Annotated in this window: 94 protein-coding genes and 1 tRNA gene (2 of these 95 only partly in view); 34 read left to right on the top strand and 61 right to left on the bottom strand. The window is 69.1% G+C overall.

What is annotated here, in order from left to right; translation table 11 throughout:
• Positions 1-1,175 carry the 3' portion of a tetratricopeptide repeat protein gene (locus OEB96_RS26400; protein WP_266219512.1) on the top strand. The gene continues 415 nt to the left of window position 1, outside the view, so only the last 1,175 of its 1,590 coding nucleotides appear in the window; its start codon lies off the left edge, out of view; the stop codon is at positions 1,173-1,175.
• A gap of 44 nt (positions 1,176-1,219) precedes the next feature.
• Here OEB96_RS26400 and OEB96_RS26395 read toward each other — a convergent pair whose 3' ends face one another.
• On the bottom strand, positions 1,220-2,323 hold the full coding sequence (locus OEB96_RS26395; protein ID WP_266219511.1) for a hypothetical protein: 1,104 nt from the start codon (positions 2,321-2,323) through the stop codon (positions 1,220-1,222).
• Positions 2,324-2,368: 45 nt separating this feature from the next.
• On the bottom strand, positions 2,369-5,812 hold the full coding sequence (locus tag OEB96_RS26390; protein ID WP_266219510.1) for a serine/threonine-protein kinase: 3,444 nt from the start codon (positions 5,810-5,812) through the stop codon (positions 2,369-2,371).
• A gap of 475 nt (positions 5,813-6,287) precedes the next feature.
• Between OEB96_RS26390 and OEB96_RS26385 the strand changes: the two genes are divergently transcribed.
• The 4 genes from OEB96_RS26385 (at position 6,288) to OEB96_RS26370 (ending at position 7,964) form a co-directional block, all read left to right on the top strand.
• Positions 6,288-6,620: a hypothetical protein gene (locus tag OEB96_RS26385; protein WP_266219509.1), complete on the top strand. Its 333-nt coding sequence runs from the start codon at positions 6,288-6,290 to the stop codon at positions 6,618-6,620.
• Positions 6,621-6,772: 152 nt separating this feature from the next.
• Complete coding sequence (locus OEB96_RS26380) at positions 6,773-7,039, top strand: hypothetical protein (RefSeq protein WP_266219508.1); 267 nt, start codon at positions 6,773-6,775, stop codon at positions 7,037-7,039.
• Positions 7,040-7,145: 106 nt separating this feature from the next.
• Positions 7,146-7,412: a hypothetical protein gene (locus OEB96_RS26375; protein WP_266219507.1), complete on the top strand. Its 267-nt coding sequence runs from the start codon at positions 7,146-7,148 to the stop codon at positions 7,410-7,412.
• A gap of 264 nt (positions 7,413-7,676) precedes the next feature.
• Positions 7,677-7,964, top strand: a complete 288-nt coding sequence (locus OEB96_RS26370) for a Mu transposase domain-containing protein (RefSeq protein WP_266219506.1) — start codon at positions 7,677-7,679, stop codon at positions 7,962-7,964.
• 193 nt (positions 7,965-8,157) lie between these two features.
• Here the strand turns inward: OEB96_RS26370 and OEB96_RS26365 are convergent, their stop codons facing one another.
• The 7 genes from OEB96_RS26365 to OEB96_RS26335 all read right to left on the bottom strand — a co-directional run bounded on the left by OEB96_RS26365 (position 8,158) and on the right by OEB96_RS26335 (position 13,891).
• On the bottom strand, positions 8,158-8,868 hold the full coding sequence (locus OEB96_RS26365) for a hypothetical protein (RefSeq protein WP_266219505.1): 711 nt from the start codon (positions 8,866-8,868) through the stop codon (positions 8,158-8,160).
• Positions 8,869-8,879: 11 nt separating this feature from the next.
• Positions 8,880-9,392: a hypothetical protein gene (locus OEB96_RS26360; protein ID WP_266219504.1), complete on the bottom strand. Its 513-nt coding sequence runs from the start codon at positions 9,390-9,392 to the stop codon at positions 8,880-8,882.
• A gap of 224 nt (positions 9,393-9,616) precedes the next feature.
• Positions 9,617-10,357, bottom strand: coding sequence for a hypothetical protein (locus tag OEB96_RS26355; protein ID WP_266219503.1), 741 nt, complete (start codon positions 10,355-10,357; stop codon positions 9,617-9,619).
• A 1,029-nt stretch (positions 10,358-11,386) separates the two neighbouring features.
• Positions 11,387-11,530, bottom strand: a complete 144-nt coding sequence (locus OEB96_RS26350) for a hypothetical protein (protein WP_266219502.1) — start codon at positions 11,528-11,530, stop codon at positions 11,387-11,389.
• Between the two features lie 580 nt (positions 11,531-12,110).
• Positions 12,111-12,181, bottom strand: a tRNA-Asp gene (locus tag OEB96_RS26345).
• A 63-nt stretch (positions 12,182-12,244) separates the two neighbouring features.
• On the bottom strand, positions 12,245-13,387 hold the full coding sequence (locus tag OEB96_RS26340) for a hypothetical protein (RefSeq protein WP_266219501.1): 1,143 nt from the start codon (positions 13,385-13,387) through the stop codon (positions 12,245-12,247).
• A gap of 120 nt (positions 13,388-13,507) precedes the next feature.
• Complete coding sequence (locus OEB96_RS26335; RefSeq protein ID WP_266219500.1) at positions 13,508-13,891, bottom strand: DUF4240 domain-containing protein; 384 nt, start codon at positions 13,889-13,891, stop codon at positions 13,508-13,510.
• Between the two features lie 183 nt (positions 13,892-14,074).
• On the opposite strand from OEB96_RS26335, the gene OEB96_RS26330 reads away from it, so the two are divergent.
• A complete protein-coding gene (locus tag OEB96_RS26330) occupies positions 14,075-15,280 on the top strand; it encodes an NHL repeat-containing protein (protein WP_266219499.1) in 1,206 nt (401 codons plus the stop codon).
• A gap of 34 nt (positions 15,281-15,314) precedes the next feature.
• Here OEB96_RS26330 and OEB96_RS26325 read toward each other — a convergent pair whose 3' ends face one another.
• Complete coding sequence (locus OEB96_RS26325) at positions 15,315-16,166, bottom strand: phosphotransferase family protein (RefSeq protein WP_266219498.1); 852 nt, start codon at positions 16,164-16,166, stop codon at positions 15,315-15,317.
• Positions 16,167-16,237: 71 nt separating this feature from the next.
• On the opposite strand from OEB96_RS26325, the gene OEB96_RS26320 reads away from it, so the two are divergent.
• Positions 16,238-16,786, top strand: a complete 549-nt coding sequence (locus OEB96_RS26320) for a DUF6328 family protein (RefSeq protein WP_266219497.1) — start codon at positions 16,238-16,240, stop codon at positions 16,784-16,786.
• A gap of 28 nt (positions 16,787-16,814) precedes the next feature.
• Here the strand turns inward: OEB96_RS26320 and OEB96_RS26315 are convergent, their stop codons facing one another.
• Positions 16,815-17,405, bottom strand: a complete 591-nt coding sequence (locus OEB96_RS26315; protein ID WP_266219496.1) for a PH domain-containing protein — start codon at positions 17,403-17,405, stop codon at positions 16,815-16,817.
• A 510-nt stretch (positions 17,406-17,915) separates the two neighbouring features.
• On the opposite strand from OEB96_RS26315, the gene OEB96_RS26310 reads away from it, so the two are divergent.
• Positions 17,916-18,995, top strand: a complete 1,080-nt coding sequence (locus tag OEB96_RS26310) for an ATP-binding protein (RefSeq protein ID WP_266219495.1) — start codon at positions 17,916-17,918, stop codon at positions 18,993-18,995.
• Between the two features lie 15 nt (positions 18,996-19,010).
• Here the strand turns inward: OEB96_RS26310 and OEB96_RS26305 are convergent, their stop codons facing one another.
• Positions 19,011-19,892: a hypothetical protein gene (locus OEB96_RS26305; protein WP_266219494.1), complete on the bottom strand. Its 882-nt coding sequence runs from the start codon at positions 19,890-19,892 to the stop codon at positions 19,011-19,013.
• Between the two features lie 96 nt (positions 19,893-19,988).
• Here OEB96_RS26305 and OEB96_RS26300 point away from each other — a divergent pair, with 96 nt between their 5' ends.
• Entirely contained in the window at positions 19,989-20,849 is an 861-nt protein-coding gene (locus tag OEB96_RS26300; protein ID WP_266219493.1) for a hypothetical protein, read from the top strand.
• A gap of 29 nt (positions 20,850-20,878) precedes the next feature.
• A complete protein-coding gene (locus OEB96_RS26295) occupies positions 20,879-21,853 on the top strand; it encodes a hypothetical protein (protein ID WP_266219492.1) in 975 nt (324 codons plus the stop codon).
• 75 nt (positions 21,854-21,928) lie between these two features.
• Here OEB96_RS26295 and OEB96_RS26290 read toward each other — a convergent pair whose 3' ends face one another.
• The 3 genes from OEB96_RS26290 to OEB96_RS26280 form a co-directional block, all read right to left on the bottom strand.
• Positions 21,929-22,243 carry a type II toxin-antitoxin system RelE/ParE family toxin gene (locus OEB96_RS26290; RefSeq protein ID WP_266219491.1) on the bottom strand — a complete coding sequence of 105 codons (315 nt, stop codon included), beginning with the start codon at positions 22,241-22,243 and terminating at the stop codon, positions 21,929-21,931.
• A complete protein-coding gene (locus tag OEB96_RS26285) occupies positions 22,243-22,476 on the bottom strand; it encodes an addiction module protein (RefSeq protein WP_266219490.1) in 234 nt (77 codons plus the stop codon). The genes OEB96_RS26290 and OEB96_RS26285 overlap by 1 nt, the downstream gene beginning before the upstream one ends.
• Positions 22,477-22,549: 73 nt before the next feature.
• Complete coding sequence (locus OEB96_RS26280) at positions 22,550-23,263, bottom strand: glutathione S-transferase family protein (RefSeq protein ID WP_266219489.1); 714 nt, start codon at positions 23,261-23,263, stop codon at positions 22,550-22,552.
• A gap of 197 nt (positions 23,264-23,460) precedes the next feature.
• Between OEB96_RS26280 and OEB96_RS26275 the strand changes: the two genes are divergently transcribed.
• From OEB96_RS26275 to OEB96_RS26265, 3 genes are all read left to right on the top strand, one after another.
• On the top strand, positions 23,461-23,826 hold the full coding sequence (locus tag OEB96_RS26275) for a ComEA family DNA-binding protein (protein ID WP_266219488.1): 366 nt from the start codon (positions 23,461-23,463) through the stop codon (positions 23,824-23,826).
• Between the two features lie 171 nt (positions 23,827-23,997).
• Entirely contained in the window at positions 23,998-25,164 is a 1,167-nt protein-coding gene (locus tag OEB96_RS26270) for a hypothetical protein (RefSeq protein ID WP_266219487.1), read from the top strand.
• An 844-nt stretch (positions 25,165-26,008) separates the two neighbouring features.
• The gene (locus tag OEB96_RS26265) at positions 26,009-26,833 is read left to right on the top strand and encodes a hypothetical protein (protein WP_266219486.1); all 825 of its coding nucleotides are present in this window, start codon (positions 26,009-26,011) and stop codon (positions 26,831-26,833) included.
• A 55-nt stretch (positions 26,834-26,888) separates the two neighbouring features.
• Here OEB96_RS26265 and OEB96_RS26260 read toward each other — a convergent pair whose 3' ends face one another.
• A complete protein-coding gene (locus tag OEB96_RS26260; RefSeq protein ID WP_266219485.1) occupies positions 26,889-27,500 on the bottom strand; it encodes a hypothetical protein in 612 nt (203 codons plus the stop codon).
• Between the two features lie 111 nt (positions 27,501-27,611).
• Here OEB96_RS26260 and OEB96_RS26255 point away from each other — a divergent pair, with 111 nt between their 5' ends.
• The 3 genes from OEB96_RS26255 to OEB96_RS26245 all read left to right on the top strand — a co-directional run bounded on the left by OEB96_RS26255 (position 27,612) and on the right by OEB96_RS26245 (position 34,028).
• Complete coding sequence (locus OEB96_RS26255) at positions 27,612-29,630, top strand: tumor necrosis factor receptor family protein (protein WP_266219484.1); 2,019 nt, start codon at positions 27,612-27,614, stop codon at positions 29,628-29,630.
• Positions 29,631-29,721: 91 nt separating this feature from the next.
• On the top strand, positions 29,722-30,603 hold the full coding sequence (proC, locus tag OEB96_RS26250) for a pyrroline-5-carboxylate reductase (protein WP_266219483.1): 882 nt from the start codon (positions 29,722-29,724) through the stop codon (positions 30,601-30,603).
• Positions 30,604-30,938: 335 nt separating this feature from the next.
• Positions 30,939-34,028, top strand: coding sequence for a hypothetical protein (locus OEB96_RS26245; protein WP_266219482.1), 3,090 nt, complete (start codon positions 30,939-30,941; stop codon positions 34,026-34,028).
• A gap of 10 nt (positions 34,029-34,038) precedes the next feature.
• On the opposite strand, the gene OEB96_RS26240 is transcribed toward OEB96_RS26245, so the two are convergent.
• From OEB96_RS26240 to OEB96_RS26220, 5 genes are all read right to left on the bottom strand, one after another.
• Positions 34,039-35,733, bottom strand: coding sequence for an AAA family ATPase (locus OEB96_RS26240; protein ID WP_266219481.1), 1,695 nt, complete (start codon positions 35,731-35,733; stop codon positions 34,039-34,041).
• A 72-nt stretch (positions 35,734-35,805) separates the two neighbouring features.
• The gene (locus tag OEB96_RS26235) at positions 35,806-36,723 is read right to left on the bottom strand and encodes an FHA domain-containing protein (protein ID WP_266219480.1); all 918 of its coding nucleotides are present in this window, start codon (positions 36,721-36,723) and stop codon (positions 35,806-35,808) included.
• 65 nt (positions 36,724-36,788) lie between these two features.
• Positions 36,789-38,084, bottom strand: coding sequence for a sensor histidine kinase (locus OEB96_RS26230; RefSeq protein ID WP_266219479.1), 1,296 nt, complete (start codon positions 38,082-38,084; stop codon positions 36,789-36,791).
• A gap of 3 nt (positions 38,085-38,087) precedes the next feature.
• Positions 38,088-40,886 (bottom strand): molybdopterin dinucleotide binding domain-containing protein, encoded by a 2,799-nt coding sequence (locus OEB96_RS26225; protein WP_266219478.1) that lies wholly within the window; start codon positions 40,884-40,886, stop codon positions 38,088-38,090.
• 6 nt (positions 40,887-40,892) lie between these two features.
• Positions 40,893-41,816: a response regulator gene (locus OEB96_RS26220; RefSeq protein WP_266219477.1), complete on the bottom strand. Its 924-nt coding sequence runs from the start codon at positions 41,814-41,816 to the stop codon at positions 40,893-40,895.
• Positions 41,817-42,162: 346 nt separating this feature from the next.
• Between OEB96_RS26220 and OEB96_RS26215 the strand changes: the two genes are divergently transcribed.
• Positions 42,163-44,367: a heme NO-binding domain-containing protein gene (locus tag OEB96_RS26215; protein ID WP_266219476.1), complete on the top strand. Its 2,205-nt coding sequence runs from the start codon at positions 42,163-42,165 to the stop codon at positions 44,365-44,367.
• Between the two features lie 32 nt (positions 44,368-44,399).
• On the opposite strand, the gene OEB96_RS26210 is transcribed toward OEB96_RS26215, so the two are convergent.
• The 5 genes from OEB96_RS26210 to pap all read right to left on the bottom strand — a co-directional run bounded on the left by OEB96_RS26210 (position 44,400) and on the right by pap (position 49,848).
• Positions 44,400-45,377, bottom strand: a complete 978-nt coding sequence (locus tag OEB96_RS26210) for a ParA family protein (protein ID WP_266219475.1) — start codon at positions 45,375-45,377, stop codon at positions 44,400-44,402.
• On the bottom strand, positions 45,374-46,555 hold the full coding sequence (locus OEB96_RS26205) for an RNA-binding domain-containing protein (RefSeq protein ID WP_266219474.1): 1,182 nt from the start codon (positions 46,553-46,555) through the stop codon (positions 45,374-45,376). Before OEB96_RS26205 ends, OEB96_RS26210 begins: the two co-directional genes overlap by 4 nt.
• 82 nt (positions 46,556-46,637) lie before the next feature.
• Positions 46,638-47,519, bottom strand: a complete 882-nt coding sequence (tesB, locus tag OEB96_RS26200; protein WP_266219473.1) for an acyl-CoA thioesterase II — start codon at positions 47,517-47,519, stop codon at positions 46,638-46,640.
• A 148-nt stretch (positions 47,520-47,667) separates the two neighbouring features.
• Complete coding sequence (locus tag OEB96_RS26195) at positions 47,668-48,213, bottom strand: hypothetical protein (RefSeq protein WP_266219472.1); 546 nt, start codon at positions 48,211-48,213, stop codon at positions 47,668-47,670.
• Positions 48,214-48,321: 108 nt separating this feature from the next.
• Positions 48,322-49,848: a polyphosphate:AMP phosphotransferase gene (gene pap / locus OEB96_RS26190; RefSeq protein WP_266219471.1), complete on the bottom strand. Its 1,527-nt coding sequence runs from the start codon at positions 49,846-49,848 to the stop codon at positions 48,322-48,324.
• A gap of 173 nt (positions 49,849-50,021) precedes the next feature.
• On the opposite strand from pap, the gene OEB96_RS26185 reads away from it, so the two are divergent.
• Complete coding sequence (locus OEB96_RS26185; protein WP_266219470.1) at positions 50,022-50,183, top strand: hypothetical protein; 162 nt, start codon at positions 50,022-50,024, stop codon at positions 50,181-50,183.
• Between the two features lie 120 nt (positions 50,184-50,303).
• Here the strand turns inward: OEB96_RS26185 and OEB96_RS26180 are convergent, their stop codons facing one another.
• The 4 genes from OEB96_RS26180 to OEB96_RS26165 form a co-directional block, all read right to left on the bottom strand.
• Positions 50,304-51,320 carry an NADP-dependent oxidoreductase gene (locus OEB96_RS26180; RefSeq protein ID WP_266219469.1) on the bottom strand — a complete coding sequence of 339 codons (1,017 nt, stop codon included), beginning with the start codon at positions 51,318-51,320 and terminating at the stop codon, positions 50,304-50,306.
• A gap of 36 nt (positions 51,321-51,356) precedes the next feature.
• Positions 51,357-54,479 carry a hypothetical protein gene (locus OEB96_RS26175; protein ID WP_266219468.1) on the bottom strand — a complete coding sequence of 1,041 codons (3,123 nt, stop codon included), beginning with the start codon at positions 54,477-54,479 and terminating at the stop codon, positions 51,357-51,359.
• Complete coding sequence (locus OEB96_RS26170; RefSeq protein WP_266219467.1) at positions 54,476-54,895, bottom strand: ExbD/TolR family protein; 420 nt, start codon at positions 54,893-54,895, stop codon at positions 54,476-54,478. Before OEB96_RS26170 ends, OEB96_RS26175 begins: the two co-directional genes overlap by 4 nt.
• A 152-nt stretch (positions 54,896-55,047) precedes the next feature.
• Entirely contained in the window at positions 55,048-57,930 is a 2,883-nt protein-coding gene (locus OEB96_RS26165; RefSeq protein WP_266219466.1) for a DUF6541 family protein, read from the bottom strand.
• Positions 57,931-57,956: 26 nt separating this feature from the next.
• Here OEB96_RS26165 and OEB96_RS26160 point away from each other — a divergent pair, with 26 nt between their 5' ends.
• Positions 57,957-58,427 (top strand): hypothetical protein, encoded by a 471-nt coding sequence (locus OEB96_RS26160; RefSeq protein WP_266219465.1) that lies wholly within the window; start codon positions 57,957-57,959, stop codon positions 58,425-58,427.
• Here the strand turns inward: OEB96_RS26160 and OEB96_RS26155 are convergent.
• From OEB96_RS26155 to OEB96_RS26070, 18 genes are all read right to left on the bottom strand, one after another.
• On the bottom strand, positions 58,424-58,969 hold the full coding sequence (locus OEB96_RS26155) for a hypothetical protein (RefSeq protein WP_266219464.1): 546 nt from the start codon (positions 58,967-58,969) through the stop codon (positions 58,424-58,426). The genes OEB96_RS26160 and OEB96_RS26155 overlap by 4 nt on opposite strands.
• Positions 58,970-59,324: 355 nt before the next feature.
• Positions 59,325-60,170 (bottom strand): hypothetical protein, encoded by an 846-nt coding sequence (locus OEB96_RS26150; protein WP_266219463.1) that lies wholly within the window; start codon positions 60,168-60,170, stop codon positions 59,325-59,327.
• Between the two features lie 138 nt (positions 60,171-60,308).
• On the bottom strand, positions 60,309-61,607 hold the full coding sequence (locus OEB96_RS26145; RefSeq protein WP_266219462.1) for an eCIS core domain-containing protein: 1,299 nt from the start codon (positions 61,605-61,607) through the stop codon (positions 60,309-60,311).
• Between the two features lie 353 nt (positions 61,608-61,960).
• Positions 61,961-62,785: an eCIS core domain-containing protein gene (locus OEB96_RS26140; RefSeq protein WP_266219461.1), complete on the bottom strand. Its 825-nt coding sequence runs from the start codon at positions 62,783-62,785 to the stop codon at positions 61,961-61,963.
• 105 nt (positions 62,786-62,890) lie between these two features.
• Complete coding sequence (locus OEB96_RS26135; protein WP_266219460.1) at positions 62,891-63,514, bottom strand: hypothetical protein; 624 nt, start codon at positions 63,512-63,514, stop codon at positions 62,891-62,893.
• A gap of 689 nt (positions 63,515-64,203) precedes the next feature.
• Entirely contained in the window at positions 64,204-65,415 is a 1,212-nt protein-coding gene (locus OEB96_RS26130) for a GNAT family N-acetyltransferase (protein WP_266219459.1), read from the bottom strand.
• Positions 65,416-65,470: 55 nt separating this feature from the next.
• Positions 65,471-65,965: a hypothetical protein gene (locus OEB96_RS26125; RefSeq protein ID WP_266219458.1), complete on the bottom strand. Its 495-nt coding sequence runs from the start codon at positions 65,963-65,965 to the stop codon at positions 65,471-65,473.
• Positions 65,962-69,693 carry a hypothetical protein gene (locus OEB96_RS26120; protein ID WP_266219457.1) on the bottom strand — a complete coding sequence of 1,244 codons (3,732 nt, stop codon included), beginning with the start codon at positions 69,691-69,693 and terminating at the stop codon, positions 65,962-65,964. Before OEB96_RS26120 ends, OEB96_RS26125 begins: the two co-directional genes overlap by 4 nt.
• Complete coding sequence (locus OEB96_RS26115) at positions 69,690-69,965, bottom strand: hypothetical protein (RefSeq protein WP_266219456.1); 276 nt, start codon at positions 69,963-69,965, stop codon at positions 69,690-69,692. Before OEB96_RS26115 ends, OEB96_RS26120 begins: the two co-directional genes overlap by 4 nt.
• Before the next feature lie 7 nt (positions 69,966-69,972).
• Positions 69,973-70,743: a DotU family type IV/VI secretion system protein gene (locus OEB96_RS26110; RefSeq protein ID WP_266219455.1), complete on the bottom strand. Its 771-nt coding sequence runs from the start codon at positions 70,741-70,743 to the stop codon at positions 69,973-69,975.
• Positions 70,740-72,395, bottom strand: a complete 1,656-nt coding sequence (locus tag OEB96_RS26105; RefSeq protein WP_266219454.1) for a type VI secretion system baseplate subunit TssF — start codon at positions 72,393-72,395, stop codon at positions 70,740-70,742. The genes OEB96_RS26110 and OEB96_RS26105 overlap by 4 nt, the downstream gene beginning before the upstream one ends.
• 29 nt (positions 72,396-72,424) lie before the next feature.
• Positions 72,425-74,644 (bottom strand): hypothetical protein, encoded by a 2,220-nt coding sequence (locus OEB96_RS26100; protein WP_266219453.1) that lies wholly within the window; start codon positions 74,642-74,644, stop codon positions 72,425-72,427.
• Entirely contained in the window at positions 74,641-75,024 is a 384-nt protein-coding gene (tssE, locus tag OEB96_RS26095; protein ID WP_266219452.1) for a type VI secretion system baseplate subunit TssE, read from the bottom strand. The genes OEB96_RS26100 and tssE overlap by 4 nt, the downstream gene beginning before the upstream one ends.
• Positions 75,025-75,027: 3 nt before the next feature.
• Positions 75,028-76,311, bottom strand: a complete 1,284-nt coding sequence (gene tssK / locus OEB96_RS26090; RefSeq protein WP_266219451.1) for a type VI secretion system baseplate subunit TssK — start codon at positions 76,309-76,311, stop codon at positions 75,028-75,030.
• Positions 76,312-76,348: 37 nt separating this feature from the next.
• Positions 76,349-76,924 carry a hypothetical protein gene (locus tag OEB96_RS26085; protein ID WP_266219450.1) on the bottom strand — a complete coding sequence of 192 codons (576 nt, stop codon included), beginning with the start codon at positions 76,922-76,924 and terminating at the stop codon, positions 76,349-76,351.
• Positions 76,925-76,973: 49 nt separating this feature from the next.
• Positions 76,974-78,554 carry a type VI secretion system contractile sheath large subunit gene (tssC, locus tag OEB96_RS26080; protein ID WP_266219449.1) on the bottom strand — a complete coding sequence of 527 codons (1,581 nt, stop codon included), beginning with the start codon at positions 78,552-78,554 and terminating at the stop codon, positions 76,974-76,976.
• 39 nt (positions 78,555-78,593) lie between these two features.
• Positions 78,594-80,147, bottom strand: a complete 1,554-nt coding sequence (locus OEB96_RS26075) for a type VI secretion system contractile sheath small subunit (protein ID WP_266219448.1) — start codon at positions 80,145-80,147, stop codon at positions 78,594-78,596.
• A 386-nt stretch (positions 80,148-80,533) separates the two neighbouring features.
• Positions 80,534-80,986, bottom strand: coding sequence for a helix-turn-helix domain-containing protein (locus OEB96_RS26070; protein WP_407674680.1), 453 nt, complete (start codon positions 80,984-80,986; stop codon positions 80,534-80,536).
• Positions 80,987-81,321: 335 nt separating this feature from the next.
• On the opposite strand from OEB96_RS26070, the gene OEB96_RS26065 reads away from it, so the two are divergent.
• The 5 genes from OEB96_RS26065 (at position 81,322) to OEB96_RS26045 (ending at position 89,022) form a co-directional block, all read left to right on the top strand.
• Positions 81,322-82,986 (top strand): AMP-binding protein, encoded by a 1,665-nt coding sequence (locus tag OEB96_RS26065; RefSeq protein WP_266219447.1) that lies wholly within the window; start codon positions 81,322-81,324, stop codon positions 82,984-82,986.
• Positions 82,987-82,990: 4 nt separating this feature from the next.
• On the top strand, positions 82,991-83,377 hold the full coding sequence (locus OEB96_RS26060) for a DUF4280 domain-containing protein (RefSeq protein WP_266219446.1): 387 nt from the start codon (positions 82,991-82,993) through the stop codon (positions 83,375-83,377).
• The gene (locus tag OEB96_RS26055) at positions 83,374-84,450 is read left to right on the top strand and encodes a type VI secretion system protein IglI family protein (protein ID WP_266219445.1); all 1,077 of its coding nucleotides are present in this window, start codon (positions 83,374-83,376) and stop codon (positions 84,448-84,450) included. Before OEB96_RS26060 ends, OEB96_RS26055 begins: the two co-directional genes overlap by 4 nt.
• A gap of 8 nt (positions 84,451-84,458) precedes the next feature.
• Positions 84,459-85,928 (top strand): hypothetical protein, encoded by a 1,470-nt coding sequence (locus OEB96_RS26050; protein WP_266219444.1) that lies wholly within the window; start codon positions 84,459-84,461, stop codon positions 85,926-85,928.
• A gap of 82 nt (positions 85,929-86,010) precedes the next feature.
• A complete protein-coding gene (locus OEB96_RS26045; RefSeq protein ID WP_266219443.1) occupies positions 86,011-89,022 on the top strand; it encodes a DUF4215 domain-containing protein in 3,012 nt (1,003 codons plus the stop codon).
• 47 nt (positions 89,023-89,069) lie between these two features.
• Here OEB96_RS26045 and rsgA read toward each other — a convergent pair whose 3' ends face one another.
• The gene (gene rsgA / locus OEB96_RS26040; protein WP_266219442.1) at positions 89,070-90,110 is read right to left on the bottom strand and encodes a ribosome small subunit-dependent GTPase A; all 1,041 of its coding nucleotides are present in this window, start codon (positions 90,108-90,110) and stop codon (positions 89,070-89,072) included.
• 289 nt (positions 90,111-90,399) lie between these two features.
• On the opposite strand from rsgA, the gene OEB96_RS26035 reads away from it, so the two are divergent.
• Together OEB96_RS26035 and OEB96_RS26030 are read left to right on the top strand one after the other, a co-directional pair.
• Positions 90,400-91,203 (top strand): DUF72 domain-containing protein, encoded by an 804-nt coding sequence (locus tag OEB96_RS26035; protein WP_266219441.1) that lies wholly within the window; start codon positions 90,400-90,402, stop codon positions 91,201-91,203.
• A complete protein-coding gene (locus OEB96_RS26030; protein WP_266219440.1) occupies positions 91,200-91,496 on the top strand; it encodes a hypothetical protein in 297 nt (98 codons plus the stop codon). Before OEB96_RS26035 ends, OEB96_RS26030 begins: the two co-directional genes overlap by 4 nt.
• Before the next feature lie 15 nt (positions 91,497-91,511).
• On the opposite strand, the gene OEB96_RS26025 is transcribed toward OEB96_RS26030, so the two are convergent.
• Positions 91,512-93,011: a J domain-containing protein gene (locus tag OEB96_RS26025; RefSeq protein ID WP_266219439.1), complete on the bottom strand. Its 1,500-nt coding sequence runs from the start codon at positions 93,009-93,011 to the stop codon at positions 91,512-91,514.
• A 30-nt stretch (positions 93,012-93,041) separates the two neighbouring features.
• Positions 93,042-94,766: an Hsp70 family protein gene (locus OEB96_RS26020; RefSeq protein WP_266219715.1), complete on the bottom strand. Its 1,725-nt coding sequence runs from the start codon at positions 94,764-94,766 to the stop codon at positions 93,042-93,044.
• A gap of 268 nt (positions 94,767-95,034) precedes the next feature.
• Between OEB96_RS26020 and rpsF the strand changes: the two genes are divergently transcribed.
• From rpsF to OEB96_RS25995, 5 genes are all read left to right on the top strand, one after another.
• A complete protein-coding gene (gene rpsF, locus OEB96_RS26015) occupies positions 95,035-95,589 on the top strand; it encodes a 30S ribosomal protein S6 (RefSeq protein WP_266219438.1) in 555 nt (184 codons plus the stop codon).
• Positions 95,589-95,876 carry a 30S ribosomal protein S18 gene (rpsR, locus tag OEB96_RS26010; RefSeq protein ID WP_266219437.1) on the top strand — a complete coding sequence of 96 codons (288 nt, stop codon included), beginning with the start codon at positions 95,589-95,591 and terminating at the stop codon, positions 95,874-95,876. Before rpsF ends, rpsR begins: the two co-directional genes overlap by 1 nt.
• 18 nt (positions 95,877-95,894) lie before the next feature.
• Positions 95,895-96,341: a 50S ribosomal protein L9 gene (gene rplI, locus OEB96_RS26005; RefSeq protein WP_266219436.1), complete on the top strand. Its 447-nt coding sequence runs from the start codon at positions 95,895-95,897 to the stop codon at positions 96,339-96,341.
• A 117-nt stretch (positions 96,342-96,458) separates the two neighbouring features.
• On the top strand, positions 96,459-96,878 hold the full coding sequence (locus OEB96_RS26000) for a hypothetical protein (protein WP_266219435.1): 420 nt from the start codon (positions 96,459-96,461) through the stop codon (positions 96,876-96,878).
• An 81-nt stretch (positions 96,879-96,959) separates the two neighbouring features.
• Positions 96,960-97,922: a cupin-like domain-containing protein gene (locus tag OEB96_RS25995; RefSeq protein ID WP_266219434.1), complete on the top strand. Its 963-nt coding sequence runs from the start codon at positions 96,960-96,962 to the stop codon at positions 97,920-97,922.
• Positions 97,923-97,932: 10 nt separating this feature from the next.
• Here OEB96_RS25995 and OEB96_RS25990 read toward each other — a convergent pair whose 3' ends face one another.
• Genes OEB96_RS25990 through OEB96_RS25975 form a run of 4 tightly spaced genes read right to left on the bottom strand, consistent with a single transcriptional unit; the run spans position 97,933 to position 103,408 of the window.
• Complete coding sequence (locus OEB96_RS25990; protein WP_266219433.1) at positions 97,933-99,612, bottom strand: AgmX/PglI C-terminal domain-containing protein; 1,680 nt, start codon at positions 99,610-99,612, stop codon at positions 97,933-97,935.
• Positions 99,613-99,650: 38 nt separating this feature from the next.
• Positions 99,651-101,138 carry a substrate-binding domain-containing protein gene (locus OEB96_RS25985; RefSeq protein ID WP_266219432.1) on the bottom strand — a complete coding sequence of 496 codons (1,488 nt, stop codon included), beginning with the start codon at positions 101,136-101,138 and terminating at the stop codon, positions 99,651-99,653.
• On the bottom strand, positions 101,138-102,304 hold the full coding sequence (locus OEB96_RS25980; RefSeq protein WP_266219431.1) for a trypsin-like peptidase domain-containing protein: 1,167 nt from the start codon (positions 102,302-102,304) through the stop codon (positions 101,138-101,140). The genes OEB96_RS25985 and OEB96_RS25980 overlap by 1 nt, the downstream gene beginning before the upstream one ends.
• Before the next feature lie 54 nt (positions 102,305-102,358).
• Positions 102,359-103,408 carry a hypothetical protein gene (locus OEB96_RS25975; protein ID WP_266219430.1) on the bottom strand — a complete coding sequence of 350 codons (1,050 nt, stop codon included), beginning with the start codon at positions 103,406-103,408 and terminating at the stop codon, positions 102,359-102,361.
• Between the two features lie 353 nt (positions 103,409-103,761).
• On the opposite strand from OEB96_RS25975, the gene nadA reads away from it, so the two are divergent.
• Positions 103,762-104,706, top strand: coding sequence for a quinolinate synthase NadA (nadA, locus tag OEB96_RS25970; protein WP_266219429.1), 945 nt, complete (start codon positions 103,762-103,764; stop codon positions 104,704-104,706).
• A 12-nt stretch (positions 104,707-104,718) separates the two neighbouring features.
• On the opposite strand, the gene OEB96_RS25965 is transcribed toward nadA, so the two are convergent.
• Positions 104,719-106,710, bottom strand: coding sequence for a hypothetical protein (locus OEB96_RS25965; protein ID WP_266219428.1), 1,992 nt, complete (start codon positions 106,708-106,710; stop codon positions 104,719-104,721).
• Positions 106,711-107,315: 605 nt separating this feature from the next.
• Between OEB96_RS25965 and egtB the strand changes: the two genes are divergently transcribed.
• A complete protein-coding gene (egtB, locus tag OEB96_RS25960; protein ID WP_266219427.1) occupies positions 107,316-108,674 on the top strand; it encodes an ergothioneine biosynthesis protein EgtB in 1,359 nt (452 codons plus the stop codon).
• Here the strand turns inward: egtB and OEB96_RS25955 are convergent.
• The 4 genes from OEB96_RS25955 to OEB96_RS25940 form a co-directional block, all read right to left on the bottom strand.
• Positions 108,664-111,123, bottom strand: a complete 2,460-nt coding sequence (locus OEB96_RS25955) for a GcvT family protein (protein ID WP_266219426.1) — start codon at positions 111,121-111,123, stop codon at positions 108,664-108,666. The two genes, egtB and OEB96_RS25955, sit on opposite strands and share 11 nt — an antisense overlap.
• Positions 111,124-111,219: 96 nt before the next feature.
• The gene (locus tag OEB96_RS25950) at positions 111,220-111,846 is read right to left on the bottom strand and encodes a glutathione S-transferase family protein (RefSeq protein WP_266219425.1); all 627 of its coding nucleotides are present in this window, start codon (positions 111,844-111,846) and stop codon (positions 111,220-111,222) included.
• Between the two features lie 11 nt (positions 111,847-111,857).
• Positions 111,858-113,318: an SIR2 family protein gene (locus OEB96_RS25945; RefSeq protein WP_266219424.1), complete on the bottom strand. Its 1,461-nt coding sequence runs from the start codon at positions 113,316-113,318 to the stop codon at positions 111,858-111,860.
• A gap of 80 nt (positions 113,319-113,398) precedes the next feature.
• Positions 113,399-114,286 (bottom strand): SDR family oxidoreductase, encoded by an 888-nt coding sequence (locus OEB96_RS25940; RefSeq protein ID WP_266219423.1) that lies wholly within the window; start codon positions 114,284-114,286, stop codon positions 113,399-113,401.
• A gap of 163 nt (positions 114,287-114,449) precedes the next feature.
• Between OEB96_RS25940 and OEB96_RS25935 the strand changes: the two genes are divergently transcribed.
• Positions 114,450-115,232 carry an META domain-containing protein gene (locus OEB96_RS25935; protein ID WP_266219422.1) on the top strand — a complete coding sequence of 261 codons (783 nt, stop codon included), beginning with the start codon at positions 114,450-114,452 and terminating at the stop codon, positions 115,230-115,232.
• A 50-nt stretch (positions 115,233-115,282) separates the two neighbouring features.
• Here OEB96_RS25935 and OEB96_RS25930 read toward each other — a convergent pair whose 3' ends face one another.
• A protein-coding gene (locus tag OEB96_RS25930; RefSeq protein ID WP_266219421.1) for a LeuA family protein crosses the window boundary here: on the bottom strand, positions 115,283-115,343 show its 3' end. It continues 1,193 nt past the right edge of the window; only the last 61 of its 1,254 coding nucleotides appear in the window; the start codon falls outside the window, past its right edge; it ends in the stop codon at positions 115,283-115,285.

The raw sequence follows: 115,343 nt of genomic DNA, 5'->3' as shown, positions 1-115,343 counted from the left end.
TGCCCGAGGCCGCCGACGCCTACCGCGGCGCCCTCGAGATCGAGCCCAGCTTCTTTCCCGCCGCGGCCAACCTCGCCCAGGTGCTCGCCAAGCGCGATCTTCCCCGTGACGAGGTCCTCGCCGCTCTCGACCGCGCGCTCGCCCTCGCCGAGGCCTCCGGCCTGCGCACCCCCGACGTGGCCAACCTCCACAACGCCCGCGGCAACGCGCTGCAGGCCGACGGTCGCATCGACGACACGATCGCCTGCTACCGCCAGGCCGTTGCCCTCGACTCCACCTTCTCCGAGGCCCACCTCAACCTCGGCCGCGCCCTCGCCCGCAACCTCCAGATCGAGGACGCGATCGACCCCCTCCGCCACGCGCTTGAGCTGCGCCCCGACGACCTGCCGATCTACAAGCAGCTCGCCCTCGCCCTCCGTCGCCTGCAACGCTTCGACGAGGCCACCGCGGTCTACCAGGCCTGGCACGAGCGCGACCCCTCCGACCCGATCGCCGCCCACATGGCCAACGTGCGCGGAGACGAGGCCCCGCCCGAGCGCGCCACCGACGAGTACGTCCAGCGCGAGTTCGACGACTTCGCCGAGCAGTTCGACGACGTGCTGGTCAACAAGCTCCAGTACCAAGGCCCCAAGCTCATCGCCGACGCGATCGAGCGCTCTGCCCTGGCCGACCGCCGCGACCTCGACGTCCTCGACGCCGGCTGCGGCACCGGCCTGTGCGCCCCCTTCCTGCGCCCGCGCGCCCGCAGGCTCGTCGGCATCGACCTCTCCCGCGGCATGCTCGCCCGCGCCCGCCAGCGCGGCGTCTACGACGAGCTGATCGAGGCCGAGCTCACCGCCGCCGTCGAGGCCAAGACCGCCGCCTTCGACCTCATCGCCGCCGCCGACGTCTTCATCTACTTCGGCGAGCTCGACAGGCTCGTCCGAGGCTTCCGCGGAGCCCTACGGCCCGGCGGCGCCCTTGTCTTCACCGCCGAGACCAGCGACGACGAGGAGCGTGGCTGGGCGCTCAACGACGGCGGGCGCTACGCTCACCACCCGGCCTACCTGCGCCGCGTGCTCGAGATCGCCGGCTTCGAGGTCCGCGAGATGGTCGAGGACCGGATCCGCTTCGAGCTGGGCACCCCGGCCTTGGGCTGGGTGCTGACGGCATTCGTACCCGAGCTGAGATCATGACTCAAGTATTGAGTCATGCTATCGATCACCATACAAAGATCAATCTAGCGACCCTCCTCGCTTTCCTCCTTTCTGATGGCATCCGCCTGCGCTTTCCCCGTGGCAGTGAGTGAATACGCTACTGCGGAGGACCTTCCCTTGTGGCCAGTATGTCTCTCGGCAAGGCCTTGCGCATGAAGCGACACACTGTTTGGGTACACCTCGTTGTTTACCTGACCATAGGTTAGGCCGGCTGCTGTTGCTATCTCGCGGATGGTCATCGGCTCCGTCGACATCGCCACGAGGATTGCTCGCTGCATCATTGTCTTTGCGTCTTGTCTCCGTTCTGCCTTCTCTCGAAGCCGACGATCGCGCTCCTCTTGCCACCTTTGCTCGTCCTCATGAAGGGCCTGTTGCCATATTTGAAGATCAAATATTTCGCGAGCCCGCTTGTCCCGCTCCAAGATCTCCATACTGGAGTCACTCGGAGCATACCAGAGCCGTAGTCTCCGAGAGTAGTGAAGGCCGGCCTGTCGCGCGATCTCCTTGTGTTCCTTCTCGATCGCGAAGAAGCGGTTTCGAGTCGAGAAATCCGAGAAAACCTCTTCGAAGATTCTCTCCCTGATCTCCGAGAGCCACCCTCGCCTTTCATGTCCCTCGCTCGGCCCCTGTTCCCGGAAAGCGATCTGAGCCAGGTGCGTTGCCATTCGCGTTGCGACCTGACTGCGAAGGTCTCGCGCTCTATCAAGGAGGATTTTCATCCGCTCGTTGATCGCTTGAACCTCGGGGTCCGACCGCGACAACAAGGAGATATCCGCGCGATCCGGCTCTCTCCCGAGGTGCCTGACACAGTGATCAAATCTCGTCTCGATAAGCCCACCGAGCTCCTCAAAATCTTCTGGGAGGATTTCGTGCTTGCCATCAAAAACCAGATGGCATCCCCGACACAAGCCGGCTGCGAGCCTATGGTCATGCGCAGCTTCTAGGTCAACATCATTGATCAGCTCGATCACCGGAATGAAGTGCGCCGCCTGCAACTCCTGCGACGAGCCGCACCCAATGCACGCACGATCCCGTTTCTTGATCAGCTTCCTCAAACGAGCCTGTTGGCGCTGGCGCTCGCGTGCATACGTCCCCCTGGGTTTCGCCGCGTCACTTGCTTCACCCATGGTGGTCTCCTGTCGATGGCATCATAGCCAATAGGAGTTGCCTTCCTAACGCGGCCACCACGCGGCCAGCCGCACGCGATCCTCCTGTGCCTGCGCCCCAAGCCGCTCGAAGGACTTCTTCGCCCGCCCCGCGAGCTCGGACGCCTCGCGTCGCCCTCCGGGTTCGCTCCATAGGGCCCGGGCCAGCATCTCCTCGGCCCGCGCAAGCACCAGCTCGCTCGCCTTGCCCTCCGCGACCGCAACCGCTCGGCGGCCCAGTTCCACCGCCTCGCCCGCCTCCCCCCGAGCCAAGGCGGCATTCGCGAGCCCGATCAGCGGCACCACCACCATCGGATGCTCCGCCCCGAGCTCCTGCTCCCGGATCGCCAGCGAATCCGAGTACAGCTCGTGCGCCCGCTCGTGCCGCCCCTTGGCCGCATGCGCCTCGGCCAAGTTGGCCAGCACGATCGCCACCATCAGGTGTCGCGGCCCGAGCTCCTGCTCCCAGATCTCCCGCGCCTCCTCGTAGTGCCGCAGCGCATCGTCCCAGCGGTGCGCTGCTACCAGCGCGGCCCCGAGGTTGTTGTGCAGCTTGGCCATGAGCGACCGGTCCGACGACACCGACGCCTTGGCCAGCTCGAGCGCCCGCTGGCAGTGCTCCACCGCCGGCTCCACCCGCCCAAGCTGCCCCAGGATCCCGCACATGTTTCCGTGCGGCTTCATCAGCTGGAAGCCGTCCTCGCCGTACGCCGCCTCGTAGATCTCCAGCGCCCGCTTGGTGTGCTCGAGCGCCTCGTCGAGCCGGCCCGCCTGCTCCATCTCGGAAGCCAGCGCATCGTGGGTCACGGCCACGTTGGGATGCTGCCCACCGAGCATCGCCTCACCGATGGCTCGCCCAGCCTCGATGATCGCGATCGCCTCCTCCCGTCGCCCCTGGGCTCCCACCGCCGCGCCGAGACCAATGCGGTAGCGGGTGGTGTACGGGTGGGTGTCGCCCAGTGCATCGCTACCAAGCTTGGACGCGCGCCGGAACGCCTGCTCCGAGCCCGGATAGTCGTGCCGCTGGAACCGGATCTCGCCCTCCCGCGCATACAGCCGTGCGAGGAAAGCCTCGCCGATCGGCTCTGGTCGATGTAGCCCACGAGCGCGTTCCAAGGTGGCGAGCGCCGCTTCGATCTCACCCCGGTCCTCCTGTACGCTGGCCAGCTCGTCGAGCACCGGATAGAGCGCGACGTGGCCCGTCCCGAAGGCTTCCTCGGCGAGCTCGACCGCCTGCCGTGCGTGCTCGAGCGCCTGGTCGAGATCGCCTTGGAGCCGAAATCCCTCCGCCACGCTCGTGTGGAACCGCCCCATCGACGGATGCGCCGCCCCGAGGTTCAGCTCGGCGATCTCCATCGCCTCGCGCAGCAGCGGCAGCGCTCGGTCCGGTCCGCCCTTCACCGCCCGCAGCTCGCCCAGCGCCTGCAGGGCGCTCGCGTAGGCCAGGTGCTCGGCCCCCACGCTGCGACGCAGCAGATCGACCGCCCGTTCGTAGCTCTCCTCCGCCTCGACGAAGCGACCCTCCGAGCGGAGCAGCGCGCCGAGATCCACGTGCAGCCGAGCCTTGCGCTCGTCCACCACGTGCTCGCCCTCGAAGAGCCCGACCTTGGCCCACCAGCGTCCCTCGCCGAAGCGCATCAGCAGGATCCCGTCGACCTGGATCAGCGATCGGGCGGACTCGAACGCCACCTCGGGCAGGTCGGCCCGCTTCGCCAGCAGGTACGCCTGCTCGAGATTCTCGCGCGCCGGCTCGCCCTGCCGCTCGTGGACGTGGACCTTGCCCCGCTGCACGAGCGCCCGGGCCAGGACCGCATCCGAGCCGAGCCGGTTCGCGTCCTCCACCGCCTCGCTGGCCAGCTCGAGAGCCTCGGCGTAGCGGCCCGCGCCCTCCAGCGCCACCGAGCGCGCGACCCGGGCCAGGATCGCCTCGGCCTGGGTCGCGGCCTCACCGTCCTTGGGTAGCTCGCCGCGATGCCGCACGTGCTCGAGGTCGGCGCACGCGGCGATGGGCTCGAGCGCCGCGATCGCCTCGTCGCTGTGCACGAGCATCTCCGCGTCCGGCTCGGCGTAGACCTCGGTCAGCGCCGCGAGGGACCGCCGCCGCGCATCGAGGCAGGCCATCCGCAGATCCATCAGCTCGGTCGACTGCTCCCCGCGCACCCGGGCCGCCTCGCAGGCATCGCGATGGCCGGCGATCCATGCCTCGGCGTACCCATCGAGCTCGCGCTCGAACCTCCCCCACGCCTCCGGGGCGAAGCCCGCCTCGGTGCGCAGGAACGCCTGCTCGAGCTCGGCCTTCGTCGCGTCATCCCACGCCCCGACCAAGTGGCTCGCGGCGCCCGTGCAGAGCTGCGAGTCATCCTGGGCCAGCACGAGCGTTGCGGCCCCGACCGTACCCGTCAGGCCCATCGCGCCCAGCCAAAGCCACCGCTTGCTCGCCAGCGGCGGTACGGCCTCCCCCCGCATCCGCGCCTGGGCCCGTTGCAACACCCCGAGCAGCGCATCCATGCTCCGGTGCCGCCCCTTGGGCGCGAACGCCAGCCCCTTCCGCAGTGCCTTCTCGATCTCGTCCGGGCACTCCACCTCGAACGACCGCGTTACCTGCCCCTTGCGGATCGACTCGAGCAGCGCCGGGATCGTCTTCCCCGTGAACGGCCGCCCGCCGAAGATCATCTCCCACGCCGTCACACAGAACCCGAACTGGTCGCACGCCGCATTGGCCGCGAGCGACAAGAGCTGCTCCGGCGCCATGTAGGCCGGCGTTCCCACCAGTGCCCCGGGCCGGGTCAGCGGCGCATCGGAGACGAGGTCCAACAGGTTGCCCTCCGGTGGTGGGCTCGGCTCCTCGTCGCGCACCACCTCGAGATGCCGTCGGCCCTTGCCTCCGCGCGGCTCGTCGACCCGCACCACCCCGAAGTCCACCACCCGCACGCGTCCGTCCGCGCCGATGAGCACGTTGCTCGGCTTGAAGTCGCGGTGCACCAGCCCGGCCCGATGCGCCGCGGCCAGGCCCTCGCCCGCCTGTACCAGCAGCTCGAGCACCTCACCCAGGCGCTCGGCCGAGCCTGGAGGAGGATGCCGCTGCAACCACTCCCGCAGCGTGACGCCCTCGACGAACTCCATCGCCACGAACAGCCGCCCGTCGTGCGTGCCCACGTCGTGCACCGCCACCACGTTCGGATGCGACAGCCGAGCCAGCGCCTGCGCCTCGCGAACCAGCCGCGGATCGTCCTTGGCGTCGCGCTCCTCGTGCAGCACCTTCAGCGCGATCTTGCGGTCGAGGTTGGGATCGTAGGCCGCATGCACCTGGCCCATCCCGCCCGCCCCGATCCGCTCGAGCACGTGGAAGCGGCCGACCTGCCCACCCGGGCGGATCCCGGAGTCGTGCGTCCTGGATCCAGAATCGAGGCTCCCCGTCCTCGGCGCGCCGGTCAACGTGGGATCACCAGATGGCTCGTCGTCGTACGGCACCTTCGGGCAAGCAGCCTAGGGTAGCGAGGATCGAGCGCATCCACGAAGGGGCAGCGCGGTCGCGAGCGGACGGTGACGGGGGATTTGGGACCGGCGGTGAAGGCGATGCGCAGCGAACGCGGTACGTGCGTGTCGCAGCCTTCACCGACGGCGGTTCGAACTCGGCTCCATACACCGCTGTCCTGGGGCGCCGCGTCCGAAGCGAGCAGCATCGACGCGGCCAGGGCGGGGCGGCGTTCCTGGGGCGACCAGGGCGGCGTTCCTGGGGCGACCAGGGCGGCGTCCCTGGGGCGACCAGGGCGGCGTCCCTGGGGCACAAAAGACCACCTTCCCGAAAGCCTCAGTCCTAGAAAGGAAGTTAGCGCTGAATCTCGTTTCAGGGCCTCACCGGTTACGTGCGGACGGCGGAAGGAGAAGTTGGCTGTTCGACTCGACACGCTAGGTATTCGTGACACAGATATCGAGAGGAGGTCATATGCAGAAGACACCCAAACCGGCGGCGCCGAGGACTGCCGAGGAAATGATCGAGCAACATGCGACGCTTGCCCAAGTGCGATACTGTCGTTCCTACGACCATCATGTCTATTTCATTGCCGACGACGGAGCGGAAGGCTGGATTGCGTTGGGCGGCAACGCCTTCGCCATCGCGGCTGCGGCAAACGCCACCGCCCACCTCGGCGTCAAAGTCATGTTCGTCTATTCGGGCTACACCCCAGGCCGTGAACCCGGAGGTGGAACGTTCCAGTCCGTTTTGATTGCGATCCCATGGCTGACTGCGCCGGACGATCGTGAGATCGGCCGGCCGTGACCGTGGAGATTGGCGCGCGTGAACGCCGAATCGGCGTTCGTGAACGCCGGGATCACCGCTTCGTGAACACCTGGCCGACCCGGCAATGGCGACGACGAGGGTCAGTGGCTCGACCGCATCCACGCGGAGGCGAGATGGCGAAGCGACTGACGATGAAGAAGATCCGCGAGATCCTGAGACAGAAGTGGGTGCTCGGCAGCAGCCATCGCGACGAGGCGCGCAGCCTCGGCGTGAGCGTCGGTGCCGTGAGCTCGGCGGTCGCCCGGGCCACGCACGCCGGGCTGACGTGGAGTGACGTCGAAGCCCTCGGCGAGGTCGAGCTCGAGCACCGGCTCTTCGGCGCGAGGTCGAGCCCGGCGCGTCGCGTCCGCTGCCGAATTTCCAGTACGTGCACGCGGAACGTCGCCAGCCCGGTATGACGCTTGAGCTGCTCCACCTCGAGTGCCTGCAGGAGCATCCCGGCGGGTACCGCTACACGCGTTTCTGCGACCTGTACCGCGAGTGGCTCGGCGACGCGGGCTGACGATGCGCCAGGTCTACATCGCCGGCGAGCACACCTTCGTCGACTACTCGGGCAAGAAGCCATGCATCGTCGACCGGGACACGGGCGAGGTGATCGAGGCCGCCTCGAACTACACCTACGTCGAGGCGACGCGCACCCAGCAGAGCCCGGAGTGGATCCGCAGCCACACCAACGCCGTGGAGTACTTCGGCAGTGTGACGCGAGCGTTCACGCCCGACCAGCTCAAGAGCGGCGTGACCAAGGCGTGCCGATACGAGCCGACGATCTAGCGCACGTACCAGGACTGGGCCGAGTACTACGGCACGGCCATCGTGCCCGCGAGGCCGGGCAAGCCCAAGGGACAAGGCGAAGGTCGAGAACGGCGTGCTCATTGCTCAGCGCTGGATCCTGGCCTGTCTGCGCAACAGACCTTCTACTCGATTGCGGAGTTCAACGAGCGGATCGCCGAGTTGCTCAAGCGACTCAACACGCGCACAATGAGGCACTACGGTGCGAGCCGCCGCGAGCTCTTCGAGCGGCTGGACAAGCCGGCGATGCGACCGCTTCCTCGCGAGCGCTACGAGTACGCCGAGTGGGCCGAGACCGGCGTTGGACCCAACTACCACGTCCACGTTGGGCACCACCACTGCTCGGTACCGCACTCGCTGTACCGCGAACGCCTCGACGTCCGCACCACGGCGACGACGGTCGAGGTCTTCTTCAAGGGGCGCCGGATCACGTCGCACGTCCGCAGCTCCGTGCGCAACGGCTACACGAGGAAGCCATGTGCCTGCCGGACGCCGACCCATCGAGTTGGCCACGGACAGGGCATCGGCGAGTGAGGCTGAACGCGAGTCGCATCGCCCTTTCTATCGGCCACCGAGCCCGAGCGTTGCAGGGAAAGTGCGAGGAAAATTCTCTGCCTGAATCCGGGCCGACCGCGATCGCCACGGCAGAGAGAGCCCCACTTGAGGCGTCGGCTCCCCAGGTCGCGTCCATGCGGAGCCCGGTGTCGCACTCCACACGACCCGTGCCCTACTCCCACGGTAGCCCCATCTCGGCCGCATACGCGGCCGCGGTCGCCTGCTCCTCCGGATCGAAGTAGGGCGTCAGGGCTCGCGAGGGACATCGCCGACCGTCCGCGCCCACGATAGCGGGCGCGTGATGGATGTGCGAGGCCAGTCTCCACGAGGCGTCCAACAAGACCATGCGGGCTTCGTGGACCATGCAGCGGTCGCCGATCTCCCGACCGATGCGATACCAGGACATCGGTGCTTCTACGTGCTCCCAGAAGAGGGGGCACCACCGGCCGTTCGCACCCGCGCGCACCCAGTACGGGACCCGGTCCGCTGGTGTCCACGAGTCGCACGCCCCGAGCCGTATCCCGGCCCCGACTTCCGCCTCCGTGTAGTCCGGCGGAAGGCACAGCACCAGCTGAAAGGTCGCTCGAGCATGCTCCTCATCCCTGTACCACAGGAGGCGGCCGTTCCAACCGAACGCGATCGTCTTCAGGAGCTGCTGGTGGAACCCTTGGGCTGCCTTCGCATGCGCCGCTCTACAGAGCCACCGTTTCGCGCGCTCGTGCCGTCGATACCACCGGAGCGCATCTTCAACCGCTCCGACCTCCTCGGCCTCGGTGACCGCGGTTGCCAGCCTCCCCTGGACGATCGCGTAGAGGTCCGCCAAGGCATTGGGGGCCTCCGTGATCGGCCCGGTGCGTTCCACCGACCGGCTCGTGTCCGGCATGCCCTCGAGTCTCAGTTGGGTCGTCGCCACTCGCACTGCCTCCACACGGGGATCCGATAGTCCTGCCACCGCTTGGCGTACTGCCGAAGCACCGGCACGAGCTCGCCGTGCCCCTCCGCTTCCAGCCGCTGCTCCTCACTGGCCAGCGCATCGCCGCCGCCAAGCGCGGGAGTCCGTGCCGCGGTCGGGCTCGGCCCGCCCATGACCTCGCCTGCCCAGCGACCGCGCTCGGTGTCGTCGACGAGCTCGAGCCACAGGCAGGGCTCGGCGTGGAGCATCGCCTTGATCGCCCGGCTCATCTCGCAACCATCGACCCACGCGCCATCCCTCCAGGCGACCATCAACACCAGGACGCCCTCGTAGACGAATATCGGCCGCAGGTGTTGGACTGCCGTCATGAGATCGGTACAGACCATGGGCTCCACTGCGCATTCGATCGGCATCTCCGCGACCTGGGCCAGCGTCCAGACCTCCCACTCCATGGGCTCATCGGTCTTCACGGTCTCTGCGTCGTCAGTGAGCACGATCGGTCTCATGGGCGCATCCAAATCGGTCGCCGCATGCCTTCGAGTAGGCATCCACGGGAGTGCTTCGAGCGAGCCCATCTCGGCTCGCCTTCCATCGCGGTCGACTCATGGCTCTCGTACCACCCTGCGGCCACGCCGACCATTGGGTTAAATGCAACCCCCCTTGGCCCCCTTTGGCCGCCCACCCTGGGCTCTCACAGCCCATGGGCGCACCCGTTCGATCACTCCGGCAGGATCAGTGGCGTCGCCGGATCCGCGAGCGGGCCTTCACCAAGTAGCGCGAGCTCGTAGGCCAGCACCGCCGCTGCTACTGCGTGGGCCCGGTAGAGCTGCTCCTGCAGCGGGCTGGTTGGTAGCTCTTCGAGCTGGCCCGCGTCCACCAACCTCACGACGGCCTCGGCCGCGCTCGCGAGACTGCACAACGCATCGCCGAGATCTCGGGAGACCGCCTCGTGCGCGTCGCCCCACTCCTTCTGTTGGTAGATCGACGCCTGCTCCAGCACCCCCACGGCCGTGCCGCGCTTCGGCCGAGTCGGCGCGGCGCGCTCGGGATCGCCCAGCGCCTCCCAGCGCTCGGTCACCCGCACCACCTCGGTGGCGTGGAGCAGCGCGAGGCAGGCGCCGTCGAGCCGTACCACGATCTTCCGCACCCACTGGTCCGAGATCTCCTCGGGCCACCACGTGCAGTCCTTCACCGTCGCCCCCAGCAGCGCGATTGCCTTGGCGATCGCAGGGGCCAGCTCGACCCGCACCAAGGTCTCGAGCCCAGCCCGGTCCCGACGCAGCAGCGCCGCCGATGCCGCGGCCTTCCACTCCGCCGGGGTCAAGCGCTGGGCGCCATCGAGGTCGGGCCGCTGGCCCATCGCGTGGGCGATCGCGAGGGAGTCGACGAGCGGGAGCGGAGTCGGGCTGATGGCGGGTCGCACGTGCCTGCTGGGCGCCTCCGACCGGGATCGTTGCATGGAGGCACCGGATCGTGCGGGCGAATTCCGCGGCGATCCACTATGAGCGGCCGTAGGCGGTCTACGCTGCACAGGCGACCATCGCGCACGACGCGAGTCGCCACGACCAGATCCTCGAGACGTGGCAGCGAATGCCGACGTCCCTGCTCAACCCAACCGAGGACGATCGCCGAGGCCAACCTCGGATTGCCGACGGTCGGACACCACGGCCGGTGATCCCGATCGGCCCGCCCAACGTGGTCGCCGTCGGAAGACCTCGAGCATCCGACGCCCCAGGCGATCCACCGCGACTCGTCGCCGAAGCTCGATGGCGAGCTCGTGCTCGCAGCGACCCAGATGACGACCAAACACCCGCGCCACCTCGACGATGCTGTCGCGCTTGGGCAGCGCCCCATGGTCCAGCCACGCGTCGATCGCATTTCGGCTACGACGAAGCAACCGAGCCAACTCGTCGCGAGAGAGCCGCTTCGAACCGGCCGCTTGCCACCGACGAAGCAGCGCTCGAACCCCTCCGCTTCGTCTTGGGGACGCGTCGTCATCTCCGACGACGGAGAGGCAATCGGCGACGCTTGCCATGACGAAGCCTCGGACGATCAGCACCGGGATCGCCCACGGCCCCCCCGAGGATTCGAGCAGGTTGGACATCGATGAGGCCGTGCCTCGGAACCCATCCCAGGCAACCGTCATGCACGTGAGTAGCTCCTCGGAGCCCACCAACGTCACGTCGCCGAAGCTCGCGCGGGCGCTCCGTGCAATCTCGCTGATGATGCGCTCCTGGCTCGTCGGACGCACGGGCTCGCCTCGAAACCAACGCTGCGCGGTCGACCCCCGGAGTGTCTCGCTCTCCGGCCGCAGATCGCAGGTCTCGACGAGGACTCCCAGCAAGCACCCGCTGGAGGGGAGGTGGCCGCGGGCCCATCCATCGACGACGGTCGACCCGTGCGATCCGATGGGCTTCGTGGCCATCCTCTCCCCCTGCGTCATGAGAATCGGCGGCGCACCGACGTACGCCACCAGTCCCGTATTCCTCTACTTGCCCTTCTTCCCCTCGCCACCGCGGTTGGGGTTCAGCTGGGCCCCGCGGTTGCCATGCGCCTTGTCGTGCTGCGGGTTGTTGGGGTTCTTGACGTCGGAGCGCTGATCGTTGGAGCTGGGGGTTCCTTGTTTGGCCATGGCCACATCCTTCTTTCGGGAGTGGTGCCCACGGACATCGAGGGCACCAGGGTGGTCGGCCAAAGATGGTGCGGATCTCCTGCCCCCGCAGCCCAAGTCGAGCGGTCAATCGAAGGAATCTCGTAGTGGTTCGCGATGGTCCGTTCGGGCCGCCAGCCGGAACCTCGATCCCTCGAACGAGCTCACCGCCCTTGGAACGCCTTTCAGAGGCGGTTTGCGCCATTCCAGCCGGGAATTCGATCGCGCCACACGCGCGGAATATTGACATTCGCCCCCGACGTCGTGCACGCTGAGCACCGGCGCAAGCGAAGGCGGAAGCTCACCCAATACTCACTCTCACCCACATCCCAGCCGGCGGGCTGGGACACCTCCTAGCGCAAGGGCGGTGTTAAAGTTGGCTATAACGCCGGCCTGTGATCCCAAACCGCCGAATTCCCGCTCGTACGCCAGAATTGGCCCGCGACCACGTCAGCCATGAAGATCGCCAACCCCACTCACCCGCTGCGACCAAGCCTCCCGAGCCACCAGGCCCCGAACGCAAAAAGCCCCGAGATCCTTGAAGATCTCGGGGACTTTGCGGGGCGGACGGGGCTCGAACCCGCGACCTCCGGCGTGACAGGCCGGCGTTATAACCAAACTTAATACCGCCTTGGCCCTAGGCGGTCTCGATCCCGGAGTCGCGAACGCCCCAGCGCGGGGAGCATCGCCTACCGCCTACCGACTCAGCAAGACCGCAATACGCTCGCGCTCGGTTCGGGCAAGCGCATCGTAGTGGCCCGCACGCTCGCCGTGCCCGAGCCGAGTCGCCAGTGCGCACAGCTTCTCCAGGAGCACCAGCGAGGTACCAACGCCGTGGCTCAGGAGCTGCTCGGCCCATGCGAAGGCCTGCGCAGCCCCTTGCGGGTCCGCGTGGGCGGCCAGGCCGAGATCCACCGCGACCTCGACCGCCATGCGTCCGAGCCCGACCTGCTCGAAACCCTCCACTTGCAGGAGCGCCTCGCGTAGCGGTGTGAGCCGCTCGAGCCCCGCGTGTACCCAGCCGGCGGCGGCGTAGATCTTCACCGCGCGCTCGAGCGCGCTGGCGCGGTCCCAGACGAGCTCGGGGAGCTGCTCGTCGAGCTTCGCTTGGGCCTTCGCGGCGTCTTCGGTGTTCCCGAGCTCGCTCCACCAATAGCGCGCTTGCTCGAGCACCTGCCGCTCGGTCGCGCTGCCCGGCTCGGCGCGACCGAGCTCCTCGGACTGCCACGCGTGCAGGATCTCCGCGCCCGCCTCGAGATCTCCGAGGTCGATGCAGATCCCCAGCCTGGCCAGCGCGGGCTCGTCCTCCCAGCGCGCGGGAAAGTCCCGATGTTGCCGCTTCCACCACGCGTCGACCTCGTCCTGGGTGCAGCGTGGCTCGTTGCCGTTCCCCGCCAGCTCGATGAACGCGTCGCGCTCGGGTCGGTCCGACGCCAGCACCATCGCCCACGTTCGAGCGACCCCACAAGCGAACAGCGTCTCCACGTCGAAGCCACACGCGGTGTCGAAGTTGGCGCGCTTGGCCTCCAACAGCAGCCACGAGAGCGAGACGTCATCGAGCGTCGCCGCCAGGAACGCGGCCAACCGGAGGCTGTCGGCATTGCCCTGGAACGGGCTCTGCTGTGCGTACCGCACCTCCTGATCCAACAGGTGCACGACCAGCTCCCGATCCTCGGGCCGCCGATCGTATTGCAGCCCCAGCAAGACGGCATACCGAGCCCGGGCATGAGCATCCCGCCACGTCGCCCCCTCGCCCTCGAACGCACACGCCACCTCGTCCCAGGCCGCCGGCCCGGTGCGCAGGCGCTGGAGCACCAGCGGGATCTCGGCGAGCTTCATGGCGGGCTCGCGCGAGGATACCAGGTCGAGATGCAGCCGGCGGCCGCGCTCGCGCTCATGCGATCACGGCGAACGGGTGCGCCGGGATCGGCCTCGCCGACGAGACGGGCCGGGCGTGGATCAATACGAGGGCGGATCCTTGCCGGACCGCTCGCGGTAGGCCGTGGCCGCCTCGTACTGCACGTCGATCCCCACGCCTTCCAGCTCGTCCGGCGCGAGCGTCGGATCGGCGAGGCAGCGCTCGTAGAACGCGCGCCCCTGCGCGACCACCCACCCGCAGACGTCTTCGAGGTCGTGGTCGTAATCGTAGGAGTCGCTGTCCTCGATGGCCTCACTGACGTCGCCGGCCAGATCCTGGAAGGTCCAGACGAAGCGGATCAGCGTCGGCTCGTCGAGCGTCCGCAGCTCGGCCGCGAAGGCATCCCAGTCGCGTCGCGCGAGCTCGACCCAGGCCCAGAAGCGGTCGAGCTCCGCACCGGTTTCGAAGACGGTGAGATCATGCATCGGAGTCGCGCAACCAAGATCCTAAGCCAGTTGGCGAGGCTGCGCAGAGAACTCGGAAGAGGCTTCGGACCGGTCGCGCAATCTGCGCAGACGCGCCCATACGATCGAATCGCCCCCGATCGACACTCATACGAGAGCATGGCTTGCTCATCGATCCCTCGTTCCTCGATCGCTCGGTCGTTGGTGCCGTGGTTGCTCGCGCTCGGCTGCGGACCCGCCGTGGAGCTCGAGACCGACACCACCACCCTGGATGACGACTCCACCACCACCGTCGCCGACGATTCCACCACCACGACCCCCACCCCCACGACGGCCGACGAGACCTCGACCGGCGTGGACGACGATCCCACGATCGACCCCATGCCCGACATGGGCGATCCGCTGCCGTCACTGTGCCCGGCGGGCTCGGGCGATCTCGTGCTCGAGTGGGGCGTGACCGATGCCGCGGAGCGGGCCGACGCCGTCGCGGTGGGGGTGGGCCGAGTGGCGTGGATGGCGGGCGAGTTCGGCGACTCGCACCTGCGGGTGCTGGACCTCGACGGCAACCCGCTTTGGGACGACCCCGTACCGATGTTCGGCGGCGAGGGAGATCTGTCGCTGGAGGACCTGGCGATCGACCCGTCGGGCGGTGTGATCCTGGCAGGGGCGATGACCGGCGACTCGGGATGGTTCGCGGGGTTGTTCCGCTGGTACGACGCCGACGGCAACGTGCTGGCCGAGGACGTGCACGAGAACGCGAGCCACACGATCTGGCAGGGCGTGGCGCTGCTGCCCGACGGCGATGCGGTGGTGGCCGGCGAGAGCGAGGAGGTCATGCTCGTGCGCCGCTACACCCCGGACGCGATGGAGGCATGGACGCAGATGGCCGGGCAGAACGGGTCGCTGTGGGGCTCGCACGTGGCGGTGGCGCCCGCGGGCACGATCTTCGTGTCGGCGCACACCAACACGATTCCGGGTCCGGTGGTGCGGGCGTACGACGGCGACGGCATGCTGCAATGGAGCTACGAGGACGAGGTCGGCGGGTGGATCGACACCTCGTTCAGCGTGGCCTCCGACAGCCAGGGCCGGGCGGTCTTGCCCGTGACCTCCGAAATGGAAGATCACCGGGTGCATCGCTTCGATGCGGCCGGCTCGATCGAGCTGACGATCCCGCTCGACTTCGGCGCCAACGCGGTGGCCGTCGACGCCGACGACTCGATCGTGGTGGCGGGGGCGATCAACGGGCAGAGCACGGTGGTGGTGGAGCGCTATGCGGCCGACGGCACGCACCTGGCCCGCTACGAGCGCGAGGGGCGGTTCGCCACGGGAGTGGCGGTGGACGAGGACTGCCACGCGTACGTGGTCGGCTACACCAACTTCGTGGGCGCATGGCTCGACCGGCTGCGGTGAGCGCTCGGTCGTGCGTCAGGAGGTCCTGCGAGTCTCAAGAGAACTCGTAGAGCAGCTCGAACCATCGCTGCGTCCTCGCATCCATCGGCGCGCCACCATGGGCAGAATGGAACGAGGCGACCTCGTGAGCTCCGAGCGTGATCTCGGGCTCGGTCCTCAGCGCCAGGGCAATGTCGTATCGAGGATCCCCGCAATCCCCACCGGACCAGTCGATCAACGACAGCACACCGCCTTCGTCGATCAGCACGTTGTCGAGGGACGGATCCCCGTGAATCAACACCTCGGGGACCGGGGCGGGACGTGACTCTTCCAGCCAACGAAGCAGCCCCTCGTCGCCATCGCACCAGTCGAGGTTCGCGCGAGCCTGCTCCAGCTTGCGGCTGATCCAGTCCTTCGGCTGCCCGAGCGCTTCGGGAATCCTCGCCGAGTGCAAGGCTCGCAGGAACAACCCGAGCCGCTGCAAGAGCGGCCCTCGCTCCCCGTCCGGCGCTTCGAGCATTGCGCTCCACAGCGAGCGGCCCGGAAGACAGGACATGACGAGCCAGGCTTCGGGCCCCGACGAGCCGCTCTGCTCGGTATGGTCGATGACGTTCGGTACCGGCAACCCGAGATGCGCAATCGCGAGGAGTACCTCGTGCTCCCGGCGTAGCCAGGTCAGGTAGATCGGGTTCGTGCACCGCTTCAGGACGACGGTGCCGGAGGTACCGACCGCAAGCGCGACCTCCGAGGTCATCCCCTGGGCCGGCCAGACGAGTTCGGCCCCGACAGGGAGATGTCTCTGCAGCGCCGACGGAATCTCGTCGATGTCGAATCCGGTCATCGGCTCCACCTTGCCAGAACCAACGGCAAGTGGCCCGGATCGCGTCGAGCCCTCGCCCGCCGCCATGCCCGCCCCGGCGTCGTCCCCGGTCGAGCGTGCGCCGACGCGATCTCGTGTCACCTAGTCCGAGGAGCACCGTGTCGATCCCCGAAGTCACCGAAGAACTCGAGGGCGCCAGCAACGACGCCCGTGAGCGCTACCGCGAGCTCCTCGAGGAGCTGCGCACGATCATCCCCGGCGTGCAGGTGCTGTTCGCGTTCCTGCTGACCGCACCGTTCGCCACGCGCTTCGATGCGCTCGATGCCCTGGGCGTGCGGGTGTTCGCGGTCGCGCTGGCCTCCGCCGGCCTCGCCACCGTCGTGCTCCTGACGCCCGCGGCCTACCATCGCCTCGCGCCCCGTAGCGATCGTCACCAGCGTATCGTGCTCGGTGTCCGCGTGACGATCGCCGGCATGGCCTTGCTGGCCGTGTGCATCGCGTCGTCCATCTTCGTGGTGGGCCGGCTGCTCTCCATGACCGCCGGGGAAGCACCACCCGTGCTCTCTCCCACGACGCTCGGGCTCGTGATCGCCTCCCTCGTGGCCGGGACCGCCGTCGCGCTCTGGTTCGTGCTGCCGCTCGTGCGCCGCAATCGCCGATCGCACGCGCGCCAAGAAGAGGAACGCGAAGCAGCAGAAGAAGAATAGGACGAGCGCGATCGGGAGTGGATGCGAATCAGTGCCCGCCCCAGGCTCCGCCCATGTCCTCGGCGTGGCCGTCCTGCCCGACCAGCTCCATCGGCCGGCTGGTCTGGCGCGCGGACTGCACGGCATCTCGCAGCCGCTCGAACAGCTGGCGGTGGTTCGGCAGCCCGTGGAGCAACAGCTCGGGATCCGACTTGTCCGTGCCCACCAGCAGCACCCGCCCGTTGCCGGTGAGCCGATCGAAGAGGGTCTGCGAGTACCGCACGTCGAGCACGCGCCACAGCTCCAGGCTGTCGACGTGCTTGCTGATGATCCCCTTCTCGGTCTCTACGCGCCGCAGCGTGACCTTGTAGCGCGTGGTCACGTGGCGCAAGAACACCAGCAGCATGCCGGGCAGGCCCACCAGACCCAGCACCCACAGCGGCATGGTGGCGAAGAAGTCGATCTTGCCCAGCAGCACGGCGAGGGTGATGCCGACGATGGTCACCAGGATCCACTTGCTGTACCCGGCGATCGACACGCTGTGCTTGGCCTGGCCCTCGTAGATCACGTCGTCGTGGGGACCCGCGTTCGAGCCGGCAGGGGGACGAGCGTGCGCGGGGTTGGGGGACTGCGGTTGCATGGGGCCTCCTGCGGGATGGGGGTGGGCGGGGGACGCGACCAGGGCGGCGGGTCCAGGGGCAGGGTACCCCGGCCCGGGGCCTGCTGGCTGCCCCATGCCTGGATGGGCGTGAGGCGCTGCGTATGATGGCTCGGCGTAGGGCGGGGCAACGGGCGGCACCGCCACGGGCGCATGCCCAGGCGCTGGCGCGTAGCCGGGCGCTGGCGCGTGCCCGGGCGCTGGTGCGTAGCCGTGCGCTGGTGCGTGCCCGGGCGCTGGCGCATAGCCGGGCGCTGGCGCGTGTCCGTGCGCTGGTGCGTGTCCGGGCGCTGGCGCGTGTCCGGGCGCTGGCGCGTGTCCGGGCGCGGCGGGGCCGGTCCCCTCCGGAAACGCACCGGAATCCTCGGGAACGAGATGCGACCAGCCGGCCGCGGGGCGCGAGGGGGGAGGCCCGTGGCTCATGCGGGCAGTTTCTCAAACCGATGGATGCAGGCACAAGCGAGCGCACGGAGGCGGTATGATGGACCTCCGATGCACCTGGCCCACGCAACGCTGCGCGGTGTGGCCCCGTTTGGCGAGCTGCAGGCCGACTTTTGCGACGAGCACGGCAAGCCACGCGCGATCACGATCGTCCACGGCGGCGCGGGCGTGGGCAAGACCACGCTGCTGCAGGCGCTGGCCTGTACGCGACCGGGACATGCAACGGTCGCGTCGGGTTTGCCCCCGACCGATGAGGGTCCCCCGCAGGTGCGCTGTGCTTGGCACCTGGGCGAGGACGAACCGGCACGGCCCCATCCGCTGCTGGTGAGCACGCCGGGCGGCAGCAGCTCGCTGCTGCCACCGTCGTCCGAGGACGACGGGGCGCTGCAGCGCCGCGAGCAGGCGCTGTTCGACCGCCGCGCACGCGAGCAGGGGGGCTTCGTGTTCCTGCTGTTTCCCGCCAACCGCTGGTTCTCGCGGCAGGCGGTGTCGCTGCACGCTCCTTCGCGAAGCATGCTGCGCTACGACGTGCGCGCGACGACGTCGTTCGATCAGGCCAGCAGCGCCGATCTCACCCGCGAGACCAAGCAAGCGCTGGCCTACGCGGCGATCTCGTCGGCGCTGTCGGGGCGACGCGAGCACGGCCCCACCGAGCGCCGCCGCGTCGACCCACGCCTGCTGGGCGCCGCCATGCGCGAGACGGTCGACGGCATCGTGCGCCTGACGGGCATGCGCTACGAAGGGCTCGATCCCCTGAGCTTCGAGCCCCGCTTCGTCTCCGTGGGGGGCCGCGCGCTGGACTTCGATGCGCTCCCCACCCGTACCCGGCACCTGGTGGCCTACGTGGCCATCACCATCAAGACGCTCTGGGCGGCCTACCCCACGGCGGATCCGCGCACGGCGGAGGGCGTGGTGGCGATCGATGACGTCGACCTCCACCAAGACGCCCACGTGATGGCCGAGCTGGTCCCCACCCTGCGATCCTCGCTGCTGGGCGTGCAGTGGATCCTCACCACCGCATCGCCGACGTTGGCCGCCAGCGTGGCGCCGGGCCAGATCCTCGCGCTGCGCCGCCTGGGCGAGGACGAGCCGGTGAGCCTGTTCGTCGACGCCCACGCCCGTACGCACTGACGGGACGAGAACCCGTCAGATCCACTCGCCGGGGAGCACCACGAACGGCCCGTCGTCGGGATGCCCCTCGGCGTCGGCCTCCTCGACCTCCTCCGGCGCGGGGGTGGCTCGAGCGGCGGCGATCTGTGCGCGCTGGCGCCTGATCTCCGGCTCGAGTTCTTGGTGGATCCGATTGAGGCGGGCGATGAGCGCGGAGTCGAGGCCATCGCCGCGATGCACGGCCTCGTAGAAGGCATCGAAGACCTCGGCGACGTGAGGGGCGACCGCGTCGGACTCGGGGGCTCGCTGGGTGCGGGCCTGGGGTTGCACGGCGGCCACGGCGGCCTCCACGTCGGCGTCGACGTCGAGCCAGGCCAGCGTCCTGGTGATCACGCCGCGGGGATCCTCGAGCACGCCATCGTAGGACTGCACGTGGCAGGCGTAGCCGCGCACGCTCAGGTCGCGCAGGAAGGTGATGTGATCGTCCCACCACTCGAGCGCGGGGGGCATGCGGAGCCGCGCGGCCCGAGCCCGCCTCCGATCGCTTCGCATGTTCCGCTCGTCGAGCACATGGAGCCGATGCAGCGAGGCCTCGTACTCCCGCCACGGCCGCACGGTCACGATCACGCGATCGAGGTAGGCGGCGTCGGTGCGGACGAGCCCGGGCAGGAACACCTTGACCGCATGGCCGCGCGCGTCGCTGGCCCGCACGTACTCGCCGGTGATGGGGTGGGGGTTGGTCCGGTAGTACACGCCGTGCCGCAGGAGCGACTCGTGAAAGCCATGGGGGTTGGCCTGCCGCAGGCTCTGCTCCCAGTTGCCGGGGAATGCCTCGCCGATGACGGGCAGGCCCGCCGCAACGAGGATCTGCATCCACATCGAGGTGCCGGCACGGCGGGTCCCGGAGACGACGATCACGGGGACGAACGATAGAACATCGACGACGGGGCCGCGCGGCACGAAATCCCACCAGAGCGACCCCGATGTGGCAGGACCTGATAGGGTTGGTCCCGCATGGCGCCGCCCCTCCCGCTCGCCAACGTGGCCGGCCCCCTCGCGCTGAGCTTCACGGCCGGCCGTGCGGCGATGGTGAGCGAGCCGGCCCCGGAGGCGTCCATGTCGGTGCCGGCCCCCCCTCGTCTGCCCCCGGTTCCCGGCGAGATGGACGAGACGACCGAGACGACCTCGGACGCCCCGTCCGAGACCTCGCCCGAGTCGCCCTCCGAGAGCGAGCCGCCGCAGCCCGAGCCCGTGTCCACGCCGGCACCCGGCCCCATGGCTCCGTTCGAGGCGGCCTATGACGACGAGGATCCGCTGGAAGGCGCAGGGCGCCGCGACGAGCCGGCCTCGGGTTCCGATGCGGCCGCCGTGCTGCTGCGGCCCAACACCAAGCGCTTCTCGTTCAGCCTGTTCGTGGGCGGGTCCAGGGCGCTGCGCAGCAGCTACACGTACTTCAACCAGTCGGACTTCAAGGCCGAGGCGGCCATCGGCGGGTTCGATCGGAGCTTCACCTTCGGCGGGTTCGGGGTCGTTCAGGTGACGTCCGGCTTTCCGTTCAACACCCTCACGCTGGCCCCACGACTGACCGTCAATCGCCAGCTCGTCCCCAAGTACGCGTTCTACTTCACCACCAACGTGACCGTGGGCTATCGCGCCACGACGTACACCGGCTATGGCTTCTTGCAGGGCCTGGCCAGCATCGGCTACCACTCGGCGCTGATCGGCGTGGGCGCGGGGATCTCGGCCGTCCTCGGCGAGCGCCTGCTGCTGAGCTTCCGCCCGCTCGAGCTCGAGCTTGCGGTTCCTGCCCCCTCGACCGTGCAGATCAACTGGAGCGCCATGGGTGGCCTCGGAGTGCTGTGGGGCCGCGACTGAGTCGCCCTTGCCTGGTATCGTGACCGCAGATGGCGCCTCCGCTTCCACTCGCCAACGTGGCCGGGACCCTGGCGCTGAGCTTCACCGCCGGCCGGGCCGCGCCCGCGAGTGAGCCTCCGATCCAGCGGCCCACGGTGCCCGCACCTCCCAGTCAGCCGACGACCCAGCCTCCGGGCGAGCCCGAGGCCGGCGAGCCGACCACGCCCGAGCCTCCGAGCGACGCCGCCACGCCCGAGCCTCCGAGCGACACCGCCACAGCCGAGCCTCCGAGCGACGACGCCACGCCCGAGTTCACGGAGACGACCCCTCCTCCGGGCCCGACCGTGAGCGCGCCCATCGGGCGGGCTGCGCTCGAGGATCCGTTCGAGCCGACGTCGTACGATCCACCGGTCGCCTCGCCGCGGCTGCTGCGGCCCAATGGGCGGCAGTTCATGTTCAACCTGTTCGTGGGGGGCTCTCGGGCGCTGCGCGGGTACTCGTACTACGGCGGCTCCGAGTTCAAGGCCGAGGCCGAGGTCGGTGGCTTCGACCAGCGCTTTCGGGTCGGCGGGTTCGGGGTGCTCCAGGTCAACTCGAGCTTTCCGTTCAACACCTTCACGTTCGCCCCGCGCCTGAGCCTGAACCGCCAGATCATCCCCAACTTCGCGTTCTACTTCACGACCAACCTGACGCTCGGCTATCGTCTGTGGGCGTCGGTCTTCGAGTATTCGGGGCCCTCGTACGACGCCGGCGGCTACGGCTACTACGACTACGATCAAGGCAACGATACCAGCCGCTACTTCTATCACAGCGCCGTGCTGGGCGTGAGCTGGGGAGCATCGGCCATCATCGCCGAGCGCCTGCTGCTCAGCTTCCGACCGCTCGACCTCGAGCTCGTGATCCCGGCGCCCATGTTCATCCAGACCAACTGGAGCGTGATGGGCGGCGTGGGCATCCTGTGGGGCAGCAGCTCGAGCGAGAAGAGACGCACGTCCAGGCGAAGCTCGCGTAGACGCAGGGGATAGGCCGGGCTGCTCGGAACACTGGCCCCGGCAGACGCGGCGCCAGCAGCTCCGCTGGGAGGCCCCGTCTACATGCTTCTATCGCAACCGGTCCTGCCAGTAACCTGGCCGACGGCTCGTATGCGCCACCGCGATGACGGCGCGCTCGCCCGCGACGATCGCGGTGATTACCTGGTACTGGAATCGACCGAGCGGGAACCGCCGAATGTCGTGACCGGGCTCCACGTTCGGCAGGAACACCCGCGGTCCGCTGTGAGGGAATCGAGCTGCGCGGGCAACCTTTGCCTCGACCTCGTCGAGGAACAGCTCACCATACCCCTCGCGTTCGCTCTCGTACCACTCCACTGCTTGCCATAGCTCTTCTGCGGCCTGGGCCTCGAAGGGAAGCTCCATTAGCGGGCTCGCAGGATTTCACGAGCGCGAGCGGAGACGTCGGCGCCGGGGATCAACCGCGACTCGCCCCGCTCGACCGCCGCGATCCGCCGCCCGAGCTCCTCGCTCCACTCCGGCGAGAGACCAGGATCTCGACCCTCGAGACTGTCGTTGAGCGCGTCGACCAGCGCCGCCCGCTCCTCCTCGGGGAGGGCAAGGGCGCTCTCGAAGACTTGCTTGGCGGCCGCGGTCACGCACCGAGCATAGGGGAACCGGGGCCGGGCTGCCACCACCTCTCGGTGGCGATCGCGAGAGGGCGGGCGCGACTCACCAGTAGTCGCGCTCGATCGCCTCGCAGTAGGCCATCAAGTTGGGGCGGGCCGCCACCGCTTGCTGAAGCGGACCGTTCCACGGTGGGCACCGGGCCGCCACCAAGAAGGCGTAGGCGATGGCGTCCACACTCGAGCGCCGGTCGAGCACGGCGGTGCCGTCGCCCACCAGCTCGGCGAGCGCGGCGAGGTCCCGGCGGGTCCGCTCGAGGATCGCCTCGGAGGTCAGGCGCCCGAAGCCCTGCCCATGGAGGGCCCGCCGCATTGGGCCACGCAGCACGGCCGGCACGAGCGTGGACATGGGCCACGGCAAGGCGCCGAAGTAGGCGACCCGAGTCTGAGCCCAGTGCGCATCGATGATCCATCGGTCCCAGGCGATCACCCAGTAGAAGTGGTCCTCCAACATTCGGGTGACCGCCGTCTGCAGCGCTTGGCTCCGCGCATCGAGGCCTTCGTCGAGGGTCACGCCATGCTCGGCGGTCAGCGCTTCGATGATGGCCCCGCTGTCGGCGAGCAGGCTGCCGTCGGAGCGCTCGATGTATGGCACCTTGCCGGTGGCGGACCGCGGCGGCCGGTTCAAGACCCGCGCCTGGTAGGGGATCTTCGCCATGCGCAGCCAGGTCTCGAGCTTGATGCAGAACGGGCTCGTGCTCGGAGCGCCCCAGCAGGGCACCGTCTGCCACAAGATCATCTTCGGCTGGGAGTCACTCATGGGGCGTTTCTAGCCCAGACCTCGGCAAGTGTGAGCATTCGTCGGCAACCCCTCGATTTCGTCCCGCTCGGGCCATGGTGGCCAACCGGTGAGACGAAGCCCGGCCAACGGGCGGACCACCCTCGAAGAACTCGCCTTGCAAGCCATTGGGATCGTTGAGGGTGGTCTCCGGAACAGGACTTGCTCATACGGTGGGCATGTTCCACCGAGTCCACATCCTCAATCTCCTTCGTCTGACCCTGATCGCCACGCTCGCGGGCATCGGCACGTTCGATGGCACGGCATCTGCAGCCACGCCGTCGATCCAAGCCTTCGTGCTCGCGCCGGCGATCGAGGGTCGGGTCAACCTCAACACCGCCACCTCGGAGCAGCTGCAGCTGCTACCCGGGGTGGGTCCGGCAACGGCCGGCAAGATCATCGCCTATCGAGAGCGACACCCCTTCAAGGCGGTGATCCACGTGATGCGGATCGAGGGCATCGGCCGCAAGCGCTTCGAGGCCATGCGGCCGTACCTCGCGATCGACGGTGAGACCACGCTGCACGTGGTCGCGCCCGGGGCGTAGCCCGCACACACCACGACGAGAGCTCCCTTGCTCCATCCCCGGCGGGGCGCGGGCCGGGTCCGCCCTCGCCGGGGATCGGAGATCGCCCGGGATGGGCCCGTGACGCCCCGAATCGTCGCAGTCGCGGGCGTGGCCTCGATTCGGGCGCGGGGCTGCTACCGTACCGCCGCCATGCCTCGTACCCGTGCTCGCCTGGCCCTCGCGCTCGGACCCTGGGTGCTCGCCCTTGCGCTCGCTCCTGCGCTCAGTGGTTGCGGCCACGTGCCCGCTCCCTACGCTCGCGGTCAAGGCCCCAAGCCTCGAGAGCTGCTGCAGCACACGGGGGCGCAGCTCCACGCGCTGCAGGTGTCCAAGGCCAAGGTCATCGCCAATCGCACCCTGCGGGGCAACCTCGCCTTCATCGCCGAGGCCCCCTCGCGCTTTCGCGGCACGGTGGAGGTCGCCGGCAACGAGCTGGTCACGCTCGCCATCCACGAGCAGGGCTACGCCTTGCGCTACAAGATGGACGCCTTCCCCACCGGCTTCTACTCGGGGCCGCCCTCGGGCTGCGCGGTCGAGGCCCTCTTGGGCGTGACGTTCGACACCACGGGCCTGGTCGATCTGGTACTCGGCGGTGCCCCCGTGATCGCCGGTCCCCACGAGGTGCTCGAGCAACAGTGGGACAAGCGCAAGGGCTTCGAGCGGCTGGTGCTCGCCAACGATCGCTTCATTCAGGAGCTGCGCTTCGGATGGATCGCGGGCGGCTGGCGCGTGGTGGGCGGGCAGCTGTGGGAGCGCAACGGCCAGGAGCGTGGCCGTCGGCTGTGGACGGTGGAGCACCTCGATCTCGAGACGCTCGACGGAGCCTATCTGCCCACCAAGACCAAGGTGAGCGCACCTGGCAAGCGGCGCGACGACGTCGTGGTGATCAACTACAAGGAGCGCGATCCCGATCCCGCGTTCGCCAAGCGTGGTGGCGGCGATGATGGAGGCGACGGGGGTGATGGAGGTGACTCGGGGGATCCGTGGGAAGACGACGGAGGGGCCTGGGAGGACGACGGGGGCTGGGAGGACGAGGGCGGCTGGGAGGACGAGGGTGCGCCCGAAGAGGGTGCGCCCGAAGAGGGTGAGGCCGCTCCGGCCGAGGCCCAGCCTCCGGCCGAGGCCCAGCCTCCGGCCGAGGCCCAGCCCGCGGACGGTTCGCCCTCGACCGACGAGGGCGCTGCGCCTCCCCAACCCGCGCCTCCCCAGGAGACACCCGCGAAGCCCGAGCCGTCCAAGCCCAAGGCTCCTCTGATCCCCCCGGAGTTCGTGCTCGAGCCGTCGGGCTTGGTCGAGCGCGGCGATCTGTGCCGCTAGGTGTCTTGGCCCAACCGGTTCACGCTTCAAGGCTACGACTTGTTCGGATTCCTCCAGATCGGCTAGACTACGCGCTCCTCAACTGGATTGGGTCAATTCGAAGGGGTAGCGTGTCACTGGTCCCACAGAGGATTCTCCGAATTGCGGAGCTGAGCTTTGGGCCTGAAGTGACGGTCCCGAATTCATCCAACGCGACGTACGTACGCGACGCCAATGGCGGGACGTGGATTCGCAGGGACGCCGCTCTCATGGGAGACAATGGTGTTCAGGCCGAGGCTATCTGGTGGCTACTGGCAGACCGCCTGGGTGTTCCCGTCCCACGTGCCGCTTTCCATTGCGATCCCGACAACGACGGATGGCTCAGTCAGAGGATCGAGGAAGTCGTTCACTGGAGCCCTTCACGAGCTTCATTCGTCGTGAATTTGGATCAACTGGGCGGGATCATTGCGATCGATGCTGTGACGGGCAATCCAGACCGACACCGACGCAATCTCCTCTTGGAGATCATTGGCGAGTCACAAATGCATGCGTGGGCAATCGATGCCGCCAACGCAGCGGCTGGTCGAGCTTCGGAGCTCGAACAACTCGGGCTAGACGCTCCAGAGCCGCATCGCGATACTCGAGGCATTCCCGTCGATCTCGTGACGCCTGGAGCGCTCGCAATGGCGCAGAGACTGACCCGCGCATCCACCGCGACTCTTTCCGAGGTCGTCGGAGAGGCCTGTAACCTGAGCCGTGCAGACGCGTCAGAGCGAGATCGACTCTTGCGTGCTCTGCGCGCAAGATGCGCAGTGGCCTCACAGATCACGACGGGATACTTAACAAAGCTCGGGAGCCTGACGCCGTGAAGGTTGCCTACCGGACCGTGTTCTTTCATCCTGATCCGTCACTGGACTGGAAGGTTCCCGTAGCTGTGCTCGTCCGCGGTGGCGATGCGGTACAGATTGGCGTGGCCCAGCATCTCCCCGACCCGGGGTGCCTGGGAGGCTCCAAGCGCATGGCGCTCCTGAGGGTGGGCCTGAGCGAGTTGGGGGCAAATCGAGCGCCGATGTTCGACCGACTCCCGGACTCACTGGGCCCCCACTTCAGCGCGGGCGAGCCACACCTGCTCGGCATGAGCATCGAAAACCCCCTCAAATGGGCCGTCGACAATACACTACCGCTGCGAAGTACCGAGACCAGGACCACGGGATCTCATGGTGAACAGCGCTCGACGCTTGGATATCGATTCTTCGAGCAGCGACGAGTCACCAAATACGTGAGGAAACAGTTCTCTCCTCGCAAGGCACTTCCCGACGACAGCCGCTTCCAGCGGCTGCATTCCGTCTCCCACTACGTCAGGGGAGCGAGCCGGCTACTCCTGCTGGAGCCCTTGGTCCCCGAGCGGAAGGAAACGGAGAGAGAACTCGACAAGATCGTCAATCTCTTCTGGTCCTACAGAGGCTCTCTCATGCCGCTGCTCGAAGAAAAAGGGATCGGCGCCGAGTTGGTCGTCTACATGCTCCAAGGCGGGGATGAGGCCGCTCGAACCGTACTTCACGCCGGTGCAAGCGAGGCGGCCCACCGGGTCGTGGATATTGCCCTTCCTGGTGAAGCAGCGAGCTTCGCCGAGGAAATCGAGGTCGTCGGCCACAGTGGTCGGGACCAAGGGGAGCTAATCTTGGCGTAGCGAGACTCGCGCGGGCTCCGGTCTTGGCCGAGAGTACGATCACGCAGATCTCTCATCACCCGACCGGCATGCAGATGCGGACCGTCCCCAGGTCCTGCGGATCATCGAGGTTCGGCGCCCGGTAGACGCCCCCCGAGCCGGTCTCGCGGCACTCGTAGCCCTCGCGGCAGTCGCGATCGTTGCTGCACTTGCGGCGGCACGAGGTTCGCGCCGTGACCTCGTCGGCGCACAGACCCTCGGGCAGGCACACCTCGTTGGGGTCGCAATCGTTGCGCGGAGGGCAGGTCCACACCGAAGGCTCCGTGCTCGGCACGCAGCCGCGCGCCTCACAGATCGCCTCGCCCTCCTCGTCGGGATCGCACGCGACCGCGAGGTCCTCCCGGGCGGGATCGCACGCGATCGAGAGGAAGTCGCTGCCGTACACCTTGATGCATGCCGCTTCCTTCGGACACGAGCCCAGGCCGCAGCCGTCGATGGTGCACTCGCCCTTGCCCCCGGGCGTGACCACGCCCCGTGGGTCGACGCGATGCGAGAGATCGCAGATGCGCTCCCCTTGCAGGCTGCAGTCGGTGCTCCGCAGGCACTCGTCGCCGATCTTTGCCTTGCACGCCAAGCCGACCAGCGCAAGCAGCGCGAGCAGTGAGGGTTTGACCGGGGGGGGCCTCATGGGCGCGCGGAGCATACACCCGCGAGCGCGAGCGCAGCACGTGGGCCGTGATGGGACGCGGCACGGGGGCCGTGATGGGACGCCTCTCGCGGTCGTGACGGGCGCCGATTCATGGCACGCTGCTCGACAGTGGCCAGCCCGCTCGACGAGGTTCTCGAGACCTTCCAGGCGTTGCTCGATGCGCGGGGCGAGGCGCCGGTTCCAGCCGAGGCCGGGCGCGGCAACTTTCGCTGCGAGCGCTGTGAGGACTGCAGTTACTGCCGGTTCTGCTCGGACTGCACGGCCTGCGAGGACTGCACCTACTGCGAGGGCTGCGAGGGCTGCTCGGGGTGCACCCACTGCAAGCACTGCAATCGCTGCAAGCAGACCACCCATAGCTCCTGGTCGAGCGAGTGCGTCGAGTCCTCGTACCTCACCCTGTGCCTCGACTGCGAGACCTGTGTGCAGTGCTTCGCCTGCGTGGGCCTGCAGAACGAGGAGTTCTGCGTGCTCAACGAGAAGCTGCCTCGCAAGGCCTACTTCAGTCGCGTCGCCGCCCTGCGTGCCGCGCTCGAAGAGCGCGTGGCCGCGGGCTGGCGACCACCATGGGCACCCGCGCTCTCCGACGACGAACCCGACGACGAGCACGACGAGCCCGACGAGCCCGAGCACGACGAGCCCGAGCCACCGAACGACGAGTTCGAACGACGAGCCGCACCCGCCGAACCGGACCTCGAGCCCGAGCCCGAGCCCGAGCCCGAGCCGGTTCGACGGCGTGCCAACACGCCCCGACCCGTACCCGAGGCTCGCCCACCATCCCGCTCCGAGTCGTCCTGGTCGTCCGAGCGCACGCCGGCCACCCCGGAGCCCGAGCCCTCGTGGCCGGGGTCGCTCGAGCAGCACACGCGGGACCTCGAGCGAGGACCCGAGCCCAGCCCGCGCGTCGGCCGATCCAGTCGAACCGAGGTCACGGTGGACATCCAGACCGCCCAGACTCGCCAAGGCTCGCGCGAAGACCCACGATGGGCGTTGCACGACGCTCGCCGCGATCGCAGCCCTGCGCCGTCGGAGGACGAGCCCAGGGCGATCCCCGAGCCGCCCCCGTTCGGCTCGGGGCCGCACCTGGCCGCCGAGCCCGTCGAGCGCGAAGCTGGAGCCGCCGAGCGAGAGCGGCCCGCCGAGTCGCCTCGCGACCGCTATGGCTGGTCGGCCCAGGTCGAGGGCACGCCGGCTCGCCTGGGCTGGTCGGCTCGAGCCGAGGGTGGCCCCGAGCGCCAGCGGTGGTCCGACGACGACGAGCACCTGAGCTGGCCGGTCCCCGAGCCTCGCACCGGGCGCTGGAGCTCCGAAGGCAGCTCGGGCCGCTGGCAGGCGCTGGACCACGAAGACTTGGCCGATCGAACTCGACGCACGGCCTGGGACTCTCGCGACCGTCGCTCCTCATGGGATGCTCGCGACCGTCGCTCGGTGCCTCGAGACGAAGGCGACGAGCGACCCCGCCGTCCGACCCCCTGGATCTCCCAGGGCGACGAGCAGCGGCCCCGACGCTCCACCTGGGACTCCCAGGATGGCCGTTCCGGCGCATACGAGCACACCGACGACGTACGACGGCGCCAGGAGACGGCCGCCGCCCCTCGTGCCAGGGGCGTCGATCTGGATGGCCTCCCCGACCCACGGCAGCTCGAAGCCTGGTCTCCCTACGAAGAGGCCCATCGGACCCGGCTGGGTCCCGACGATCAAACCGAGCCCGATGCTCCCGTGGCACGACGCAGCCCCGCACGCCCGGAGATCAGCGGAGCCGCCCTCGCCTCGGGAGAGGACGAAGAGGTCATGGCCATGCGTCGCTCCGAGACCCGCGCCACGCGTCGAGCCAACGAGTCCGAGAACGAGGTGCGGGCCGAGCTCCCCGCGCGCTCGCTGAGCGCGGCGCGTAGGCCCGAGCGTCCCGCTGCACCGCAGCCACCCGAGCGCAGCGCGGGGTTGCTGCGTGGCCGCGCGCCCGCTCGACCCACCGCCCCCACCCCCCCGGCGCGCCAAGCCGATGCGCCCTCGCTGCGTCGCGCTCGCAGGCCCACGCGCTCGCGCGACGAGACTCCCACCTCCGAGTACGAAGCCTTCAAGGGCCGCAACTTCGACCCCGAACGGAGCTGAGCCGACACGGGCCGCGGGACCTCGTTGGGCGCCGCCAGCCCATTGTGCCTCGCTGGCCGAGCCCGTCGTGCTCGTGGTAGAGCGCCCGGCCATGTCGACCGATTCGGGCGCCCCTTCGCACCTGGCCATCGTGGGTTGCGGCACCATGGGCGAAGCCATCCTGGCCGGGCTGCTGCGCGCGGGAAGGGTGAAGGCCGAGCACGTGGTGGTCACCGCGCGTCGCTCGGAGGATGCGCGACGGCTGGAGCAGCGCCATGGCGTCACCGCCCTCACCGACAACGGCGCCGCATGTGCCCAGGCATCGGCGGTCCTGGTTGCCCTCAAGCCCCAGCGCATGGGCGACGTGCTCGACGACGACCGCATGCGTCGAGCCCTGGCTGGCAAGCTGCTCATCAGCATCGCGGCCGGCATCCGCGTGCCCACCCTCCAGCGCTGGCTCCCCGACACCGCCATCATCCGGGCCATGCCCAACACCCCGTGCCTGATCCGCGAGGGCATGACCGTGCTCGCCGCGGGCGATGGGGTGACCGACGAGCAGCGAGCCTTCGCCCGCGGCGTGTTCGAGGCGGTCGGCCGCTGCATCGAGCTCGAGGACAAGCACATGGACGCGGTCACCAGCTTGAACGGCAGCGGCCCCGCCTTCGCCTACGTGATGCTCGAGGCCCTCGCCGACGGCGGCGTGATGATGGGATTGCCACGAGCGGTCGCGCTGGAGATCGCCGCGCAGGTACTGCAGGGCTCGGCCCGCATGGTGCTCGACACGGGCTTCCATCCCGCAGCGCTCAAGGACCAGGTCACCACGCCCGCCGGCAGCACGATCGCTGGATTGCTCATCATGGAAGACGGACGCATTCGTTCGGTGCTCGCTCGCACGATCCAGGAAGCCACGCGCGTGGCGGCGGGGCTCGGCCAGTCCAGTCACACCGGCCCAACCGGAAACCAGATCGGCAGCCCGAGCGGAAGTCGGTCATAGCCCGACTCGAGAGCCCGCGCGCACATACTGGCCGACCGGTCGTTTCGGCGCCTCGTCCGCTGATCCGTCCGGTCGCACCCGACGAGCATCACGGTCGCGAGGAACTTCGGTGTCGATCGATCGCACGATCGACGCCTTCACGAGTGCGGCGTCGACATCGCCGACGTTGGCGAATGCCTTCGTAGCCCGCGGTCAGGATGCGAGTACGGCCGCGTGTCCCGTTGCGAAACGATCGCATCCGTCACGAGGCTGGCCGGCCGCTTCATGGAAGCGTCCCCTTCATGTGCAAGCCGGTCGGCTTCCTTGCTACGGTGAGGATCACATCGGTGGTGGTGATGGATCGTCCTCGTGGGGCCTACTCGCGCTGGTTGCTCGTGGCCAGCTTGCTCTTCTCGTTCTCGTGTCGAGACGACGCTCGCCAGGCGTCGCTGCCCGGCGCGGTGCTGCTGGTGTATCCCGACGACGCCGACCCTCTGGGCGAGCGCCTGGCTCAGTCCACCGCTCGTTACCTCGAGACGATCACCAATCGCCCCATCGTGTCGGCGCCCGTGGCCGACGACGACTTCGACTCGCTGCCCGAGCTCGAGGCGCTCGCGTCCCGTCACCGGGCGGGCCTGGTCGTCGTGCTCGAGGCCGAGCGGCTCGCCAGCGATCGGATCGACGACGCACGCATGGCCGCGCTCGGCGAGCAGGGCTTCGTGCTCGAGACCCACGACATGGGCCGCTGGAACGGCCCGCTGGGCGACGAGCCGGGAGCCACCGTGGTGCTCACCGCGGGTGCCACCCGGCTGTCTCGCCAGTACGCCGTCTACGAGCTGCTGCGCCGACTGGGCGTGCGCTTCTTCCATCCCGAGCAGGAGCACGTGCCCGTGCACGACCCCGCCGACCTGCGCGACCTCGTGCGCCGCCCCACCGCGCTGCACCGCGCGGGCCAGCGCGGCGACTACGAGCCCGACTTTCGCTGGCGCTCGTGGTCGTTCCACGGCGCGCACCCGCTCGAGCACCTCGAGGCATTCTCGGATCCCGAGCACCCCATCGACGAGGCGGTCCACGTCAACGACTGGATCGTCAAGGGCTTCGGCAATCGCTTCCGCGGGGCCGGTCGAGGCGTCGCATCCGAGGAGGCGCTCGCCCAGCGGGCCGCCGAGCTCGAGGAGCTCCGCGTGCTGCTCGGCTTTCCCACCGGCACCGGCCTGTCGCTGCACAACCTGCAGCAGGGGGCCAGCGCCGAGATCGACCCCTCGTCGTCCATCCCGGTGCAGCAGCAGATCGAGACCCTCGTGGCCCAAAAGCTCGCCGACAAGCCCGACGCGCGCTGGTTCGGGATCCACTTCGGCCCCACCGAATTCACCACCACCCCCGACGAAGAGACGGTGCAGTGGATCGACTGGGCCGGCCAGGCCGCGCTGCGCCTGCGTCCCGACCTCGAGATCGAGATCAACGATCACATCACGGGCAGCCAGCCAAGCCCCCACTTCGACGACCTCGGCTGTCCCCCTGGCACCAACGACGACGGGCGCATCGACTACTACGACCTGGCCTTCCACTCCGACCCTCGCCTGGGGGTCTCGGTGCACACGGTGATGTTCTACCCGCTCGAGGGCCCCGCGCGCGTGTATGCGCAAGAGAGCTTCGCCCACAAGCGGTGCCTGATGCAGGAGGCCTCGGCCCGGGGGCGGCCGCTGACGTGGTTCCCCGAGGGCGCATGGTGGCTCTCGTTCGACAACTCGATCCCCGTGTACCTGCCGCTCTACATGTGGACCCGCGCGCGTGACATCGAGCTGTTGCGACCGCTGCTGCGCTCGCGCGGCGGTGGCACCCTCGATGGCCATCGCATGTTCGACACCGGCCACGAGTGGGGCTACTGGCAACAAGACTACATGGTGGGCCTGATGGCCTGGAACGCCGACATCACCCTGCCGCAGGTGCTCGGCGAGATCTTCGACCCCCTGTGCGAGCCCGCCGCGTGGCGCGACGGCTGTGCCGCCAAGGACGAGGCGCTCGCGGTCATGCAGGAGGTCATCGAGCACCAGCGCGCGATGTTCTTGCAGCAAGAGGACTTTCGAGGCCGCCCCGGAGGTCTCTACGCCTACTTCGCTGGCGAAGACGACGCCGACGTGCTCGCCGCCGACAGCGGCCTCGAGTTTCGCCCCGTGCGCGTGGCGTTCACCGAGCTGCTCGGCTGGGACGCCGACGCCATCGCCCACTTCCGGGCCACCGATCTACGGGCGCTGCAGCAAGCGGCCACCGCATACGACGGCTGGCGAAGCCGACTCGACGCGCTGGTCGACGAGATACCGGGCAGCGGCCAGCCGTGGCTCGACGAGGTGCGCGACGGCATCGAGATCGACGGCCTGCGCGCGGCCCATACCGCGCTGCTCTACGACGCCGTGTTGGACTACCGTGAGGCGGTGCTCGCCGAGCTCGAGGTTCCGGCCGAGGCCTCCCACGCCTCGTGGCTCGAGGCGCTCGGCGTGCTGGCCCAGGCCTCGACCGTGCTCCAGCGCCGCGAGGCCAGCTACCGCTACCCGGCCGCACAGACCCACGGCGGTGGCCTGACCCCCGACACCGCCGTCGACAATGGCACCACCTATCCCTATCGCGTGCACACCAAGACCCACGCGATGACCTACTGGCTGGGGCGGCAATCGGAGGTCACCGACATCCTGGTGAGCAGCGCCGACGAGGCCTCGGGACTTCGCCTGCTCGAGGCCATCGACGCCGTCGGCAAGCCGCTCGCGGTGCAGTGGCCCTCGCTGCCCGAGCTCGGCGGCAGCCTCGACGTGGGCGGCCAGACGCTGCTGCCGCCGGCGACCGCGCTCGACCTGGGCGGAACCGCTGGCTACTGGTCCGTGAGTGGACAGCTCGTCAGCGGCGGCTCGCCGATCGCGGTCACGGGTGGCATCGTGCGCAGCAACATTCGGGCCAGCACTCCGGCCAAGGGCATGACCCTGATCCAGCCCACCGACCCCGCCGCCGCGGGCGTGCTCGCGGGTGTGCTGCCCTCGCTGCGCTGGGCCTGGGTGCCGCAGCCCCAGGCCCTCGCCTTCGCTCCCGACCGCGACGGCGACGGCTCGGTGGGCTTCGACGACGTCGTCTACGCGCCCGTGGTCGAAGGCGATGCTTCGGCATTCCGCACCGCGTTGGTGAGCTTCGATCTACCGGTGGGCGCCACCTCCGGCGGGCAGGAGCTCCACATCACCATCGCGCAGGCCGAGCTGTCCGGCTCGGTCGGCGCCGAGGGCATCGCGAACCCGGTCGTGCTCGACGGCCAGCTCTCGGTGGACGACATCGTGACCGCCGCCATCGAGCTCGCCGGCTTCGACGAAGCGGGTACCCTGGCGCTGCTGGGTGGCGTGTGGGGGTTCGATCCGGCGAACCCACCGCAGTGGGTACCGATCGAGGCGGAGCTGACGGTGGAGTGAGCCACCGAGGCTACTGGCATCGAGATCGGGCGACTCGGACCTCGCGGCCGTCGAAGGCCACGGCGAAGGCATGGATCGGCTCTGCTCCCGCCGCCCGTAGCTCGGCGGCGTAGTCTCGTGCCTCGAGCTGCCCAAGACCATCGGCCAGCGCCTGGTCGAGCGACCTCCCCCTGCGGGCCACCTTCAGCTCCAGCACCACGCCGGGCCCGCCCGACCGCTGCGGAATCACCAGCACGTCGGGCCGACCAGCGCCCGACTCGCGATTCGATCGCACGCGATGACCCGGCTCGAGCGTGGCGAGCAGCCCGACCACGAGCCCGTGATACATGACCTCGGCGTTCACCGCCTTGCGATCGTAGTACGACAGCAGCGACGCCACGAAGAACCGAAGCTGCTCCTCGACGCCCTCGGCATCGCCTTCGAGCAGCGCGGCGGTCAGGCTCGTCACGCTGCCCCCTTGCGCACCCAGGCTGTCCTCGATCCAGCGGCGAAACGTCGATGCATAGAGCAGCCGGACCTCACGGTTGGGAATCGCCACGCGATGCAGGCCCACTCGGCCCGCCGCCACCGGCTCGGACCTCGCCCGGAGGTACCCCGAGAACGTCAGCAGGCTCCACAATGCATGAGGATCGGAGGCGAGCTGCCCGAGCACCACGTGCTCGTCGAGCTCGACCTCGATCTCACCGCCCTCGAGCAGCGTCTCGAGCTGCCCCGCCACCGTCGGTGCCCGCTGACGCAGGACCTGCTCGATGAGCTCGTTGCTGCTGGTCGAGAGCCAGTAGGGCTGCGGCCCTCGCTCGGGCGCCGCGAGGAACTGCAGCACGCTCCACGGGTTGTAGACCACTCGCTCGCCGAACAGATAGCCGTCGTACCACTCGCGAATCTCCTCGGCGCGGGCCGTCTGTCGCGCCATGGTGAGCAGGCGCGCGACTTCCACGTCGGTGAACCCGAACGCAGAGGAGAACCGGCGCTCGAGCAGCGACATCACCGACAGGTTGTTGAGCCCGGAGAAGATGCTCTCCTTGGCCACCCGCAGGACTCCCGTGAGCACGCCGCGCTCGAGGTGGGGGTTGTCCTCGAGCCCGGCGGTGAGGAACGCCCGAAAGAACCCCAACACCTCGCGCGCGTAGCCATGGGCATGGCCGGCATGGATCGGCTCGTCGTACTCGTCCACCAGCACCATCGCCCGCTCGCCGTGCACTGCGTGCAGCAGCTTGGTCAGGTCCCCGAGCGCCCGCTCGTACGAGACGCGATCCGCCGTCCCGTCGAGGATGGCCTCGTAGTCGCTGCGAGCCCAGCGTGACACCGCCTCGTGGTCGAGCACGCCGCGATGCTCGTCGAACAGCTCCCGGATCTTGCGCTGGATCGCGGCCCAGGCATCGTCCCATCGCGTCGCCTTCACCTCGCGAAAGCTCAGGAACACCACCGGATAGCGCCCAAAGTGCGCACGGTACCGCGGCCCCGCCTCGAACACCTCGAGCCCCTCGAACAACGCCGAGCGGTCCTCCTCGCTCTTCTCGAAGAAGTACCGCAGCATCGAGAGGTTGAGCGTCTTGCCGAAGCGACGCGGCCGAGGAAACAGCACCACCTCGAGCCCGGGCCGGTCGATGAGGTCGAGCAACAGCCGCGTCTTGTCGACGTAGGTCAGTCCCTTCTCGCGGAGCTTCTTGAAGTCGGAGACCCCGATCGGAGGAACGAAGGCCATGGTGCGAGCCATCGTGCGCCGCGGCCCTCGACTCGTCAAACCGCATGCATGCCCGCGCTGGGCCGCATCGGCTCACTCGGTGCTTCGAATCTCCACCTGCGCCACCCCGAGCCGAAGCTGCTGCGACCCGGCGCGTCGCTCGATCACCCGCGTGGCATCCACCACTCCCGCCTGCACCAGCTGGCGCCGGGCCCGGTAGACCCACAGGTTCAGGAGCTGGTTGTCGATGCCGAGCTTCTGGCACAGCTCGTCCCGATGTCGCCATCCCTGCTCGGCCGGCCCGAGCCCCTGCTCCACGTCGGCCATGCGGTCTCGGGCCAGGCGCAGCAGCAAGAACGCGTGCGCGCGCGAGATCAGCTCCACCTCGGTCGCGCCATGACGCATCACGCACGACACGTGCTCCTCGTCGCGGCTCACCGTCAGCTCGAGCGTGATCGTCCGCAGCGTGAGCACCTCGTCGATCAGGGCGCGCGTGCCCGAGACCACCTTGGGCAGGTGCACCAGCCACACCGCACCGCCCGCGATCACGGCGTCGAAGTCGTCGATCGGGCGCGCCACCTCGGCCCCCTCGGCCACCCAGCGCCCGTCGGCCCCGAGCATGATGGTGACCTCCGGATCATCCTCGTTGGGCAGGCTCAGCAGGCTCGTCTCGGCCACCGCCACCCGACCGTCGGCCGCCTTGGCCACCAACCGCGGCGCCGAGGCATCCACCAGCACGAAGCCGCGCTCGCGGTTGCCGAAGGCCAGCACGGTCCCGACCTCGAGCTTGGCTCGCTCGCCCGCCGTCAGGCGCCGCCCGGCCACGTAGGTCCCGTTGCTGCTGTCGAGATCGTGCAGCGCCCAGCCATCGCCGTCCCAGGCCAGCTCGGCGTGGACCCCGGAGACCAGCGGCTCGTCGACCAACAACTGACACGGTGGGGAGCGCCCGATCAGGCAGCGCGCCTCCACCTCGTGCTCGCGCCCCGACGCCTGGTGCCGCAGTCGTGCCACCACGCGAGCCTACCACGACCACCCCGCACCAGGGCCGCCTGCAAGCCCCGTCAGGAGGGCGGGGCTCAGGCCGGAGGCCTGGTCTTGTTCCCGGGGATGATGTCCTGCAAGCCGTTGACGTACTGGCTGCCGTCACCCTCCGCCACCGCCGGGAACGTGATGGTGAAGGTCGTTCCCTCGTCCAACGTGCTGTCGCAGCGGATCGTCCCGCCCAGGAGGTTCACCACGATGTTGTGGGAGATCGCCAGGCCCAGGCCCGTGCCTCCGGTGGCCCTTCCGGTGGTGAAGAACGCCTCGAAGATGCGGGGCAGGATCTCGGGCGGGATGCCCTTGCCATCGTCGACGTACTGCATCACGAAGCCGTTGCCGTCGGCGCTGCGATCGAGATGGATCGCGACCTTGCCCCCCTTGCCCGGGTCGAACGCATAGCGCATCGAGTTCTGCAGCAGGTTCACCAGCACCCGCCCCAGGTGGCCGGGAAAGCCGTCCCAGCGCAGATCCTCGTCGGGCGGCGCGTGGACCTCGAGCGAGATGCGAGCGCGCCGCAGCTCGGAGCGCAGCACCATCACGCAATCGGTGACCACGTCGGCGAGCTGGACCTTGGCGCGCTCGTTGGAGAACTGCGACGAGGAGAACTGCTTGAAGCTGTCGATGAGCCGACGGGCCCGCTCGAGGCTGCGCGTGAGGATGTCGAGCGCATCCCGCAGATCCTCGGCCAGCTCGTTGCGCTCCTTGTCGTCGCGCAGCGCCCCTTGCAGCATACGCCGCGCGGTCTCGTCGACCACCGAGCCCGCCGTGCTCGCGACGCCCAGCGGCGTGCTCACGTCGTGCGTGATGCCGGTGACCATGGCCGCAATGCCCTCGAGGCGCTCGCGGATCGTCATTTGATTGATGGTCTCGGCCCGTGCGCCCTCCAGCGCGACCAGGCCGTCGGCGTGGCGCAGCATGGCGCGGAGCATCGAGCGCAGCGAGGCCGGATCGTGACCGGGGCACGGATCGAGATCGAGCTCGTCGAGCGTGCTCGCATCGAGATCGGTCGCGGCGTCGTTGCACACCAGGATGCGCATCGAGGCCGGAGCCGTGGACCGCAAGCGCTCGCACAGCGGTCGAGGGGAGCCCTCGACGGTCCCCACGATCGTGACGTGGTAGCGCATCTCGGCCAACTGCGCGACCGCCTGGTCGTCGGTCACCCGGGTGATCCGAAGCGGACGCCCACACAGCTCGGCGCCGGGAACCAGCCCGCTCGCCTCCAGCCCCGCCATCGCGTCAGCGGGATCACCCACCACCAAGACGTCCCAGTGCCTCGGCTCGCTCGGGGTCGGGACCTCGACCATCTCCACCTCGGGTAGGGCTCCGTTCATCACTCACCGTGCGGGCTGGTGGGAGTCGAGGTCGATGAGGCCGAGCTCGATGCGAAGATTGCGGGGACGCACGGGTGGATTGGCCTCGTCGACCGGCTCCACCCGCTCGACCTCCACCATGGTGGCCTTGAGCCGGGTTTGGTTGCTGTATGGGCAGCGCTCGTGGTGGCTGGTCACCGTGTTCACGGTCAGACCCCGCTCCATCTGAGCCTCGGTCTTGTGGAAGCTGGTGTACATGGTCTCGCCCTTGACCCGATCGCTGACCACCACCGGCAGCACGATGGAGTCGTTGGTGGCACGACCCGTGATGCGAGCCTCGTCGCCCGTCTTCAGGCCCAGGCGCTCGGCGAGCGCCGGTGACACGAACAGCGGGTTGGTCTTGGGCATCCCCACGATCGGGGTGGCCTTGCCCGAGTTGAACGTGGTGGAGGCGAACCGCACCAGCTCCTTGTCATCCGACAGCGTGGACCGCCCCGAGTTGAGGATCAGCCCCTGCGGCGGCTGGAGGTCGCGCTCGGTGGGCACGAAGAAGCGGTAGCACCCCGGCTGGCCGTAGATGTCGCCGAACGGCGTCGCCCGGGGATCGTCGTAGTCGAGCTTGTAGCGCGAGACCCCCACGCCGCCGTAGATCACCGAGCCCTCGAGGAGATCGGACCACTGCACGGGTCGGCCGTCGGGGTGCGTGGGCAGGCAGTAGAGCGGCCCGCGGCCGCCCCGAGCCCCGCTCAGGTAGTCGATCACGCGCTGCCACAGCTGCGGGCGGCTCACCTCTCCGTTGACTCGCTGCAGGCCCTCGTCGTCGGGTCGCCCCTCCCCGGGAGGGCAGAAGCGCCGCACGAGGTAGCCCGAGTCGAGGTGACGGGCGAGGTCGGGGTGCTCGGCCCGCACCGACTCGTCGTGCTCGAGCCGGCGAACGATCTCCGCCATCAGGTCGTAGACGATGGTGGCGTCCGAGCGCGTGTGCAGCGGCGCGAGCTTCTGCGGCACGCTCAAGCTCAGCTTCCACTCGCCGTTCTGGTAGACCTTGGTGGTGGCCGGGTGGGGCGGTGAGGGGATCACCAGCTCGGCGTGCTCGAGCGTGAACGGATCGGGGATCGGATCCACCACCACCAGCGTGGACTCGGGATCGGTCAGCTTCTCCAGCCACTTGGGCCGGTTCATCATGTTGGCCTCGAACTGCGTGCCGAAGCAGATGAACAGCTCGGGCTGCTCTCCGTCACCCTCGGAGTAGTCGAGCGCTGGGCGGTGCACGTCGTCGACCACCGCCGCGTAGGCATCGAGCGGCAGGCCCATGCGAGCGGCCGCCTCGTCGTGGTGATCGACGGGCACGCGCCCCATGAAGTACTTGCCGGACAGGCCCTGGATCTCGCTCTCGGCGTTGATCTGCCCCGGGATGCGCAGGGTGCCCCCTGCGGGCGAGCCGTCCGAGCGCAGCCCGTACTTGCCCACCATCGCCATCGCGTTGCCCCACAGGCAGTGGGCCACCACCCCCGTGGTCTGCGACAGCCCCACCGAGGGGATGTTGATGGGCACGGTACCGGGGCTCGCCATGCGGGCCGCGATGGCGCGAATGCCCGCGATCAGCCGCTCCTCGTACGCGGGCTCGGCTGCGATGCGCTTGGCCACCTCCTCGGGGGAGAAGCGTGGCTCGAGCGCCAGGGCCCGGTAGCGGTCGAACGACTTGCCGTCGGAGAAGCGCTCCAGGAAGCGCGGCTCGATCGCGTCGGCATGGTTGACGAGGATCTCGTGGCCGACCGCGAGCGCGAGGTGTGGATCGGTGCCCGGCTTGATGAGCAGCACCCGCTCGGGCCCGAGCTTCTTGGCGACCATCTTGGCCGACTCGGTGACCATCACCTCGATGAGGTAGACGTCGAGCTGGTCGCGCTTGAGCACCTGCAAGAACGCCGGCGGGTGGGTGATGAAGCCGTTCCAGCCGTTGAACAGGAACAGGCGATCGGGGCCCTCGATCGCCTTCTCGATGGTGAGGAACGGCCCTTCTTGCCCCGTGAGGATCTCGTTGTGCGAGGCGCCCGCGTTGAGGCAGTGCTCGGCGTTGCCGGTGAGGTTGCGGACCCCGAGCAGCCGAAAGACCTCCTGGATCGCGAAGATCGCGATGTAGTCGAGCTGCCCCGTGCAGTAGAGCAGGATCTTGCCGCGAGGCGCACGATGCTCGAGCACCAGGTCGGCCAGTCGCTCGATCGATTGCTGATACGTGACGCTGCGGCGGTCGATCCCGTCCTTGACGCTGGGTGCGACGTGGATCGGGAACGCGGGCCGCTGCCGCACCGTGGAGTGCTTGAGCTTGACGCACCCCTTGGTGGGCAGGGTATCGACGATCTGGCTGTTGGTGACCGAGAGCGAGCGACGATACGGCTTGAAGATCTGCGAGAACAGCATGCCGTCGGGTCCGGTCTTGCGCTCGACCTCGCGGACCATCACCGGGGTGCGCTTGCCCTCGAACTCGAGCTCGCCCGACAGCACCCCGCCCACGGGCGTCAGCGCCTCGGCCGTTCGCACGTGCAGTCGACCATCCTCGCCGACCATCGCGGGGTGGGGCTCCACCGGGCTGGCCATCCACAGCAGACCCTCGCCCACCGGCAGCGACAGTGCCTCGTCGCTGTTGCGTCGGGTCTCGTTGATCACCACCTGCCCGCTATCGCCCACCCCGCAGAAGCAACACGAGAACTGCCCGTTGGCCGGATGCCCGTCGGCGTGATCGGGCATCACGTAGGCCGGCATCGTCGCCAGGTCCTCCAGGACTCCCGCGTGCGGGATGGTGGGCAGCGTCGTGGAGTCGCTCATGACGGCCTAGATCGCGATGTCGTCGAACAGGTTGCCGTCTCGCTTGGCGAGCATGGCCTGAGCCACGGCTCCGTAGAGGGCGTTGGCCGCGTGCGCTGCCATGATCGGCAAGACTCGTGCGACGAGGTCGTCGGGAGCGACATCGGCCATGAAGATCCAACCATAGCCGAGCTCCCGATGGAGTCGAATCGGGAGCAAGAGCCCTCCTTCCACCGCTCCGATGGTCTCTTGCGACATGGCATCCGGGTCGAGGTAGAGCCGCTGCGCCACCTCGATCGCCTCGGCCTCGGAGGTCTTGCTGTCCGGATGCGTGGACTGGTGGATGATGATGCGCTGTGCGTTGCCGTCGGCGTCGAAGGTCTCGAGCGAGAGCACGGCCTGGTGCGTGGGGCAGATCGTCACGACGGTGTCGAGGATGCGCCCCAGCGAGACCTCCACGTCGTCGTAGGTCCGCAGCGAGATCGCGCAGTCGTTGATCGCATGGAGGAACTGGCGGTGGCGCTCGAGCTCGACCAGCTGCTCCCAGGCGCGGATCGCCGTTCGCACCGCAGAGTAGAGCCGCGAGCTGGTCAGCTCGGCCTTGGGCAGGTAGCCATCGATGTCGTACTCGTCGATGGTCTGCTTCTCGGGCGCTTGACCGGGCTGCCCCGTGCGCAGCAGGACCCGCACGATCCGGTTGTCGAGCTCCTCGCGGATCGCCTTGCACGTGTCGAGACCGGCGTGCTCGGTCTCCATCACGACGTCGAGCAGAATGACCGCCACGTCGGGATTGGCACGCATCTGCTCGATCGCCTCGGCACCAGAGGTCGCCATGAGGAACTCCACCCGGGTGTCCTTCCAGCGCAGCCCCTTGAGGCTGAGCTTGGTCACCAGCAGGACGTCCTTCTCGTCGTCGACGACGAGAACCTTGCAGGTGGATGGTGCGCTCAATGGTACTGATGCCATCCCTATGTTCCCCATGAGGTCTGGACTGCATCCGGCGTCCGGCCCGACCAGCCGGGCCCTATGACCCCGCGCATGATACCGCGTTCCAGCATCGCCTGGCCACGATTGGACCCGTTCGAGGCCGTCGACGTAAGGGCAATCTCGACCCTGCGCAACGGCCGCCGAAGTCCCGTTTTGGGACGCACGAGGCGGGGAACGGCCGAGCGGTTTCGACGGCTCCGGCCGCGTACGATGTAAGGAGATCCTTTCTCGGCCCGATCACGGGGCTCCGGTGGCCCCCGCCGCCCCGTCGTGTATAGTCCGCCCCACGCGTGGCCGACTGGGGTAGGCAATGAAGGGCCTCGTGTTCTCCGAGTTCATCGACATGGTCGAGGAACGCTTCGGGCCCGACCTGACGGAGCACATCATCGCCGTTTCCGAGCTGCCCTCCGGCGGGGTCTACAGCTCGCTGGGCACCTACGACTTCGAGGAGCTCGCCCGCCTGATCAAGAACCTGAGCGAGGCCACGGGCAAGGAGCCGGCGGTCTTGATCAAGGCGTTCGGCGTGCACCTATTCGGGCGCCTGGTGCACCTCTACCCCCAGTTCCTGGAGGACGAGACCTCCGCCATGGACTTCGTGCCCAAGGTGGAGAACTACATCCACCACGAGGTGCGCAAGCTCTACCCCGACGCGGCCCTGCCTTCCTTCTCCATCGAGCGACAGGGGCCGAACCGTCTCACGTTCGTCTACCAATCGGCCCGGCCGCTGGGAGATCTCGCCGAGGGCATGCTGCTGGGGTGTGCGGAGTACTTCGGCGAGTCGATCGAGCTGAACCGGGAGGACCTGCCCGCCACCCAGGGGCACCGGGTGCGCTTCGACCTGGTCCGGGCCGAGGCGCTCGCGGAGGAGTCCAAGCCCATCCCCAAGGGCGACGGCGTGCCCGTTGCGCGGCGCAAGGCCAAGAGCGCGGGCCGTACCGTCACGCTGCGCGAGTCGAGCGCGCCGCTCATCCGCATCGGGCAGACCGCCCGTCGCACCGCCGAGCTGGCCGCCGCGCTGCCGCCTGCGGCCTCGACCGTGACCCCTCGCGTGCCCGGCCCCACGCGGGCCTCGCCGGCCGCGGCCGCCGTTCCCTCGGGTGCGGGCGACACCAGCGCGATCGACCGCACCCTCGACTACCTGCGCGGCTTGCTGCTCGACCGCGCCGCGACCGAGTACAACCCCAAGCGGGACTTCGGCGAGCTGGTGCGAGCGACCGCCGACGTGGGCCAGACGCTGGGGATGCTGCGCAGCATGCTGCTGAACCCCACCGCGGCCGCTCCCGCGGCGGCGGTGCCCGCCGCGGCCCAGGAGGAGATCGATCAGCTCAAGGCTCGCCTGCGTCGCGCCCAGGAGGCGCGCAAGGCCTCGGAGACGATCGCCGAGCAGAAGACCTACGAGCTCTACCAGGCCAAGTCGGAGATCGAGAACACCGTGGGCTACCTGCGGGCGATCCTCGAGAACATGGACGACGGCCTGCTCGTCGTCGCCCTCGACTTCGAGATCAAGCTGGTCAACCGTCGGGCGCAGCAGCTGTTCGGGCTCGACGGCATCGAGCTGCTCGGCACCGCGCTCGACCAGGTGTTCAGCGAGCGCGTGGTCGCGCTGGTGGAGCGCTGCGCCAAGCACCCCGGCCCGGTCACCCAGCGCATGGACCTGTCCTCCCCCAGCGGTCAGCAGCTCTCCGTGGTGGCCAGCTCCATCCTCGCCGCCGAGTCGGGCAAGCACATCGGCACCGTGATGATCGTGCGGGACATCAGCGCCGAGGTCGAGGCGCAGAAGCACCGCTCCATCACCGACATGGTCGTGGGCATGGCTCACGAGCTCAACACCCCGCTGGGCATCATCAAGACCGCGGTGGGCATCATCTCCGAGGCCGCGCACTCCGAGGCCCTCACCGGCATCGACGACGACGAGGTCAAGGAGGAGCTCGAGAGCGTGATCGGAGCCACCGAGCTCATCGACGGTCACACCACGCGCATGGGTCGGCTCATCGACGCGTTCAAGAAGCTCTCGGCCTCGCAGATGACCGAGGCCATCGTCGAGGTCGACCTGTTCGAGCTGCTGCAGGAGATCGCCGAGGTGATGGTGTCGGCCGACGAGCGGCTGCACCTGGCCGTCGACGCCGATCTCGATCCCATCGACCGCCAGTGGGTGGGCCAGCCCGATCACCTCACCCAGGTGATCACGGCACTGCTTGCCAACGTGATCGAGCACGCCTACCCCGCCAAGGCCGAGACGTTCCCGGTCAAGCTCTCGCTCGCACGCGACGACGAGCACCAGACGTTCCGGATCTCGATCCGCGACTACGGCCAGGGCATGGCCCACGATCAGCTCGTGCGCATCTTCGATCCGTTCTTCACCTCCAAGCGCGGCGGCGGCGGGGCCAGCCCCGGCCTCGGGCTGTCGATCGTGCACAACCTGGTGACCACCGGGCTGCGCGGGTCGATCGAGGTCGAGAGCGAGGTGGGCCAGGGCACCGCGTTCCTGGTGATCCTGCCGCTGCGGCTGGGGTGAGTCGGGTTGGGTCCGGACGGCCGCTGTGCCCGTCACTGCTCGACGCCGCCGCGTCGAGCGATGGACCGCGCCAATTGCTCGAAGTCTCGGTGTGCGTCGTGAACGGCCCGTGCGTGTGAACCCATGGCGCCGTCGGCCGGCCTCAGGCGAAAGATGGGCTTGCGAGCATCCTGGGCCATGGGCAACAGGCTTCGATAGTGCTTGAGCACCCCGAGGCACTCCGGATCGGTCTCTACGGAGGCTGGCGCCGGATCTTCGAGATCGAGGACCGCTCTGCGGTAGACCTCGGGGATCTTCTTCATCCAACGGTGATGGGCCTGCGTCGGCCGGCTCTGGGCACTGATTGCGTACAACATCGTGACGTAGCCCAGCGCAGCGAGCTCACCCTTCGGAAGCTCGTGCTCGAGCTCCGGAGGACGAGTCGCGAGCAAGCGTTGCCAACCCTGACGCCACCGTCGAAGGGTGGGACCGAGATGCTCTAGACCCACGATCGAGAACAGATCTGCCGCAACCGGAAGGACGATGTGATCCGCCCCGAGCAACGCGGCACGATTGATCGCTCCCAGGCTCGGACCAACGTCGACGAGCACGACATCTGCAGCACGGTCGTTGGCGGCGCGTACCAGCACCCGGGCGAGCGACGACACGACCAGGTAGCCACGAGGATCCCCCTGGTGGCACTTGCCCCAGCCATCGGCGAGCACGTCCTCGAACGCAGACAGACCGACGTCACCTGGGAGCAGCGCGAGCTGGTCGTTCAAGCTCACGAGCGTGGCCGGTCGAATGTCCCCCAGCGGCTCGACGGCGCCATGGATGGTCGTGACGCCCTCGTCCTCCCACAGCTCGGCGAGCCGCTCCTCTTCGAGGAACATTGCCGTGAGGCTGGCCTGGGGATCGAGGTCCGCTGCCACCACTCGATACCCCAGGTCGGCGAACATCCACGCCAGGTGATAGACGAGAGAGGTCTTCCCGACCCCTCCCTTGTTGTTGAAGAACGCAATCGTCTTCACGACGCCCTCGTGAGCTTGGCCAGGACGAAGGTGTCCTGGAACTCGAACTCGGCCGGGGGATTGCCGTTCTCGGCGAGGATCCGCTGCGCACGCATCACGCCGTGCCCGTAGGTATTGACGAAGCCGAAGGCCTTCATCGCTCCGGCAATGATCGGGTTGCGGTAGGCGTTCTGCCTCGGGAAGTTCTGGCGCGTCGCTGCGCCGTACAAGCCCCCAGGGTTCTGGATCTCGATGTGATCGTCGAACCAGTAGAACCGGACGGGAGCCACCGCTTCGTAGTCGCGATGCATCACCGCGTTCATCACGAGCTCGCGCACGGCGAATGGCGGATAGTCCCACACCATCTTCTCTTGTGCGGCGCTGACGGGCCTGGGATGCCCCGTCGTGTGCAATTTGATGAGGCCGTCGAGCTCTCGAAGCACCGTGAGGAGATCCCCATCGACGAGCTTCTCGTCGCGGGCATCGTCGGCCAGCGAGCAACCATCGAAGCGAACGAATTGGACGTACGCACCGGGCAACCAGCGACGAATCTCCTTTCCGAGGATCAGCATCCCTCCGTAGGTGGGAGCCTGGCTGCCCAGATCGTAGAGGCTGAGCGACGCCATCTGTAGCTCGGTGGTACGATGGTTCTCCTCCACCACATCGGGTGCAACCGAGAACGACCGATACTGGAAGAACGACTCCATCACGAGATCGGCCGTGGTCGCACCCCGGCAAGGCCGCAGGTCGAAGGTCTTGAATGCGGAGGCCCGCCGCTCCACCAGGATTCGCTCCTCCTGCTCGCTGGCTATGCCGCGGCGTGGCCCCACGCGAATGTGGATGCGGCCGTCGTAGCGAACGGGAGGGATGTCGGAGGGCCGCACCTCGACCACGGCCACCTCTCCGCCCTCGAGGACGAAGCGCTCTACGCTCATCGCGGGCAGCGGCTGAATGCGACCATTGTCGCGATGAGCACCGAGGTTCTGGAGCAGCTGATCGGTGACCTTCAGGCCAGAAGGACGGCCATCGTCGTCGACGCCCACCAGCAAGTAGCCCGGCTTGCCATGCCCGGGGAAGTCGTTCGCGAACGCACAGATGGCGCGGCAGTGCTTGTCCGACTTGTTGGTCGAGGTCGTCCGCTCGACGCGGTCGCTCTCGAGATCCGCCATGAGGCGGCGCAGCTCGTCCTCGGTGAGCATGGCCCCGACAAGGATAGTCACCATCGCGAGTCCGAGCCAGGTTGGCTCCGGGGCGGCGCCGTCGACGATCGAGGCTCGCTCGTCAGCTCGGCGGGTCGCCGAACTCGGCGCGGTCTCGGATCAGCCCCTCCTGCACCGTCGACGCCACCAGCACCCCGTCGCGGGTGAACAGCTGCCCGCGCACCAGCCCGCGTGCGCCGCTGGCCGAGGGGCTCTGCACCGCGTAGAGCAGCCAGTCGTCCATGCGAAACGGGCGGTGGAACCACATCGCGTGGTCCAGGCTCGCGACCTGCATGCTGGGCATGAGCCACGAGACCGCGTGCGGCAGCATGGCCGTGGACAGGAAGTTGAAGTCGGAGGCGTAGGCCAGCAGGTAGCGGTGGAGCGCGGGCTCGTCGGGCAAGGGGTCGACGGCACGAAACCACACCGCACGGTGCGGGGCGCGGGCCTTGGGCGCCAGCGGGTTGACGGGGTCGACCGGCCGGCTCTCGATGGGCCGCTCGGCGGTGGCCCTCTGGAACAGCTTGGGAGGGATGTGATCACGGAGCTTGCCCAGCAGCTCGACCTCCGAGATCAGCTCGTCGGGACCCGGCACCTGGGGCATCGAGGCCGCGTGGTCGTAGCCGCCTTCGACCTGCTGGAACGACGCCGCCATGCTGAAGATCGGCTTGCCGTTCTGGATCGCCACCACCCGACGGGTGGTGAAGCTCTTGCCATCGCGAATGCAGTCCACGTCGTACACGACCGGCTTGCTCGCGTCGCCCTGGCGCAGGAAGTAGCCGTGCAGCGAGTGCACCGGGCGATCCTCGGGCACCGTCTGGACCGCGGCCGAGAGCGACTGCCCCAGCACCTGACCCCCGAAGATCGCCCCCCAGCCCAGGTCCTGGCTCTGGCCGCGAAAGAGGTTGTGCTCGATGCGCTCGAGACGAAGTAGCGTGAGCAGCTCGGCAAGGACGTTCCGCATGCGTGCGGCGGGGACATACCACGAGGGGCTGACGAGAGCACTGAATCCGCGCTCGCGCCTTGGCCCGCAACCCAGCGTCCGCCGAAGTGTGGGCGGCCTGCGGCGCCGCCAGGCGACGCTCCCGAAGGCCGCCCACACGGAAGAAGCTTCACCCGCACTGCATCCAGGATGCCCCGCTCTTGTCCATCATCGGGTTGCAGCTCAGGCCCAGCGGACACTCGCAGGTCTGCGTGCACAGGATCTGGCACTGCAGCTGGAACACGAAGCCCTCGAACGGCTGGCACTCGTAGCCGTCGGGGCAGTCGAGATCGCTCATGCAATCCACGCCGATGAAGGAGGGATCGTCGGACAGCGGCATGCAGGCCTCGCCAGTGGTGCCGGTGCTGGCCTCGCCGGTGGTACCGGTGCCGGTGTCCGTGCCCGTGGCCGGGCCGCCCGTGCCGGTCCCGGAGCCCATCTCGGGACCCGTGGACGACTCGCCCGTGGGATCGGGCGGAGGGCCGTCGCTGCCGCCGGAGCCGCCCGTATCGCTCACGGGTCCGCTCTCGTCGTTGCCGGTGGTCGGCGCCGTGTCGCCACCGGTGCTGGCAGCGGTCGTGGAGTTCTGAGGGGTCTGTACGCTCAGGCCGTCGTCGGAGCACGCAGCCAACCCGACGAGACAGCAGAGCCCAAGGAAGCCAATCGTCATGCGCATGATGGAGCTCGATCGAGAGTCGGCGGCGCCGAGCGCCACCGAGCAAGGGGTCGAGGAAACCGCTTCAGGATACACGAGCGCCCCGCGCGCGGCGGCTGGAGACACCCGTCAACCCTTGCCGCGCGGCAGCGCGTCGGTAATCCGCTGCACGAAGGTCTCGAGCACCGCCACCCGGGCGTAGCGCTTGTCGTCGCCCGGCACCAGGGTCCAGGGCGCGTGGGAGGTGCTGGTGCGCGCGACCATGTCGTCGATCGCCGCCTCGTAGGCGGACCGCTTGTCGCGGTTGCGCCAGTCCTCGGGGGTGAGCTTGTGCTGCTTGCGTGGATCGGCGGCGCGCTCCTCGAAGCGACGTAGCTGCTCTTGCGGACTGACGTGCAGCCAGAACTTCATCAGCACCACCCCGTGCTCGGTGAGCTGCTCCTCGAAGTCGTTGATCTCCTGGTAGGCGCGGCGCCACTCGTCGGGCCGGGCAAAGCCCTCGACCCGCTCCACCAGCACGCGGCCGTACCACGAGCGATCGTAGATCGTCATGTAGCCGGCCCGCGGCACGTGCCGCCAGAACCGCCACAGGTAGTGGTGCGCGCGCTCCTCGTCGGTGGGCGCCGCGATCGAGATCGTGCGAAACAGCCGTGCGTCGACGGCCCGGGCCACCCGCCGGATCGCGCCGCCCTTGCCCGCGGCGTCCCAGCCCTCGAACACCGCGACCGTGTTGATCCCCTGCTTGCGGGCCTGCCACGCCAGGTTGGTGAGCTTGGCCTGCGCGGGCTCTTGCCGCCCCTCGTACTCCTCCACGGTCAGCGCGAGGCTCAGGTCCACGCGATCGAGCACGGTCACCCGCCCGCTGCCCTCCTCGACGACGGGGGCCGGAGCCAGCGCGGGCTCGGGGGTCGGCTCGGGTGCGGGCGCACCGTGGCCCAGCCGGGTGCGCATGGCGTGCAGCATGGCCCGTCCCACCGCGAGATCGCGGAACCGACGGTTGGCCGCCTCCACCACCGTCCATGCGCAGTGCCCGGTGTCGGTCATGCGGATCGCTCGCTCGGAGACCTCCACGAAGCGGTCGTACTTCTTGGCGAACTTCTTGAGCAGCGGCGCCGTCATGCGCCCCTCGTCCACGTCGCGCTCGAGTCGCTTCTTCTGCTCCTTCTTGCTCAGGTGGAACCACAGCTTGACGATGAGCGTGCCGTCGTCGGTGAGCAGGCGCTCGAGCTCCTCGATCCTCCGCAGCTCTCGCTCGTACTCCGCCTCGGTGGCGCGCTCGAACACGCGGTCGATGATCGGCTGCGTGTACCAGGAGCCGAACATGATGCCCACCATCCCCCGCGGCGGCATCCGCTGCCAGAATCGCCACAGCCGCGGGCGCATCACCTCCTCGTCGGTGTGATCCCAAAATGCGTGCGTCCGCAGGCCACGGGGGTCGAGCCACTCGTGCAGCCGGTTGACCACCTCGCCCTTGCCCGAGCCCTCGACGCCCGCCACGAGCACGATGACCGGGATGCGCGCCGCCTGGATCTCGCGCTGCGCCTGCAGCAGCTCGGCCTGCAGGGCCGGCGCCTGGACCTCGAACTCTTCCTTGGACACCTTGCGACCAAGCTCGGCGACTTCGAACACGGAGACCTCCTTCGCGCGGGGCTGCACGGCGCGACATCATACGCTCGTGGCCGCGCGAGCGCCTGCGCGCGCTCGCGGGACGGAATCGCTCCGATCGCCCGAATTCGCCCATTTCGAGCGATTTCAGGCCGAATTTCTCGCTCTCGAGTGAATGAAATCGGTGGAACCAGATGACTCCCCTGGCGAGAGTCGCCGGACCCATGAGCAAGATCAGCAAGCGTCCTCGCACGATCATCGTGGCCGTCACCGAGATCGGAATCTTGCTGGCCGTTGGAGCCATTGCCGTGGCCCTCGTCGGGAACGACGGGGAGGGACGGGCCGAGGAATCGGCCGCGCACCCGGGCTCCTCGGCCAAGCCGTGACCCGAGCGAGACGGATGACCCAGGGCGGTACCCCACCCCAAGACCGGCATCGAGCCGTCGGTGGGGTACCGCCTCCCGCTTTCGTCCTCGCTCGGTCTTCGCGGCCCCTTGGCCGGTACGCTACGGCTCGAGCACCAGCTTGCCGTGCGACTTCTCGCCGCGCAGCAGCTCGCGCAGCGTCTGCGGCAGCGCGTCGAAGCCCTTGCGCACGTCCTCGGTGGTCATGAGCCGTCCCTGCCGCGCCCACGTGAGCAGGTCGGCGGTGGCCTGGTCGTAGCGATCGAGGAAGTCGATGACGATGAAGCCCTGCACCCGCAGCCGACGCATGAGGATCATGCCGAAGTTGTAGGGGCCGGGCACGGGCCTGCCGGCCTCGTTGTAGTCCGCGATGAGGCCGCACAGCGACACGCGGCCATTGAGGTTCATGCGCAGCAGGATCTCGTCGAAGATCGGCCCGCCCACGTTCTCGAAGCACACGTCGATGCCGTTGGGGCAGTGCTCGTCGAGGCCCTTGCCGACGTCGGCGTTCTTGTAGTCGATGCAGGCGTCGAAGCCGAGGGTCTCGGTCACGTAGGCGCACTTGTCGGGGCCGCCCGCGATGCCCACCACGCGGCAGCCCTTGATCTTGCCGATCTGCCCCACGAGCCCGCCCACCGAGCCCGCCGCCGCGTCGACCACCAGCGTCTCACCCTCGCGGGGCTGGGCCACGTCGAGCAGGCCAAAGTAGGCGGTGGGCCCCGCCGTCAGGCCGAGCAGCGACAGCACCTTGGCGTCCGACAGCGGCAGCCCGGCCGGCAGCGGCTGCACCATGGCGACGGCCGGATCGAACGTGGGGTGGGTGGCCCACCCCAGCATGCCGATCACGCGATCGCCCACCGCGAACCCCGGGTTGGCCGACTGCTCCACCACGCCCACGCCCAGGCTGCGCACCACCGCCCCGAGCTCGATGGGCGGCATGTACTGCGGGATGTCGCTCATCCAGATGCGCACGGTGGGATCGATGGACAGACAAGTGGTGCGCACCTGGATCTGTCCCTCGGCCGGGGCGGCGATGGGCTGCTCGTGCCGCCGCAGGTCGGAGTCGGCAAGCTCGCCGTCGGGGCGAGACTCGAGGGTGAAGAAGCGGTTGGTGGTCATGCCACCTCGACCTAGCATGGCCGGCAAGCGGATGCATTACGGACTTCCAGCACCTGGCACCACGTGGAGCTCGGCCTCGATGGGTGCGGTGGCGGGGGGGTCGTTGGCGTCGAAGCCCCAGATCCCGGCCAGCAGGCGGTGAGTACCGGGCTCGTCGAAGCCGGCGAGCACGATCGCCGCGTGGACGAGGTCGGGGATCGAGATCCTCCCCTCGATGGCCAGCGGGTCGACGAGGCGATCCCCTTGCAGGCGGCCGCGCAGCACCACCTCGGTGAGCGTGATCGAGATCCGCGTGCCGCCCGATCCCAGCGCCACCGGGAGGGTGAGGGTCACGGGCTCGGTGACGAAGGCCTCGGCGTCGCGGCTGGCGATCGGAGCCTTCACCAGGCGGTCGAACGACACCGAGCCGTCGGCATCGGGATCGGGCGCGAGCACCAGCGCCGCGGGCTCGTCCACCCAGGCCCAGCGGATCGAGGGCACCAGGGTGCCGAGCACCTTGCGAGCGCTTCGGTCGTCGGGCGAGCGCAGCGTCAAGCCACCCTTGGGCGTGGTGGCCTGGATCGCGCTGCGCACCACCGCACCGACCACGGAGACCGGCTTGCCCTCGAGGGTGAGGGTGCCGCGGACCTCGAACAATCCCGCGGTCGTCCCGAGCGCGACCGAGGTCGTCGAGGGGTCGGCGGCATGCGGGCCAATGGTCACCGCATCACCCTCGCCGCTCGGCTGTGGCCACTGCACCGAGAGCGCCGAGCCGGGTGCGTCGATCGCCTCGCTCAGCCGAAGGCCGGGCTCGTCGGCGCCCTCGAGGATCGCCTTGACCTCGTCGTGCCGGTTGTTCCAGTAGGTCAGCAGGTGGGTCTTGGTGTGGACGCGATAGGGATAGGTCGTGCCGTTGGCCACCGCGGTGTCGGGCGTCAGGCCCCCGCCGTGGGTCTGCTCGGGAGGGTAGCGGTAGCTGGCCTCGCGGCGGCGGATCACCGTCTGGGCGCGGGCACGGTCGTCTCGCGCGGCCCGCCACGGACCGGTCGTCGCGGCGGCGGCATCGGTGCCCGCGAGCTTGGTCTCGCGAAGCGAGAGGACCGCGTCATAGAGGTGCGCGGCCTGGGACGCGCGCAGGCCGTCGATCTCCACGCCATCGATCACCTCGTCGAGCCACGGCCGGCCCGGCTCGGGGACCTGCGGGCCGATGGCCGAGAGGCGCTGCCGCCAGCCGTCGTAGGCGGTCGCGGCCTGCTGTAGCGCCAGCAGGTCGGTGCGGCGAAAGTGGTCGATCGCGGCCTGGTCCCAGCGCATCACCTCGGAGAACGCCACCCGTACCGGGCGAAACTCCATGCCGCTCTCGGCCGCGATGCGGTCGCCGTGGTCCTCGCCCGCGAAGTACGCGTAGATGCCACCGGGGCGGCCCTGGAAGTCCTCGCGCCGAAGCAGCAGCTCGCGCTGGTGCTCCATCACCTCTTGCAGCACCGCGATCGCCTCGCTGCGTGCGGCACAGCCCTCGCGCCACGCCGCCGGCTCGCACAGCGGATCGAAGATCTCCCCGAGCACCTGCGGCAGGGTGACGTCGACGTTCCAGGTCATCAGGGCGACCGCGTAGTCCTGCTGCCAGTAGCCCCACTCGTGGCCGCTGTCGAACATGCGGTGGGTGTCGAGCGTGCCGCCGCCGCGCGAGCGCAAGAGCGGTCGCAGCAGCTCGAGGTCGCGCGCGCGCGTCCACATGTAGAGCGGGAGGTACACGGGGATCGGGTTGTCGAACGACAGCCACCACGAGCCCTCGGGGAACCACGTGAGCGGTCGTCCCTGGGCCGAGGCCTTCTGCATCAGGCACAGCTTGTGCGCGAAGCTCTGCTGGGCGTAGACGCGGGCCGGCCCCTCGAGCGGGTAGAACATGACCGTGTGCACCCCGGCCCGCAGGCGCGGATCGGTGTGGAACACCAGGTCGTAGTAGTCGATGCGCCCGTCGTCGTTGGTGCCGTTGGGGCAGCCCAGATCGTCGAAGTGCGGCGAGGGCTGGCGCCCGGTGATGTGCACGTTGACCGAGACGTCGAGCTCGGGGCGCAGCCGGAGCGCGGCCTGGCCCGCCCAATTGATCCACTGCACCGTCTCTTCGTCGGGGGTGGTGGTGAACTCGGTGGCGCCGAAGTGGATCCCGAACCAGTGGGCATCGGGCGACTCCTCGAGCTTCTTGGCCACCAGGGTCTCGAGCTGCTGGCGCACCGGGATGCCGCTGTGCTCGTCGATGTCGGCGCTGTGGCCCTGCTGCAGGTTGTGCAGCGAGATTCCGACGCCGTGCGGAAAGCCCAGCAGCTGCCGCAGCTCGTGGAGCTCGGCGCTGCGCTCCGGCTCGGCGCCGCGGCCCGCATCGCGGAAGCGGTCGCCGAAGTTCTTGACGATCCAGTCGTTGACGTGGACCGCCTCGTCGATGGGGTGATCGGAGTGCGCGAAGGCCTCGAGGTGCTCGAGCGGGTGCGAGGCGTGGAACGAGAACGAGCGCGAGGCGAAGTCGGGCGTGTAGTCGCCGCCCTCGCGGTGCAGTGCCGTGGGGCGGCGCGCGAGGTCTCGCAGGTCGGCCGGAGCGTGCACGGGCACGTACTCCTGCTCGGGGTGGAAGAAGCGCGTGCCCAGGCGGCGCAGCAGCTCGTAGGCCGCGTACTGCCGGGGCAGGCGACCGGGGCCGGCCGTCAGCACGAAGGTGGCGCCGGGCTCGTCTCCGAGGGCGTTGCGCCAGTCGCCCGCGTCGACCGTCTCGAGCACGAAGCCGTGCTCGCCGAGCGCCGCCATGCGGTCGGCGTCGACGCGGTCGGCGGCGAGGCGGTCGGCCTCGAGCACCACCACCAGGCCGGCGTGGTGCTCGGCCGCGATCGTCTGCAGCTCCTCGAGGGTGTCGATCTCGTCCCCGACCCGCAGCGAGGTCACCGGCTGGCCGGAGATCGTGCCGAGGTAGGTCGCCGTGGAGTCCGCGAGGCGCTCGGTGAGCGGATCGGCCTGCGCGGGCACGACCAGCAGCACGCCCGGGCCGTCGGGGGCCGGCCGCGCGGTGAAGGCCCACAGCCCCGCGCCGACGAGAGCGGCGACACCGGCCAGCAGCCACCCCCGAACACCACGACCAACGAGTCCACTGGGACCTTCGGCGGTGGAGCGGTCGTGGAGACGATCGGTCACAGCTTCTCGGACGCGATGCCGACCTTGCCGATGCCGGCCTCGTGCGCGGCTGCCATCACGCGGATCACCTGGCCGTACTTGGCCTTGTCCTCGCCCTTGATCGCGATGCGACCGTCCTTTTGGGCCTTCTCGTTGTTCTGGAGCTGCTCGACCATCTTGTCGTAGTCGGCTGCGAGCGGCTCCTGGCCCAGCTTGGCGTTGCCCTTCTCGTCGATGGTGACCAGCAGCGTGGCGTTGGGGTCGCTCGGCTGCTGCACCACCGCGTTCTTGGGCACGCTGATCGGGATCTGCTCGTTGGGCGGCTTGGGCGAGGCCACCATGAAGATGATGAGCAAGGAGAGCAGCACGTCGACCATCGGGGTCACGTTGATCTCGACGAGGGTCTCGTCCCCGCTCTCCTTGATCTGGGTGGCCATGGGCTAGGACGAAGCGTACGCCAACTCGAAGCGCGGTGTTTGCGCGACCGCGGGCCGGGGCATGCGGCTCTCCGGGATTCTCTCGAGGACGGCGTGGCCCGGGTGGAGCGCCGGTCCGGTTTGCCGACCAGGTCACCCGGCCGGGCTCGCCTTCATGGTCGCCGAACGAAGGCCGCCGCCACGCACACCTGCTCGATCATCCGCCCCTCGTTGCGTATCGACAGCGTCGGTGCTTCGCCGTGGCTCCTTCGGTCGAGCACGAACTCGTGCTCGTCGTTGGCCACGACTTGATTGATCCAGCGCGAGCCGAACTTCAGGCCCTTGCCGCTGCCCTCGTGCACGTGCCGCTGCAGTACGCCGAGCACCACGGTCTGGTCGTCGGGGAAGGCGGGGAACTGCAGCACGGTGGTGCCCTCGGACGGGATCGAGATCCGCAGGCAGCGGTAGAGGAACGGCTCGCGGTAGAGGAACGCGGTGCTGGGAGCGTGCGCGGCCTCGGAGCAGCCCTCGAGCACGTTCTTGCCCATCAGGCCGCTGCACACGCGCGCGGGCTGGGCGTCCACCTCGATGGCCCCGTCGTCGGCGAGGTCGCGCACCAGCTCTGGCGCTCGCTCGTCGTCGGGGTCGTCGTCGAGCTCATTGGTGGCGAATTCGACCCAGGTCCGCTCGAGCTTGTCGTGCTGGCGACGGGCGATGACCGCCACCGCCAGGATCACCCCCACGCCGAACGCCACCCAGGCGATGCGGCGGGCCCGGAGGCTCGACCCGTGCAGCGCCAGGGGAGGACCACGCCACAGCAGGCCCACCACGCACATCAGCAGCATGGCGGCGGAGATCCACAGGGCGCGGCGTTCGAATGGGGTCACCACGTAGTGCACGTCCACCACGCCCGGGCCGGGGAGATCGACGCCCAGGCAGTCGAGGCCACCGTCGCGACGCAGCAGGCGGGGCTCGAGCACCTCGCCGTCGAGGGTGAGCTCCCAGCGCAAGTGCGGGGCTCGTCCGAAGGCGAGCGTGGTGCCGGGAATGATGTCGTCGACCCGCAGCTGCAAGTGCTCGGGCTCGTCGAGCAGCACCTGCATCGTGCCAAAGCCCTCCAGCTCGGCCACGCGCGGGCCCTCGTAGTGCGGGGCCACGAAGCGCTCGAGGGTGAAGGGACCATACTGGCCGACCTCCTCCAGCGCGGAGGCCAGCGAGCGCTCCTTGTCGGGGACGGGGCGATCGTGGATGACGTGGGTGACGCCCAGCGCGGCGTAGGCGGTGGCCTTGCGGCGCACGCGGTGCTTGAAGTTGACGGTGGGGACGTGCGAGTCGAGCACCAGGCGCCCGCCGGCGTCGGAGATGGAGAACAGCGGGTAGGTGCCTCCTCCCATGCCCGAGCGCATGAGCGCGACCACGAGCGGGCGCTCGGGCGGCAGCGCGGCGGCCTCGGACCGCAGCGCCGCGAGCAGCTCGGCTTCGGAGGTGGCGAGCTCGTCGGCGTCGAGGGTGTCGAGCGCACCGAGCGGGCGCGCGGCGAGGCGGCCGGCGTCGGGGACGAGGGTGGCCACGAGCGGGGCGAGCAGCAGGCCGGCGGCGCCGCGGCGGACCCATGCCGACGCACCCAGCTCCAGGCCCGGCTCGAGGCCCGGCGCCAGGCCCGGCTCCAGCGGGCGAGGCTCGCCGCCGCGATGGGCTCGCACCCACTGGACCAGCCGCCCCACGCCCACGCCGGCCAGGGCGAACCACAGCGGCTTGAGCGGGATCGAGTAGCGGGGGAATTGCAGGTTCTTGAACCCCGAGAGCACGAGGTCGAGGCGCAGCACCGTGATCGCGTCCTCCGAGGCGAGCACGAGCTGGCCGATCACCAGGCCGACCACCGCCCAGGCGAGCGCACCCCCGCGGCGCAGGGCCACCGCGCCGCCGAGCAGGGCCAGCGTACCGGCGATGGACCAGGGGCCCGCGAACAGCTGGCCCTGGACGAGCGACCGGCCGAGCTCGGCCAGTGGCTCCCACGACACCGGATCGCGAGCCATCTCGTCGGCGCTGCCGAAGAACGTGGCCACCCAGCCCATGCCGAGCAGCGCACCGCCGAGGTGGACCACCGTGAACGTGCGCCAGGGGCCGGGCCAGCGGTGGGGGGCCACGAGGATGATCACGGCCCAGGCGAGCACCGAGGCGGTGATCGTGAGCAGGCCGAAGGGGTGTGCCCACAGGCTGCCGCCGAGCGCGAGCACGGCGAGGGCGAGACGGCGCGGGCGAGGGTCGCCGAAGGCACGGAAGGTCAGGCCGATCGAGGCGGCCCACAGGGTGGCGCACAGGAGCTGGGGCCACACGCCGTGGTAGACGAGGTAGTTCCAGCCGCCCTGGCGGCTGCCGCCCGGGTCGAGCAGCCACAGCGCGGCGGCGGCCAGGCCGGCCCAGCCGGCGGCGTCGGCCGGGGAGGTGCGTGGGGCGGCGGACGAGGTCTGCGGGGCGTCGGTGCCCTCGGTGGCCGACCTCGAGCTCGCGCCCGTGCGGAGCTCACGGGTGACCAGCGACGCCAGCCACCACGCAACCGCGGCCGACAGCATCCATAGCGCGGCGAAACCCCACGCGTAGCTGGTGCGCAGCGAGATCAGCCCGAAGCTCAGCACGTGTGCGGCCGCCATCCACAGGTAGCCGAGCACGGGGTAGCTCTCGCCGAACGGGTAGCCGTTGTTGAGCGACGGGCTCCAGCCCCACAGGCGTCCGCTGGGGATCAGCTCCTCGATGAGCAGGCGGACCTGGTAGTAGTGGATCCCGTGGTCGCGCGAGGCCGGGGGCTCGCCGCGGAGCAGCGGGCCGAGCATGAGCACCACGAGCGCCAGGAACAGCGCGAGCGGAAGGCGAGCGCGACGACGCTGCCACCAGGGGTGGTCGGCGGCGAGGCGCAGCAGCACGGGGGCGGTGGTCAGCAGGGTGGCGGTGCCGAGCCAGCGCAGCAGGCCGGTGGTTGCGACGGCCACGGCCAGGCCCGCGAGGGCGGCCACGGCGACCCCGGCCACGGTGCGTTGGCTGGTGTGCCCGGGCGACAACGGGGACCGAGGGTAGCTCGGAGACGGTGAAGGGCGCCACCGAGTGGACCCGACGGCAGTGGGAGCCTACGATCGACGCAGTGCCCACGACTGGCGACGACGCGGCGGATGCAGGTGATGGCGACGAGGAGATCGCGCCACCGCCGGCGCTGATCGTTCGACCGCGTGAGCCCGACCGGGCCGTGTCGCGCACGATCGGTGCCCCGTCGCGCGCACACGTCGGGCCGGGCTGTACGGTCAGCTTCGGGCTCACCCCGCAGGGACGCAGCGCGGTGCAGGTGTCACTCTCGCGTCGGTCGGACGCGAGCCCGCGCGACAACGTGCTGTCGCGGCCGCATCCGCGGATCGACGCACTGACCACCCGCATCGTGGATTCCACGCGAGGGCGCGACGACGTGCTGTCGCGGCCGCATCCGCGGCTCGATGCCCTGCCCACCCGCGTGGCAACGGTGACCTCGTTCGAGGTGGAGACCGATCCTGGCTCGGGCCACGGCTAGGGAACCTCGAGGGCGTCGACATCGACCTGATCCCTCACGTCCCTCTCCAGCACGTTCTGGTTCCTCCCACCATCACCATACTGGAACATGTTGGCATGCCCGGCCTGGGTGAGGCGCTGCTGGTACCCTCGCATTCGCGGCTTGCACTGCGAGCATGGATCCTTGGTGCCGGCGATGTAGAACACGGAGTCCCTGGTCAATTGTGGAGCGATCCACCTCAGCAGGTTTTGCTCGGCGTGCGAACGGCCCGAGACGAGCGTCGCATTTGGAAACGAGGCATGGGCGCGTGTATCGAGATATCCCTTTGCCGTACCCAAGGCTCCCCGTGGATACCTCGTCCGGTCGTTTTGGGCCTTGGCGAGGCCAGAGGCGATTGCATCGACCGCGTTTCGTTCTCCCGACGTGTTGTTCGCAGAAGCCGCCAGTAGGAGCGGTCCCTCGGCCCCCAGCCTGTACCACATGGCCTGGACCTCCTGGATCGTGGTGTCTTCTGCCTTCGCAAACGCTCGAAAGGCCTCGCCGATCGCTTGTAGCTCGGTCAAGGGATTCTCTCCCTCGTAGGCGTTGGGGGCTTCCGCGGCTTGTAGCGCCTTGCCGCGGCGTTCGTGCGGCGCCGGGATGGGACGCAGCCTCGCCGGCAGCAGCTCGGGCCGCGGGGCTCGAGCCGCGATCACGCCGAGTTTCGGCTGCACCGGCTGGCCTCGCATCTTCGCGGGCAGCAAGTCGGGCCGCGGGGCTCGCGATGCCCATGGAAGGGGGCGCTTCGGCTGGGCGGCCACGGCTCTCTCACCCGTGCTTCGAGACCGTTCGGTGCGAAGGATCCCCCGCAGCATGGCACCGATCTTCGTGGTCTTCTTCATCGTCATCGTTGGAGCACCGGGTCTCGGTCACCTCGTGCTAGTACGTCGAGGGATCGTAGTCATCGTCCCACTCCCAGGTGTACACATTGCTCAGCGCCTGATCGATCTCCTGCCGAGTCGCGCCTGACACCGTGTAGAACACCTGCCGCTCGCCCAGGGCCTCGGCGTGGCCGAAGCAGGCGATCGGGATGCCCGCGCCGAATTTGCTCGCGATGATCCCGGGCAAGGCATGCGCGCAGCCGCGATACTGACTCTTCACGCACGGCAGCAGCTTGCAGTCGGTGACGATGGCGGCGTTGCGGTTCGGGCGAGCCTCGAGGTTCTTCTGGTCCCAGAACGTCTGATCGGGGTGGTTCTCGGACCGCGACTCGAGCCCCGCGGCGTCTTCCTCGCTGCCGATCGCCAGCACCTTGCAAGTGCTCCCCTCCCACCAGATCCAGTGCGCGATGAAGGCCATCCGGCGGTCGTAGTCGTACACGGCGCGGTAGAGCGCGGACACCGGGGCGCGGACCTTGGTGTCATCGTCCTCGGACTCCTCGGCCTTGGCCTGCCCGACACCGCCTCGGAGCTTCGCGGGCAGCAGGTCGGGCCGCGGCGGGCTCGAGCCCGCTGGCCTTGCTGCGGGCTTGGCCTGCCCGACTCCGCCACGCACCATCTTGGCGGGCAACAGCTCGGGCCGCGGCGCTGCCGACCCGGTCGGCTTGGACACGGGCTTGGCCTGTGCCGCCTTGGCCTGCGCCGCCTCGCCGCGCATCGCCGCCGGGAGCAACTCGGGGCGCGGGGCACCCGACGGCGCGGGCCTGGAGCGCTTGGGCTGGACCATCGCCGTGCGGGGAACGTGGTCACCGACGGTGGAGGGACGGGTTGGTTTCGTGGTCTTCATACCAGATGCATCGTCGATGGCCGGATGTTCCGGTCGATCTTGAGATCGGACCCACGGTCGACCAACTTATCGGCAAACACGGCGATTTTCGAATCGACTCGTGTTCCACCCGGGCATGGTCGACCTCGACGCACCGGGCTACCAGGTGAGGACCACTTTCACGGGAAGGTGGTCGGTGATCTCGTAGGCATCGTCGTAGCCGACGTCGTTCGGCTTGGGGATCACGCTGGCCACGATCTTGGCCTTCTCTCCATCGTCGAAATCCGGCGAACCATTGACGAGACGGAGCTTGTTGCGGAACACGAGGTCGAGGCCCTCGTTGTGGTTCACGGGACCGGAACCGGTGTAGGTCGTCGACTGATAGGTACGAACGAGATCGACCGGCGTCATCACATCTCCGGCGGTGGTCATGTTGTAGTCGCCCACGTAGAGGTCGACGTCATTGTAGAGCACCGGGACGTAGTTCTTCCACAGCAGCGGGGCGAGCGCGGTCGACGGTCCCGGAGCGTGCCAGGCCGAGACCTTGAACGTCTGCTTTCGGCTGACCTTGGGGGCCACGGTGACGTCGACGATCGCGGGAATGCGGGCTTCGGCCCATCCGATGGAGAGATTGGACATGATGGTCTGGTTCATGCTCGAGCGCACCCCCTTGTCGGCGGCGAGCTTCAGCTTGTTCATGTAGCCGTCGTCGGGCGTCACCGTGATCGTGGTCGAGCCACGCGTCTTGCGATAGATCGTGAGCACGTTCTCGTTGGTCAGCACGGGTGTCACGATCCCTCCCCATTCGACCTTGGTCGTTTTCTTCATCAGCGCGATCAGCTTCTTGATGCACGCGCCCTCCTTGTTGTTCTTCTGCTTGTTCTCGTAGAAGAACACCACGTCGGCACCGTTGATCTGGCTGGCGATGTAGTCGCCGTAGTCGTCGACCTTGTCGGGCCGTATGTGACGGACGTTCCAGGAAATCACGGTCAACGAGCCATCGGAGAGCAGGGACGGCAGAATCACCCTCGCGCTCCGCCACCCGTGGGGACGAGCGACTCGGGCTGGCTCGTGTTCGTGCTGCCGAGCCAACCACAGCTCGTCGGCGACCCGGCGCGCCAGTCGATCCGCCGCGGCCTCGAGCCGCGGATCTTGCACGATCGCGATCCCCATCCCGAGCGGATTGCCCACCCGTCCCTCCCGCTGCTGCACCACATGCGCCAGCTCGTGCCCGAGCAGCTCCAAGCCCTCTCGCGTGGTCGGGTCGTAGAGCCCTGGCGCGAAGTGCAGCTCCTCACCCATCGTGAACGCCAGCGCACCCATCGACGGCGCCGCTGGCCCTTGGTGGACTCTCACCCCGGAGAAGTCGGCCCCAAACGAGGCCTCCATGGACCGACGGAGCTGCGGCTCGAGCGGCCGGCCCGCGCCGCTCGCCTTCACTCGCCCCGCCGAGATCATCGTGGTCGTGGCGTGACGTGATCGCGTCTGTGCGACGCCACGTACTCCCACCCATGGTCGGCCCATGCCTGGGCACAGCTCCGGTCGCGGTGACGCATTCCACGGTCCACCGGACCCTTGCTCGGGCTTGGCCTGCCCTGCCCCGTCTCGCGCCTTCGCCGGCAGCAGCTCGGGTCGCAGCCACGGAACACTCGGTCGAGGCGGGCCCTTCGAACTCGCCGCCACGGTCGTTCGTCCGCCTCGCCCGAGGCGCTCGGTACGAAAGTACCCCTGCAACACCAAGCCGGACTTCGCACGCGTCGTCTTCATCGTCCTCGATGCGATCCAGGGCAGATCGGATCGGAGCAAGCTCGCTATGACCCGCTCTCGAAGGGTCCCCGAACCGCCGGACGACGCAGCCGATGACTCGCCAGCGCCGGCTGGCCGACGCGACCACCCGACCACAGCTGGTCGGCGACCTGCTGCCCCATTCGATCGGCCTCGGCCTCCAGCGCCGGGTCCTGCACGATCGCCACGCCCTGCCCATACGGATTGGCCACTCGGCCATCGCGCTGTTGCACCACATGCGTCAGCTCGTGCCCGAGCAACTCCACCCCCTCGCGCGTGGTCGGGTCGTAGAGTCCGGGTGCGAAGTGCAGCTCTTCGCCGAGCGTGAATGCCAGAGCACCCATCGAGGATGCCGTTGGGCCCTCGAACACCCGCACCCCCGAGAAGTCGGCGCCGAAGAAGCTCTCCATGCTCTGGCGGATTGCCGGCTCGAGCGGCCGGCCCTCGCCGATCACCCGCAACTGACTGGTGGGGATCGGGGTGGTGGTGACACCCGGGTTCGACCGAGCCTGTGCGGCTCCTCGAGGTCCGGCGATCCGTGCGGGGCCCATACCCGGCAGCAGCTCGGGTCGCGGCGCTCCGCTCCATGGTGAGCTCGAACTTCGCCCGGGCTTGGGCTGACCGACCCCGGCTCGCATCTTCGCAGGCAACAGCTCGGGCCGCGGCGCGCTCGGCCGGCGCGCATCGGACTTGGACTGCGCGGCGGTACCTCGCATCGTCGTGGGCAATGGATCGGGTCGCGTCCAGGCGCTCGACCGAGAGACAATGGCCGTCTTGCCGGCTCCGCGAAAGCGCTCGATGCGGAAATACCCCTGCAGCACCAAGCCGGTCTTCGAGATCTTGGATTCCATCGGGTACTCGAGTCGATCTTGGGATGAGGCCACGTAGCTCATCAAGTTATCGACGAACCATGGATTTTTGGAGTCGACTCGTGTTCCAACCCCGTCGGTTCGGCATCACAGCTTGTCCGAGGGAATGCTATGGACCGAAGCGCCCTTGCTCGTCCAGTACTCGGTGAACAGGTTCAGGGTGGGAACGCACCACTGCGTGCACATCTTCTTCTCGGTATACCACTGCAGCGTGATCGAGGTTGGCGTACCACCGAGGGAGATGAGGTGCTGATGGAGGCGCCAGAGGCAGATCTGCTCGGTATGGCAGGTGCCGCCTCCACACTTGGGCTGGGAGATCGTCTCGAACACCCACGGACCTGGTGTCCCGGTGCACTGCTGATAGAGATTGGCCGCCACACCAAAGAACGTGAACGCGGTGTCGCTCATCACGACCGTCGCCGCGAGGGCTCCGACGTGCTGGAGCAGGTGCGGATTGGAATCCACTGCAGTGAGGGCTCGTGCCTTCCCGCGATTCCAACTCCCCGACCCATTCATTTCGTCGTAGAGCTGCCATGCACCCTCGATCGAGCCGAGGTTCGAGAAGATCACGAGACCTCCGTGGCTGCCGCTCTCGACCTCGAACACCGCCCACGGGGCAAGGAGATCGTAGGCTTGCCCCCACGTCTCGGCGTCGGAGAAGTGCGTGGGCTCGCGGCTGGACGTCCGCTGCGACGACTCGTGCGACCTCACATTCGACATCCTGGTGTCCCGGCGCTCTTCGACGGTCCCCATCTTCCAGTCGTGCCCCTTCCTGCCCGTACACTTCTTCGAGCCGGTCTTGCTGGGCTTTTGGTACTCACTATTGGTCGTCTCGGTTGCGCTACAGATCGTGCATGACCAGCTCACCAGCTCCGCACGCTGGACGATGCGCGACAGCGGTCCCGGCCGGGATCGTGACTGCTCCTGCACCACCCCGAGCGGACCGCGTGCCGAAGTCGGCGGACTTGCCCTCCCGATGTGCCCTGGACCCCGACCGGGCATCAAATCTGGTCGCGGCGCTCCCTTCCACGCACCATCGGGCGCACGCTCGGCCCGGGGTTGTGCCGTCGTGCTCCGCATTGCCGGCGGCAACAGCTCGGGCCGCGGAGCCCCCGTCCGTGGTGCATCAGGAGCACGGTCGACCTTGGCCTGCGCCGGATTGCCTCGCATCCCAACGGGCAACAGCTCGGGCCGCGGTGCTCGCGAAATCGATCGTCCCTCGACGTTGCGCTGCACCACGGCGGTACCCTCGACGCGCCGAAGCCTCGCGATGCCCTTCGAACTCGGTTTCTTCATGTCGACCGTTCCAACCGGTGATCCAATGCGTCGCGATCCTATCCTCCCATCCCCTCTCGACCCCATTTTCCGGCACGCACCAACCAGCCCTTCCACCCCGATCTTCACCGCCGCTTGAGTCGCCCGACCTCCGCTTCGAACGCCGGCATCCCCTCGCGCCCCACCCCCGTGCGACGAAACCCGTGGCTCTCGTACCACTCGACCAGCCGTCCGCTCCCGTCGTCCTGCGCATCGAGCTCGAGCGTCCGCCGCCCCACCCGTGCGCTGGCATCCGCCGCCGCGCGCAGCAGCTCGTCACCCCCGCCACGCCCGCGGTGCTCGTCGTCCACCCGGAGGTTGTAGAGCCGCGCCCGCCCCTGCTCGAGCACCACGTCGGCGGCCCCCACCGCGCGCCCACCCTCGAACAGCTCGATGTGCTGTCGGTCCGGTCCCGCTCGGTTGATCTTGACCTGGAACATCCCCTTGCCCGGCGGCACGCGCTTGGCCTGCACCGCCCCGGACCGAGTGGCGAGCGCGGCGATCCGATCGGCCTGGGCCTCGAGCCCGGGGTCATGGGCCAGCATGACTCCGCTGCCCACGGGTGCATCCACCAGGCCTGCGCGCTGCTGCACCACGTAGGCGAGCTGCTTGGCCAGTAGCGCCTGCCCTTCCGGCGTGCCCGGCCGATACTGCTGCTGACCGAAGTACACGTCGTTGCCCGTGGTGAACGCTCGCGCGCCGATCGAGTCGGCTTGCGGTCCCTGGTGCACGCGCACCGCCGAGAGGTCGGCGCCCAGGAGCGCTTCCATCTTGCGACGCACGTTGCCGGGCAACGGCTGACCGGCGCCGCTGCGCAGCGCGCCGGGCGAGAGCGCCACGGGTGACATCTGCACGCTCGCGCCGCTCGATCGACCACCACCGGGCACCGCTTTGCGCGACGCGACCGAGCGCTGAACCGCAGGACCCTTGCGCCGGGGCAGCAGCTCCGGCCGCGGCGCTCGAGCCCACGGATCGTCGCTGCCCTTGGCCTGCGCCGCCCCGGGGCCACCCGCGCGGCGACCACCCGCGGGTAGCAGCTCCGGTCGCGGCGCATGTGCCCACGGACCTGCGTTGCCCTTGGCCTGCACTGCGCCGCGATCACCCGCCTGCGCGCGGCCACCCGCGGGCAGCAGCTCCGGCCGCGGCGCCTTCGCCCACATCCCCGACGCAGCTTCGGTCGCAGCCGCAGGCCGGCTCGGCTGCGCCGTGCGAGCGGCGGCCGGCTCCTCGCGGAAGCTGGCCTGGATCACCAACCCCCGAACGTTGGTGTGTCCTCTGCCCGCCGATCCACCCTTCATCGCGACCCTCCATCACGATACGCCGCGGCACCCACTGGCGTCCACCGCCAACGAGCTACTTCGACTTCGCCTTCGGGTCGAGCAGCCGATCCCGCCCCGCGATCAGCTCGATCCTCTCGGGCGCATCGTAGAGCCGCTTCCAGCTCGTACCGGTCGCTCCGATGAACAGCCCATACACCGCCACCGTGCCCTCGGGCTTGTCGATCGCGACCACGCGCGAGTGCCCCGGATACACCACGAAGCTCGCCAGCACCGACTCGTCGGGCTCGATCACGAGCGCGGCGATGTCCTGGTACTGATCCTCCACGAAGTCCTTGAAGGCGACCAGCCGCACCACCGCCCGCAGCGGACGCCCGGCGTTGCCGTCGTCGTCGGCCTGCACGTGGATCACGAGCTTGGGTGCCTCGGGCTCGACCGGCGCGGTCCCGTCGTCACCATCGTCGGCCGGCGGCGTGGTGGTGCTGGTATCGGCCTTCGACTTGCGCTTGCACCCCGCCCCCGGGCCGAGCGCGAGGGCCAAGAGCGCCGCGATCGCCAGCGCACGCGTCACCGACAGTCCCTCACCGCAAACGGAGCCCAGGGATCGCTCACCACCACGAATCGTACCAGCCTTCGCGCCCGACCCAGCGCGTCCACGGGCACGCTGAAGGTCACCGGGAGGTTGGTGGTTGCTCGCGAGGCCCAGCGCCCGCAGCTCTTGCCCCGCGCGATCGCGGCCTCGGTGACGAGGGGCTCCTTGGGGTCCCGCTTCTTGTAGCACTCCTTGCCCTTGCAGCTGCGCCCCTCGTCGAGCAAGCGGTAGAAGCTGAACGCCGAGCCGACCTCCTCGATGGTGTGCTGACTCGCGTCCTCGGTGCCGGGCGCGGTGAGCTCGAGCGAGAGGATCGCCTCACCCTGATCCCACCACCGCAGCGGCAAGGTCTGGGCCTCGGGCCGCTGGTTGAACGCATAGACCGCCGAGCCCCCCGCGCTGAGGTAGGCCATCGAGGCGACCCGCCCCTCGTACTCCTTGGTGGGCAAGGCGGCGGGCTCGATCCGCACCAGCAGCGGCACGGGCTTGCCATCGCCATCCCACAGCGCGGCCGACAGATCCTCGAGATCGCGCACCATCTCGAGCATCCCCATGGGCGCCGGGATGCCGTCGAGCATGACGCGGTGCTCCTTCTTGCGCTGCATCGCCGGACCCACCAGCCGATCGAGCACGGCCCAGAACTCCCCGGGCTCCTTGCCCTGCTCGCGCACGAGCGCCTCGATGTCGGACACGCGCGCGTCCTGCATGGCCGCACCGTCGAACGGATACGTGGCCAAGAGCGGCTGTACCACCGGCCGCACCTCGTCGACCCACGCCTCCTCGATCTCGTCCTCCACGTCGCGTGCCCCGTAGCGGTAGACCTGCTCGATCGGTGCATCGAAGGGATCGTGCCAGCCATAGTCGAGCTGCGCGCCCTCGAGCCACTCGGTCACCACCGCCCGTCGGTCGACCTCCTTGCCCTGCGCCGTGTGCAGCACCAGCTTGCCCAGCCCCGACAGCCGCTCCTCGAGGCGGTCGCCCTCGGCGGGCGGCGCTCCGCTGCCCTCCATCAGCGGCAGCAGCTCGGCGATGATCGCCGTGTAGGGCTCGAGCCCGGGGATCGCCCCGTCCTTCTCGGCCAGCAGCGCCGTGAGCGGCCCGAACACCTCCAGCGCTCGCTTCAGCGGCTCGTGGTACTGGTCGTCGGGCAGCGTCAGCGCGGCGTTGTGGGTGACCGTGGTGAGGAAGTCGGTGAACCACGACGACGGCTGCGTGAGCGCCTTGAGGGCAAAGGGCAGCGCGACCCTCGACCCCGGGTTGAACTCGAACCCGAGGTAGTAGGTGACGAGCGCGTCTCGATAGGCCCGGGCGTAGGCGGTCACCGTGTCCTTGATCGCACGCTGCACCCGAGCGCGATCGGCCGCCTCGAGCTCGAGCGTGGGCAGGGTGTCGCTCGCATGGGCCAGCACGGGCTCCACGTGGTCTTCGAACGCGGACTTGGTGTAGTGGCCGGGGATCGTGGTGGTGGCCCCACCCCCGTAGCCGCGCACGGCACCCTCGTCGAGCAGGCGCTCGCTCTCGTCGAAGAACGCACGACCGTCGTTCAGGCGCTCGCGAGGAATGCCCTCCAGCACCTGCTCGATCACGTCGTGGGCCCGAGAGCGCGCCATCAAGGCCACGGCGGTCCCTCGTTCCTGCTCGCAGGTACGATCGACGACGCTCGAGACCTCCTGGTGAGCCGCTCGCCAGCGCTCGATGGCATCGAGCCGGGCGAGCAGCTGGCCCAGCCCTCCACCCTGCGGCATCGGGGGCATCGGCTCGGTGAGCTCGTCGACCGCCTCGGACACCTCGACCAGATCCTCGTAGGCCTCGGCCACGACCTCCGCGTCGAGCGTGCCGAGGATGGGCTCGAGGGGCAGGGCCAGCAGCGGATCGGCCTCGAGCAGCAGCCGCGTCCGCTCGAGCGCCTCGTACTCGGCCTGGCTGCGCAGCTCGGGCTGCTCGCGCAGCGCATCGATCGCCTCGACCGAGAGCGTGCCCTCGGTGCGACCGAACGCGGCACACAGGCGCTCCTGGTGCTCGATCCACTCGCGGCCGGTTCGCCGGTCGATGTGCTCGGGCAGCTCCACCCCGGCGGGATCGAGCTCGTCGCTGGACTGCACGTAGTAGGTCACCATGGACTCGCTGAGCCCGAGCTCCTTGGCCCACCACCGAGCGTTGTCCTGGATGTGCAGGCCGAGCTGACCGCCACGGGTGCCATGGATGAGCGACGCCACGTACAGCAGGGTCACTCGATCGGCACCGTCCTCTCCCCAGCTCTCGTCCTCGAGCCATGGCAGCAGGTACTCGGTGCGAACGGTGTGCTCGAAGTGATCGGCGATCGTCCGCTTGCGATCGATCTGGGCCCACCGCAGCCACAGCACCTCGGACTCGACCATCCGCGCGATCGCCCGGGTCGCGTCCTCGGCCGCGAGGCGCTCCTCGGGGTTCGCACGGCGACTGTCGTCCTGCTTGCGATCGTGGGCGTCGACCGCCGCCTCGGCCTCGCCCACGCGTTGCAGGTGCCATAGCGACACCCCGGCCACGACCGACATGGTCGCCGCGCCCAACGCCGTGGCCCCCAGCAGCGTGCGCCGGTTGTAGCGCGCGATGCTGGCGACCACCAGGCCAGCGTCGGCCTCGAACGGATCACCCACGTGGCTGTGGGGCACGATCGAGCCCAGGTAGAGCTCGCTGGGCGGGATCCGGGTGTCATGCCACGCCTCGCCCCGCAGGCTCGTCAGCAGCGGAGGCAGCGTGCGCACCAGGCCGCCGAGGATGTCGTAGAAGCCCACCAGCCTGGCGAATTCGTCCCCCGTGCGGCTGGTGAGCGCATGCGCCAGATGGGCGTCGTACGCCGCCACCAGGGCCTGCGCATCGACGTACTCGGAGCCCAGGAGCTCGAGCTCGATGCCCTTCTCGTGGGTGCCCACCACCGCGGCGAACTCCTCGTAGCCCGAGAAGGAATCGAGGTGGGTCAGGCACACGCGCACGTCGACCGCCTTGGCCACCCGGCGGGGAAACAGGCCGATCTTGCCGCGCACGAGCTGGGCCAGCGTGCGCAGATCCTCGGGCGGCGTGGTGGCCAGCGTACGAGCATCGAGCACGAGCACCACCGTCATGCTGGGGCCCGCGTTCCGCCACAGCTGACGCAGGGCTCGCTTGGTGGTCGAGCTCACGTCGCGCAGCAGCGGCGCCGACAGCTCGTGCACCACCACCTCGCTGCCGAGGTAGAGCTGCACCAGCGGGTTTTGGTAGGCCGCCGGATTGTACTGATTGACCTGGCCGCGCCAGTCGACGCGCGAGCGGATGAGGTGGCTCTTGCCCACCCCGGCCTCGCCCATCACCACGAACGTGGGATAGTGCTCGGCTCGTCGTGGGATCTTGGCATAGAAGGGCACCCACACCGATCGCAGGCGCGCACCCACCGATGGACCCGACGTTCGCGGCTCGTCCTCGCGTCGCTTGCGTTGCCAGCGGACGATCAGCACCACCGTCACCACCAGCACCACCAGCACCACCAACGCGACGATGAGCGTGATGACGTCGATGCCGAACACGGTGCCGTCGAGCCACGAGGCGTCGCCATCGGGCGCGCTCGCCTCGGCGGACTTCGAGCTCGCCCCCTCCGGGCCGCCCGCGGGCGCGGGCGCCTCGGCGCCGGTCGTGGCGACCTCGGCCTCGGCTCCCGCTTCGGAGGGCCCGCCCGAGGAGTCCGAGGACGTCATCGCGCCGCCCCTCCCAGCGCGCGCGCGGGCCAGCCCGCGCTGCGCATCAGCGCCTCGACCACGTCCTCGAGGGCATCGAGCGCGGGACCGAGCGGCACCTCGGCCTCGGGGTGGAACGACGCGACGACCATGGTCGCGAGCGGATCGGACACACCGAGCCGGGCGTCGCTGCCCTCGGGGAACATCCGGTCGAGCTCCTGCACGAGCCTGGCCAGCGCGACATCGTCGGCGTTGGCCTGGCAGGTGCGCTCGTCGTCGGGGCTCGGGCTCATGACGGGATCAGTAGTTGGACAGCAGGGTCAGCGAGGCGGTGAGCACCACCACCACCCCCAGCGAGATCGCATAGGCCACCCACGCCGGGATGGGCCTTCCGCTCCTGGTCGAGACCTCGGCCGTGTCTCCGACCTCGGATGCGACGAGCGGCTGCTCGATCTTGTTGCGCAGCAGCAGCTTGCGCTCCTCGATGCTCTCCAGATCGTTGGCGTACCGTCCTACGAATCCGTTCTCGAGGCAAAAATAGTAGACTTCGAATACGAACGAGGGCGTGGCGGGGCTGGCCACCAGATCGGCCAGGAAGCGGTAGAAGTCCTCGCCTCCCGTGTGCCGACCCGTGTAGTCGGTCTGCAGCCGCGACCAGCTCATCTCGAGGTAGTCGGGAAGCCGCTCCATGATGCGCTCGTCGAGGTAGAGCACCAGCGCCTTGATCGCCTCGTCGCGGCCCGGCTCGGACACGAGCTCGGTCTCGAGCTTGATCACCCGTGCCCTCACGTCGCTGCGCAGCAGCTCGAGGGTGTGGAGCTCCTCGTCGGTCACGGCGCGGAGGGACGCGTCTTGCGTACGCGAGCCGTTGATGGGCGTGCAGGAGCCGTCGGCCGCCTGGGTCACGTTGGTCGCCGAGCGCCCGGGGTTCTGCCACTGAGTCTCCAGCGCCAGCGTGGACGACGGCCGCAAGGGCGCCTGCTCGGGATAGTCGCCCACCGCCGACGCCACCAGTCGATCGATGTCGTTGCGCGCGCTCAGGATCGAGCGCCAGGCCTCTCGTCGTGTCATGAGCTCGATCCCTGCTTGCGCGCGGCTCGGCGATGCCACTGCACCCGAACCGGATTGCTGCCCCACGAGTCGAGCAGCTCGCTCATCCGCCGCAGGTAGAACTCCTGGAGCGCGTGCCGATCCTCGTCCGCCTCGGCGAGCAGCACCTCGTAGACGTAGGCCACCCCGCCGCCCTCGTGGCGATCGGCCGGCTCCTCCCGCGTCCTCACGTCGAGCACGTCGGCGGCCACCACGCCATGGTGGCTGCGCTCGTCGGCGCCCAGGATCGTCATCAGCTTGATGATGTCCTGGCGGCTCAGGACGCGCTTGGATCGACGCGCCATCACCTGGAGCATCGCCGCGGCGTCGTCCTCGAGCGGGCTGCCCTCGTGGGGGCGCAGATCACCCTGCACCTTCAGCTCCACGCCCTCCACGTGGCGAGTCTGGAGCGATGCCGCGAGCTTGCCCACCGCCACGCCGTCGAACCAGGGCTGGTACCAGCGCGCGAGCACGGACACCACGCGGGGCTGGACGAAGGCATCGGGCAGGCGCAGCCGCAGCGTGGGCTCGCCGCCGTCGCCCTCGAGCTCGACCTCGTAGCTGTCGCGACCGCTGGCGATGTACGACGGCAAGATCGCCTCCGAGCCGCTCTCGAGCAGCTGCGAGACCTCGGCCACCGAGTGGAACGACGCCCGCAGCTCGGGTGACCACGAGCGAACGGGAAACGACATGCGCGTCCCGTCGGCCTTGATGGGCTCGGCGGGCTGGGAGAACAGGTTCTCGATCGGGACCACGAACAGCCGAAACATGGCCTCGTTGATCACCTGGTCCTCGGGCCAGTGCTCGTCGAGATCGAGGCACAGCCACGCCTGTCGCCAGCTCCGGTCCGGCTCGGCCAGCTCGATGTCGAGGAAGTGCTCGCTGATGGGGTGGTGGAAGAGCTCGCGGATCCGGGCCACGGCCCCCTGGGACCCGAGCACGACCGGCGGGCTCTCGCGGGCGGGCCGAGGTGCGGCGGGGTCGACGATGGCGCCGCTGCCCAGCCGAAATCGGCACGGCGCGCCCGCCTCGTTGGCGGTGGGCGCTCGATCGTACACTACCGAGATCGCTTGCAGGTGCCGCCCGAGCCGCGAGCGCAGCCGCAGCGACGCCGGGTAGTCGCCCGCGTGATCGAGGAACAGCGACAGCGGCAGCGGCTCGGGTACCTGGCGCGTGACGCCGAGCGACTGCACGCGCAGCAGGATGCGGAAGCCGCGACGGCCTCGAAGCTGTCGCTCGGCCCAGTCGAGCTGCAGCGGTCGAATGGTCAGATCGCGGGTGGTGGTGAACAGGCCGACGTGCTCGTCCTGCGTCTGCACCCGCACCGGAGTGCCGCGCGGCAGCCACACCGGGTCGGTGAGCCGCGAGCTGGGCATGGCGCGCATCATGCCGCGAGTGGGCTGCGGCACCATGAGGTCGTCGAGGTGGCCGTGCACCAGGCGATGCACCGCGCCGCGCATGGCCTCGGTCGCCGCGTGGCGGGAGCGCGCGGTGAACAGCGCCAGCGCTTCCATCAGCCGCCGCACGTCGGGATCCTCGCGCTCCACGTGCCGCGGTCCGCGGTGCCGGTCGAGCAGCAGCTCGTCGAGCGCCTGCAGCTCGGTCAGGAATCCTTGGTAGAGCTCGGGGTCCATGGGTCGATCGGGGGAGTGGCAGGAGCGGGCTACCCCGCGGTGATGAGCGATCCCTTGATGGTGGTCATGCTGCCGCCCAGCGTGGCCATGCCCGAGGACTCGGCGTTCAGCGTGGCGTCGGCGCTCACCTTCACCGTCGCCCCCGAGAGCTGGGCCTGGCTGGTGCCGCTGAGGGTGAGCGACTGGCTGCCCGCGACCTTGGCCGTCATGCCCTCCATGCTCGCCGCGCTCTGGGCCGTGAGCTCGACGTTGGACCCCGAGACCTTCACGTCGCTGGTCGCGCTCTGCACCAGGTTGGCCGAGGACTTGATGGTGGTGTCCTTGGTCGACTCGTAGGTGGCCGTGGCGTCGGCCTTGCACGAGATCGTATTGCGGGCGTTGATCACGAGGTCCTTGGTGTCGAGGGTGATCTTGTCTTGCTCGATCTTGATGTAGCTGGTCTCCGACGAGCCCACGAATTTCAGCTCCATCTGCTGCTTGCCATCCATGGTCACCGTCTGGGTGACGGTGCCGTCGTCGTTGACCACCTTGAGGGTCACCCCGCCGGTCTTGCTCTTCTCGAGCGTGCACACGAGCGTGCCGCTCTTGGGGTTGCCGTCCTGCAGCTCCTGGACCTGCACGAGCACCGTGCCCTCGCTCATGCGCACGAGCGAGGTGTCGTCGTCGTGGGTGCGCAGGATCGCGAGCACCGGGTTCTTGCCGTCGTACACGTGGCTGAGCGACGTGTTGCTGGTGGGCGAGATCCCCAGCAGGATGTGCTCGCCCTGCACGTCCATCGACAGCGCCGCCCCGTCGCGCCAGACCAGCAGGCGCTCGATGCGGCTGCTCTCGAGCTCCATGGCCAGCAGCACCCGCTCCTCGCGGTAGGACGGCACGTAGACGTTGCCCGAGCCCTGCGCGGGCTCGAACGGGGCGGTGACCTTCTGATCCTCGTAGAGCGGAACGGCAACCGTGTACTCGTCGAGCGAGGTCGTCGCGTTGCGCTTGGTCTGGTAGGTCTTCTCGCCCTCCTCGCCCTTCTCGCTGACGACCTTGCCCTCCACGTAGGCCGGGTACCAGGGGATGCGGTAGCGCGGCAGCACCACCCGGGGGTCGTCGCTCTGCTCGAGCCGCGCCTGCATCGACACCGTATAGCCGGTGTCCGTGCTCTGGTGGTCGTGGTCGAGGGGCACGGCGCGCCCGGTGGCGCATAGCTGCAGCTCGCGAACGCGCCAGGTGGGCGTGACCAGCGAGCTGCCCGTGCTCCAGCGGTTGGCCGCGGCCAGCGTCAGCCGGGTGCCCGGGACCACGTCGGCGGTGGGAAAGCGACCAAAGTGCAGCTCCGCCTCGTACTTGGGCAATCGCAGGCGCGAGCGCTGCAGCGTGACCTCGTCGTCCACGTCCTGGGAGATCGGGCTGCGCATGGGCCGGTCGTGCCGTACCCCGGTCACCGACTGATCCTGGGTGACCGTCTCGCTGCGCGGCCCATCGGCATACGAGTCGGCCACCACCACCTCGTGGCGCGGGACGGGCGGCACCACGAGCTGGGCCGTGTGCACGTCGTCGCCGAACAACGCCTGCGGCTGGCTCGAGGTGTCCTTGACCGCCGTGAGCGCGTACTGCTGCTGCCCGTAGTCGTAGCGCAGCACCCCGCCCCCTTCGTCCACGATCCACGTCACGAAGTCGTAGAAGCTGGCCTCGCGCTCGGGCGGCAGGTGCACGAACCACTGCGGCTTGCTCTTGGTGAGCGCGCTCCAGTCGTAGGTGAAGGTGATGTGCTCGCCGGTGTGCTCGTCGATGATCGCCTGCGGGGTCTTGTTCGTGTAGAGCTTGCACGGGAAGTGCTGGGTCCACAGCACGCGGGCCGGGTCGGCCAGCTCGAGGCGATAGCGCCGCACCAGGATCGGCTGATCCTTCGAGCGCCGCAGCAGCAGCTCCTCGACCGACTTGTGAGTGACGAGCCCCTTGACCGCGATCGGCTGGAGCGACTGCGAGGTCTCGGGCTGGTGGTACACGGCCGCGACCGAGACCTCGGCCGTGATCAGATCGGCGGTGAGGAACGACGCGAGCAGCTCGTCGGTGAAGCCACCGCCGCTGCTCTTGTCGTCTTGCACGCGCAGCTCCACCGTGCCGAGGAACCCGTGGCCGTCGAGCCGGAGCTCCACGTGCGGCACCTGCCCGCCCACGAACGCATGCGCGACCCCGTTGATGGTGAGCTTCACGCTCACCGCCAGGCGATCCTCGAACGTCGTGGGCTCGGCCCGCTTCACCCGCCCTCCGGCCACACGTCCACGTGGCGGGTCGAGGTGTCGATGTCGATCGCGAACGCCCGCGGCGCGCCGTCCACGAGGCCCCGCAGCGAGAATCGCACCATGCGGTAGCCATGGCGGCCCGCCAGCGCCACCTCGGGCTCCGAGAGCCGTGGCTCGAAGCGCAGCACCAGCGCCCTCAGCTCGCGCTCGAGCACGATCACCGCCTCGTGGGTGTTGGGCGCGGCTTCGTAGTCACCCAGCCCGAGGTCGGGCAGCACGCTGCCGCAGCCCTTGCGGGTGTTGAGCACGTGCTCGAGGTTCTGGGCCACCAGCTGTGGCACGGTCCGACTCGACGTCCGGGTCAGCCGGGAGAGGAACGATCGGCCCAGCGGTTCCACGGGTCATCGACTCCAGACCAGGGCGGCCTGCACCCCCTCGAGGCCGGGTCGCGCCTGGAAGCACAGTGCCTTCTCGCGCAGCGCGTGCTCCCACTCTTGCCGAGCGTCCTTGGTCTCGTGCGTGTCGTGCGTCTTGAGCTCGTAGAACGCCACGCCGTGGTCGTAGCCGAAGTCGTACGACAGGGTCTCCGACTCCGAGCGGAGCGGTCGGACCCCGGTCAGCGAGCGCTTGACGACCTCGGCGATGCGGCGAGGGCTGGCGAGCTTGACCCCCTCGAGGCTGATCGTGCCCGGCTTGACGACCAAGTAGATCCGATGCGCGCGGGCCAGCTCGTCGGGGAAGACCTTGGCCGTCATGAACAGGTGGTCGCGACGCTCGAAGTCCAGCCGCGGCGCCAGCATGCGGCTGCGGTGGACGTACTTGCCGATGCTCTCGCGCAGGCCACGGAAGCTCGGATCGAGCTGATCGTGATCGTAGGTGGTCGACCGCGACCCCGGCGTCGAGCCCTCGAGCAGCGACAGCTCGATGTAGAGGTTCCGCAGGGCCGAGAACAGCTGGTACGGATGCAGCGCCAGCCCTCGCGGCCCGCCGGGGATCCCATGGTCGGCCAGGAGCGCACGCATGCGGTGCACCGAGGCCTGGGCCAGCGGCAGCACCGAACCCTGGCCGCCGCCTCGAAAGGCCTCGTTGCGTCGCTCGTCGAGCTCCTCGGCGAGCCACACCAGCACCTTCTGGGTCTCGTCGAGCTCGTCGAGGAGGAACGGCGACACCCCCCACCCGACGCGGAGCAGGGGCGGACAGTAGCGTCCCATCTGCCAGCCAATGTCGGTTCGCTCGAGCTCCGCCAGCTTGACCGACTCTCGACCGTCGTCCTTCGTGTCCTCGAGCGAGAGCTCGGCTTCGTACCGCTCCCGCGGTACCTTGGGGCCGTCGCCATCGAAGGCGGGGCGGCCCCGATCCTCCACGGTCTGCTTGCAGACCTGAAAGAACAGCGAGACCTTGCTCGCGCCCTTGGCCGCCTCCTCGAGGTTGAGGTTGTTGACCGTTGCGTTGCCGGGCACGTCGATCATCAGGCCCGTCTTGAACACGTGGGTGAGCCGGTCGATGAAGCACGACCCGGCGGTCAGCCGCAGGTCGAGCTGCGCGACGCCGTACGAGGGCAGGCCGGACGCGATCTCGATCCTCCGGTGGAGCCGGGCCCCCATCGTCGCCTGCAACGCCGCGAACTGCTCGGGGAGCAGGACCTGCCCCATGCTCCACCGCGGAAACGCCAGCTCGTCGCTCATGGCGGTGCTCTCCAGCCCGCAGGGTGCCGAGCCCGGCCTACTTGGTGACCGTGAGGCCCCAGGACTTGACGACCTTGTCGGAGAACGACACGGCCACGGTCACGGTCTGGGCCGATGGCTGCGGCTTGATGCCGATCTGGAATGCGTAGTTCTCGGGCGACTGCACCTCGGGCGAGGCGTCGTCGGCCGCCGAGAGGTTGAGATCGCGACCGTTCTTCTCGAGGATGCCCTTGAGCGTGGCATCGTCGGTGGGCAGCAGGCACTTGAAGTACTTCTTCTCGATGGGATCGTACTCGTAGACCGAGAACGTGTACTCGCAGTCGACCTTGGTCAGATCCTTGTAGGTCAGCAGCTGCACCTGCTGCTTGTTGTAGACCGAGATCTGCCCCGTGAAGTAGTGGGCATCGGTCACCCCGAGCTCCCACATCGACCCGCTGAGCACCGCAACGACGGCGAGGTCGGTCTCGGGTGCCATGGGGTCCTTGCACGTCTGATCGGCCTTGAGCGTCACGTCGCCGATCTTGAGCGCAGTGATGAAGCCAACCGGGGTCTGGACGTCCTTCTTGTAGTTGTAGCCCTGGTAGATGTCGAGCGATTTGGAGAACGTGGCCATGGTGGTGTTCCTCTAGCGGTGAAGGGTTCGTCGACGAAGCGGGCGACGACTAGGCCGCACCCCCCAGTGCGGCCTCGAGGCGCAGCTCCACGTCCATGCCCTGGAACTGCACGTGCGGCAGCACCGACACGACGCACTTGTACCAGCCGAACGGGCCTGGCTTGGGCTCGACCGACACCGACATCGCCTTGAAGGGGTAGAAGAGCAGGGTGAGATCGTCGGGGTTGACCGCGGTGGTCACGAAGCCGATGAGCCACGACTCGAGCATCGCCTGGATGTAGGGCGCATCGGCGGACGAGCCGATGTAGTCCCGCACCATGCGCTTGACGTAGTGCGCGATGCGGGTGACCGAGAGCGTGTAGGCCAGGTTGCACACCAGGTCGGCGTTCTTGGTGTCGAGGTCGCCCTCGAACTCGAGCGCCTTCTTGACCGAGCGCGCGCTGAAGAACGTGGCGTCGGCCGTGCCCTTGCAGTGCACCAGCGGGATGAACCCGGAGTTGGCGAATTGCAGCTCGCGGTAGTCGGCGATCGCGATCTCGGTGGGCGGCTGCAGCTCCTCCTGGCCGTGGTGCACCATCATGTGCACGGGCAAGCCCTCGACCCGACCGCCGCCCTTGGGGCCCGCGATGTGCTGGCACCAGCCCGAGGCCTCGAACGAGCGGATCATGTTGCGCGCGAACAGGACCGCGGCGTTGCCCCACAAGAAGTCGCCGGAATCGCGGATCTCCTCGGTGAAGGCCACCGTCTGGCGCCTGGCGGTGCGGGCCTGGTAGGGCTCGCGCAGCATGTAGCGCGGCAGGGTCAGGCCGATGTACGCGGCCTCGTCGCTGTGGCGGAAGCGATCCCAGCGGCCGAACTGCGGCAGGGCCAGGTGCGCCTCGAGGTCGTCCTTGCGCTCGAGCTCCTCCCAGCTGCTCACCTCGAAGAACTCGGGCGAGGCTGCCGCGACGAACGGGCAGTGTGCGGCGGCGGAGATCCGCGACATGGTCTCGAGCCAGTCGATGTCTTCGTTGGAGCTGTCGAACTCGTAGAGCCCGATCATCGTGCCGATCGGCTTGCCACCGTAGCGATCGTACTCCTCCACGTAGATCCGGCGGAACAGCGCGGCATTGAGGATGTAGGCCGAGTGGTCCTGGAGATTGGCGCCGAGCTCTTCCTTGGTGACGTCGATGAAGTCGATGATCACCTCGGTCGAGGTCACCGTGCTCGCCAGCTGCTCGAGCGAGCGCCAGCTGGCCTCGAGCTCGCGGAACGTGTTGCTGCGCAGGATCTCGTGGATCCGGCCCTGCGTGCGCTCGTCGATCCTCTTCACCAGATCGTCGAGCGCCAGCATCATCTCGCGGATCGAGTCGACGCGCAGCGTCTCCTTGAGGTTGCCGTTCGAGTCCCGCTCGTACTCCTCGGTGTCCCCCTTCGTCGCCACGTCGAACAGATCCACGTTGGCCAGGAACACGGACAGCGCGTTCACGAAGCGGTCGGCCGAGGGGACGGTGGGGTCTCGATCGATGAAGCCCAGGTTGCCCGCGTCGGCGTCGGCAACTCGGACGAGGCTGTTGTTCCCCCACGTGGTGGGGTCCATCCCCGAGAGGGTGATGAGCTGATCCAGTAGATTCTTGGGCGCGTCTTCCATGGGTGGTCCCTCGATTCTTCGTCCGGGGTGGGCGTGGCCTCAGGCAGTGGCCTTCCTGGGCGGTTCGACCATGAGCAGCGGGAACATGCCCACCAGCTCGTTCTTGAGCCGCGCCACGGTGGTCAGCTGGCTCAGGCGCGCCTTGGCGTCGTACTCGGCCTGCGCGGCCGCGAGCGCGGCCTTCGCCTCGTCGAGCTCGTCTTGCGCCTCGTCGAACGCGGTCTCGGCGTTGTCGAGCTCGCCCTGGGCCTTGTCGAGCGCCGTTTGTTCCTCGTTGAGCTTGGTGCTCGCCTCGTCGACCTTCGCCTGGGCGTCGGCGCGCTCCGTCTCGGCCTCCGCCTTCGCGGTGTCGTCCGTTGCCTCGTCGACCTTCTTCTGTGCCGCCTCGAGCAGCCGCTGCTGCTCCTCGTGTGCCTTGCTGGCCTCGTCGCGCTTCACGAGCGCCGCGTCGCGGTCCGCGGTCGCCTTGGAGAGCTCTGCGTCCTTGGTCTGGAGTGCGGCCTTCTGGTCGGCGAGCGCCTTCTTGGGCCCGTCCTCGAGCTCCTGGCGCCTGGCGGCGACGTCCTCGTTGCGCTTGGCCTGCTCGTGCTTGGCCTCTGCCTCTCGGAGCTTGTCCTGCATCCGCTCGAGCTCTCGCTGCGCCTTGACCTTGCCCGCGTCGTCGGTGGCGGCGGCGAGCGCCTTCTGCCCCTCTTCGAGGACCTTGGTCGCCTCGTCCAGCTCGGCCTTCGCGGTTGCCACGTCGACGTGCGCGTTCTTCTTGGCCCGGGCGAGCTCGGAGCCGGTCTTGTCGAGCATGTCCCGGAGCATCACGGAGAGCTGCGGGTTGCTGGAGACGTAGCTGCGCAGCTCCAGCGCCAGCCGGCGCAGCAGCAGCAGGCGTCGGATCTCGGGCACGCGCTCGGCAACGTTGTCGGGATGGAAGTCGGAGACGCAGCGCAGGGGGATCGTCAGGGCCACGGGCACCTGCGACTCGAGCGGGCTCTTGAGATCGAGCGCGAGGTCTTCCTCCGAGTCGGAGAGCGTGCTCTCGGCGATCTTGAACACGAGCTTCGTGTCGATCGATCCGGTGATCCCCGCCTCGAAGTCGCTCTCGCTCGGCGGCTCGACGATGCCCTGGACGGTGAGCATGACCTCCTCACCGCCGCGCGGCAGCTTGATCTTGCGGTTCTCGAGCCTGAACTCGTACTCGCCCTCGAGCGTGACCTGCCCCTCGAAGTTGCCCAGGCCGTTGTCCTTGAGCTTGCCCGTCACCATGGCGGTGCCGGTGAGCTTGACCACGCCGGTCCTGTCGCTGCTCTCGGGCTTCTTCTTGAACACCCCCGTGACGGTGCCGTGGAGGTGACCCGAGAGCTTGACCGCGAGGTCCTTGGGCTCGATGGGCGAGGCGACCTTCATCTCCTGCATGAAGCTGTCGACCTTCATACCCGGCATCAGCGAGTGCATTGGTCGATCGCTCAGCAGGCTCCGGTTCTCGTTGGTCAGCTTGCCGAGCACCAAGAACCGCATGGGCAGCTTGGCCTTCTTCGGCACACCGTCGATCCGGGTACGGTAGGTGATGTTGAGTCGTGATCTGGGAACTGGCTTGCTCATGTCACTTTCCAGCCGTGCCGCGGGTCGGCGTCAATCCCAACACCCAATGCACGGCGGTAGTCTCGACCAGGAATTCCTCCACCTCCAAAAAAGCGACGCCGTTCGAAGATCATCACATGCTGTCACACGTGTTCATTGTAATAATCATGTTGTCACACGTATTCGTTGTAATAATCAACTCACGCTGTCACATGTGTTCGTTACAATGAACCCGTGCACCGCGGTGCGAAGTCGGCACCGCTGGAACAGGAATCGCTTCGAAAATCCACCATGCGACCGCGATTCGCGATGCATCAGCGTGACACGCTGAAATCGCGTGAAATCTGCATCGATGGAACGGAATTCCATTCGAATAATGCGAGCGGAATCGCTCGGACCAGCGCACCTCAGTCGTGGGTGAGCGACTCGGGCGCGATCTCGTGCTTGCGCCAGATCCTACCCACCGTCGCATGGCTGAGCCCCAGCCGCTGGCCCAGCGAGCGCGTGGTCCAGCGCTCCGCGTCGGGGGGCGAGGCCTCGAGGGTGAGGCGCACCACCTCGGCCACGCGGTCGTCGTCGATGATGCGCGGGCCACCGCAGCGAGGCGCATCTTGCAGCCCAGCGAGCCCCTGCGTGGCGAATCTGCGCCTCCACTTGCCCACGGTAACGTTCGTTACACCCTCGGTCCGCGCCACCTCGAGGTTGCTTCGCCCCTCGAGACAGCCCAGCACGATGCGAGCGCGCTGCGCGAGCGCCGGTTCACTCTCTCGGCTCGCCCATGAGAGCAGTCGATGCTTTTCGTCGGCCGTTGCGGTGATCTTCGCAGTAGGCCGACCTCGCTTTCCTTGCGATGTCGACATGAGATCCAAGGGACCAGATTCGTCGGGAGGATGCACCCCCCTTCGCGATGGTTTTCGCACGTGCGATCCACGCTGGTGAACGCCGTTCGCTCACGCTTCGATGCGGTCGACCTCGATCGACATGGCGAATTATCAAATGAACTCTCGTTCCAGCCACGTTCACATTCGGTCGAGAATTTTGTGGGTACGACCAACGACTGACAGCATTTCGCGACCACCGGCCTCGAGCGCCGATCGTGGGATCGAGCGAATCGAGCTCGAAGGAGACCGAGCCCTTGCGCCGAGAGTCCATTGCCGCCGCCGTCGCCCTCGCGCCGGACTCCGATCGTCCGACGGTGGATCGAGCGTGGCTCGAGGAGAGCTGGCGCGAGCCCGACGCGCTGGTCACTGCGCTTCAGCAGTGGCTGGGTGGACCCACTTCGCCAGTGTTCAAGAGCGTGCCGGGGCAAGCCTACGACCCCTACCACGACTGGGTGATACGGCACCTGCACATGGGGCGAACGGCCCTTCGCTGGTACGATCGAAATCACGAGCGCGACGGCGGCTGGTCGACGCTCTCGTATGACGAGCTCGATCGCCGCTGCGCCGCGCGGGCCACGTGGTGGGCCGCGCAGGGGGTGGTCCCCGGGGCCGTGGTGGCGGTGGTGCTGCCGTTCGGCGTGGAAGCGATCGTCTCGCTGCTCGCCGGCCTGCGGCTGGGCGCGGTGGTGTCGCTGGTCGAGACGCTCGGACCGGCTCACGTGGCCCGGCGCCTCGAGGCGCTCGCCCCCGCCCACGTGGCGAGCCAGCCCTTCCATGCACCGTGGCTGGGCGCGCTGGCCGAGCTGCTGTTGCCCGCCGACGGGCTCGTGACCTCGCTCGACGGCTCGTCGCACACGTATGCCGCCGACGAGCCGTGCGCGCTGCTGTTCTCACCGCTGCGTCCGCTCGAGGAGCAGCCGATTCCACTGCCGGCCTCGCGCGCCTACCTGGGAGCGATCCGCGACGGCACGATCACGCTGGCGCTGCGCGCGGGTGATGCCCTGGCCGCACCCGGGCTCCACCGCGAGCAGCACCAGCCCGCGCTGCTGTTCGCAGCCCTGAGCGCGGGCGCCACGTTCGTGCACGTGCCGGCCGAAGACGTGCAGCGCGATCCCAGGCTGCTCGAGGCGATCCCGCTGCGCAGCGTGGGCCTCGACACCCTCTCGTGCGAGGCGTGGCTGGAGCAGGGCACCAGCAAGCCCCACTGGCAGCACGTGTTCCACGACCCCGAGGAGCCCACCGACTGGGAGGCCTGGCGTGATCTGGTGGAACGGCTGGAGCCGCACGTCGCCATGTCCAACGTGGTGTTCGAGGCGGCGTCGGGCGGGGCGTTGCTGTCGTCGCTGCGACGCTGGGGCCGCGATCACCTGCTGACGCTGATGAACGTGGTGCCGGCGCCGGGTCAGCCGTGGATGTTGCTCGACTACACCGACACCGGCCAGCCCTCGGTGGGTGATGCGGGGCTGTTCGCGCCCCTGGCGGGCGAGCCCGGCAAGGAGGCACCCGTGCAGCCGCAGTACATCGCGCTCGCGCGGCGACGCGGCGGCGAGTACCTCTATGGCGGGACGATCGAGCCCCGACGCAGCGGGCGCGTGTACCCGACCCAGGAGGTCCTCGCGACACTGGAGGACTGCCCGTTCCTGCGGGGGGCGAGCGTCGCGGTCGTACCGGCGGGCGGACCCACCCTCGCGCAGCGCTTCGTGCTGCTGGGCTTTTGCGGGCACGAACCCGACGCTCGCTTCGAGGCGCTCGCCGAGCCACGTACGCTCGAGCTGCGGCGCATGCTGACCATGCGCCTGGGCGAGCCGAGCCTGCCCGATTGCATCGAGCTGTTTCCGCTGCTGCCCCGGCTGCGCGAGGGCGCGGTGGACCACGCCTGGTGTCGGGCCCAGTACACCAGCGGAGCGCTGTTCGCCAAGGCGCGAACGCCCGTGTTCCGCCACACCACCGAGCTGCGGCAGCTCGCCCCCACGGAGTGATCGCATGGCCCTGGCACTGAGCACTGGCGCCACCATGATGTGCAGCTTCGGGGTCGCTCCCGCGAGCCTCGTGGTGCTGCCCACCAAGACCATCATCAGCGGCACGCCCACCGCCAACAACACCGCCAACGCACCCGTCGTCAACGTGCCCACGTTCGGTGCGTGCTCGTCGCTGGCCAACCCCACCGTGGCCTCGGCCACGTCGGCGGCGCTGGGCGTGCTCACCCCCATGCCGTGCGTCCCCAACACGGTGGCGCCGTGGCTTCCCGGGCCGGTCAAGACGATCAACGGGGGCACCCCCGCGGTCGACCAGACCTGCACGCTGATGTGCAGCTGGGGCGGGGTGATCACGGTGGTCAGCCCCGGGCAATTCAAGGTCGTGGTGTCATGAGCACCCGGCTCGAGCTTCCTCCCAACCTGCTCGACACCCGCCGGCCGATGGGGCCGCCGGTGGACGGGCAGACGCGCAGCACGATCCACCAGCTCGCCCAGCTCGCCGATCGCGGCGAGTGCATCGAGGCGGCGGCGCAGGCGGTGGATCTGCTGCGCGGCGACGTCTACGACGTGCGGCTGGCGTGCGTGTACCTGATGGGCCTGTTCGCGGAGCGTGGGGTCGCGTACCTGCCCCGGCTGCTGCGCACCGTCGGGCAGCTGGTGGCCAACGACGTCACGGCTCCGCCGCTTCTGCGCAGCACGCCACGGGTCATCGACACCTCGTTGCAGTGGCTGTTCCAGGGCGTGATGACGCACATCCAATTCCACCAGCGCCAGCGCGACCAGGCCTGGCTCGAGTGGCTGCGCGAGGGTCCGCCCACGCTGCCAGCCGAGCTCGGGGACGGGGTCGAGGAGCTCGCGCGCACGATCGGTGAGGTGGTCGACCAGCCGAGCTGCGCGGGACCGCTGGCGCGAATCGGTCGCTGGGCCCGGGGCGATCTGATGCGAGCACGATCGCGAGCCGCCGAGAAGGACGCCGCAGCCCGAGCGCTGGCCGAGGCTGCTCCTCCACCCGCCAGGGAGCCCGAGCCCGAACCCGAACCCGAACCCGATGAACCCGAGCCCTTCGGTGATGCGGTCGAGTTCGACGAGCTCGATGAGCCCGAGCCCTGGCCCGCTCGCCACGGGCGCGGTGTGGCCGGCCTACCCGAGCCCTGGCCCGCTCGCCACGAGCTCGATGCTCCCGAGTCCGCCGCGCTGAGCTCGTTGCGCCGCAAGCTCCACGGCTTCGAGCGCTTGGTGGAGCGGGGTCGCTTCGCGAGGGCTGCGATCGTCGCTCAGGACGTGCAGCGCATCATCGAGCGCTTCGATCCGGTGGAGTTCTTGCCCGCGCTGTTCGCCGGCTACTTCCGCGTGCTGAGCGAGCGCCGCGACGATCTGCGACCCCACCTCGACCGCGCCGACGACACGCCGTGGCAGGCGCTCTCGCGCTTCTACCAGGCCGATCTCGAGGGCTTCCTCGACGACTAGCCCGCGCCATGGATCTCCCCGCCACCTTCGCGCCTCGCAAGCTTCGAACCCTCTCCGAGGTCGAGGAGCGGATCGTGGCCCGTGCTCGAGAGTTCGAGCTGTCGGCGCTGCTCGATCTGCTGGCATCCATCGGCTACGACGCCTCCGAGATCGAGCTTCGTGGGCACCTGAGCGCCTCGCCTCGGCCCACCATGGTCGAGCAGGTCGAGCTCTTCGGGCCTCCGCCGCGCGACCGGCCAGGGCATGCCCACCGAGCGAAGGGTCCCGTCGATCCAAGGGTGGTCATCACCGTCAACCTGGGCCTTCTGAGCTGTCGCTCGCCGCTGCCGTCGTACCTGCTGCGGCTGTGCCAGGAGCTGCCGACCCGTGACCCCGTGATCGAGCTGCTGCAGCTGCTCGATCGCTCGCTGCTGCATGCACGCTTGACCTCCGATCGGCCCGACCGCACGCGACCCGGCTGGGCCGACGTGCGTCGCGACTTCCTGAGGATCCACGAGCTCGACTCTCCTCACGGCCTGCACTGGCTGTTTCGCCACGTGTTCCCCGAGCTCGGGGTCCACGTGCGCCGCATCACCGACGACTACCGGGTCCCCTTCGATCCCGCCCGGCTGAACCACTCCAAGCTGGGGCGCTGTGCGTTCGGCAATACCTCGCGCATCGCCGTCCACGATCTCGAGGTGACGCTGGTGAGCGCCGAGTCGAAGCTCGGGCGCGACCCCTGGCCGCACATCGCCGATCGTCGGATCCGACGCTTCGTGCTCCCGCTGCTCGACGACGTGTGCATGAACCTCACCGTCGTGTTCCTGGTGCTCGATCGCACCTCTCACGCACGGCTCGCTCCCCCGGCGACCTACGTGGGCTACGACCCCATGTGGGACGGGCGCGGAGCAGCGCCCCTGCCGCCCGCGCGCATCGTGCTGTACCGCGGCGCACTACCGCACACCGAGCCCACCACCGACGAGCTCGAGCAAGCGCTCCGCCTCGACCTGGCGATCGGAGCGAGGAAGGCCCAGCGGATCGAGTCGGTGCTCGGGACCGTGATGAGAGCGGAGCTCACGTTCGAGCCCGACGCGGGACACACCTTCGACTACGACGTGGAGGTGCGCTGGGGCGCCCGTGCCTGGTACGTCGACGAGCCGTTCGAGATCACGGTGACCTACCACGGGATGCCCAAGGCCGACGCCGACCGTCTGCATCATCCCAACCTGTGGCAGTGGCTGCGCGAACAAGCGCGCTCCTACCTCGCGGACTTGGTCGCCATCGAGACCACTCTGAACGAGCACGACGAGCGTGTCGGGGTCGAGCTGATCGAGCGCTTGATCTCGCACGGAGACGCGGAGAGGCTGTATGCGCTGTCGTTGTCCAAGCTCACGCCGCAGGAGCGATGGACCGACGACGCCTGGTCCACGTTCCTGGCGTGGACCAGGGGCGAAGCCGAGACCAAGCCTCCCATTGGTTCGATCGCCACATCGATGTGAGCTCGCGCGCGGGCTGGCCAAGTCCTGGAAATGGCGGGTGTTTGCACTTGATCGGGCCTGCGCCCTGGCGTAGTGCACCTTCATGCTGCCCCATCGCCGTCGTCGCGGCTCACCCGCCCTCCTGCCCGCGGCGATCGCTTCGCTGCTCGTCCCCTCGCTCGCTCCCGCCGTGGCCACCGCCGCCCCGCTTCGCGACCCGCTCGACGTACAGGGGCTCGAGCTCTCCGACGGACGCATCATGGACCCGCCCGCGACGCCGGTATGGGGTCGCGCGTCGGGCCTCGACCCGCGGCTGACGGTGCCCGGCCTGGTGCGCATGCGCGACGAGGTCGGGCCGATCTGGGTGGCGTGGAGCCCCGAGCGCGGCGCCGCCAGCGGGATCATCACCACGGGGATCGAGGCCCCGGGCGCGGTGGCGTCGCCGGCCCGCGCCGAGGCGCTGGCGCTGCTCTGGCTCTCGCGGCACCTGTCGGTGCTCGCCCCGGGCAGCACGATCGCCGACTTCACCGTGGTCACCAACCACCTCGGCTCGGGCATCCGCACCGTGGGCCTGTTGCAGCTCCACCACGGCGTGCCCGTGCTCGGCGGGCAGCTCAGCGTGCGGTTCAAGGGCGATCGCCTGGTCTATGTGTCGTCGCAGGCTCTCCCCGACGTGAGCGCCTCGCTGCCCACCGGCCCCGGGCTCGATCCCTCGCTTGCGATCGACCTGGCGCGAGGCTTCATCGCGCGAGACTATTCTTCGCCTTCGCCTTCGTCGTCTTCGGCCCTCACCGCCACGGGCCCGCAAGGGCCGTTCGTGCTGCCGATCTGGACCGGCACCCACTGGACCTACCACGCGGTGGTGCGCGTGGTGGTGCGCTCGGTCGAGCCGCTGGGGGAGTGGGACGTGTATCTCGACGCGCACACGGGCGACCCGGTGGCCCGCGAGCAGCGAATGCACTCGGCGGTGACCGTGCGCTTCGACGTGCCGCAGCGCCACCCCGGCGTCCCCCGCATCGACGTCGATGCGCCGCTGCTCGACGTGATCCAAAACGGCATGGGCGCCACCACCAACGCGGCCGGGCAGGTGACCCTGACCGCCAACCCCACCACCCTGCAGACCTCGGTGGAGGGCCCGCTGGTGTCGATCGACGACCATGCGCAGGGCGAGGCCTCCGCCAACTTCCCCGTCAGCGATGGTGACACGGTCACCTGGAGCATGGCCGGCAACGAGTACGTCGACGCGGAACTCAGCGGGTTCATCCACGGCAGCCTGGTCAAGGAGTACGTGCGGGCGCTCGACCCCACGCTTTCCTGGCTCGATCAGAACCTCGACGTCAACGTCAACCTCAACGGCTCGTGCAACGCTTCGTCCAACGGCGACGCGATCTTCTTCCTGCGCGCCAACGGGAGCTGCCAGAACACGGCGCGCCTGGCCGACGTGGTCTACCACGAGGTGGGCCACTCGGTGCACCACCAGTCGGTGCTCGAGGGCGTGGGCGCGTTCGAGTCGGCCCTCAGCGAGGGCGTCAGCGACTACCTCGCGGCCACCATCGTCGACGACTCGGGCATGGGCCGCGGGTTCTTCCACTCCAACGATCCGCTGCGCGAGCTGAACCCGGTGGGCACCGAGTGGCACTGGCCCGAGGACACCGGCGAGGCGCACCACGAGGGGCAGATCATCGGCGGCACCCTGTGGGACCTGCGGACCGCCCTGCAGGCCAAGCTGGGGGGGCCGGCCGGCGTCCAGCACACCGACATGATCTACTACGAGGCCACGCGCCGCGCGGTCGACATCCCCTCGATGTATCCCGAGGCGCTGGTCTACGACGACGACGACGGCAACCTCGCCAACGGCACGCCCAACGGCTGCGAGATCAACGAGGCGTTCGAGCTGCACGGCCTGCTCGATCCCACGGCGCTCGGCGACGGGGCCGTCGATCTGGTGCCGGTGCCGGAGGGGCGGCAGGCGGTGCTGTCGCTGGCGCTGCCCGTGTTCCCCGGCTGCCCGGTGGAGCTGAGCTCGGCCGAGCTGCGCTGGCGATTGCGCGGGGACCCCGGCAGCCTCGTCACCGAGGCGATGACGCAGCAGGGCGGCTCGTGGGTGGCCACCATTCCCACCCAGGACACGGGCGTGGTGGTCCAGTACCAGGTGGTGCTGACCTACTCCAACGGCCAGGAGGCGATCTTCCCCAACAACCCGGCCGATGAGTGGTACCAGACGTTCTTTGGCGCGGTGGTGCCGATCTACTGCCTCGACGACATGGCCGATCTGGGCCAGTGGAGCTCGGGCGGGCCCGGCAACGTGTGGAGCGTGGGGCCGCTGCAGCCCAGCGATGTGGGGGTCGATCCCAGCGAGCCCTACGACGCCGACGACGTGCTGATCGAGCAGGAGGACGAGTACCCCAACAACGGCAACTCGTGGGTGACCGGGCCGATGATCGACATCAGCGGGCGGGAGGACGTGCGCCTGCACTACCGGCGCTGGCTGACGGTGGAGGACGGCTACTACGACCAGGCCAGCCTCGCGGTCAACGGTCAGACGCAGTGGAGCAACATGGACACTCCGCAGGCCACCACGCACCACATCGATCGGGAGTGGCGCTTCCACGACGTTCCGCTGAACGACTTCCTCGACGATGGAGAGGTGGAGCTGACGTTCCGGCTGCAGAGCGACCAGGGGCTGGAGTTCGGCGGATGGACGATCGATGCCCTGTGCGTGGTGGAGGTGGTCGAGGCCGTGTGTGGCGACGGTCAGGTCACCGGTGACGAGGAGTGCGACGACGGCAACCTCGAGGATGGCGACGGCTGCGATGCCACGTGCGTGCTCGAGCCCGAGCCCGGAACGACCGGTGGCGAGAGCTCGACCGGCGGCGAGCCCCCGGACGACGACACCAGCGACGGCGGCGTGGTCGACGAGACCGGCGGCGGCGTGACCGGAGGGCTCGGCACCACCACCGATGTCGACGAGGGCAGCACGGGCGACGAGCCCGAGCCGGGTTCGACCGATCCCGGCGGCTGCGGCTGCACCACCGGCAACGAGCCCGGGGCACCGCTGCACGCGGCGGGGCTGGTGCTGCTGGTCGCCGGATGGCGACGACGGCGGCGGGCGTAGCTCGCCGGATGGCGACGGCGGCGGCGGCGGGCGTAGCTCGCGGCCGCCTACCGGCGCCCTCGCTTGAGGCGCTGGACCCCCCGCGCCAGCTTGGCGAACGAGCGGTCGCGTCGGCGCTGCTCGTGGCGTTGGACGCCGGTGAGCTGCAGCTCGTGGCGCAGCGACACGAACGCGGCCAGCCGCGCGGGATCGAGGGTGCCCGCGTCGACCGCCTCGAGCACGGCACAGCCCGGCTCGTGCTCGTGGGCACAGTTGGCGAAGCGACAGTGCGCCGCGAGGGCCTCCACGTCGGCAAAGGTCTCTTCGAGCGCGTCCTCGTCGGCCCAGGGCGCGAGCTCCCGCAGACCCGGGGTGTCGATCACCACGCCGCCCTGGGGCAGCACGAACAGCTCGCGGTGCGAGGTGGTGTGCTGCCCCAGGCCATCGCTCTGCCGCACGGCACCGGTGAGCATGAGGTCCTGCCCCATGAGGTGATTGAGCAGGGTGGACTTGCCCACGCCCGACGAGCCCACCAACACCGCCGTGCGCCCCGGCGCGAGGTGGGCCCGCGGGGCGTTCGGGCCGATCCCCGCGAGCACGTCGATCGCATGCACGTCCACCCCCGGGGCCACGGCGCGGGCCCGGGCGAGCAGCGGCGCCGGATCGTCGCACGGCCCGGCCTTGGTCAACAGGATCACCGGACGCGCACCTCCGTCGTGCACGACGGTGAGGTAGCGCTCCAGGCGACGCTCGCTGAAGTCGGCGTCGAGCGACGACACCACGAACACCACGTCGACGTTGGCGGCCAGGAGTTGTCGGCGCACGCGGCGGCCAGCCGCACGTCGGGCCAGCACGGTCTGGCGCGGCAGCACGTGCTCGACCCGCGCCGAGTCGGCCGCCGCCAGGCTGACCCAGTCGCCCACCACGGCCACGCCCTCGCCCCTCCGAAGGCGCGAGGGGAAGTCCACGAAGCGCTCGCCGAAGGCGGTCGAGGCGAGGGCCCGCTTGCCCTCGATGCGAACGAGGCGAGCGGGGATGGAGGAAGGAGAAGCCACGGCCTCGAAGGCCGCGGCAAGCGAGGGGGTCCACCCCAGGATTTCGAGCTGCATGACGAGTGCGGATTCGGCTGAGAGCAACGAACACGAGCCAACGCGGTCCGCCGTGCGACGCGCCAGTCGAGAAGGACGGTCGTTTCACCACGCGCTCACCGGCACCCCAACCAGGGTTGGACGGGGCCAAGGCGACGCGCGGACTCTCAGGCGACCGTAGTCATGCCGGGCCAGCATGAGCCCAGAACCGACCCGGCGCAAGCGCGATGAGCCGCCCCCCTTCGGCCGGGATCGCGGCCGACGACCGACCGCTGCCGCTTGGAGGCTGCGGCTGCTACCGTGAGCACCGATGCGCCTGCGGGTGGGCACCAGCGGCTACGCCTACGACGAGTGGGACGGCGGGTTCTACCCCGCGGGTCTGTCCAACGACGAGCGCCTCTCGTTCTACGCCGAGCGCTTCGGCACGGTGGAGATCAACAACACCTTCTACCGCATGCCCAAGCGGGCGGTGCTGCGGCGCTGGGCCGAGGCGGTGCCCGACGGCTTCGACTTCGTGATCAAGGCCTCGCGACGCATCACCCACGAGGCTCGCCTCAAGAACGCCGACGAGGGGGTGGCGATCTTGCTGCGGCAGCTCGAGGCGCTGGGGGACAAGCGCGGGCCGATCCTGTTCCAGACTCCGCCGTTCCTGCCCAGGGACGTGGAGCGGCTGCGGACGTTCGTGGGGCTGCTGCCCGCGGGAGTGCGGGCGGCGTTCGAGCTGCGGCACCGCGGATGGGACGATCCTCTGGTGCACGAGGTGCTCGCGGACGCCGGGCATGCATGGTGCGTGGCCGAGCTCGAAGGCGACGCGGCCAAGCACGGTGAGGACGCGGGCCCCCCGGCGAGCGATGCAGACCCGTCGAGTCCCGCGACGGACCCCGAGCGCATGCCTCCGCTCGTACGCACGGCCCCTTGGGGCTACGTGCGCCTGCACGATTCCACCTACGACGACCAACGTCTGCGCCGGTGGGCGGAGCGCATCCGCGACACCTGGGACGAGGCGTGGGTGTTCTTCTCGCACGAGCAGACCGCCCCCACCCTGGTGCAGCGGATGATCGCGATCGCCCGCACCCTCCCGGGCATCGAGCTGCCAGGAGCGTGGTCGTCATGACCTCGCAGCTCAAGATCCACGTGTTCCGCAAGGACGACCAGTGGGAGACCCTCGACACCTACTGGAGCAGCCCGCTGTCGTTCTGGTCGCAGAAGAGCCTGCGCATCGAGCCACCGGTGCCGCTGCGGGTGACCGTGCTGGGCGCGGTGATCACCGAGTCGGAGCAGGGGTGGATCAACTACGGGGGCGTCAGCGCGATGTTCGTGCAGGTGGTGCAGGCGCGTGGGATCGCCGGCCAGCGGGTGCGGGCGGAGATCCACGACGAAGCCGTCAGTGAGGAAGACCTGGGATAGCCGCGCTCGTAGGCGTCACTTGGAACCCGGCCCGGAGCCCCGCGGCCGGCTCAGCAGCGGGATCATCGGCGCCGTCTCCCCAAACGCCAACAGCGCCAGATCATCGGCGAGTCGCTCGGGATACTCCTCGAGGTTCCCCGGGTGCAGCACCGCCGCCCACGTCCCGGACGGGGGCAGCCGCTGGCGCAGCGCCGTCGCGAGCTCCTGGGGCGTGGCATGCGTGGACCACAGCCACCCCGCGGCCGCCGGGCGCACCACCCTGTCGTAGATCCGCACCTCCGACGGGGCCACCCAGGCGTTCCAGCCCCACAGCACGAGCACCGCGCCGATGACGAGCAGCTCCACCAGCGGCGATCGGGTCAGCACGATCATGCTCACCAGCACCACGAGCAGCAGCAGCGGACGCAGCTGCTCCCATCGCACCCAGCGGTCGTGCTGCACCGAGTGGGCCAGGGTCTGGGCCGCTCGCTCGACGGTGGGCCGATTGGCCGGCTCCACCACCACGGCGATCTTGCCGTAGTGCTTGGACCAGCGCTCGGCCATGCTCACGTAGCACGCGAGGATTCCGGGCGCGGCCGCGCTGGCCACCACGAGCACCCGCAGAAAGCCCGCAGGGTCGTCGGCCGCCCGTCGCCCCAGCCGCAGCCCCAGCTCGGCCTCGGCGGGCGCCCGCAGGCTGGATCCGAGCGCCACGAAGCGCTCGAGCTCCGGCCACGACGCGACCGCGAGGCGCCACGCGGGCAGCTCGTCGGTGAGCAAGCGGCGATGCAGGAGCGCACCGTCGCGGTGCTCGGTGTCGTAGGTCGACACCAGGTCGCCGTAGCGCTGCCGGAGTGCCTCGAATTGCCCGGGTGCGTCCCAGATCACCGCGCAGCACACCTCGAGCAGCAGGGTTCCGAACGCAGTGTGCGATGCGAGCAGCTCGGCCTCCGAGGAGAGCAACAGCGCCGCGGCATCGCTCGATCGTCCGCCCGTGAGGGCGCCATGCACCTCGCACTCGAGGGCCACGAGCCGCTCGGCGGTGTCGGCCACCCGCTCGGTCCGCTTGCGCCGATCCCCGAGCTCGAGCGCGAGCTCGGCCGCGTCGGCCTGCGGCAGATCGTCATCTTCGTCGGCCTCGTCTGGCTCGAAGCGCTCGTCCCGACCCTCGCGGAGCTCCTCTTCGAGCGCGGCGATCAACGCATCGACGTCCTCGTCGTCCTCGTCCTCGAACCCGTCCTCCTCGTCCGCGTCTCGTCCCTCGCCGGCTTCGGCCGCCGCAGCCGCGGCCTCGGCGGCCTTGCGAACGACCTCGCTGGCCTGTCGCCACGCATCGAACCACCGCTCGTGCTCGCGCAGCCGGTCATAGGCCTCGCGGATCCGCCGAAACTCCGCGGGATGGCGGTCGGGCTTGTACACCTTGACCCGCCGCAGGTAGGCGCGACGGATCTGCTCGGCGCTCGCCCCCGGTCGCACGTCGAGCAGCACGTAGGGATCGTCGGTCTGCGGCAGCTCGATGGGTGGCTTGCGGCTCATCTCGACGCCAAGTCCTCGACGTGGTCCCGCTCAGTGCTTGAAGCGCTCCACCAGCGCCAGCAGCTCGCCGCGGCAGCGCTCGATCACCTCGGGCTCCTGCTCCTCGAGCGCGAGTCGAAACGCGCGCATGGCCGTGCCCAGCAGCTCGCGCGCGGGGCCCCGCAGCTCGGTGTAGAGGCTCTCGGCCCGCGCCAGCGCGGTGGTGTTGGGCAGCGCCTCGCGCGGGTGGAACTTGAGCGTGCGCAGGACCTGTCGCGCCTGCTCCACCTGGTCGGCGCTCATGCGGCCCGGTGCACGCTCGATCACGAGGGTGGAGGTCTCCCCCGTGCTGACGATCGTCATGTCGACCTCGAGGATCCCGTTGAGATCGTAGGTGAAGCGCACGTCGATCGCCTCTTCGCCCGAGGTGCCCGAGGGAATGCCCTGCAGGGTGTACTCGCCGAGCTTGATGTTGTCGCGGCACAGCGAGTGCTCGCCCTGGAACACCTCCACGCGGATCTTGGTCTGGCCGTCCGCGGCGGTCACGAAGCGCTCGACCCGGCTGGCCGGCAGCACGGTGCCACGCTCGAGGATCGGCGAGAACACGTCGTCGAGCCGACGCCGCCCGTGGCTCTCGACGGTGGACACCCCCAGCGAGAACGGGGCCACGTCGGTGGCGACCACGTCGTCGAGCTGCTCGTCGCCCGCCTTGAGGGCCACCTGCACCGCGGCCCCCTGGGCCACCGCCTCGTCGGGGGAGATCGTGCGCAGCGCGGGCCGCCCGAACAGGGCCTGCGCCAGGTCGGCCACCGCAGGCATCCGCGTGGCCCCACCCACCAGCACCACCTCGTCCACGTCGTCCGGCGACACGCCCGCATCGCGCAGGGCGCGGCGAATCGGCGGGTGCATGCGCTGCAGGATCGGCTCCCACAGCGCCTGCGCCTCCGGCCGCGACAGCGACAGCAGCAGCGGCTCGCCGCCCTCGAGCCGGGGTCCGGGGCGCGGAACCTCCACCTCCACCCGCTCGTCCGACGACAGCCGGCACTTGGCCCGCTCGCAGGCCTCCCACAGCCGGGCCCTGGCGTGGATCATCGAGCGCGGGTCGAAGCCCCACTGGGCCTTGGCGCGCTCGGACAGCGCGTCGACCATCAGCGCCACGAAGTCCTCGCCACCCAGGCTCGCGTCGCCGGCCGAGGCCTGGATCTCGATGACGCCCTCGATGATCTCGAGCACGCTCACGTCGAAGGTGCCGCCGCCGAGGTCGAGCACGGCGATGCGGCTCTCCCGACCGGGATGATGGTCGCGTTGGTGCAGGCCGTAGGCGAGCGCGGCCGCGGTGGGCTCGTTGATGAGCCGCTCCACGTGCAGCCCGGCGATCTCGCAGGCGTCGCGGGTGGCTCGCCGCTGCAGCTCGCCAAAGTAGGCCGGCACCGTGACCACCGCCTCGTCGATGGGCCGGCCCAGCGCCGCCTCGGCGTCGCGCACCAGCTGGCGCAGCACCAGGGCCGACAGCTCCTCCGGACGAAACCGGTGCCCCCCGTGGCCGACCTCGCGGTCGGTTCCCATGTCGCGCTTGAAATTGCGGAACGTGCGCTCGGGGTGGGTCAGGGCCCGGGCCCGGGCCGCCGCCCCCACCAGGATCGTGCCATCGTCGTCGATGCTGACCGCGCTGGGGGTCTGCCGCTCGCCCAGCGCGTTGGGCACGATCTCCGCCCGGCCGTCGCGCATCACCCCCACCAGGGAGTAGGTGGTGCCCAAATCGATGCCAATGCGCATGCCCACGGCGCCGCGAAGCGTAGCACCACCCCTTCGGCCAAGCCCCTCGGCCTTCCCCGGCCTTCCCCCGGTCGCCAGACCCTCGGCCCGCGATCGCCGCCCGGAGGACGAACGGAAGGGACCTGGCGCACCTGCTCCCCCTTCGCGCGAGCCGCCGTCCTCCGGGGGCTTGCCAAGGGGCACGGGGGTGGTCTAGGGATCGCCCCTCTTCCCAACCTCCTTGCTCCCACCCGAAACGTGGGGGCCCAACCGTCCGAAAGGAGAGCCCATGGCCCAAGCAGCCACCAAGGGCGTCGTGCGCTCGGTGTCGTCCAAGCAAGGCACCCAGCGTGAGTACGAGTCCGTCACCATCCTTCGACCCGCCACGAGCAAGCCCGAGATCGCGGCGCTCATCGAGCGCATGCAGGGCATGTTCGGTGACTTCGGGGGTCGTCTCATCAAGATCGACAGCTGGGGTACCCGCATCCTGGCGTTCCCCGTCAAGCACGAGCGCAAGGGCATCTACCTGTACTGGCGCTACCTCGGCGGCTCGGACATCGTGGCCGAGTTCGAGCGCCTGATGGGGCTGTCGGACAAGGTCATTCGCTTCTACACGGTCAAGATCGACGACGACGTCGATCCCGAGGCCCGTCCCAGCGAGGTGACCGAGGAGCTGCTCGAGGCCGCGTCCGATCCCGGACCCGATCCCGAGGAGCTGGCCCGCAAGGCCGCCGAGGAGGCCGCTCGTCGGGCCGCCGAGGAGGCCGCCACCGCACGCGACCGCGGTGACGATGACGACGACTACTACGGCGACGACGACGACGACGACGAGGAGAACGACTGATGAGCGACGACATGCGTGACCGTGACCGTGACCGCGGTGACCGCGGTGACCGCGGCGAGCGTGGTGGACGCGAGGGTGGCAGCAGCCGCCGCAAGCGCTTCGCCATGGTCGCCGACAAGAATCTGGTGCTGGACTACAAGAATCCCCAGCTCCTCAAGAACTTCCTCTCCGACCGCGGCAAGATCGTGCCCGCGCGGATCTCCGGGCTCTCGGCGCGTCAGCAACGGCAGCTCACCAAGGCGATCAAGCGCGCGCGCATGCTGGCCTTGCTGCCCTACACCTCGTAGCCCGAAGGAGGCCGCGTCATGATCAGCGTCATCCTCAAGCAAGACGTCGAGAGCCTCGGCCGCGCCGGCGAGATCGTCCGGGTCAAGCCCGGCTACGGCCGCAACTACCTCATTCCCCGCGGCATGGCACTGCTCGCCACCCGCGGCAACGTGGCGCAGCACGAGCACCATCGTCGCGCCATCGAGGCCGAGCAGGCTCGCATGCGGGCCGAGCAGCAAAAGACCGCCGACCTGCTCAAGAACACCTCGGTCTCCATCGCTCGCAAGGCCGGCAAGGACAACAAGCTGTTCGGGTCGGTCTCCTCGCGCGACATCGTCGAGGCCCTGGCCATGCAGAACATCGAGGTCGACCGCCGCCTGGTGCAGCTGCCCGATCCGATCCGCGAGACCGGGACCTTCGAGGTCGTGGTTCGCTTCAGCGTGGACGTGCAGGTACCGCTCAAGGTCAACGTCGTAGGCATTTGACCGCCGTGCCCTCGGGGCACGCTCGAAGAACGATGGAGGGCCGGTCGGAAACGACCGGCCCTTTCTCGTGGGCCCTTTCGCGTTGACAGCGCGCGGCCTCGCGGCGACAGTGGGAGCATGGCTTCTTCCAAGGTGCGACCGACTCCACCTCCTCGCGGCCCTGCCCTGGCGCGGCCGGCCGTGGGAGCGTTGCTGCTGACGCTGTCCGGAGCTGCATGTGGCGACGACAAGGGCACGGGCGACACCGCCAACGACAGCCAGCCGCCCATGGCCGACGAGGGGCCCATGCCCAACCCGACCACCGACGACACGACACCGCCGATGGCCAACCCCACCACGGGGACCAGCACCACCACGGCGGGGGACGACTCGAGCACGGGGCCGATTCCGCCGATGCCCCCGCCCATGCCCAATCCCACCGAGACGGACGGCACGACCGGCGACGGGACCACGGGCACGGGTAGCGGCGGGACCACCGAGATCCCGCCCATGCCCCCGCCGACCAGCGGTGTGCTGCCTGGCGACGAGCCCGAGTGAGGCCGATCCGCGGTGCATCGCTCTCTCGTTCGTTCGCGTCGGGGACCGGCTCGCTCGAGGGCCACGCGCGAGCCCGTGGTGGTGGCCGACGAATGGCAGCGCTGGGTGGTCGAGAACCTCCTGCGTGGGGTCGAGCCGCACGAGCTGGTCACGGGGTTGGTCGAGGGCGGGGCGCCCAGGGGGTTGGCCGAGCGCACCGTGTTCGAGATCGTGCGCTCGCCTGGTTTCGTCACCGCCCGCGACCGCGATCACTGGGCAAAGCGCCTGGCCCAGGTGGCTCGGCTGCTCTCCACCGTCGGCAAGCCCAGCCCGCTCGAGCGGAGGCCCGCGCCCGATGCCTTCGAGCTCTTTGGACGTTACTGGGCCACCTCGACCCCGGCCGTGTTCACCGACATCGTCTCGCGCTGGCGCACCCAGTGGACCCCGCAGAGCCTGCGTGAGCGCTTTGGTGGGGCGAAGATCGAGGCCTGCGTGGGACGAGAGGGTGATCCTCGACCCGACGTCAATTGGCGAGCGCACCGACGGCAGCTGACCCTGGCCGAGTACGTCGATCGCATGCTCGCGGTCGACCAGGGCAACGACCTCTACCTCATCGCCAACAACCGCAACACCGCGCGCGGCGAGCTGCGTGCGCTGTGGGACGACGTGGTGCTGCCTTCGGGGTGGTTCGATGCGCAGCGGTTGCCCCATGGCTCGGCGCTGTGGCTCGGCCCGGCGGGCACGGTCACGCCGCTGCACCACGACACCTCGAACATCCTGTTTTGCCAGGTCCACGGTCGCAAGCGCGTGGTGCTGGCGCCCCCATGGACCGAGGCCCTGCTGCGCAAGGCCGAGGGCGTCTACAGCCGCATGGACGTGCAGCAGGTGCTCGACGACGACGACATCGTCTCGTTCGACCTGACGCTACGGCCCGGCGAGTCACTCTTCATCCCCGCCGGCTGGTGGCACGACGTGCGCGCCCTCGATGCCTCGGTGAGCCTGGCGATCAATGCGTTCGTGCGACCCAACTCGTTCGGGTGGTACACGCCTGGGGGAGTACGGTAGGCACACCGCGTCACCCCGGTTCGAGCACGAACGGGTACTTCACCGCCACCACCCCACCGCCCGTGGGCTTGGGGAACTTCCAGCGCTTGACGGCCTTGGCGATGCAGTAGTCGACGGTCGAGTCCGTCAGCGTGGAGCTGGCCACGGTGGCGCTGGAGACCGAGCCGCTGGGGCTGATGATGAACGAGACCTCGACCTTGCCCGCGAGCGCGGGATCCTTGGTGAGCCCCATGGTGTAGCAGTACCGCACCTCGTTGATGTGCGCCCGCACGATCCGGCGGATGATGTCCTTGTCGAGCGAGCCCGTCACGTCGGCCTTGGCCTGGCGCACCCGCGGCACCTTCTTGCCCCGGCCGCCAAAGCCCGCGCCACCGCCCAGGCCGTAGCCACCGCTGCCCGGACCACCGCTGCCGAAGAGGCCGAAGACCGCCGTGCTGGAGGCCTCGCGCTCGCCCACCTCGCCGGGCTCGAAGCACAGCCCGAGCGTGGGCCCCTTGGACCCCACGATCGACACGTCGAAGCACGTGCGCCCCCCTTCCTCGCGGGGCTGCTCGGCAAAGGTGTGATCGGCAACGACCTGCCCCGCCGGGCTGCCGTCGGTCCAGTGAATCGCAGTCCCCGCCTTGACCTCGTAGCGCGGATTGCTGCCGCCACCGCGACCCGTGCCCACTAGGCCCAGGCCGCCCACGCCATACGCCTCACCGACCTCGGTGCCGATGAGCCCTCCCCAGACGTCCTCGTCGTCGCCGCCCACCGCGAACGCGCCACCGTATGGCGACGCGAGGAAGTGACCGCTCTCCGGCTCCACCGTCCCGAGGATGCCGGCCGGCCGTCCCCCGGCCAGCGCCGTTGCCTCCATCCGTTCCCGGGATGCGATCGCGACCAGCTCGAGGCACGGATTGCGCACGGTGACCAGCGCTCCCCCACCCTCGCGCATCGAGCTCCCGAACAGCGAGAGCTTTCTGCCCTGGTGGAACAGCTCGGACTCGACCAGGGGCGCACCCGCGAAGGTGAGCGCGTCATCCTCCATCGGCTCGAGCTTGCTGATGGATCCCTCCGACGACAGCGCCGCGCCGGGCTCGTAGAAGCGGCCGAGCCGATCCTGGGGCACCGACAGCTTCAATGGCGTCCCGCGTACCAGCAGCGCATCACCCCCCTCGGGCACGGGCACGCCTCGGCTGAGCTGGGCCTTGGTGCCATCCTCGTGCTCGTAGGTGTAGCTCTCGGTCAACACGGGCAAGAGATCGTCGCGACCGATGAACAGCCGCAGACGAAAGTCGCCGAGGTCGTCCAGAGTGCCCGCGCAGTGGTGCTCGGCGGGCTGGGCCGCCAGCGTCTCGATCGCGAGCCGGCCATCCTGCTCGCCCACCACGTTGATCGTCATGCCCGCAGCAGCCCTGGAGCCCTCGCCGAGCGGCGGTAGCTCGAAGCCCACCTCACCCGTGCTCGAGATGAACAGCAGCGAGCCCACCTTGGCCACCGCATGGCCCGAGGGCGGTGGCTCGGGGGGCTCGCTCGGCACGGGCGTCGGGTCGACGGTCGGGGTCGCGCCACCGGGAGTGGCGGCGTCGGCACCGGCTCCCTCGGCCGCCTCCGCGGCGGGTGCCTCGTCCGGCGCGGCGTCGTCCTTGCACGCACCCAGCGTGGCCAGCATCCCGGTCAGCACCACCGTCGCCTTGCGCCCATTCATCGGCAGCGACTCTACACCATTCGATTTCGTCATCGACGCTAGCGCGCCGCCCGGACCGTGACCACTGCCGCCTTGCGGGCCTTGGGGTCGCGATCGCGCCGCACCGTGATCCGGCCCTCCGGCAACCCGAAGCGCTCGACCGCGCCCACCGCCACGCGCTGGCCCGCCTCGGGCGATCGCGGCACCCACACCTCGATCGTCGAGCGCGAGAACACCCCGGCCAGCGTGCCCACGTGCGCCACCAGGGCGGCCTCGGCCGCCGCATCGAGCTTGCGACCCGCCACGGCATGGACGAGGAGCACGGGCGCCTCACCCTCGGACGTGGCCCGGCGGGACGCCGCCGCTGGAGCCTGGGCATCCCGTGCCAGGTCGGCGATCACCGTGGCCGTCAGCGGCACCCGCTCGGGCGAGGGCGTGGTCAGCAGCCCGACCTCGCGCCACAGATCCCAGGTGCGATGGAAGAGCGCGTCGAGGTTCACCGCTCCGCGCCCCGACAGACCGGCCGCCGTGGCCGCGCCGTGGAGGTCGGTGAACTCGAGCCACCCCAGCGCATCGATGAGATCCACCGCCTCGGGCGCGCCCTTCTGCGCCGCCAGCACGCGCGCCGCCGCGGCCGGGTCGGCATCGAGGCTGCGAGCGCCCTCCATCCACGTGCGCGCCCACCTCACCAGCACGTCGCGCCTGCGATCCACCACGCCGGCCGCCGCCACCGCGACCACCGGCACCAGGTGCGTGGCGTCGGCGGTCGACACCACCAGCTGCCGCGCATCGATCTCCCCCGATCGACGCCGCTGCACCGCCTGCAATCCTCGGCGCTGGCTGGACCCCGGCTCGAGCAGCTCGACCCGCCCGGGCGCGACCCCGGCCTCGTCGAGCACGTAGAGCCCCAAGAGCGTCTCCGAGGATCCCGGGCGACCGACCAGTCGCATCGGACCCGAGGGCGGCTCGCGCAGCAGCGCGGCGTCACCCACCAGCGCATCGCGCCCTCGCGACCACGCCACCACGAAGAACACCTGCGGCGAGAGGGCGCGCAGGCGCTCGTACGACGCCACGAAGGCCGGCAAGGGCATCAAGGCCACGTCGGCCCCCTGCTCGTCCTCGCCCCCACGCGACAGCCGGGTCTGGATCTCGGCCGCATCGACCACCGCCGCAAACGACACATCGAGGCCCGCCTTGCGATAGGCACCCTCCTCGGCGGAGCTCGTGCCACCGTTGGCCAGCACCCCGGGAGCCAGCACCTCCCAGCCCAGCGCGACGACCCTGAGCGGCTCGGGAGGCTTGCTCGGATCGACCGCGGCAGCCTCGGCCTCGCTCGCCTCGCCCTTGGTCTCGCCAGCCTCACCCTTGGCCTCGCCATCGGTCTTGGCCGCCTCGCCCTTGGTCTCCGACGAGGAGGCACCCGCCGCCTCGCCCGGCAACGCGTCCACGGCCGGCTCGAGCAGCTCGGGGCGCTCACGCAGCATGGTCATGCCGGCCACCGCCCCCAGCATGCCCACCAACGAACCGAACACGATCACGCGTCGCATCACCACCTCGAGGTGCCGAACCCGCGCGCGGCAGGGTACTCGGACTTGATCATGGGCTTGAGCACGTCGATCGGGATCGCGAGGTTGAGGCTCTCGCCCCGCAGCTTGGCCACCGTCACCCCGATCACGTCGCCGCGAGTGTTGAAGACCGGCCCGCCCGAGTTGCCCGGCGACACCGGAGCCGACATCTGGATGTACTTCTTGCCCTCGTACACGCGTCGCGAGGACACCATGCCGTCGGTCATCGTGTGCTCGAGCCCGATGGGGTTGCCGATCACGATCACCGCCTCGCCCACCTCGACCTCGTCGCTCACCCCGAGCGCCACCGGGGGCGGCAGCGTGGCGATCTTGATGCGCAGCAGCGCGAGATCGTCGTCGGGGTTGTTCTCGAGCAGCTCGACCTCGTCCGCCACGCTGCCGTCGAACAGCTTGACCTCGATCTTCCTGGCGTCCTCCACCACGTGGTGGTTGGTGGCGATGGTGCCCTTGTCATCGATGACGAACCCGGTGCCCATCCCGGCGCCCAGCGACATCTCGGTCTTGATCGTGACCACCGACGGGGCCCACGCCTTGAACAGCTCCGCCGGGGCCAGCTCCTTGCGCGGCTGCTCCTTGGGCGGCGCGGGCGTGAACTCGGCCCCCTCGGCGGGGGCGGCATCGACCGCCTCGACCTCGACGGGGGGCTCGGTGGCCGCCGGCGTGGCGGCCTCCTCTTCGCTCGCGGCCGGAGACGCAGCGGTGGGCGTCTGAACACCCGCAACCCACCGCGTGCCCCAGGCCACATGGTTCCACCCCTGTGCGTCGAAGCGCGAGGCCTGCTCGGAGAGCGGCCCCTGCAGCATCGAGGTGCCCAGGGCCACCGCCGCGGTGGCTCCTCCCATCCATGTGACGGCCGCCACATCGGTGACCAGCCCTGGTCGCGACGAGCCATCGTCGGGCAGCAGGCGATCGGCCATCAGCAGGGGCAAGCCTCCCGTGACCACCACCGCCACGCCCAGCTGCACCCATACGTTGTCGGTGAGCAGCCCCACCAGGCTCATCGACACCACCACCGAGATCACCGCACCGACCGCGAGGGCCACGAGCTTGACCAGCCCCGTGATCCACCCCCGGCCACGGCCTGCTGGCGCGGTGGAGTCCTTGCGGCCGTCGCCCTTCGAGCTCATCGATACCTCCCGGGGCCCGTGCAACCCCGCGCCTTCGGGAGTATTTCGCACGGATCAGCGTGCGGTCCAGGCCTCGATCGCCCGCCGGGCAGGCAGCTCTTGCAGCCGTGCCACCACCCGATGCCGCTCGCTCTGGGCACTCGGTACCTCGATCACCTTGACCACCTCGAACGGGGTTCCGGGGGGGAACAACACCACCGAGGCGCCATCGGCCGGGCCATCGAGCCAGCGGCCGGCGCTCCCGCGGACCCGTGGGCAGAGCTCCAGCACATCGGGCTCGTCGGGGTCGTGGGCACGATGCCCGCGATCCACGACCGTGCTCAGCAGCCCCGGATCCCTCCACACGCGTCCGCCTTCGCTCGCGGCCGTCCACCGAAGGTCGGCCAGCACCGCGTTCGGCAAGGTGCACCAGAGCCGAAGTCGCGCCTCGTCGTCACCCAGCACCCGCCGCAGTCGAGGCAGCGCCCGCAGGGCCATGAACGCGTGCACCAGCTGCTCGCCGAGCAATCGCGGCAGCCGAGGATCATCGAGCCGCTCGAGACCTGCGACCGCCTCGCGCAGACGAGACATCCGTCGGGCCAGCGCGTGGCAGCCCATGCGATCGGGATCGGCCATCACGCGCTGCACCGCATGACGCAGACCCTCCGTCACGCGCAGCCAGGTCTCGGGCCGGGACGGATCCGCACGCAACAGCGCATTCATGGGGCGAGAGAACGGCGAGCTGTGCAGCCAGAGGCTCATCGTGTCGGCGGGGGCTCCTCGTTGGTCGAGCTCGGCACGGAGCCCCGCCGGGCTCAGCAGGTAGCCCCCTTCGTCGGCGATCGCCCGGCCATGTGCGTGCAGCGTCGCGTCGTCGACCTCGAGCGGGGGCAGGGGCGCGCGCTCGGTCAGCCGCCGTAGCGCCCGCAGCGGCAGCGCGAGATCGATGGCCTCGCCGAACAAGCGCAGATGCGGTCGCCCTCCCAGCACCGTGCCCGGCGTCCCCTGGGTGGTGAGCGTTCGGACGATCTCGGTCAGCAGGACCTCGGCGAGCTGCTCGGCGGGCGGCGAGGCCATCGAAGCGCCCGCAGAGGGCTCGGTGGAGACGATCAGCTTGCCGTTCATCGACCCTCCTGGGTGGCACGTCCCTCCCGTGCCCCACGACCGAACGAGGCACGGATCAGCGCACATCGCCGATCCGATCGTGGCTGGCGTCCGAGCCTCGGGGCTCATCGATTCACTGCGCTGGGTCGTCTCGTCGCGACGACGCCGGCGCCGTTTCGGGATCGAACCTCTCGATCCCGAGCGCATCCATCGAACGTGCCAGTGCAAGGTATCCGCGGGCTTGGTGGCACGCAAGCGAAAGATCGAAGGCCTGCTGACGCCGGATGACCGTAGACCCCGACGCCAGCACCACGTCATCGCCCAGGGCTCGCGATTGCGCCCCCCGATGCGCGATGCCATGCTACGCGACCACCATGGAGCAGCCCCACGTCGACCCGGGTCTGGACCTCGAGGACGAGATCGTACGGCTCAAGAAGGAGCGCAACGCCGTCATCTTGGCCCACTACTATCAGGAGTCGGAGATCCAGGAGCTGGCCGACTTCCTGGGCGACTCGCTGGCGCTGGCCCAGGCCGCGCGCGACACCGAGGCCCAGACCATCGTGTTCTGCGGCGTGCACTTCATGGCCGAGACGGCCAAGATCCTCAATCCCGACCGCACCGTGCTGCTGCCCGACCTCGACGCCGGCTGCTCGCTGGCCAGCGGCTGCCCCGCCGACCGCTTCCGTGCCTGGCGGGCGCGCCACCCCGGCGCAGTGGCGGTGAGCTACATCAATTGCTCGGCCGAGGTGAAGGCGCATAGTGACATCATCTGCACTTCCTCCAATGCCGAGGCGGTGATCCGCTCGATCCCCGAGGACCAGCAGATCCTGTTCGCCCCCGACGCCAACCTCGGCCGCTGGCTCATCAAGCAGACCGGTCGCGACATGCTGCTGTGGCAGGGCAGCTGCATCGTGCACGAGACCTTCAGCCAGCGAAAGCTGGTCGAGCTCAAGTCGCGACACCCCAGGGCCCAGATCATCGCGCACCCCGAGTGCGAGGAGCCCGTGCTCGCCATGGCCGACGTGATCGGCTCCACCACTCGGCTGTTGCGGCACGCGGTGGAGAGCGACCACGACGAGTTCATCGTGGCCACCGAGCCCGGCATCATCACGCAGATGCACAAGGCGGCTCCGCACAAGACGTACATCCCCGCGCCGCCGCAGAGCAACTGCGCCTGCAACGAGTGCCCGTTCATGCGGCTCAACACGCTCGAGAAGCTCTACGTGTGCCTGCGCGACGGCACCCCCGAGCTGACGATGCCGGTCGAGCTGCGCGAGGCGGCCCGCCGCCCCATCGATCGCATGCTCGCGCTGAGCTGACGCGAAGCCAGCTCAGTCGTCGTCGGCGCTCGGGTGGTGGACCTTGCGGAAGGTCTCGATGTACCGCGCGTAGAACTGGTCGAACTCCGGCCGCGACTTGAATTGCAGGTCGTTGAACCACACGCGGCTGATGGCGAGCTTGCGGCAGATGTAGACCACGACGAAGCCGAGGCCCAGCGATGCGAGCGGCACCAGCGGGTGCCCGAGCCAGAGCGTCGCGCCCAGGCCCAGCACCATCAGCGGGTTGGTGATGTGGTTGATGCGATTGGAGTTGGTGTTGATGAGCGGCAGCGCCGGGCCGAAGAACGCCACGAGCAGCAGCAAGACCGTGATCGACAGCGGGATCCAGTCGGCGCGGAACATCTGCACGATCGCCACGATCGCCGTGACCAGCATCAGCACGAAGTTCAGCACCTGCGTGCTCGAGATCGAGAACCCGCGATGGGAGCGGTGGATCGACCGGATCACCTCTTCCATTCCCTCGACCGCATAGGGCCCGCGCTGCCGATACTTGCCGATGGTGTTGGGGAAGAAGAAGTGGATGCCCACGTCCTCGAGGCTGCGACACTGCGAGAACTTCGACTCGATGCCCATCAGACGAGCGACGATCTCGTTGTACTGACCATAGAACACCAGGTTGTCGGCTCCCGAGCGCACCTTGCTCGGGTACTGCGTGCCATTGTAGGCCGCGATGCGCTCGTCGAGGTTCCTGGTGATCTCCTTGCGGAACGCGGCGTCGGTGATCATCTTGTGCGTGAAGATGCACTGCATCTCGGACACGTTGTTGACCCCGCCGGTCATCGCCCTCGCGTAGCCGATGAAGTAGGTGTTGGGGAGGTCCCGGGGCATGAGCCCCATGAAGCAATCGCGATAGTAGTACTCGTAGCGGCACGAAGGCTGGCCCGGGCGCTCGATCGTGATGGGCGGCAGATTCGGCGCCTCCTGGTCGGACTCGATGATGTCGTCGAACTGCACCACCTGGTCCCTCCAGCGGAGCACTCGATTCTCGCGATCGATGAAGACCTCCTGCCGTGGCCACAGCTCGACGATCTTGCGATCGATGAGATAGGCGATGTCGTTGAGCAAGTAGCCGCTGCGGATCGACTCCTCGAGGGTGTCCTCGAACGACTCCTTGTAGGTGTCGATCGGCCAGTACTTGGTGATGCGAAGTCCATTGGGGAGGTTCGGGTTGAACGGACTGCCCCGCCCCATGTTCAGGGCCGGTGTAAGGTCGAGGTCGCGTATCGCGAACGGGTAGCGCATGTAGAGGTTGCTGCCCAGGAACGGCTTGCTCGTGCGGGGGTTGCTCGAGGCCATGATCTGGCCCTGGGGCAGGACCATCTTGTAGAGATAGCCCGAGATGTTGCCCACGTTGTGCATCTCGACGTCGTCGAGCGCGAACGCCACCCCGTGGTGGTTGATGAGCTTGTCGAGGCAGAAGAACCCGTTGCTCACCAGGATGATGCGATTGTCGCCCCCCAGGAGCTTGGACACGAACATGTTCGCCGAGTCGCCCATGGTGGTGATCACCACCGTGCGCCCCCTGGCGTGCTCGAAGTCGTAGTTCAGGATCGAGTGGTGGATCTTGCGCCGAAAGGCGGTCCCGATGACGATGTTGTTGGCCTCGTAGATCGCACCGCTCCTGGTGTGTACCACCGAGCCGGCTTCTCGGTTCTCGACCTCGGTGACCCAGTCTTCGACCACCTTTTGCCGATGGTCGGCCTTGTAGCGCTTGATGAACTCGTGGAACTCACGTGCCGTGGGAAACCGCGACTCCGTATTCTTGGTGCGGGCCAGCTCGAACGAGTAGACCGAGGACATGTAGCTGCTGACCAGGTCGAAGTCGAGCCGCCCCGCGGCCTCCAGCTGCTCCCAGATGTTGGGACCAGAGGAGATCACCGTATAGTCCGAGCCGGTTCTCTCCAGCTCTCGGATCAACGGAATCGTCGTCAGTCCAAACCCAATGATCAACGTATCGGTCTTCCTGCTGCTCTCGTTCGTCATGACCCTCGTCCTCGTATCTTCGCTGCCTCCGCGGCCTTCCTTGGCGGCGGGTTCGAATCGGTCTTCCGCTGCGCTCGCGGCCCTCGGCGCGCCCGGCAAGGGAGCACCACTGGCTCATGTGACTGGCTCGACCTCGCGTGCACGGTCCGATGTGGACCGCAATGGGACGAGGTGAAGAGCACCCTGGCCAACCCGTTCGAGGATACATCATGTCATCGCGTTCGAGGGGCTCGTGAATCATCATCGTGGTCCGAGTCTTCGAACGACTCTCGACGTCACCAAGGAGACGATTCCCATCATGGGCCGGCGTCGGGATGGATCCCCCGACGACGGCACGGTAAGCCACGACCCACCAACCGAGTCATCGTCTTCCGCTGCGAACGGAGCCGCACGGTCGATCACCACGTTCGGTCGACGAGACTGCCGATCCTGATTCGAGCCTCGCCGCAGGCGTGCCCTGGAGTGCTTGGTCGACTCCCCGACGAACGACTTGGATGGGCACGTCGGAGCGACGTTGCTTGACAAAGCAGGACCCGTCTCCAATGCTCGGCCCGAGCCGGTGAGAGGGCGTGAGCAGCCCCACTCCCATCCGCCCCATGCTCGTCATGACCCCTTCTTCCGCCGACGATCCGGCCGACCCGATCGATCCCCCCGCTCGAGCGCTCGAGCCAGCGGAGCGGTATGCCGCGGTGCGAGCAGCCACCCGCGCGCTCGCCGAGCCGCTGGAGCTCGAGGACTACGGCCTGCAGTCGATGCCCGACGCCAGCCCGGTCAAGTGGCATCTGGCCCACACCACGTGGTTCTTCGAGACCTTCGTGCTCGAACGCTGGAGGCCGGGGCACGAGCCCTTCCATCCGCGCTTCGGCTACCTGTTCAACTCGTACTACGAGTCGGTCGGTCGCATGCACCCGCGCCCCCAGCGAGGGCTGCTGACCCGTCCCACCGTGGCCGAGGTCTGGCGGTATCGCGAGCACGTGGACGCCGCGATGCAGGCGCTGCTGGATTCGGGCACGCTGCCGCCCGAGGCGCTCGAGGTGATCGAGGTGGGCTTGCAGCACGAGCAGCAGCACCAGGAGCTCGTCCTCACCGATCTCAAGCACGGGTTTTGGTGCAACCCGCTGTGGCCGGCGTACCGCGAGCCGGTCGATCGGTTCGCGCCGAGCAGTTCATCGGCGACCGCGCTCGCGTGGCTCGAGCATCCCGGTGGACTGCGATCGGTGGGGTTCGACGGTGCGGGCTTCGCCTTCGACAACGAGCGACCCCGGCACCGAGTGTACCTCGAGCCGTTCGCCCTGGCCTCGCGTCTGGTCACCTGCGGCGAGTTCCTCGAGTTCATGGCCGATGATGGCTATCGACGGCCCGAGCTGTGGCTGTCGGCCGGCTTCGACGTGGTACGGCACGAGGGGTGGCGAGCCCCGCTCTACTGGCTCGACGCGAGCGAGCCCAACGACTACGGCGGCGACGGTCGCGATGGCTGGCGGCTGTTCACGCTCGCGGGGGCACGAGCCCTCGACCCGAACGAGCCGGTCTGCCACCTGAGCTACTACGAGGCCGACGCCTTTGCGCGGTGGCGCGACTGCCGGCTGCCCACCGAAGCCGAGTGGGAGCAGGCGTGCGCCGACCGGCCGATCTCCGGCAACTTCGTCGAGACGGGCGCGCTGCACCCGTTGCCGCTGAGCCACGGGCGGCACGCACGAGCCACCGAGGAGCCAGGGCCGCACCAGGCGTTCGGTGACGCATGGGAGTGGACGGCCAGCGGCTACGCGCCCTATCCGGGCTTTCGCCCGCTCGCCGGCTCGCTCGGCGAGTACAACGGCAAGTTCATGTGCAACCAGCTGGTGCTGCGCGGAGGGTCGTGTGCCACGCCGGCATCCCACGTGCGCACGACCTACCGGAACTTCTTTCCGCCGCAGGCACGGTGGCAGTTCTCGGGCCTTCGCCTCGCCCGGGATCTCAGCTCTTGATGCGCTTCATCTTGGGATCGTAGAGCGGAGCGATCGAGACGCGGGCCGGCACCATGCGTCCGGCCACGTTCACCTCCCAGCGACCGCCGTCGACGTGGGCGCGATCGATCGGCGTGTCTGCCTCGATCATCGCCAGCCCGACCGCGCCGCCGAGCGTGTGCCCGTAGGAGGCGGCACGCACGTAGCCCGCCGGCTTGCCGTCGCGATGCACGATCTCCGCGTGGAACATCATCGGCTCGGGCTCGAGCAGCAGCACCTGCAGCAGGCGCTTGCGCAGCGGGCCGCGGGCCTTGCTGGCCGCCACCGCATCGCGACCGATGAACCCGCCCGGCTTGTCGAGCGCCACCGCGAAGCCCAGGCCCGCCTCGAGCGGCGAGTCGGTGTTGTCGATGTCGTGGCCATAGTCGCGGTAGCCCTTCTCCATGCGCAGGCTGGCCAGCGCCTTGAGGCCGGCGTGGCGCAGCCCGAGCGCCTCGCCCGCCGCGACCACGCGCTCGTACACGTGCACCGCCTGCTCGGTGGGGATGTAGAGCTCGTAGCCGAGCTCGCCGAGGTAGGTGATGCGCACGCACAGAAGCCGCGCGAACCCGATGTCGAGCTCCCGCGCGGCCCGGAACGGGAACGCCTCGTTGGACATGTCGACGGTGGTCAGCGCCTGGAGCAGCTCGCGCGAGCGTGGGCCTTGCACGTTGAGCTGTGCGTAGCCCGAGGTCACGTCGGTGGTGAAGCAGTGCGCGTCGTCGGGGGTGTGGCGCCGCAGCCACGCGAGCGCGTGGCGATGCGCCGTGTCCGACGCAACCACCCAGAAGCGCTCGTCGTCGAGCTTGGTCACGGTCAGATCGGCCTCGAGGGTGCCGCCCTCGTTGAGCCACTGGGTGTAGGTGATGAGCCCGGGCTCCGTGTCGACGCGGTTGGCCGAGATCCGCTCGAGCACCCGCCCTGCATCGCGACCCTGCACGAGGAACTTGGCCATGAACGACATGTCCATCGCGATCACGGCCTCGCGCGCGGCTCGGTGCTCGGCTTCCCACCATGGAAACCAACGCTGGCGTCCCCAGCCGAGCGGGCCCGGATCGGGCGCCTGACCCTCGGGCGCGTACCAGTCGGCGCCTTCCCAGCCGCTCACGTCGCGAAAGTAGGCGCCGCGGGCCGCGAGGCGGTCGTGGAACGCCGAGCGCTTGGCGCCGCGCGCCGTCTGCATCGAGCGCGTGGGGTAGTGGCACTGGTAGACCATGCCCAGCGATTCCACCGTACGCGTGCGGCGGTACTCGGGGTTGCGCTGGTAGGCATGTAGGCGGTCGATGTTCATGTAGGTCACGTCGACCTCGGGGCGACCGGTGATGATCCAGTGCGCGAGCACCTTGCCCAGGCCCCCGCCGGTGATGATGCCGATGGAGTTCAGGCCTGCGCACACGAAGTAGTTCTTCAGCTCGGGGGCCTCGCCCACGATCGGCGCCAGATCGGGGGTGAAGCTCTCGGGGCCGCAGAAGAACTTCTTGACGCCGGTGTCGATCGACCGCGGTACGCGGCTCATGGCCTTCTCGACGTAGGGCATCATGCGATCCCAGTCGGGGGCCAGCTCGCCGAACGAGAAGTCCGCGGGCACGCCCCCCACCTTCCACGGGGCGCACACCGGCTCGAACAGGCCGATCATCAGGCCGCCCACCTCCTCGCGATAGTACCCGTGGCACCCCGGGTCCTCGATGACGGGCATGTCGGAGGTGAGCCCCTCCATGGCGTCGGTGATGAGGTAGTAGTGCTCGGCCGACTGCAGCGGGATGCTCACCCCGCACAGCTCCCCGAGCTGCCGCGCCCACATGCCGGCGCAGTTGACCACGTACTCGGCCTCGATGGTGCCGTGCGAGGTGGTGACGCCCGTGACCACGCCACGGCGGGTGGTGACCCCGGTGACGCTGACGCCCTCGATGATGGTGGCCCCTTGCAGGCGTGCGCCCTTGGCCAGCGACATGGTCACGTCGACCGGATTGGCGCGACCGTCCTCCTTGACGTAGAAGCCCGCGCGGACGTCGTCGACGCGCGCGAGCGGGAACAGCTCGGCGACCTCCCTGGGGGAGATCTCGTGCACGTCGACGCCGCAGTGGCGGTTGAAGGCCGTGGTGCGGCGGAACTCCTCGAGGCGGTCGTCGTCGGAGGCCAGCTCGATGAAGCCGACCGGCTTGAAGCCGGTGGACACGCCGGTCTCGGCTTCGAGGCGCGTGTAGAGATCGCGGGTGTAGCGGCGCATCCAGGTCGAGGTCTCCGACGTGGAGCCGTACGTCACCACCAGGCCGGCCGCATGCCAGGTGGTACCCGACGTGAGGCGGTCGCGCTCGAGCACCACCACGTCGGTCCAGCCCATGTGGGCGAGGTGATAGGCGACCGAGCAGCCGATGATGCCGCCGCCGATGATGACCACGCGCGCGCGCTGGGGGAGAGCAGGGGTCGTCATGGAGGCGGGAGGATACAGGCAGGCCGGTGGGCCCGCGAGATCCTCCTCGGCCGGGCGGAAGGGTTGGTCTTACGCGATGATGCTGTCCCAGTGATCTCAGTCGCGGATGTGCCTGCGCCAGACGTGCTCGAGGGTCGGCCGTGCCCGCACGGCGGTGATCAGCGCGTCGATCTTGGGCAGGTGCTCCTGCCGCCAGGCGCGATCGAGCCACACGGCGAGCTTGGTGATGAACAGGTCGGTGGCACAAAAGCCGCTCGCGAGGCAGTGGGGCGTGCCGGCGATGTTGGCCTCGAGCACGCGCCAGCGCTCGCGCCAGATCGTCTCGGCGCGCTCGCGCATGGCCTGCGCGGCGTTCTCCCCCGGGGCGAAGCGCTCGGGATGGTCGATGATCTCGACCATGGGGTAGAGCTCCGCGGCGATGAACACCATCCACCGCAGCGCCTGCGCGCGCTCCTTGCCGCCCGGCGGGGGCAGCAGGCCGGCGTCGCGGTGGCGCTCGTCGAGGGTGAGCACGATCGCGACCGACTCGGTGATGATCTCACCGTCTTCGAGCTCCAGCGCCGGCAGCTTCCGCTGGGGGTTGATGGCGGCGTATGCAGCTCCGCGGTGCTCGTCGTTGCGCGCGTCGAGATCGCGGGCCTCGTAGTCGACGCCGAGCTCGGCGCAGGCGGCCTCGACGATGCCCGAGCCCGACCCGGGCGCGCCGTGGATGACGTACTTCATGGGGGCGAATACTACCCTCGTGCGGCCAGCCGCTTCACCAGATCGTGCAGCCCGGCGTGGTCGGGCGTCTCCACGTAGAACACGGGCTCGATCTTGTACTTCCGGCGCAGCCGCTGCCGCACCAGGGTGGGATCGTGCTTGCGGGGATCGAGGGCCACGAACGCGAAGTGCAGCGCCCCCTGCAGGCGCAGCCGGGCCATGGTGCCGCGGAACACCCCCATCATGTCCATGTCGGTGAACGAGAAGCCGATGAAGAGAAACGGATGGGCCGTGAACAGCACCGAGAGCAGCATCTCTCCGCTGGCGCTCTCGTGGTAGCGCCGCTGGTAGTCGCTCTCGGACAGCACGATGCTCGACGGGTCGTTGTAGACCCCGTGTAGGTGCACGTAGCGGCGCGGCTGGCCGCGACGGCGAGCGGCGCGGAGGAACGCCTCGATGTCGGCGTTGTTCTGCCAGTCGACGGTGGTGGGCAGCTCGCCCGGGAACGCGCTGGCATGCGCCCGCTCGAGCAGGTTGTCGTAGTTGGTCGTGAGCACGTGGGTGAACGGCAAGCGCACGAGGTCGTGGTGGAGCTCGCGACAGGTGCCGCGCTCGGGGCCGAATTGCTCGCGCACGAAGCGGCCGAACTCTCCCTCGCCCATGAGCTGCCGGTACCGCTCGGCGCGCATCAGCAGGTCGTCCTCGCGCGAGACGTAGGCCATGGCCCGCGAGTCCTGATCGAGCAGCGAGCTCTGCATGCGCTCGATCAGCGTGCGCCAGTCGGGATAGCCGCCGGGGATCGAGGTGCCGGCGCCGATGAACGCCATCATGCCCTCGCGCAGCTCTTCGGCCAGGCGTTCGATCGCGGCCTCGTTGTCGCGGCCGACCACGCTTCCGGGCGTGAGGTACTCGCCGTCACGGATCGCCCGCGCATCGAGGTACTGCCGGATGAAGCGGATCGCCGCGGCCACGGCCTGGGGCGCGGGCTGATCGAGGGCATCGAGCTCGTGGCGGGGGATGCCGAGGTAGCGATCGCGATCGAAGCTGCCGCGCAGCTCCTCGAAGATCGTCGCCGCGCTGCCTCCGGGGCGGGGCAGCGGCAGGACGGGCTTGCCCACGTTGCGGGCGTGTCGATCGACGAGCGGGGTCCCGTTCGCTCCGGCGATCACCACGATCACGTCGGCCGCATCGACCGCATGGAGGTACTCGGCCGCGTCTTGCTCCACCTCGCAGAGCTGGGCGCCCGGGACCGACACCGGCAGCCCCCGGGTACGGTACTGCCGGAAGCGAGCGGAGGGTTCGACGCTGCGAGCGCGCAGCGCCTCCACGAACGCGGTCCCCACCGCGTGATCGACCCCAGGCCAGCCGTTGGTGACCAGCGACAGCCCGGCCTCCGCGAGAGCCCGGCCGAGCACGGACGCCGTCTGTGCGAGCTCGGGAGGAAGGGGGTCCTTGCCCGCACCCGCGACCAGGACCCATGAGGTGCTCGCCATGAGTCGGATCATTGCATGGGCGGGGCGCGAAATTCAGCCCATGCCGTGGGGCCTCAGCAGCCCAGCCGGCTCGTTCGCGCTCACGATGCGCGGGTCTGGCCGCCAAGCAGCGTGAGGACCTCGCCCGTGATGTAGCCGGAGTCGGCCTCGCTCGCGAAGAACACGTAGGCAGGGGCGATCTCCTCGGGCTGGGCGGGGCGCTCGTAGGGCACGCTCTGCCCGAAGGTCTCGTACCCGTGCTCGCCGCCATGGGGGCGCTCGGCGGGGTTCAGTGGCGTCCACACCGGACCCGGTGCCACGCAGTTGACCCGGATCCCCCGCGAGACGAGCTGCTGCGCCAGCGACTTGGTGAACGCGTGGATTGCCCCCTTGGTGCTGGAGTAGTCGAGCAGGCCCCCGGCGCCCTCGAGGCCGGTGATCGAGCCGGTGTTGATGATGACGCCCCCCCTGGGCAGGTGGTCGAGCGCTGCCTTCGCGACCACGAAGTAGGCATCGATGTTGGTCTCGAACGTGTGCCGCCACTGCGACAGCTCGAGCTCCTCGATCGAGCCCAGGTGCCGCTGGTATGCGGCGTTGTTGACCACCACGTCGAGCCCGCCGAGCAGCTCCGCCGCATGATCGACCGCGGCGACCGCCGCGTCCGAGTCACCGAGGTCGACCTCGATGGCAAAGGCCCGGCGGCCCTCGCCTTCGATGGCCTCCACCACCACCTGGGCATCTTCGGCTTCCTCGGGGAGGTGGGTGATCACCACGTCGGCGCCCTCGCGGGCGAACAGCCACGCCACGGCGCGGCCGATCCCCGAGTCTCCGCCCGTCACCAGGCAGCGGCGGCCCTCGAGCTTTCCGGCCGCGTGGTAGTGGGGCGCCCGCCACTGGGGCTTCGGATCCATCTGCGACTCGCGGCCCGGAGGCTCGAGCGGCTGGGGCGGAAACGGGGGCTCGGGTCGCTGCGTCCGTTGTTGCTTCATGCTCCGGTTCTCCGCGCCGTGGCTCGCCCGGCAAGCGCCCGCGCGCGGCCCCGGCTCACATGGGCGAGGACCGGCCGCGCCGTCGGTGCCGGGGATACCGCTCGCCCTGCGGGGATTGCCGACGCCGGGTGCAACGCGGCCCGCGAGATGTCACGCTCGAAGCATGAGGCACCCAGTCGTTTCGCTCGCGTGCGTGCTCGTGTCGATGCACGCGACGGCATGCGGCCCCGAGCTCGACGACCCGAGCCTCGAGAACCGCACGTTCCTGGCCCAGCGCGTGACCGAGGGAGGAGTCGAGCGGATGGTGGTGGAGGGCACCGAGCTACGGCTGCTGTTTCGCGAGGATCCTCGGGTGAGCGCCTCCGCCGGCTGCAACTCGATGGAGGCCGAGTATGCGATCGACGACGGGATCTTCGAGCTGAGCAGCGACGGCACCTCCCTCGTCTTCTGCGACGCCGAGATCGACGCCCAGGAGGCCTGGTACTTCGGATTCCTCGAGTCGAGTCCCGCGATCACCGTGAGCGGCGACGAGCTGGTGCTCGAGGGCGACGGCACGCGCATCGAGTATCTCGACCAGGAGGTCGCCAACCCCGACGTGGAGCTGACCGGCAACGTGTGGATCGTCGACACGATCATCCAGGGCGACACGGCCTCGCACGCCGAGTGGCCCGACCCTGCCGTGCTCGCGTTCGCCGACGACGGAATGGTGGCGGTCGACACCGGCTGCAACATGGGCATCGGTGCGTATCGGCTCTCTGGTACGGAGATGACGTTCTCCGACGTGGCGGTGACCGAGCGCGGCTGCGACGGCCTGACCGGCGAGCTCGATGCGGCGGTGCTCGCGGTGGTGCATGGACCGCAGCCGGTGACGTGGGAGATCACGGCGGATCGGCTGTCGCTTCGGGGGGCCAACGGGGGGCTGGACCTCGTGGCGAGCGGCGGCTGAGCGGCACGTCCCGTAGGCGCTGCGCCGCACACACCTCGTGGTCGAGCGGATTACGCTCGATATCCCTCGATCGCCGCGTGGATCTCCGCGTCGCTCAGGATGTGATCCGTG

This window comes from Paraliomyxa miuraensis, assembly GCF_026337845.1.
GTDB classification, from domain to species: domain Bacteria; phylum Myxococcota_A; class Polyangia; order Nannocystales; family Nannocystaceae; genus Paraliomyxa; species Paraliomyxa miuraensis.
This window is presented reverse-complemented; position numbering and strand designations above follow the sequence as displayed.

Bases quoted from the DNA above. Each gene is read 5' to 3' on its own strand.
- OEB96_RS26395 (WP_266219511.1), bottom strand. From the start codon at position 2,323: ATGGGTGAAGCAAGTGACGCGGCGAAACCCAGGGGGACGTATGCACGC.
- OEB96_RS26385 (WP_266219509.1), top strand. From the start codon at position 6,288: ATGCAGAAGACACCCAAACCGGCGGCGCCGAGGACTGCCGAGGAAATG.
- OEB96_RS26380 (WP_266219508.1), top strand. From the start codon at position 6,773: ATGAAGAAGATCCGCGAGATCCTGAGACAGAAGTGGGTGCTCGGCAGC.
- OEB96_RS26375 (WP_266219507.1), top strand. From the start codon at position 7,146: ATGCGCCAGGTCTACATCGCCGGCGAGCACACCTTCGTCGACTACTCG.
- OEB96_RS26370 (WP_266219506.1), top strand. From the start codon at position 7,677: ATGCGACCGCTTCCTCGCGAGCGCTACGAGTACGCCGAGTGGGCCGAG.
- OEB96_RS26365 (WP_266219505.1), bottom strand. From the start codon at position 8,868: ATGCCGGACACGAGCCGGTCGGTGGAACGCACCGGGCCGATCACGGAG.
- OEB96_RS26355 (WP_266219503.1), bottom strand. From the start codon at position 10,357: ATGCAACGATCCCGGTCGGAGGCGCCCAGCAGGCACGTGCGACCCGCC.
- OEB96_RS26350 (WP_266219502.1), bottom strand. From the start codon at position 11,530: ATGGCCAAACAAGGAACCCCCAGCTCCAACGATCAGCGCTCCGACGTC.
- OEB96_RS26340 (WP_266219501.1), bottom strand. From the start codon at position 13,387: ATGAAGCTCGCCGAGATCCCGCTGGTGCTCCAGCGCCTGCGCACCGGG.
- OEB96_RS26335 (WP_266219500.1), bottom strand. From the start codon at position 13,891: ATGCATGATCTCACCGTCTTCGAAACCGGTGCGGAGCTCGACCGCTTC.
- OEB96_RS26325 (WP_266219498.1), bottom strand. From the start codon at position 16,166: ATGGCGGCGGGCGAGGGCTCGACGCGATCCGGGCCACTTGCCGTTGGT.
- OEB96_RS26315 (WP_266219496.1), bottom strand. From the start codon at position 17,405: ATGCAACCGCAGTCCCCCAACCCCGCGCACGCTCGTCCCCCTGCCGGC.
- OEB96_RS26310 (WP_266219495.1), top strand. From the start codon at position 17,916: ATGCACCTGGCCCACGCAACGCTGCGCGGTGTGGCCCCGTTTGGCGAG.
- OEB96_RS26300 (WP_266219493.1), top strand. From the start codon at position 19,989: ATGGCGCCGCCCCTCCCGCTCGCCAACGTGGCCGGCCCCCTCGCGCTG.
- OEB96_RS26295 (WP_266219492.1), top strand. From the start codon at position 20,879: ATGGCGCCTCCGCTTCCACTCGCCAACGTGGCCGGGACCCTGGCGCTG.
- OEB96_RS26290 (WP_266219491.1), bottom strand. From the start codon at position 22,243: ATGGAGCTTCCCTTCGAGGCCCAGGCCGCAGAAGAGCTATGGCAAGCA.
- OEB96_RS26280 (WP_266219489.1), bottom strand. From the start codon at position 23,263: ATGAGTGACTCCCAGCCGAAGATGATCTTGTGGCAGACGGTGCCCTGC.
- OEB96_RS26275 (WP_266219488.1), top strand. From the start codon at position 23,461: ATGTTCCACCGAGTCCACATCCTCAATCTCCTTCGTCTGACCCTGATC.
- OEB96_RS26270 (WP_266219487.1), top strand. From the start codon at position 23,998: ATGCCTCGTACCCGTGCTCGCCTGGCCCTCGCGCTCGGACCCTGGGTG.
- OEB96_RS26260 (WP_266219485.1), bottom strand. From the start codon at position 27,500: ATGAGGCCCCCCCCGGTCAAACCCTCACTGCTCGCGCTGCTTGCGCTG.
- OEB96_RS26255 (WP_266219484.1), top strand. From the start codon at position 27,612: ATGGCACGCTGCTCGACAGTGGCCAGCCCGCTCGACGAGGTTCTCGAG.
- proC (WP_266219483.1), top strand. From the start codon at position 29,722: ATGTCGACCGATTCGGGCGCCCCTTCGCACCTGGCCATCGTGGGTTGC.
- OEB96_RS26245 (WP_266219482.1), top strand. From the start codon at position 30,939: ATGGATCGTCCTCGTGGGGCCTACTCGCGCTGGTTGCTCGTGGCCAGC.
- OEB96_RS26240 (WP_266219481.1), bottom strand. From the start codon at position 35,733: ATGGCCTTCGTTCCTCCGATCGGGGTCTCCGACTTCAAGAAGCTCCGC.
- OEB96_RS26230 (WP_266219479.1), bottom strand. From the start codon at position 38,084: ATGAACGGAGCCCTACCCGAGGTGGAGATGGTCGAGGTCCCGACCCCG.
- OEB96_RS26225 (WP_266219478.1), bottom strand. From the start codon at position 40,886: ATGAGCGACTCCACGACGCTGCCCACCATCCCGCACGCGGGAGTCCTG.
- OEB96_RS26215 (WP_266219476.1), top strand. From the start codon at position 42,163: ATGAAGGGCCTCGTGTTCTCCGAGTTCATCGACATGGTCGAGGAACGC.
- OEB96_RS26205 (WP_266219474.1), bottom strand. From the start codon at position 46,555: ATGCTCACCGAGGACGAGCTGCGCCGCCTCATGGCGGATCTCGAGAGC.
- tesB (WP_266219473.1), bottom strand. From the start codon at position 47,519: ATGCGGAACGTCCTTGCCGAGCTGCTCACGCTACTTCGTCTCGAGCGC.
- OEB96_RS26195 (WP_266219472.1), bottom strand. From the start codon at position 48,213: ATGCGCATGACGATTGGCTTCCTTGGGCTCTGCTGTCTCGTCGGGTTG.
- OEB96_RS26185 (WP_266219470.1), top strand. From the start codon at position 50,022: ATGAGCAAGATCAGCAAGCGTCCTCGCACGATCATCGTGGCCGTCACC.
- OEB96_RS26180 (WP_266219469.1), bottom strand. From the start codon at position 51,320: ATGACCACCAACCGCTTCTTCACCCTCGAGTCTCGCCCCGACGGCGAG.
- OEB96_RS26170 (WP_266219467.1), bottom strand. From the start codon at position 54,895: ATGGCCACCCAGATCAAGGAGAGCGGGGACGAGACCCTCGTCGAGATC.
- OEB96_RS26150 (WP_266219463.1), bottom strand. From the start codon at position 60,170: ATGAAGACCACGAAACCAACCCGTCCCTCCACCGTCGGTGACCACGTT.
- OEB96_RS26145 (WP_266219462.1), bottom strand. From the start codon at position 61,607: ATGATCTCGGCGGGGCGAGTGAAGGCGAGCGGCGCGGGCCGGCCGCTC.
- OEB96_RS26140 (WP_266219461.1), bottom strand. From the start codon at position 62,785: ATGGAATCCAAGATCTCGAAGACCGGCTTGGTGCTGCAGGGGTATTTC.
- OEB96_RS26130 (WP_266219459.1), bottom strand. From the start codon at position 65,415: ATGAAGGGTGGATCGGCGGGCAGAGGACACACCAACGTTCGGGGGTTG.
- OEB96_RS26120 (WP_266219457.1), bottom strand. From the start codon at position 69,693: ATGACGTCCTCGGACTCCTCGGGCGGGCCCTCCGAAGCGGGAGCCGAG.
- OEB96_RS26115 (WP_266219456.1), bottom strand. From the start codon at position 69,965: ATGAGCCCGAGCCCCGACGACGAGCGCACCTGCCAGGCCAACGCCGAC.
- OEB96_RS26110 (WP_266219455.1), bottom strand. From the start codon at position 70,743: ATGACACGACGAGAGGCCTGGCGCTCGATCCTGAGCGCGCGCAACGAC.
- OEB96_RS26105 (WP_266219454.1), bottom strand. From the start codon at position 72,395: ATGGACCCCGAGCTCTACCAAGGATTCCTGACCGAGCTGCAGGCGCTC.
- tssK (WP_266219451.1), bottom strand. From the start codon at position 76,311: ATGAGCGACGAGCTGGCGTTTCCGCGGTGGAGCATGGGGCAGGTCCTG.
- OEB96_RS26085 (WP_266219450.1), bottom strand. From the start codon at position 76,924: ATGGCCACGTTCTCCAAATCGCTCGACATCTACCAGGGCTACAACTAC.
- tssC (WP_266219449.1), bottom strand. From the start codon at position 78,554: ATGGAAGACGCGCCCAAGAATCTACTGGATCAGCTCATCACCCTCTCG.
- OEB96_RS26075 (WP_266219448.1), bottom strand. From the start codon at position 80,147: ATGAGCAAGCCAGTTCCCAGATCACGACTCAACATCACCTACCGTACC.
- OEB96_RS26070 (WP_407674680.1), bottom strand. From the start codon at position 80,986: ATGTCGACATCGCAAGGAAAGCGAGGTCGGCCTACTGCGAAGATCACC.
- OEB96_RS26060 (WP_266219446.1), top strand. From the start codon at position 82,991: ATGGCCCTGGCACTGAGCACTGGCGCCACCATGATGTGCAGCTTCGGG.
- OEB96_RS26055 (WP_266219445.1), top strand. From the start codon at position 83,374: ATGAGCACCCGGCTCGAGCTTCCTCCCAACCTGCTCGACACCCGCCGG.
- OEB96_RS26050 (WP_266219444.1), top strand. From the start codon at position 84,459: ATGGATCTCCCCGCCACCTTCGCGCCTCGCAAGCTTCGAACCCTCTCC.
- OEB96_RS26045 (WP_266219443.1), top strand. From the start codon at position 86,011: ATGCTGCCCCATCGCCGTCGTCGCGGCTCACCCGCCCTCCTGCCCGCG.
- rsgA (WP_266219442.1), bottom strand. From the start codon at position 90,110: ATGCAGCTCGAAATCCTGGGGTGGACCCCCTCGCTTGCCGCGGCCTTC.
- OEB96_RS26035 (WP_266219441.1), top strand. From the start codon at position 90,400: ATGCGCCTGCGGGTGGGCACCAGCGGCTACGCCTACGACGAGTGGGAC.
- OEB96_RS26030 (WP_266219440.1), top strand. From the start codon at position 91,200: ATGACCTCGCAGCTCAAGATCCACGTGTTCCGCAAGGACGACCAGTGG.
- OEB96_RS26025 (WP_266219439.1), bottom strand. From the start codon at position 93,011: ATGAGCCGCAAGCCACCCATCGAGCTGCCGCAGACCGACGATCCCTAC.
- OEB96_RS26020 (WP_266219715.1), bottom strand. From the start codon at position 94,766: ATGCGCATTGGCATCGATTTGGGCACCACCTACTCCCTGGTGGGGGTG.
- rpsF (WP_266219438.1), top strand. From the start codon at position 95,035: ATGGCCCAAGCAGCCACCAAGGGCGTCGTGCGCTCGGTGTCGTCCAAG.
- rpsR (WP_266219437.1), top strand. From the start codon at position 95,589: ATGAGCGACGACATGCGTGACCGTGACCGTGACCGCGGTGACCGCGGT.
- rplI (WP_266219436.1), top strand. From the start codon at position 95,895: ATGATCAGCGTCATCCTCAAGCAAGACGTCGAGAGCCTCGGCCGCGCC.
- OEB96_RS26000 (WP_266219435.1), top strand. From the start codon at position 96,459: ATGGCTTCTTCCAAGGTGCGACCGACTCCACCTCCTCGCGGCCCTGCC.
- OEB96_RS25990 (WP_266219433.1), bottom strand. From the start codon at position 99,612: ATGAATGGGCGCAAGGCGACGGTGGTGCTGACCGGGATGCTGGCCACG.
- OEB96_RS25985 (WP_266219432.1), bottom strand. From the start codon at position 101,138: ATGCGACGCGTGATCGTGTTCGGTTCGTTGGTGGGCATGCTGGGGGCG.
- OEB96_RS25980 (WP_266219431.1), bottom strand. From the start codon at position 102,304: ATGAGCTCGAAGGGCGACGGCCGCAAGGACTCCACCGCGCCAGCAGGC.
- OEB96_RS25975 (WP_266219430.1), bottom strand. From the start codon at position 103,408: ATGAACGGCAAGCTGATCGTCTCCACCGAGCCCTCTGCGGGCGCTTCG.
- nadA (WP_266219429.1), top strand. From the start codon at position 103,762: ATGGAGCAGCCCCACGTCGACCCGGGTCTGGACCTCGAGGACGAGATC.
- OEB96_RS25965 (WP_266219428.1), bottom strand. From the start codon at position 106,710: ATGACGAACGAGAGCAGCAGGAAGACCGATACGTTGATCATTGGGTTT.
- egtB (WP_266219427.1), top strand. From the start codon at position 107,316: ATGACCCCTTCTTCCGCCGACGATCCGGCCGACCCGATCGATCCCCCC.
- OEB96_RS25955 (WP_266219426.1), bottom strand. From the start codon at position 111,123: ATGACGACCCCTGCTCTCCCCCAGCGCGCGCGCGTGGTCATCATCGGC.
- OEB96_RS25950 (WP_266219425.1), bottom strand. From the start codon at position 111,846: ATGAAGTACGTCATCCACGGCGCGCCCGGGTCGGGCTCGGGCATCGTC.
- OEB96_RS25945 (WP_266219424.1), bottom strand. From the start codon at position 113,318: ATGGCGAGCACCTCATGGGTCCTGGTCGCGGGTGCGGGCAAGGACCCC.
- OEB96_RS25940 (WP_266219423.1), bottom strand. From the start codon at position 114,286: ATGAAGCAACAACGGACGCAGCGACCCGAGCCCCCGTTTCCGCCCCAG.
- OEB96_RS25935 (WP_266219422.1), top strand. From the start codon at position 114,450: ATGAGGCACCCAGTCGTTTCGCTCGCGTGCGTGCTCGTGTCGATGCAC.